The sequence below is a fragment of the Acinetobacter sp. M5A5_2a genome, assembly GCF_053345265.1.
Genome location: NZ_JBKEZV010000014.1, coordinates 1 through 106,355 on the forward strand (window position 1 = coordinate 1; position 106,355 = coordinate 106,355).

At 38.9% G+C, this 106,355-nt stretch carries 114 protein-coding genes, 2 tRNA genes and 3 pseudogenes; 45 read left to right on the top strand and 74 right to left on the bottom strand.

The window, feature by feature from the left end; genetic code table 11:
- From ACLBWE_RS17255 to ACLBWE_RS17285, 7 genes and pseudogenes are all read right to left on the bottom strand, one after another.
- A pseudogene (locus ACLBWE_RS17255) lies at window positions 1-566 on the bottom strand (type I secretion system permease/ATPase); the annotation flags it as partial.
- Complete coding sequence (locus ACLBWE_RS17260; RefSeq protein ID WP_447604081.1) at window positions 563-2,029, bottom strand: TolC family protein; 1,467 nt, start codon at window positions 2,027-2,029, stop codon at window positions 563-565. The pseudogene ACLBWE_RS17255 and the gene ACLBWE_RS17260, both read right to left, overlap by 4 nt.
- Window positions 2,030-2,302: 273 nt before the next feature.
- Window positions 2,303-3,049, bottom strand: a complete 747-nt coding sequence (lptB, locus tag ACLBWE_RS17265) for an LPS export ABC transporter ATP-binding protein (RefSeq protein WP_003650837.1) — start codon at window positions 3,047-3,049, stop codon at window positions 2,303-2,305.
- A complete protein-coding gene (gene lptA, locus ACLBWE_RS17270; protein ID WP_347018600.1) occupies window positions 3,049-3,597 on the bottom strand; it encodes a lipopolysaccharide transport periplasmic protein LptA in 549 nt (182 codons plus the stop codon). The genes lptB and lptA overlap by 1 nt, the downstream gene beginning before the upstream one ends.
- Window positions 3,581-4,129 (bottom strand): LPS export ABC transporter periplasmic protein LptC, encoded by a 549-nt coding sequence (lptC, locus tag ACLBWE_RS17275; protein ID WP_447604082.1) that lies wholly within the window; start codon window positions 4,127-4,129, stop codon window positions 3,581-3,583. The genes lptA and lptC overlap by 17 nt, the downstream gene beginning before the upstream one ends.
- Before the next feature lie 37 nt (window positions 4,130-4,166).
- Entirely contained in the window at window positions 4,167-4,706 is a 540-nt protein-coding gene (locus ACLBWE_RS17280) for a KdsC family phosphatase (RefSeq protein ID WP_003650830.1), read from the bottom strand.
- A 3-nt stretch (window positions 4,707-4,709) separates the two neighbouring features.
- On the bottom strand, window positions 4,710-5,687 hold the full coding sequence (locus tag ACLBWE_RS17285; protein ID WP_080026640.1) for a KpsF/GutQ family sugar-phosphate isomerase: 978 nt from the start codon (window positions 5,685-5,687) through the stop codon (window positions 4,710-4,712).
- 214 nt (window positions 5,688-5,901) lie between these two features.
- Here ACLBWE_RS17285 and cysS point away from each other — a divergent pair, with 214 nt between their 5' ends.
- The 3 genes from cysS to ACLBWE_RS17300 all read left to right on the top strand — a co-directional run bounded on the left by cysS (window position 5,902) and on the right by ACLBWE_RS17300 (window position 8,690).
- Entirely contained in the window at window positions 5,902-7,323 is a 1,422-nt protein-coding gene (cysS, locus tag ACLBWE_RS17290; RefSeq protein WP_447604083.1) for a cysteine--tRNA ligase, read from the top strand.
- 63 nt (window positions 7,324-7,386) lie between these two features.
- A tRNA-Gly gene (locus ACLBWE_RS17295) sits at window positions 7,387-7,462 on the top strand.
- Window positions 7,463-7,676: 214 nt separating this feature from the next.
- Entirely contained in the window at window positions 7,677-8,690 is a 1,014-nt protein-coding gene (locus tag ACLBWE_RS17300) for a tyrosine-type recombinase/integrase (RefSeq protein WP_447604084.1), read from the top strand.
- 33 nt (window positions 8,691-8,723) lie between these two features.
- Here ACLBWE_RS17300 and ACLBWE_RS17305 read toward each other — a convergent pair whose 3' ends face one another.
- From ACLBWE_RS17305 to ACLBWE_RS17445, 29 genes are all read right to left on the bottom strand, one after another.
- Complete coding sequence (locus ACLBWE_RS17305) at window positions 8,724-8,918, bottom strand: hypothetical protein (protein WP_447604085.1); 195 nt, start codon at window positions 8,916-8,918, stop codon at window positions 8,724-8,726.
- Window positions 8,919-9,055: 137 nt separating this feature from the next.
- Window positions 9,056-9,673: a lysozyme gene (locus tag ACLBWE_RS17310; protein ID WP_447604086.1), complete on the bottom strand. Its 618-nt coding sequence runs from the start codon at window positions 9,671-9,673 to the stop codon at window positions 9,056-9,058.
- A gap of 10 nt (window positions 9,674-9,683) precedes the next feature.
- A complete protein-coding gene (locus ACLBWE_RS17315) occupies window positions 9,684-10,055 on the bottom strand; it encodes a hypothetical protein (protein ID WP_092708131.1) in 372 nt (123 codons plus the stop codon).
- Window positions 10,056-10,154: 99 nt separating this feature from the next.
- Window positions 10,155-12,758 (bottom strand): GDSL-type esterase/lipase family protein, encoded by a 2,604-nt coding sequence (locus tag ACLBWE_RS17320; RefSeq protein ID WP_447604087.1) that lies wholly within the window; start codon window positions 12,756-12,758, stop codon window positions 10,155-10,157.
- 100 nt (window positions 12,759-12,858) lie between these two features.
- A complete protein-coding gene (locus tag ACLBWE_RS17325; protein ID WP_092708125.1) occupies window positions 12,859-13,098 on the bottom strand; it encodes a hypothetical protein in 240 nt (79 codons plus the stop codon).
- 110 nt (window positions 13,099-13,208) lie between these two features.
- Window positions 13,209-20,027 carry a GNAT family N-acetyltransferase gene (locus tag ACLBWE_RS17330; protein WP_447604088.1) on the bottom strand — a complete coding sequence of 2,273 codons (6,819 nt, stop codon included), beginning with the start codon at window positions 20,025-20,027 and terminating at the stop codon, window positions 13,209-13,211.
- 82 nt (window positions 20,028-20,109) lie between these two features.
- Window positions 20,110-20,397 (bottom strand): hypothetical protein, encoded by a 288-nt coding sequence (locus ACLBWE_RS17335; protein ID WP_447604089.1) that lies wholly within the window; start codon window positions 20,395-20,397, stop codon window positions 20,110-20,112.
- 9 nt (window positions 20,398-20,406) lie between these two features.
- Entirely contained in the window at window positions 20,407-21,096 is a 690-nt protein-coding gene (locus tag ACLBWE_RS17340; protein WP_447604090.1) for a hypothetical protein, read from the bottom strand.
- A gap of 2 nt (window positions 21,097-21,098) precedes the next feature.
- Window positions 21,099-23,351 (bottom strand): transglycosylase SLT domain-containing protein, encoded by a 2,253-nt coding sequence (locus ACLBWE_RS17345; protein ID WP_447604091.1) that lies wholly within the window; start codon window positions 23,349-23,351, stop codon window positions 21,099-21,101.
- Window positions 23,352-24,038 (bottom strand): hypothetical protein, encoded by a 687-nt coding sequence (locus ACLBWE_RS17350; protein ID WP_447604092.1) that lies wholly within the window; start codon window positions 24,036-24,038, stop codon window positions 23,352-23,354.
- A complete protein-coding gene (locus ACLBWE_RS17355; protein WP_447604093.1) occupies window positions 24,035-24,508 on the bottom strand; it encodes a phage protein Gp13 family protein in 474 nt (157 codons plus the stop codon). Before ACLBWE_RS17355 ends, ACLBWE_RS17350 begins: the two co-directional genes overlap by 4 nt.
- On the bottom strand, window positions 24,505-26,517 hold the full coding sequence (locus tag ACLBWE_RS17360) for a hypothetical protein (protein WP_447604094.1): 2,013 nt from the start codon (window positions 26,515-26,517) through the stop codon (window positions 24,505-24,507). Before ACLBWE_RS17360 ends, ACLBWE_RS17355 begins: the two co-directional genes overlap by 4 nt.
- 2 nt (window positions 26,518-26,519) lie before the next feature.
- Window positions 26,520-27,074, bottom strand: coding sequence for a hypothetical protein (locus tag ACLBWE_RS17365; protein ID WP_447604095.1), 555 nt, complete (start codon window positions 27,072-27,074; stop codon window positions 26,520-26,522).
- A 14-nt stretch (window positions 27,075-27,088) separates the two neighbouring features.
- The gene (locus tag ACLBWE_RS17370; RefSeq protein WP_447604096.1) at window positions 27,089-27,454 is read right to left on the bottom strand and encodes a Gp49 family protein; all 366 of its coding nucleotides are present in this window, start codon (window positions 27,452-27,454) and stop codon (window positions 27,089-27,091) included.
- A 66-nt stretch (window positions 27,455-27,520) separates the two neighbouring features.
- A complete protein-coding gene (locus ACLBWE_RS17375) occupies window positions 27,521-27,784 on the bottom strand; it encodes a hypothetical protein (RefSeq protein ID WP_447604097.1) in 264 nt (87 codons plus the stop codon).
- Window positions 27,785-27,786: 2 nt separating this feature from the next.
- Window positions 27,787-28,191, bottom strand: coding sequence for a Bbp16 family capsid cement protein (locus tag ACLBWE_RS17380; protein ID WP_447604098.1), 405 nt, complete (start codon window positions 28,189-28,191; stop codon window positions 27,787-27,789).
- 9 nt (window positions 28,192-28,200) lie between these two features.
- The gene (locus tag ACLBWE_RS17385) at window positions 28,201-29,196 is read right to left on the bottom strand and encodes a major capsid protein (RefSeq protein WP_447604099.1); all 996 of its coding nucleotides are present in this window, start codon (window positions 29,194-29,196) and stop codon (window positions 28,201-28,203) included.
- Window positions 29,197-29,213: 17 nt separating this feature from the next.
- Window positions 29,214-29,882 (bottom strand): hypothetical protein, encoded by a 669-nt coding sequence (locus ACLBWE_RS17390; protein ID WP_447604100.1) that lies wholly within the window; start codon window positions 29,880-29,882, stop codon window positions 29,214-29,216.
- Window positions 29,851-30,180, bottom strand: a complete 330-nt coding sequence (locus ACLBWE_RS17395) for a Bbp19 family protein (RefSeq protein ID WP_032055975.1) — start codon at window positions 30,178-30,180, stop codon at window positions 29,851-29,853. Before ACLBWE_RS17395 ends, ACLBWE_RS17390 begins: the two co-directional genes overlap by 32 nt.
- Complete coding sequence (locus tag ACLBWE_RS17400; protein ID WP_447604101.1) at window positions 30,177-31,865, bottom strand: portal protein; 1,689 nt, start codon at window positions 31,863-31,865, stop codon at window positions 30,177-30,179. Before ACLBWE_RS17400 ends, ACLBWE_RS17395 begins: the two co-directional genes overlap by 4 nt.
- A gap of 1 nt (window position 31,866) precedes the next feature.
- Complete coding sequence (locus ACLBWE_RS17405) at window positions 31,867-32,151, bottom strand: hypothetical protein (protein ID WP_032055979.1); 285 nt, start codon at window positions 32,149-32,151, stop codon at window positions 31,867-31,869.
- Between the two features lie 77 nt (window positions 32,152-32,228).
- Window positions 32,229-33,851: a terminase gene (locus tag ACLBWE_RS17410; RefSeq protein ID WP_447604102.1), complete on the bottom strand. Its 1,623-nt coding sequence runs from the start codon at window positions 33,849-33,851 to the stop codon at window positions 32,229-32,231.
- A 232-nt stretch (window positions 33,852-34,083) separates the two neighbouring features.
- Window positions 34,084-34,524, bottom strand: a complete 441-nt coding sequence (locus ACLBWE_RS17415; protein ID WP_447604103.1) for a hypothetical protein — start codon at window positions 34,522-34,524, stop codon at window positions 34,084-34,086.
- Window positions 34,517-35,242: a terminase small subunit gene (locus tag ACLBWE_RS17420; protein ID WP_447604104.1), complete on the bottom strand. Its 726-nt coding sequence runs from the start codon at window positions 35,240-35,242 to the stop codon at window positions 34,517-34,519. The genes ACLBWE_RS17415 and ACLBWE_RS17420 overlap by 8 nt, the downstream gene beginning before the upstream one ends.
- Complete coding sequence (locus ACLBWE_RS17425; RefSeq protein WP_447604105.1) at window positions 35,242-35,451, bottom strand: hypothetical protein; 210 nt, start codon at window positions 35,449-35,451, stop codon at window positions 35,242-35,244. Before ACLBWE_RS17425 ends, ACLBWE_RS17420 begins: the two co-directional genes overlap by 1 nt.
- Window positions 35,452-35,657: 206 nt before the next feature.
- Entirely contained in the window at window positions 35,658-38,264 is a 2,607-nt protein-coding gene (locus ACLBWE_RS17430; protein ID WP_447604106.1) for a phage/plasmid primase, P4 family, read from the bottom strand.
- Window positions 38,261-38,626, bottom strand: a complete 366-nt coding sequence (locus ACLBWE_RS17435) for a hypothetical protein (protein ID WP_447604107.1) — start codon at window positions 38,624-38,626, stop codon at window positions 38,261-38,263. The genes ACLBWE_RS17430 and ACLBWE_RS17435 overlap by 4 nt, the downstream gene beginning before the upstream one ends.
- On the bottom strand, window positions 38,623-38,991 hold the full coding sequence (locus ACLBWE_RS17440) for a dATP/dGTP diphosphohydrolase domain-containing protein (RefSeq protein WP_447604108.1): 369 nt from the start codon (window positions 38,989-38,991) through the stop codon (window positions 38,623-38,625). Before ACLBWE_RS17440 ends, ACLBWE_RS17435 begins: the two co-directional genes overlap by 4 nt.
- Window positions 38,988-39,239 (bottom strand): helix-turn-helix transcriptional regulator, encoded by a 252-nt coding sequence (locus tag ACLBWE_RS17445; protein ID WP_447604109.1) that lies wholly within the window; start codon window positions 39,237-39,239, stop codon window positions 38,988-38,990. The genes ACLBWE_RS17440 and ACLBWE_RS17445 overlap by 4 nt, the downstream gene beginning before the upstream one ends.
- Before the next feature lie 152 nt (window positions 39,240-39,391).
- Here ACLBWE_RS17445 and ACLBWE_RS17450 point away from each other — a divergent pair, with 152 nt between their 5' ends.
- The 14 genes from ACLBWE_RS17450 (at window position 39,392) to ACLBWE_RS17515 (ending at window position 48,779) form a co-directional block, all read left to right on the top strand.
- On the top strand, window positions 39,392-40,018 hold the full coding sequence (locus ACLBWE_RS17450; protein WP_447604110.1) for a LexA family protein: 627 nt from the start codon (window positions 39,392-39,394) through the stop codon (window positions 40,016-40,018).
- A 146-nt stretch (window positions 40,019-40,164) separates the two neighbouring features.
- Window positions 40,165-40,620 (top strand): hypothetical protein, encoded by a 456-nt coding sequence (locus ACLBWE_RS17455; protein WP_447604111.1) that lies wholly within the window; start codon window positions 40,165-40,167, stop codon window positions 40,618-40,620.
- 10 nt (window positions 40,621-40,630) lie between these two features.
- Window positions 40,631-40,765, top strand: a complete 135-nt coding sequence (locus ACLBWE_RS17460) for a hypothetical protein (RefSeq protein WP_447604112.1) — start codon at window positions 40,631-40,633, stop codon at window positions 40,763-40,765.
- Window positions 40,766-40,775: 10 nt separating this feature from the next.
- Entirely contained in the window at window positions 40,776-42,065 is a 1,290-nt protein-coding gene (locus ACLBWE_RS17465; protein WP_447604113.1) for a DUF2800 domain-containing protein, read from the top strand.
- 5 nt (window positions 42,066-42,070) lie between these two features.
- Complete coding sequence (locus ACLBWE_RS17470; RefSeq protein ID WP_447604114.1) at window positions 42,071-42,631, top strand: DUF2815 family protein; 561 nt, start codon at window positions 42,071-42,073, stop codon at window positions 42,629-42,631.
- A gap of 178 nt (window positions 42,632-42,809) precedes the next feature.
- Window positions 42,810-43,136, top strand: coding sequence for a hypothetical protein (locus ACLBWE_RS17475; RefSeq protein WP_447604115.1), 327 nt, complete (start codon window positions 42,810-42,812; stop codon window positions 43,134-43,136).
- Window positions 43,137-43,171: 35 nt separating this feature from the next.
- Window positions 43,172-44,017, top strand: a complete 846-nt coding sequence (locus tag ACLBWE_RS17480) for a DUF2303 family protein (protein WP_447604116.1) — start codon at window positions 43,172-43,174, stop codon at window positions 44,015-44,017.
- A gap of 104 nt (window positions 44,018-44,121) precedes the next feature.
- Window positions 44,122-46,197 (top strand): DNA polymerase, encoded by a 2,076-nt coding sequence (locus ACLBWE_RS17485; protein ID WP_447604117.1) that lies wholly within the window; start codon window positions 44,122-44,124, stop codon window positions 46,195-46,197.
- Between the two features lie 3 nt (window positions 46,198-46,200).
- Window positions 46,201-46,398 (top strand): hypothetical protein, encoded by a 198-nt coding sequence (locus ACLBWE_RS17490; RefSeq protein ID WP_447604118.1) that lies wholly within the window; start codon window positions 46,201-46,203, stop codon window positions 46,396-46,398.
- Complete coding sequence (locus ACLBWE_RS17495) at window positions 46,379-46,642, top strand: VRR-NUC domain-containing protein (protein WP_447604119.1); 264 nt, start codon at window positions 46,379-46,381, stop codon at window positions 46,640-46,642. Before ACLBWE_RS17490 ends, ACLBWE_RS17495 begins: the two co-directional genes overlap by 20 nt.
- Window positions 46,639-46,833: a hypothetical protein gene (locus ACLBWE_RS17500; protein WP_447604120.1), complete on the top strand. Its 195-nt coding sequence runs from the start codon at window positions 46,639-46,641 to the stop codon at window positions 46,831-46,833. Before ACLBWE_RS17495 ends, ACLBWE_RS17500 begins: the two co-directional genes overlap by 4 nt.
- Entirely contained in the window at window positions 46,820-47,020 is a 201-nt protein-coding gene (locus ACLBWE_RS17505) for a hypothetical protein (protein ID WP_447604121.1), read from the top strand. Before ACLBWE_RS17500 ends, ACLBWE_RS17505 begins: the two co-directional genes overlap by 14 nt.
- 3 nt (window positions 47,021-47,023) lie before the next feature.
- Window positions 47,024-48,421 carry an SNF2-related protein gene (locus ACLBWE_RS17510; protein ID WP_447604122.1) on the top strand — a complete coding sequence of 466 codons (1,398 nt, stop codon included), beginning with the start codon at window positions 47,024-47,026 and terminating at the stop codon, window positions 48,419-48,421.
- Window positions 48,422-48,482: 61 nt separating this feature from the next.
- Window positions 48,483-48,779 (top strand): hypothetical protein, encoded by a 297-nt coding sequence (locus ACLBWE_RS17515; protein ID WP_447604123.1) that lies wholly within the window; start codon window positions 48,483-48,485, stop codon window positions 48,777-48,779.
- A gap of 21 nt (window positions 48,780-48,800) precedes the next feature.
- Here the strand turns inward: ACLBWE_RS17515 and ACLBWE_RS17520 are convergent, their stop codons facing one another.
- Complete coding sequence (locus ACLBWE_RS17520) at window positions 48,801-49,445, bottom strand: hypothetical protein (protein ID WP_447604124.1); 645 nt, start codon at window positions 49,443-49,445, stop codon at window positions 48,801-48,803.
- Window positions 49,446-49,864: 419 nt separating this feature from the next.
- Here ACLBWE_RS17520 and ACLBWE_RS17525 point away from each other — a divergent pair, with 419 nt between their 5' ends.
- Window positions 49,865-50,314, top strand: coding sequence for a hypothetical protein (locus tag ACLBWE_RS17525; protein WP_447604125.1), 450 nt, complete (start codon window positions 49,865-49,867; stop codon window positions 50,312-50,314).
- 26 nt (window positions 50,315-50,340) lie between these two features.
- On the opposite strand, the gene ACLBWE_RS17530 is transcribed toward ACLBWE_RS17525, so the two are convergent.
- From ACLBWE_RS17530 to ACLBWE_RS17545, 4 genes are all read right to left on the bottom strand, one after another.
- Window positions 50,341-50,685, bottom strand: coding sequence for a hypothetical protein (locus ACLBWE_RS17530; protein WP_447604126.1), 345 nt, complete (start codon window positions 50,683-50,685; stop codon window positions 50,341-50,343).
- 119 nt (window positions 50,686-50,804) lie between these two features.
- Window positions 50,805-51,203, bottom strand: coding sequence for a protein-export chaperone SecB (locus ACLBWE_RS17535; protein WP_013198424.1), 399 nt, complete (start codon window positions 51,201-51,203; stop codon window positions 50,805-50,807).
- A gap of 1 nt (window position 51,204) precedes the next feature.
- Window positions 51,205-51,642: a hypothetical protein gene (locus ACLBWE_RS17540; RefSeq protein ID WP_013198425.1), complete on the bottom strand. Its 438-nt coding sequence runs from the start codon at window positions 51,640-51,642 to the stop codon at window positions 51,205-51,207.
- A gap of 3 nt (window positions 51,643-51,645) precedes the next feature.
- A complete protein-coding gene (locus ACLBWE_RS17545; protein WP_013198426.1) occupies window positions 51,646-52,317 on the bottom strand; it encodes a hypothetical protein in 672 nt (223 codons plus the stop codon).
- A 203-nt stretch (window positions 52,318-52,520) separates the two neighbouring features.
- Between ACLBWE_RS17545 and ACLBWE_RS17550 the strand changes: the two genes are divergently transcribed.
- Window positions 52,521-52,658: a hypothetical protein gene (locus tag ACLBWE_RS17550; RefSeq protein ID WP_447604127.1), complete on the top strand. Its 138-nt coding sequence runs from the start codon at window positions 52,521-52,523 to the stop codon at window positions 52,656-52,658.
- Between the two features lie 354 nt (window positions 52,659-53,012).
- On the opposite strand, the gene ACLBWE_RS17555 is transcribed toward ACLBWE_RS17550, so the two are convergent.
- Together ACLBWE_RS17555 and ACLBWE_RS17560 are read right to left on the bottom strand one after the other, a co-directional pair.
- Window positions 53,013-53,342 (bottom strand): hypothetical protein, encoded by a 330-nt coding sequence (locus ACLBWE_RS17555; protein WP_447604128.1) that lies wholly within the window; start codon window positions 53,340-53,342, stop codon window positions 53,013-53,015.
- A gap of 122 nt (window positions 53,343-53,464) precedes the next feature.
- A complete protein-coding gene (locus tag ACLBWE_RS17560) occupies window positions 53,465-53,911 on the bottom strand; it encodes a winged helix-turn-helix transcriptional regulator (RefSeq protein ID WP_447604129.1) in 447 nt (148 codons plus the stop codon).
- 111 nt (window positions 53,912-54,022) lie between these two features.
- Here ACLBWE_RS17560 and ACLBWE_RS17565 point away from each other — a divergent pair, with 111 nt between their 5' ends.
- A complete protein-coding gene (locus tag ACLBWE_RS17565) occupies window positions 54,023-55,240 on the top strand; it encodes an MFS transporter (protein WP_447604130.1) in 1,218 nt (405 codons plus the stop codon).
- Window positions 55,241-55,359: 119 nt separating this feature from the next.
- Here ACLBWE_RS17565 and ACLBWE_RS17570 read toward each other — a convergent pair whose 3' ends face one another.
- Window positions 55,360-56,622: a hypothetical protein gene (locus ACLBWE_RS17570; protein WP_348950578.1), complete on the bottom strand. Its 1,263-nt coding sequence runs from the start codon at window positions 56,620-56,622 to the stop codon at window positions 55,360-55,362.
- A gap of 325 nt (window positions 56,623-56,947) precedes the next feature.
- Window positions 56,948-57,712, bottom strand: coding sequence for a COG4705 family protein (locus ACLBWE_RS17575; protein WP_424608692.1), 765 nt, complete (start codon window positions 57,710-57,712; stop codon window positions 56,948-56,950).
- A gap of 226 nt (window positions 57,713-57,938) precedes the next feature.
- On the opposite strand from ACLBWE_RS17575, the gene ACLBWE_RS17580 reads away from it, so the two are divergent.
- Window positions 57,939-58,343: a hypothetical protein gene (locus ACLBWE_RS17580; protein ID WP_447604131.1), complete on the top strand. Its 405-nt coding sequence runs from the start codon at window positions 57,939-57,941 to the stop codon at window positions 58,341-58,343.
- A 95-nt stretch (window positions 58,344-58,438) separates the two neighbouring features.
- On the opposite strand, the gene ACLBWE_RS17585 is transcribed toward ACLBWE_RS17580, so the two are convergent.
- Entirely contained in the window at window positions 58,439-59,686 is a 1,248-nt protein-coding gene (locus ACLBWE_RS17585) for a mechanosensitive ion channel family protein (RefSeq protein WP_447604132.1), read from the bottom strand.
- Window positions 59,687-59,943: 257 nt separating this feature from the next.
- Here ACLBWE_RS17585 and ACLBWE_RS17590 point away from each other — a divergent pair, with 257 nt between their 5' ends.
- Entirely contained in the window at window positions 59,944-60,306 is a 363-nt protein-coding gene (locus ACLBWE_RS17590) for a DUF3592 domain-containing protein (protein WP_447604133.1), read from the top strand.
- Window positions 60,307-60,310: 4 nt separating this feature from the next.
- Here the strand turns inward: ACLBWE_RS17590 and ACLBWE_RS17595 are convergent, their stop codons facing one another.
- The 4 genes from ACLBWE_RS17595 to ACLBWE_RS17610 are packed head-to-tail and all read right to left on the bottom strand — an operon-like array spanning window position 60,311 to window position 63,321.
- Complete coding sequence (locus tag ACLBWE_RS17595) at window positions 60,311-60,955, bottom strand: glycosyltransferase (RefSeq protein WP_447604134.1); 645 nt, start codon at window positions 60,953-60,955, stop codon at window positions 60,311-60,313.
- The gene (locus ACLBWE_RS17600) at window positions 60,952-61,551 is read right to left on the bottom strand and encodes a class I SAM-dependent methyltransferase (protein WP_447604135.1); all 600 of its coding nucleotides are present in this window, start codon (window positions 61,549-61,551) and stop codon (window positions 60,952-60,954) included. Before ACLBWE_RS17600 ends, ACLBWE_RS17595 begins: the two co-directional genes overlap by 4 nt.
- A complete protein-coding gene (locus ACLBWE_RS17605; protein WP_447604136.1) occupies window positions 61,526-62,320 on the bottom strand; it encodes a PIG-L deacetylase family protein in 795 nt (264 codons plus the stop codon). Before ACLBWE_RS17605 ends, ACLBWE_RS17600 begins: the two co-directional genes overlap by 26 nt.
- On the bottom strand, window positions 62,308-63,321 hold the full coding sequence (locus tag ACLBWE_RS17610; protein WP_447604137.1) for an acyl-CoA dehydrogenase: 1,014 nt from the start codon (window positions 63,319-63,321) through the stop codon (window positions 62,308-62,310). The genes ACLBWE_RS17605 and ACLBWE_RS17610 overlap by 13 nt, the downstream gene beginning before the upstream one ends.
- A 249-nt stretch (window positions 63,322-63,570) precedes the next feature.
- Here ACLBWE_RS17610 and ACLBWE_RS17615 point away from each other — a divergent pair, with 249 nt between their 5' ends.
- On the top strand, window positions 63,571-63,804 hold the full coding sequence (locus ACLBWE_RS17615; protein ID WP_005041820.1) for a DUF2171 domain-containing protein: 234 nt from the start codon (window positions 63,571-63,573) through the stop codon (window positions 63,802-63,804).
- A 284-nt stretch (window positions 63,805-64,088) separates the two neighbouring features.
- Entirely contained in the window at window positions 64,089-65,033 is a 945-nt protein-coding gene (locus ACLBWE_RS17620) for a metal-dependent hydrolase (RefSeq protein WP_447604138.1), read from the top strand.
- A gap of 67 nt (window positions 65,034-65,100) precedes the next feature.
- Here the strand turns inward: ACLBWE_RS17620 and ACLBWE_RS17625 are convergent, their stop codons facing one another.
- Entirely contained in the window at window positions 65,101-65,655 is a 555-nt protein-coding gene (locus ACLBWE_RS17625) for a TetR/AcrR family transcriptional regulator (protein ID WP_447604139.1), read from the bottom strand.
- A 644-nt stretch (window positions 65,656-66,299) separates the two neighbouring features.
- Between ACLBWE_RS17625 and ACLBWE_RS17630 the strand changes: the two genes are divergently transcribed.
- On the top strand, window positions 66,300-66,827 hold the full coding sequence (locus ACLBWE_RS17630) for a hypothetical protein (protein WP_447604140.1): 528 nt from the start codon (window positions 66,300-66,302) through the stop codon (window positions 66,825-66,827).
- Between the two features lie 219 nt (window positions 66,828-67,046).
- Here ACLBWE_RS17630 and ACLBWE_RS17635 read toward each other — a convergent pair whose 3' ends face one another.
- Window positions 67,047-67,385 (bottom strand): hypothetical protein, encoded by a 339-nt coding sequence (locus ACLBWE_RS17635; RefSeq protein WP_348950600.1) that lies wholly within the window; start codon window positions 67,383-67,385, stop codon window positions 67,047-67,049.
- A 282-nt stretch (window positions 67,386-67,667) separates the two neighbouring features.
- The gene (locus tag ACLBWE_RS17640) at window positions 67,668-68,435 is read right to left on the bottom strand and encodes a class I SAM-dependent methyltransferase (protein WP_198078845.1); all 768 of its coding nucleotides are present in this window, start codon (window positions 68,433-68,435) and stop codon (window positions 67,668-67,670) included.
- A gap of 197 nt (window positions 68,436-68,632) precedes the next feature.
- Between ACLBWE_RS17640 and ACLBWE_RS17645 the strand changes: the two genes are divergently transcribed.
- The 3 genes from ACLBWE_RS17645 (at window position 68,633) to ACLBWE_RS17655 (ending at window position 70,321) form a co-directional block, all read left to right on the top strand.
- Window positions 68,633-69,307: an HAD family hydrolase gene (locus tag ACLBWE_RS17645; protein ID WP_447604141.1), complete on the top strand. Its 675-nt coding sequence runs from the start codon at window positions 68,633-68,635 to the stop codon at window positions 69,305-69,307.
- A gap of 233 nt (window positions 69,308-69,540) precedes the next feature.
- A complete protein-coding gene (locus tag ACLBWE_RS17650) occupies window positions 69,541-70,026 on the top strand; it encodes an Lrp/AsnC family transcriptional regulator (RefSeq protein ID WP_034677787.1) in 486 nt (161 codons plus the stop codon).
- 178 nt (window positions 70,027-70,204) lie between these two features.
- Window positions 70,205-70,321, top strand: a complete 117-nt coding sequence (locus tag ACLBWE_RS17655; RefSeq protein ID WP_004793556.1) for a hypothetical protein — start codon at window positions 70,205-70,207, stop codon at window positions 70,319-70,321.
- 15 nt (window positions 70,322-70,336) lie between these two features.
- Here the strand turns inward: ACLBWE_RS17655 and ACLBWE_RS17660 are convergent, their stop codons facing one another.
- The 4 genes from ACLBWE_RS17660 to ACLBWE_RS17675 all read right to left on the bottom strand — a co-directional run bounded on the left by ACLBWE_RS17660 (window position 70,337) and on the right by ACLBWE_RS17675 (window position 73,487).
- Window positions 70,337-71,152, bottom strand: a complete 816-nt coding sequence (locus tag ACLBWE_RS17660) for a pyrroline-5-carboxylate reductase family protein (RefSeq protein WP_198078847.1) — start codon at window positions 71,150-71,152, stop codon at window positions 70,337-70,339.
- A 401-nt stretch (window positions 71,153-71,553) separates the two neighbouring features.
- Complete coding sequence (locus ACLBWE_RS17665) at window positions 71,554-71,775, bottom strand: hypothetical protein (protein ID WP_447604142.1); 222 nt, start codon at window positions 71,773-71,775, stop codon at window positions 71,554-71,556.
- Between the two features lie 219 nt (window positions 71,776-71,994).
- Window positions 71,995-72,210, bottom strand: a complete 216-nt coding sequence (locus ACLBWE_RS17670; protein WP_045435935.1) for a cold-shock protein — start codon at window positions 72,208-72,210, stop codon at window positions 71,995-71,997.
- Between the two features lie 344 nt (window positions 72,211-72,554).
- The gene (locus ACLBWE_RS17675; protein ID WP_447604143.1) at window positions 72,555-73,487 is read right to left on the bottom strand and encodes an LpxL/LpxP family acyltransferase; all 933 of its coding nucleotides are present in this window, start codon (window positions 73,485-73,487) and stop codon (window positions 72,555-72,557) included.
- Window positions 73,488-73,744: 257 nt separating this feature from the next.
- Here ACLBWE_RS17675 and ACLBWE_RS17680 point away from each other — a divergent pair, with 257 nt between their 5' ends.
- Window positions 73,745-74,362 (top strand): LysE family translocator, encoded by a 618-nt coding sequence (locus tag ACLBWE_RS17680; protein ID WP_017390247.1) that lies wholly within the window; start codon window positions 73,745-73,747, stop codon window positions 74,360-74,362.
- Window positions 74,363-74,459: 97 nt separating this feature from the next.
- Here the strand turns inward: ACLBWE_RS17680 and ACLBWE_RS17685 are convergent, their stop codons facing one another.
- The 3 genes from ACLBWE_RS17685 to ACLBWE_RS17695 all read right to left on the bottom strand — a co-directional run bounded on the left by ACLBWE_RS17685 (window position 74,460) and on the right by ACLBWE_RS17695 (window position 75,889).
- Entirely contained in the window at window positions 74,460-75,005 is a 546-nt protein-coding gene (locus ACLBWE_RS17685) for a glycoside hydrolase family 108 protein (RefSeq protein ID WP_447604144.1), read from the bottom strand.
- 30 nt (window positions 75,006-75,035) lie between these two features.
- Window positions 75,036-75,425 carry a hypothetical protein gene (locus ACLBWE_RS17690; protein WP_447604158.1) on the bottom strand — a complete coding sequence of 130 codons (390 nt, stop codon included), beginning with the start codon at window positions 75,423-75,425 and terminating at the stop codon, window positions 75,036-75,038.
- 209 nt (window positions 75,426-75,634) lie between these two features.
- Entirely contained in the window at window positions 75,635-75,889 is a 255-nt protein-coding gene (locus ACLBWE_RS17695; RefSeq protein ID WP_005048040.1) for a hypothetical protein, read from the bottom strand.
- Between the two features lie 673 nt (window positions 75,890-76,562).
- Between ACLBWE_RS17695 and ACLBWE_RS17700 the strand changes: the two genes are divergently transcribed.
- The gene (locus ACLBWE_RS17700; protein WP_003652611.1) at window positions 76,563-77,234 is read left to right on the top strand and encodes an XRE family transcriptional regulator; all 672 of its coding nucleotides are present in this window, start codon (window positions 76,563-76,565) and stop codon (window positions 77,232-77,234) included.
- A gap of 151 nt (window positions 77,235-77,385) precedes the next feature.
- Here the strand turns inward: ACLBWE_RS17700 and ACLBWE_RS17705 are convergent, their stop codons facing one another.
- Entirely contained in the window at window positions 77,386-77,619 is a 234-nt protein-coding gene (locus tag ACLBWE_RS17705; protein ID WP_017389051.1) for a hypothetical protein, read from the bottom strand.
- A gap of 173 nt (window positions 77,620-77,792) precedes the next feature.
- A tRNA-Met gene (locus ACLBWE_RS17710) sits at window positions 77,793-77,869 on the bottom strand.
- 254 nt (window positions 77,870-78,123) lie between these two features.
- Here ACLBWE_RS17710 and xseA point away from each other — a divergent pair.
- Both xseA and xseB read left to right on the top strand, forming a co-directional pair.
- On the top strand, window positions 78,124-79,389 hold the full coding sequence (gene xseA / locus ACLBWE_RS17715) for an exodeoxyribonuclease VII large subunit (protein WP_447604145.1): 1,266 nt from the start codon (window positions 78,124-78,126) through the stop codon (window positions 79,387-79,389).
- Window positions 79,379-79,573 (top strand): exodeoxyribonuclease VII small subunit, encoded by a 195-nt coding sequence (gene xseB, locus ACLBWE_RS17720; RefSeq protein WP_003652614.1) that lies wholly within the window; start codon window positions 79,379-79,381, stop codon window positions 79,571-79,573. Before xseA ends, xseB begins: the two co-directional genes overlap by 11 nt.
- Before the next feature lie 259 nt (window positions 79,574-79,832).
- On the opposite strand, the gene ACLBWE_RS17725 is transcribed toward xseB, so the two are convergent.
- Both ACLBWE_RS17725 and ACLBWE_RS17730 read right to left on the bottom strand, forming a co-directional pair.
- Window positions 79,833-80,051, bottom strand: a complete 219-nt coding sequence (locus ACLBWE_RS17725; RefSeq protein WP_045435956.1) for a hypothetical protein — start codon at window positions 80,049-80,051, stop codon at window positions 79,833-79,835.
- Window positions 80,052-80,099: 48 nt separating this feature from the next.
- Window positions 80,100-80,693, bottom strand: a complete 594-nt coding sequence (locus ACLBWE_RS17730) for a LysE family translocator (protein WP_447604146.1) — start codon at window positions 80,691-80,693, stop codon at window positions 80,100-80,102.
- Window positions 80,694-81,135: 442 nt separating this feature from the next.
- Here ACLBWE_RS17730 and ACLBWE_RS17735 point away from each other — a divergent pair, with 442 nt between their 5' ends.
- Together ACLBWE_RS17735 and ACLBWE_RS17740 are read left to right on the top strand one after the other, a co-directional pair.
- The gene (locus ACLBWE_RS17735; RefSeq protein ID WP_447604147.1) at window positions 81,136-81,468 is read left to right on the top strand and encodes a hypothetical protein; all 333 of its coding nucleotides are present in this window, start codon (window positions 81,136-81,138) and stop codon (window positions 81,466-81,468) included.
- A gap of 487 nt (window positions 81,469-81,955) precedes the next feature.
- Window positions 81,956-82,306, top strand: a complete 351-nt coding sequence (locus ACLBWE_RS17740; protein WP_198078855.1) for a four-helix bundle copper-binding protein — start codon at window positions 81,956-81,958, stop codon at window positions 82,304-82,306.
- A gap of 663 nt (window positions 82,307-82,969) precedes the next feature.
- Here ACLBWE_RS17740 and ACLBWE_RS17745 read toward each other — a convergent pair.
- The 3 genes from ACLBWE_RS17745 to ACLBWE_RS17755 form a co-directional block, all read right to left on the bottom strand.
- The gene (locus ACLBWE_RS17745) at window positions 82,970-83,383 is read right to left on the bottom strand and encodes a GFA family protein (protein WP_447604148.1); all 414 of its coding nucleotides are present in this window, start codon (window positions 83,381-83,383) and stop codon (window positions 82,970-82,972) included.
- Window positions 83,384-83,412: 29 nt separating this feature from the next.
- A complete protein-coding gene (cueR, locus tag ACLBWE_RS17750; protein ID WP_336167810.1) occupies window positions 83,413-83,814 on the bottom strand; it encodes a Cu(I)-responsive transcriptional regulator in 402 nt (133 codons plus the stop codon).
- 75 nt (window positions 83,815-83,889) lie between these two features.
- Window positions 83,890-86,361 (bottom strand): heavy metal translocating P-type ATPase, encoded by a 2,472-nt coding sequence (locus tag ACLBWE_RS17755; protein WP_447604149.1) that lies wholly within the window; start codon window positions 86,359-86,361, stop codon window positions 83,890-83,892.
- A 166-nt stretch (window positions 86,362-86,527) separates the two neighbouring features.
- On the opposite strand from ACLBWE_RS17755, the gene ACLBWE_RS17760 reads away from it, so the two are divergent.
- Window positions 86,528-86,728: a heavy-metal-associated domain-containing protein gene (locus ACLBWE_RS17760; protein ID WP_080632537.1), complete on the top strand. Its 201-nt coding sequence runs from the start codon at window positions 86,528-86,530 to the stop codon at window positions 86,726-86,728.
- A gap of 51 nt (window positions 86,729-86,779) precedes the next feature.
- Here the strand turns inward: ACLBWE_RS17760 and ACLBWE_RS17765 are convergent, their stop codons facing one another.
- Both ACLBWE_RS17765 and ACLBWE_RS17770 read right to left on the bottom strand, forming a co-directional pair.
- Window positions 86,780-87,739: a LysR substrate-binding domain-containing protein gene (locus ACLBWE_RS17765; protein ID WP_424608145.1), complete on the bottom strand. Its 960-nt coding sequence runs from the start codon at window positions 87,737-87,739 to the stop codon at window positions 86,780-86,782.
- A 44-nt stretch (window positions 87,740-87,783) separates the two neighbouring features.
- Window positions 87,784-87,913 (bottom strand): annotated as a pseudogene (locus ACLBWE_RS17770) (hypothetical protein).
- Window positions 87,914-88,019: 106 nt separating this feature from the next.
- Here ACLBWE_RS17770 and benA point away from each other — a divergent pair.
- From benA to ACLBWE_RS17805, 7 genes and pseudogenes are all read left to right on the top strand, one after another.
- A complete protein-coding gene (benA, locus tag ACLBWE_RS17775; RefSeq protein ID WP_004642043.1) occupies window positions 88,020-89,402 on the top strand; it encodes a benzoate 1,2-dioxygenase large subunit in 1,383 nt (460 codons plus the stop codon).
- A pseudogene (gene benB / locus ACLBWE_RS17780) lies at window positions 89,399-89,918 on the top strand (benzoate 1,2-dioxygenase small subunit). Before benA ends, benB begins: the two are co-directional and overlap by 4 nt.
- A 52-nt stretch (window positions 89,919-89,970) precedes the next feature.
- Window positions 89,971-90,987: a benzoate 1,2-dioxygenase electron transfer component BenC gene (benC, locus tag ACLBWE_RS17785; RefSeq protein ID WP_447604150.1), complete on the top strand. Its 1,017-nt coding sequence runs from the start codon at window positions 89,971-89,973 to the stop codon at window positions 90,985-90,987.
- 21 nt (window positions 90,988-91,008) lie between these two features.
- Entirely contained in the window at window positions 91,009-91,794 is a 786-nt protein-coding gene (locus ACLBWE_RS17790; protein ID WP_447604151.1) for a 1,6-dihydroxycyclohexa-2,4-diene-1-carboxylate dehydrogenase, read from the top strand.
- Window positions 91,795-91,851: 57 nt separating this feature from the next.
- Window positions 91,852-93,045, top strand: coding sequence for a benzoate/H(+) symporter BenE (benE, locus tag ACLBWE_RS17795; RefSeq protein ID WP_447604152.1), 1,194 nt, complete (start codon window positions 91,852-91,854; stop codon window positions 93,043-93,045).
- Between the two features lie 479 nt (window positions 93,046-93,524).
- Window positions 93,525-94,883 (top strand): aromatic acid/H+ symport family MFS transporter, encoded by a 1,359-nt coding sequence (locus tag ACLBWE_RS17800; RefSeq protein ID WP_205469603.1) that lies wholly within the window; start codon window positions 93,525-93,527, stop codon window positions 94,881-94,883.
- Window positions 94,884-94,928: 45 nt separating this feature from the next.
- The gene (locus ACLBWE_RS17805) at window positions 94,929-96,185 is read left to right on the top strand and encodes an OprD family outer membrane porin (protein WP_447604153.1); all 1,257 of its coding nucleotides are present in this window, start codon (window positions 94,929-94,931) and stop codon (window positions 96,183-96,185) included.
- Window positions 96,186-96,288: 103 nt separating this feature from the next.
- On the opposite strand, the gene ACLBWE_RS17810 is transcribed toward ACLBWE_RS17805, so the two are convergent.
- Together ACLBWE_RS17810 and hrpA are read right to left on the bottom strand one after the other, a co-directional pair.
- Window positions 96,289-97,395, bottom strand: coding sequence for a beta-ketoacyl-ACP synthase III (locus ACLBWE_RS17810; protein ID WP_133746461.1), 1,107 nt, complete (start codon window positions 97,393-97,395; stop codon window positions 96,289-96,291).
- 94 nt (window positions 97,396-97,489) lie between these two features.
- Window positions 97,490-101,347, bottom strand: a complete 3,858-nt coding sequence (hrpA, locus tag ACLBWE_RS17815) for an ATP-dependent RNA helicase HrpA (RefSeq protein ID WP_447604154.1) — start codon at window positions 101,345-101,347, stop codon at window positions 97,490-97,492.
- A 352-nt stretch (window positions 101,348-101,699) separates the two neighbouring features.
- On the opposite strand from hrpA, the gene ahpC reads away from it, so the two are divergent.
- On the top strand, window positions 101,700-102,263 hold the full coding sequence (gene ahpC, locus ACLBWE_RS17820; protein ID WP_003652649.1) for an alkyl hydroperoxide reductase subunit C: 564 nt from the start codon (window positions 101,700-101,702) through the stop codon (window positions 102,261-102,263).
- Between the two features lie 252 nt (window positions 102,264-102,515).
- Entirely contained in the window at window positions 102,516-102,725 is a 210-nt protein-coding gene (locus ACLBWE_RS17825; protein WP_004793625.1) for a KTSC domain-containing protein, read from the top strand.
- A 50-nt stretch (window positions 102,726-102,775) separates the two neighbouring features.
- Here the strand turns inward: ACLBWE_RS17825 and ACLBWE_RS17830 are convergent, their stop codons facing one another.
- A complete protein-coding gene (locus tag ACLBWE_RS17830; protein WP_447604155.1) occupies window positions 102,776-103,969 on the bottom strand; it encodes an alkane 1-monooxygenase in 1,194 nt (397 codons plus the stop codon).
- 120 nt (window positions 103,970-104,089) lie between these two features.
- Here ACLBWE_RS17830 and ACLBWE_RS17835 point away from each other — a divergent pair, with 120 nt between their 5' ends.
- Complete coding sequence (locus ACLBWE_RS17835; protein ID WP_447604156.1) at window positions 104,090-105,124, top strand: helix-turn-helix domain-containing protein; 1,035 nt, start codon at window positions 104,090-104,092, stop codon at window positions 105,122-105,124.
- Here the strand turns inward: ACLBWE_RS17835 and ACLBWE_RS17840 are convergent.
- Window positions 105,116-105,703: an O-methyltransferase gene (locus ACLBWE_RS17840; RefSeq protein ID WP_447604157.1), complete on the bottom strand. Its 588-nt coding sequence runs from the start codon at window positions 105,701-105,703 to the stop codon at window positions 105,116-105,118. The genes ACLBWE_RS17835 and ACLBWE_RS17840 overlap by 9 nt on opposite strands.
- Window positions 105,704-105,748: 45 nt before the next feature.
- A complete protein-coding gene (locus tag ACLBWE_RS17845; RefSeq protein ID WP_003652655.1) occupies window positions 105,749-105,967 on the bottom strand; it encodes a DUF1653 domain-containing protein in 219 nt (72 codons plus the stop codon).
- Window positions 105,968-106,355: the final 388 nt, after the last annotated feature.

Here is a 106,355-nt window from a genome sequence, read left to right on the forward strand (position 1 = left end):
GAAGGCACAACACGGTCATAGACCTGCATTGAGAAAATAATAGTTGCCAGTGCCAAAATATTGGCAATGAGTGAGGCAAACATAATATCAACGTAGCGTTTCCAGTCTCTTAGAACAATTGACCAGAACCAGCTTGCTTCATAGGGTTTGATATATTCATCAATACGTGCATCGGGAATGGAGCTTTCAGGACGCAGGATATAGACATTCTTAATGGTATTTTTTAAGACATCTAGGCTTAAATTTTGAGAAAGTCCATGGTCTCCACTAAACTGGATACTGACATTTCCTTGGGTATCGGCTTTATCAATAATACCGACCTGTCCGTCATAAAACTCGACCATAACAGGTAGCCGCCACGGATTCAGCAGCTCTAAAGAAAACGGTACTTTACGTAAATTTAGTCCAACCTGACGTGTAATGAGCTGTAAAACATCATCAAGGTTTTGATTCTGGTTCCAGTCAAGTTGTAAACGGATTCTTTCTTCTGAAGGCTCAATTCGGTAATGTTTAGCAATCGTTAAGACCGCCTGTAACCAGGGCTGGTAGTTTATTTTTGTCATCATGGTTGTACTTCGAACCCCTGAATTGAAATATTATTTAAGTCATAAGCTTGGCGGGAACGTCCTGTTGCCGAGATGTATTGCACAATACTGTTATAGATGTCATAACGTGCGGTTTCGAGTTCTGAATTGGCACTATGAATGGCCTGTTCTGCATTTAATAAATCGACCAATGAACGTGTACCAAGTTTGTACTGCTCTTGATAAAGTTCACGTGTACGAACAGTCGTGGCCTGACGATTGGTCAGTACCTGCATTTGGCGTTGTTTATTTTCAATTTGTTCACGGCTGGTTCTGATCTGATCCAGAACATCCATATAAACTGAATTGACTTTAGACTTTGCAGCTTCTTCTGCATAACTTGCCATTTTGACCTGAGAAGAAACGGCTCCACCTTGATAAAACTGACTGCTAGCTTCAAGCATGACCGAGCTATATAAGCCGTCATCTTTATCATTATTTGGGTTTCTGCCATTAATGGCCTGACTTAAGGAACCTTTGACGGACAAGGTTGGATAACGTGTTAAACGGGTCTGTTGCTTTTGTGCTTTAGCAACTTCAACACTCGCTTGCGCTGCAATCATTTTTGGAATGGTATTGAATTCAGGTTCGCCATATAAATCGGACACTTTCACCAGATCATCTGAAATAATCCAACCTGTTCGCGAGACATCTGCACCCAGTAATGTTCTTAAATGTTGTTGGTACTGGCGTAATAAAGATTGCTGTGCAATCAAACCAGACTGAGCAGCTTGTAAATAAGACTGAGCTTGAATCGGGTCAGCCTGACTGCTAATACCCGCATTTGCACGTAAATTGGCAATTTCCTGAATACGCTGGATACCCGCAATTTGCTGCTCGGCAATTTTATTTAATTGAAGATAGCGCTGAATATTGATAATCGACTGCGCCACATCAAGTGCAATATCATCAATGCTGACCAGCACATTAGCCTGCTCGACTTGTACTTTGGCCTGCTCAACATCTACACCTGATTTAACTTTACCAAAATCATAGAGCATTTGAGTCGCATTTAGGGACAATAGCTGTCGACCACGCTCACCACTACTCAAGTCACCTGTGGTAATACCACCCGAAAGCTGGGGATAATAACCCGCCTTGGCATAATCAATACCCGCATTTTGACCAGCTAAAGTTGAAATAGCTTGAGAAATATCTGGGTTCCGCTGGATTGCGATTTTCACCGCTTCCTGCAAAGTCATTTTCCTTGATGGCAAATTTGAATAAGATGCAGCTGATCTATCATTGAGTTGAACAGTCGGAAACTCCTGAACTCTAGAATGATCTAACTTAAAATTACTCAACTCTTGCATCTTGGCAACTTTAAATTCATCACTACTTTTAGGGGCAAAAAGTTGTGATAAGTTGTCTTTTAGGGTGTGATATTGCTCACTGGGTTTAGCAGCATATATCACTACAGGTACATGCAACGAAGTTAAAAGCATCAACCCTTTCAGGAAAGCCGGCTTTTTACATGTCCTTTCTACTTTTCTTTGGTTATATCCAATCATGCTTGTCTTGTTGATCTTGTTTGTTATCGTTTAAAAGCTTTTACATTCTACATAGTTTTTTGCACAAAGAAGCATAATTACTTGAATAATTTACACATTACTTTTTCATCAAATGAATATATTAAATTATTGTTTTTAATAAACAAATATAAAAAAACTAAAAAGAGGCATTGACCTCTTTTTAGACAAATAGATTAACTGTTTTATTTAAACTGTAAAATCGTCACCTAAGTAGACTTTACGGACTTGCTCGTTATCCAGAATTTCTTGTGGTGTACCTTCTGCAATGACGGCCCCTTCACTGACAATATATGCACGTTCACAAATTGCCAGAGTTTCACGTACATTATGGTCAGTAATGAGTACACCGATACCACGATCTTTCAAAGTCTGAATGATATCTTTAATATCTCCAACCGAGATTGGGTCAACGCCGGCAAATGGCTCATCAAGTAACATAAATTTAGGATCAGCAGCCAATGCACGTGCAATTTCAGCACGGCGGCGTTCACCACCAGATACACTCATTCCCAATGAATCTTTAATATGACTGATTTTAAAGTCATTTAATAATTCAGTAAGACGTTGCTGGCGCTGTTGCTTATTTAAATCTTTGCGTGTTTCTAAAATGGACATAATATTTTCAGCAATGGTCAGCTTTCTAAAAATAGAAGCCTCTTGCGGAAGATATCCAATTCCCTTACGTGCCCGTTCATGCATTGCCAAATCGGACATATCAAGATCATCAAGGTGAATTTCACCTTTATCCATACGTACTAGCCCTACAACCATATAGAAGCTTGTTGTTTTTCCTGCACCGTTAGGGCCAAGCAAACCAACAATCTGTCCACTTTGCATACTAAAGGATACGTCTTTGACGACCCAACGCTTACTATAGTTTTTTCCTAAGTGCTTAATACACAAAGTTTGGGGTTGTTGAAGAGCTTGTTGCATTAGTCACGCGCTCCTGGAAAGCTTTTTGAACTTGATGGGGGAATAATAATTTGAACACGATTTGATGATGAGCCTTGAGCTTCAACATCACCTTTGTTCATGCTATATTTCAATGAGTTACCACGAATACTAGAACCATCTTGATATAAATATGCGCCACCAGCCAATGTAATAATGCCCGTATCTGCATTATAAACAATGGTCTGTCCTTCACCACGTGCCACGCCCTTATCAGCACTTATTTGTTGCTGAAATTTAGACGGTCTACCCTTGGCAGTAATCGTTTGGATTTCACGTTTAGAGTTTAGCGTAGCAACAATCGAATCGGCTTGAAGCTTCATCGTGCCTTGCTCAATTACGACATTGCCGGTATAAGTCGTCAAACCAGTTTTTTCGTTATAAGTTGCACGGTCTGCCACGAGTGAAATTTGTTGACCACGGTCAGACGGCAACGCAAAAGTCGAAGCTGATGATAAAGCAACGAATGTAATTACCGCAGCTTGTTTTAGGAAAGCTGAAGAACGTTTTAAATTAAGACTTTGGTGCATACTTTCCTCGAACATTAAAAAATTCGTACTGACCATTATTCAAATTAGCTTTTAATCCTTTGCTGACAAAGTCGGCCTGTGGAGAATGAACAATCACTTGATGATCAGTTTCAATTTCTCTGGTCTTTGGATATCCAGTTAATTCATCGGTCTGGAATTCAATTTTTCCCTGTGGAGCCAGTTTAGTTGCGACCACATCACCCGATAATATAACTTTACGGTTATCATCATAGCCATTTGCCTGTCTCGCAAAGAACGTTGCATCAACCTTGCCATCTTTATACATAAACGCATTAAGTTGATCCAACTTAGATGTTTTTTGTTGCATATCCTGTTCAAGCTGACGAACTTCAGCACGAATATACAAATTGCCTTGATCATCAGTTTGAGTCAAATGGACGCCCTGCGCCGAATATGTCATATTCTTCGCAGAACCAATGTCTAGTTTTTTTGCTTTGCCACTATAGTAGTAATAACCACCACTTATAGCAGCAATCACTACAGCAACAATAGATAAAACTCTGGTATCCATGAGCAGGAATAGCCTACCTTTTTAAGTAATCTTATTATTAATGCGGTACTGCAAGATATTTTTCAAGAAGTTCTTGGTAAATGCCTTTTGCGATCAGCAACATATCACAGACTTCTCGTACAGCACCACGTCCACCCATCGACTGTGTCACTAAATGCGCACGGCGACGCACTTCTTCATGCCCATTTGGCACAGTGACACTCATTCCTGCGATTGCAAAAGCAGATAAATCAGGCCAGTCATCGCCCATATATAAGCAATCAGATGGCAAAATATTAAACTGTGCACAAGCTTCACGTAGCGCAGAACCTTTGTCTTCACGCCCTTGAAAAACGAGATCTACGCCTAAATCAGACATACGCTTTTCAACGATATTACTTTTTCGGCCTGTAATAATGATGATTTTCATGCCCGCTTGCTGCGCAAGTTTCATACCTAAACCATCACGAATATCGAATGATTTAATCTCATCGCCACTATTCGTTAAAGTTACAAAACCATCACTCAAAATACCATCAACATCCAGAACCAATGCCTGTAAATGACGTGCTTGTTCTAACAATGCATAAGATGCCATTGATTAATTTACCCCTGCCTGAATAAGGTCATGCATACTAATTACACCAATCACTTTATTTTGGTCATCCACCACAACAAATTGACTAATTTTTTTCAGGTTAAGCTGTTGTAGAGCTTCTACCGCACGTGCTTCTTGAGAAATAGTAGACGGTTTTTTTGTCATTACTTCAGAAACAGGTAAATTCACATCGAAACCTTGCTGTTTATCAATTAAACGACGCAAGTCACCATCGGTGAAAATACCAAGCAAATGTTCCTCATCATCAACAATCGTGGTCAAGCCTAAACGCTTATTAGAAATTTCGTAAAGCACTTGATTCATTGGTGTGTCTGGTGAAACTTTTGGCAATTCTTCACCAGTGTGCATCAGGTGTTTTACATGTAAAAGTAAACGCTTACCCAAGGCTCCAGCAGGATGCGAGCGAGCAAAATCATCTGCGGTAAAACCACGAGCTTCAAGTAAAGCAACAGCCAGCGCATCACCCAATACTAAAGTCGCTGTCGTGCTCGATGTCGGAGCTAACCCTAATGGACACGCTTCGTCAGACTCACCTAAAGTTAAAGCGATGTCGGCATTTTGAGGCATTGGCCCTTTATCAGTACGGCTAATGGTAATCAGAGGTACACCAAGATGTTTGATGAGTGGCATCAACATCATGATTTCATCACTTTTTCCAGAATTGGAAATCGCAATTAAAACGTCACCGCGAACCAGCATTCCCAAATCACCATGCCCAGCTTCGCCTGGATGCATAAAGAAAGATGGTGTACCGGTTGAGGCAAAAGTCGCAGCCATTTTACGGCCAATATGCCCTGACTTACCCATGCCAGTAATCACAACACGGCCTTTACACTGTAACAATATTTCACAAGCCTGACTAAAACTGTCATTAATTTGTGTTGCTAACACGTCTAAGGCTTGCTGCTCAATACGCAATGTTGCTAATGCGCTGCTTTGAAAATCTGTAGGATTGGGCATACGAGTTTGACTCAAAATAATTGATCTGATCTCTTATTTAAGATCGGTGATTTTAATCAAAAGATTTGGGGGCATTCTAACATAACTCAATCATTTACACGTTTTTAAATGTATAAGATTTCACAAGCTTATAAAATTCTTGTATAAAACTTTGTGAAAAATGATGCATCAGTTATGATGTAACACTGTTTTTGTTGAGTGTTTGAAAACCCTTATGCAACCGTTTGTTTTATATAACTCTGAGCAACGAAAAAAAGTTGAATTTGTACCTCGCAAAGAAGGTCACATCGATATGTACGTCTGCGGTATGACCGTTTACGATTACTGTCATATCGGGCATGCTCGAGTTATGGTTGCATTTGACTACATTATACGTTTCTTACGTAGTCAAGGCTGGAATGTTCGTTATATTCGCAACATTACCGACATTGACGACAAAATCATTAAACGTGCGAATGAAAATGGTGAAACCATTCAGCAGCTCACCACTCGTTTCATTGATGCAATGAACGAAGATGCAGCCAATTTAGGCTGTGCTGCACCCAATGAAGCACCTAAAGCGACTGAATATATTGATCAAATGCAAAATATGATTGGCAATCTGGTGAATAAAGGTTCTGCTTATCCTGCTTCAAACGGCGATGTTTATTTTGAAGTTACCAAATTTGAAAAATATGGTCGTCTCTCTGGACGCAAGCTTGATGATATGCAAGCAGGCGCAAGTGAGCGTGTCGACGTAGAAGTTGAAAAGAAACATCCGTTTGACTTTGTACTTTGGAAACATGCCAAAGAAAATGAACCATCATGGGCTTCACCTTGGGGCAATGGCCGTCCGGGTTGGCACATTGAATGTTCTGCAATGTCGACTTGCTGCCTAGGCAACCACTTTGACATTCATGGTGGTGGTTCAGATTTAATGTTCCCGCACCATGAAAATGAAATTGCTCAAAGTGAAGCGTCAACTGGTGAACAATATGTGAACTACTGGATGCATGTTGGCTTCATTAACGTTGATGGTGAAAAGATGTCTAAGTCTTTAGGCAACTTCTTTACTATTCGTGATGTGATGGAGAAATTTCACCCTGAAGTGATTCGCTACTTTATTGTGTCTTCACATTACCGTAGTCCTGTGAACTTCTCTGATGTTGCATTGAAAGAAGCAAAAACTTCTTTAACTCGCTTCTATCATTCATTTAAAGCTTACCAACAAGTGTACGGTCAAACGACAACTGAATCGCTTGATCAAAGCTTTATTGAACGCTTTAACAATGCAATGTGTGATGACTTCAACACTGCTGAAGCAATGGCGGTATTGTTTGAACTCAACAAAGAGTTAAACCGTGCTGTAAAAGAAGAGCAAGCTGATCAAGCAACTGTGCTTTATTCAACATTACGTCACCTCACCAACATTTTAGGTTTGGTACAACACGATGTAGATGCTTTCTTAAAATCAGATATTGGACAAGAAGCTCTTGCTTTGTCTGATGCTGAAATTGAAGATTTCATTCAACAACGTGTTGATGCGAAAAAAGCAAAAGACTTTGCGAAAGCAGATGGTATTCGCCAGTCTTTGCTCGACCAAGGTGTTGTATTAGAAGATACGCGACAAGGTACAGTTTGGCGTCGTGCTGATTAAATGTTCAATTAAATCACAAGAGTGTTGACACTTTAGTGAAACACTCTATAATGTGCTCACATTGCGGGAATAGCTCAGTTGGTAGAGCATAACCTTGCCAAGGTTGGGGTCGCGAGTTCGAGTCTCGTTTCCCGCTCCAAAATTTGTTGTTAAAAATCAATAAGCTGAAAGGTTCTAGTAACCTTTTGGCTTGTTTTTTATTGTCGATAGGTCAGCTATGACTATTCAAAATAGTCATATTTCACATTAAAAAACGCTTTATATTTCCGTGCCGCCGCCAGAAAAGTGGATGTCATTTGTACATCTTCAATTTTTGTCGGCAGTGCGCCACCATGAAATTTGGAGTGTTAAAAATGCAGAAACCGACCCGTCGCGGCAACGCTTGGCGTATTGAAGTTAGATTTAAAGGTAAACGTTACGCAGCTACTCGTGATACAGCGAGTGAGTGCGAACAGTGGGCCGCCACCAAACTATTAGAATTACAATCTGAACAACCTGTTTCAGAACCTGAAAAAATCCATATCTCTTTTCAAGCCCTTTTTGATATGTACTATCAGGATGAAGGCCGCAAAATGAAAAGCGCCCGCTTAATTGTTCAAATGCTTAAATGTCTAAAGAAAAATTGGGGCCAACTAGCTGATGAGTCTATTCACGACCTAACCCCTGCTTTGGTCAAGCAATGGCGTGATAAACGCCTAAAGCAAGTTAAAGGTGCAACAGTCATTAGAGAAATGGCTATGTACAGTTCAGTTTTTGACTTTGCACGAAAAGAACTATTTTTAACTAAAGAAAATCCATTTAAAGAAATTACTAAACCCTCAGCGCCACCGCCAAGACATCAACGAGTTAATCAAGACCACATTGATACAGTGATAAAAGGTTTAGATTATGAATGGGGCAAAGTACCAACTCAGCCAAGGCACTATTTAGGATGGTCCTTTTTATTTGCGATTGAAACGGCTATGCGCAAAGGTGAAATCCTAAGTGTTAAAAAGCAACATATATTTGATGACTTTATCCGGTTATTCGATACAAAGAACGGCTCAAATCGTGATGTGCCGTTAACCACTAAAGCAAAAGAGTTACTTGCATTATTGCCTGAAAACGAAGGTGATGATCGAATGGTACCGCACAGCCCTAATTCTTTCCGCTTGATTTGGCAACGCAATTTACGCCGCGTTGGCTTAGATGGAGTTATCACCTTTCACGATTCAAGACACGAAGCAATCACACGCTTTGTTCATGACTATCGTTTGCCTGTAGAAATTCTCGCAAAAATTACAGGGCACAAAACAATTAGTGTACTGGTAAATACTTATTACAACCCGACCGCTTCAGAAATTGCCAAGATGCTAAACGCTGCATAACAAAAAAAAGCCCCTTAATTGGGGCTTTTTTTTTTAGACAGGTCGCTTCTTATCAAAATGCCACCATGTCTTTTTAAAATAAACTTCATCACGCAGAAAGTTAACTTTTAATTCATTACCGTTGTAGTCAAACATCTTTGTAACTTCACCGTTTTTGTCAAACTCTGCCAGTAAATCAACCATTTTAGAGTTTGCTAAGTCGTGAACCTTAATTAACTCTTGTTTCATCTTCTAAACTCAAAGTGCTTTTACGCACAATGATACTTGAATGTTGTTATTAATTGAATGTGCTGTACATCCCGAAAATAGAAGACACAGCATACTTAAAAGAAGTGCAAACTTGGACCGTTTGCAGTGAAAGACTTTCATGTTAGAAACAACTTCTTTTCAGCTGCACGACGGTTCGCCAATCCTTTAATCACTTTGCCGTTGTCATAGACCCATTTATCAAATTGATTGGCCGCACCCGCATAATCTTGTTCATTTAATTTTTTTAGCATAGTGCTTTTAGAGAATGCAGTTTCGCCAATGTTATAGACCAGAGACGCTAAAGCATCGAATTGATTTTGTGTAGGTTGAAATTTTAAATAGCGATCAAGACAAGCATCTACCCATCCACAATCGTTTTTCAACCACTCTTCAGCTTCAGCCATCGTACACATATCGCCTTTCTTAACACGTGTACCATTTGGATATTTTATTGTTCCAAATCCAATCGTCCAAACACCGCCTGTATCTTGATAGGCATTAGGCATAAAGCCCTCAAACGATTTAATAAGCTTGTAACCATTTTCAGAAATATCACGAAATCCTGTAACAGACGTATTTAATTTATAACCGATGACTTGAGCAAACGTTTCAAGACCATTCATAGCAATAATGGAATCGCCTGCGGTGATTTGATCTTTCTTAAGCTTACCGCCAGACATTGCACGTAACCAAGAATAAGCTTGTGCCACTTGCTCTTTATAATCTACTGACATGGGCAACCCCCTATTTGAATAGAGCTTTGAACGCTTCTTTTATTTCAAAGATTAGTTCACTCATGGTTTTACCTTTCCACAACCTAATCGCTTGATACCAGATACCAATTAGGAGCATCCCAAACACGGCAAAAATCAGCATGATAAAACCGTGGGTCATTGGGTGAAGGTTGCCTAAATCTTGGTATTCAATAAAAGCAGAACCGCCGTATAAGCTGATAGTGATGCTGATAGATAATTTTAAAATGACACTAAGGTTGATTTTTATCTTGCCTTCAATGTCGATATCGCCGCTTAACATGAGAGCAAAAATGCCGCCCATGACTGCCGCCCAGATTTTAATTACCCACGGCAAGGATTTAATAGTTAAAGGGTCGTTCATTTTTGCCACCAAGCTAATGTTTTCATTATTTTATTGATTGGTGTTGTTTTAGTATCGAAATCTGTTGACAGTAAAAAGCCCTCCAAAGAGGGCTTAATATTACAATGCTCTTTCCCATAAATGCCTTATAGGAGTAGCCATTCTCTTTTGACCTTGAGCATTGGGGTGTACTCCATCAGGAGCAGGCTGACCGGGTGCCCAAAAATAAGTATTATTTACTGTTGAATTGTATACAGAAAAATTACTTTCACGATAAAGATCAATATATGGAAATCCAAAATGCTTAGCATAACGAATTATCAAATCACAAATTTGTGGCAATTTAACTCCGATATCGTTTGCAGGCGCATTTTCTCCATAGCTTGGATAATCGTTGCCACTCCCCCTTGGTAAAGGTGTAATAATTACTACTTTTACGAGAGGAAACTTATTAACTAATCCGCTTAATAAAGTATTAATACTGCCTGATAGCGTTGTTAAACTTGTATCTCCAAACTCTCCTAAAGGTTTCATCCGAGCTTTACTAGGACCTCCACCGCTGTAATTATTGGTGCCAAGAAATACCGAAATTAAATCGGGTGTTTGTGCTGTACCCTCTATGATATCGTCATATATGTCTGTAGCAACTCCTGCACGGTCATCCCAACCGGTTGAACTAATCCCGTAATTTTGAATAGTTAAATCGCCTACCTCTTCTTTAATCCAGTCATGGTAGTTCTTCTCTGCACGGAAATTATGTTCAGTAATACTATCCCCAATTACAACAACATTTTTTCCATATAAAGGTGAGACAGGCAAGTTTGTAAGCAATCCTTCTACAACATCAATGCGCTTATGCGCTTCGGTGTCTTCAATAGGCGAATTGTTTACACCAGTAATAACAGAAGAAACGCCCTCATTTACTACAAGATTGCTACGAACATCATATGATTGACTAGGCAATAAAACTGTAAAAAAGGCAAAGTTGTATCCCGCACCTTCAGGAACTGTAAATTTTCGAACAGTAGAATCGCTAGTTGTAACAAGATCAACTTTAGATGTGTTTTTTAAAGGGGTGGCGGTGTCGCTACTACTTAAACCTACAAACGCAGAAGCTAAAAATTTATCAGATTTAATTGAATAGGTTTTTCCTTCTTTTATGGGTATGCATGTAATTGCTGTTCCATCCAAAGATGTCATTTGACCATTAGTCGAATACAGGTATAAATTGTTTGTATTTCTTGATGAACTATAAAGATTGATAACCTTTTCATTTAGGGAAGCTTTTGAGAGAAGTTCTTTGCTCTCAATTTCATCAAGTCGTGCGTGGGCATCTACGTCACGAGCTTTAACCCCATGAATGGTTTTTACAACATTTTCAATCGTAGTGCCTCTTTGGATAATTAAAGAAGCGCGAATATCAAAGCTAAAATTTGGCCATATAGTATTTATAAAAGCATACTTATCTAGACTATTTGCAGGCACTGTAAAGGTTTTAATGTTTGGGTCCGCGGTATCTACCATTACTGCAAGATTTTGCAGTTTGTTGTTTACCGTTGTATTCGTCTGACTAGTGCTTATGGCAAAATATGACATACGCCAATCAGAACATTTTACCGCGTATGTGTAACCCGCTTTGATAGGAAAAACACTTAAAGCTACGCCAGTACCTACTAGCTGTCGTAATTGCCCACTTGCGGGATTGACATTAAAGTCATTTACATTGACCGCGGTATATAAATTATCCTTTAAAGAAATAGGGACTAGACCATCCGCATAATTTTTTGATTGTGTAAGGGGGTCAAAGATTGATTTTGTAAATGTTCCCCCACCATCGGTACTAAATTGCCAATCACCATTGTTTGAAGATGTGGCGTCATTTGTAACTGTGACTTTAGAGTTGTTAGGAATATTGGCCTTGTCAGCATCCATTAATGCATAAGTTTTATATGCTCTATTTCCAACACCATTTGCATTCTGTTGTGCTTGAATTGCTGCTTCAGCAGCCAATGCCCTAGCTGACTCGGACGAAATTTCAAATGATAAACTTTGATCTACTTCAGCAATTTGTGAATTTGCATGTTCGATAATTTGCTCTTCACGAATATACGTTTCTTGCTTAAACGCAGCGTAATCATTAGTCCAAAATGGCATAGATTCATTAAACTCTCTTTGAGTTTGTCCATCTTTAAGAATAACCATACGATCTGATATACCGTCAAAGATACCAGGGTTCGTTATTCCAATCATCGCGTTGATATAGCTAATTAATCGACTTTCTAAGTCTTCTTCTCTGCCTAGTGCGAGGGCATCATAGTAAATATCAGCAAGAATGCGTGCTTGTGTTTCCTGCGATATTTCTGTACTTCTCTCTTGTAGAATCGCTGTTAATTTATCTAGAGCTTTTTCTAAAGCATCAGGATAAAAATTATCATAATTAGTAATATCAAGAAGTTGGTCTAGAGGGGTCGCACCTGCAATATAAAAAAAGGTAGAAGTATTGGGAGGTGAGGTAAATAAGATATATCCACCCATACCATCTTCATTGATCGTGACTGTATACAGTGCAGGGTCTACTGTTTCAAAATCATTAATCCCTTTTTTGCGGACGGCAATACCTGTAGCATCTTCTTGGCTATATACTCGAAAGTTAAAATCAAATCGTACATTTAAACCATTCCCAACGTAAAGTTGGCTTAAACGGTCAGAAACTGGAACTGTCATAATCTGCCCACCAATAAAAAAGGCTGTAATCTCTACAGCCAATTTTAGGTAAGCTTACAAATAAATAGTTGATTGCTAATCTTGTACTGTCAACAGGTACTTAAAAGGCCAAATCTACGGCTTCTTCTTCAGTATCCGCAAAACCTACGACAACTTGCCCTAAATTTTCGATACCTTCCCAAAGAAGTGTATTGCTCGCTTCGTCATAGGTGTATGATTCAGCCCCAATTAGAATTTCCTTTTCACTTTTGAAAACTAAAAATTCTTTACCCGCCTGTCTCGGCCCTCTTTTACCCAAATAAAAGTTATGGCCCAAATCTTTAATGACTAAATAACTCATGTAAAAAACTCCGTAATTTGATTAGATATTGAACTTTTCAAATTACAGAGTAAATTTAAATAATAAATCAAGCAATTGTTTTATAATGGAAAATGATATTTGACTTTCTTCTACTCTTCAGGTGCATGTTTCCCCGTAATAGTTCCACGGGTGGCATCGTAAATGCTTTCTGGTGCTTCTTTCTTGCCTTGTGCAATTGCAAGCCAATAACCAAACGGTTTACCTAAAACAGCAAATGGAATGCCTGTTGCAAGCGTAGCTGTGTTCAGCATGTCCTTAGCTGCTTTACCTTGGTTTACTTCCTTGTCTTCACTCAATGCACGTTTTGCATGCTGAATTAATGAAAGTCCGCTTTCACCCATGCTGAACACTGGTGAAGCTGTATATCGGTCATTGATAACATTATCGTCAGTATTACTAATTGCAGCGTTCAGTACATTACCTGCATAAGGTACAAAAGCTGCAAGCATCTTAATTTGTGAAAGCACAAGTTTTGAAGATAAGTCATCCCATTTATTATCGTCCTTATCGTCATCTTGCAGACCGCCTGCAAAAATAATGCTTAGCAGTTCAGATAAAATTGAAGGAATGGAAATCATCATTAAGGCCACATACGCTAAACGTGGTGAAGCTTGCACCCATGAACCGTTGCTTGCTTCAAGTGCTAGCTTAGCTTCTGAGCTTGTCGTATTCCAAATCATATTGAACCAGTTGTAAAACATTAAAAACATTCGTTTTGCAGGCGTACCGCGTTCTAAATTAGATATACCTTCTGGTGACATATCAGTCATGAATTGACGAATTACCGCATCGGCTGCGTGTACAGCATCATATTGCCCCATGCCCTGCTCTGTGTAATGGTTAAAGGCCGCTTGCCAAGAAATTATTTCCATCGGCTTTTGTATAGTTGTCTGTAAGACATACGCGTGCTTCATAGTGAAATCTTTTACTGTTTGAATTGCACCTTTTTGAAAAACAATTTCGTCTACGGCATATCGGTATTCATCAGCTGCGCGGTCAAAGCGGGTTTTCATGAAGTCTGACATTTCCATGATGTTATTTGCCATGTCTTCACGCGTTGCCACAGAAGTAAAGTAATGCGCCTGCGATTTTAGTAACTGCTTAGGTGGTACCGCAACAGCAACTTGCGTAAAACCTGTGAATTGCTCAATAGCGTTTTTCAAGTTACCCGCCATAATTGCAATACCAGTATTACGACGCAACACACGGAAAATATTGTCTAGCAAGCTTACACCTGAGCTTTCATCGACTGTCTGACTGGCGATAGCTTTAAGCCAAGGGTTAAAGATTTGCTTCACACCGAACGGCAATACACGCTCAATTTCATTTCTAAAATCTTTATTCAGCATTAAGCGCCCAACTTGGCGAATCTGTAATTCAAGATGAATGTAACGCAGCTCTTTATCTAAATGGCTAGGCAAGCGTGACATATCAAGTTCAAGCTGATCGTGGTAACGATCTGCACGTGACTTTGTGAAGTTCGCGCCAGTCGTTGCAATATCTAAAGCCTGTAGATTATTTTCAGCTAAGTTTTTATCTTGAATACGGTCTTGTTCATTTGAGCGAATACGATCATAAGCAGCAGGCACATAGCCGCCTTCATATTCTCCGAATGGTGTGCTCACTGGTGTACGTGGCAATTCATCAAAATAGCGACCGTTAATTTTCTTATGTGTGATTTGCGCTTGCTCTTTGTAGCGGTCAAATAGATTCCATAGCTTTTGGATAGTATCCATATCTTTTTTGGTAATCACACCTTCGGTAATCATCCGGCTAAAGAATTTATCCCACGCGCTGAAATCAACAGAGCCATATTCTAAACGTTCGCCCCATCCATAACCCAAAACTAAGCGCTCTTTGTTGCTCATGTTGCCTGTATGCAAAATCGCATGTAGTAATGATTGTTTGCCTACAAAGGTAAAGTTATTCAATTCAGGTGCAGCAATTTTTGAATTATCGAGTTTGCCAAAGTCTTCAAACGTTTTTACAACGTCTTCAAGCATTTTGGCCTTTTCAATACGGTATTTAGCCAAAGCATCTTGCATAGGGTTAATTAAATAATCTCGGAATTTACCTGTTGGCCCGCCGTCTAACCACGTTACCACCTGGTCAACACGTTTTGCAGATGCACCCAATTCCATGAATTTAGCTTTGAGTTCAGCAGTTTTATCTTTACCTAATAAATCACGCTGAATTTTCTCAATACTTTTTTTACCGCCCGATTGCTGTATGAGTTCTTCACGGACCTGTTCACGTTCAAAGGCTTCATTGGTTGTATGCCAAATTTTGTTTTCCTTAGATCGATGCCACAGTGTTTCGACCGCAGCCATTACCGCATTGAATTGCTCAAGCGTTAATTCACGGTAGCTTTGGTTTTCAGGCAATGCACCGATGTTTTGGATTTCAGCATACGTGGTCGGGTCATACTTACGAATCAATTCTAATTGATGCTCGTAATTTGTAGATTCACGACCTAAGTCGTATTTACCTAAAATGCCGCGGGCAGCAGTCACAAAATCAAAATCACGGTTTTTAGATAATTTCTCGTTATTGCCAAAAATCTTTTTTACTAAGTCTAAGTGTTTTTGAACCTGATCTTTTGTGTCATAGCTGTATTTGGTCGCATAGAACTGTACCAACTGATTACGCTTGTGGCGAGCCGCTTCGACTGTCTCACCTCTACGGAAAGCATCATTCGCCATACGCCCTAAACGGGCATCATCTTGCGCACGAACATGTGGTCGAATGTCTTTAATTCTTTGGCGTTGCACAATGTCTTGGGCAACTGTTTTTGCTGCTTCATTCAAAGCAGACTTACGACCAAGTAAGCCGTTTAATGCCGCCATTTCAGCTGATAACATACGAGCGCGAACATCATTGTGTAATGCTGCTTCAACTGCTTCAACAATGCTTTGTTGATCATAGAATTCAGAATATTGCACAGCCATGCGCGCATCGGTGAGCTCATCAATTTTTTGCTTAGGACTTGGTGAATTGAGTAAGTCACGAATTAAAGCGTCACCGCTTTCATAACCGAACATCTCAGCAACGACATCGGGGTTCTCACCACCACGCTGTGCAAATCCGTATGCACCTTTAGAAATGCTTTGGTAAATTTCGCTGTCACGACCATATTTAGCTTCAATCCAATCAAGTGACAACTTACCCTTAGTCGTTCGCCCTTCTGCATAACGTTGCAGTAAATCCATATCTTGCGAATAATCTAAAAGCTCAGGATCAACTTGATTTGAGTATTGATTAATGCCCCTTAATTGATCTGCAAACTTATCTTCAAGTTCACGTGTATCAAATTTGCCATGTTCATCTAAAGTTAAATACCCTTCTTCGCTAAGCTTCTCAGCCATCGATTCGATTGACAGGCCTCTTACTTTTGACTTTGAAGAACGCACAACGGGTTTATTGCCCACACCTGATTTTGTTTTTGCCGCTTCATCAATGCCCCAAGTGCTTTCTACTTCATTGGCATCAAGCCCGCCGAACTTAGCAATAGCTTCAAAAAGATTATCTTGACTTGGCTCAACCTTGGTTGAATCACGTTTAGCAACTGGGTCAAGCGGTTGACGTAAAAAGGCCATAGCTTGATAAACAGGTTGTTGCGCAATTTCCTTAGCCATGTCTTCACGAACCGCGGCCCGTTTTTTATCTGCTTCTTTTTGCAATGTTTTCATATACTTAGACTTCTGCTTTTGGTACCAAACCATATTGCGCAGAGATTTTTGCTCTAAAGTATTTATAGATAATTCTGTAGCGATTTCATGATCTTGGCGCATTTCGTCATAATCTTTTGGCGAAATACCAAGACGCATTGCATCATCTTGATGAATAAGCATTTCGAGATTTGAAGCAGCTTGTGCTTCAGCAATGGCGCTTGATGATGCAAGCATACGGTCCATTACGCCTGTAATATCAGCATTCAATTCTGCACGGTCATTGATGCCCATAAACTTTTCAATGTTCCGGTACACAGCAATCATAAATTGTCTGAAGCGGTTGAAAACTTGTTTTAATGACGCGCTTGGAGCTTTGCCCGTAAAGACGTATTGCTCAAACGTTTCTGCAAATTTTTCATGAACTTCGGTTTTTTCAGCATCAGTGAAAAAATCCCACTCACCCAAATCGGTTGTTTCTGGCGATGCCCATTTCATCACTGTTTCCATATCAGCACGGACTTGTGCAGGTGCATCAGGACTTAATGCAATTTGCATATTCATTTCTAAGAAGTGATGCCCAAGCTCATGCACAAAAGTTGAAAAGTCAGCATTTTTACTTAGAACAATTGTAGAACCATCTTGCCCAATGCTGAACGTAATAGAGCCGCGTGTACCGCCGTTTGCTTGATTGTATTTACGGCCATTTGGTGAACGGTACATACTTTCTGAAATTTCAAAGTCTTTATTACGGCCCTTGTTTTCAACAAAGCCGAGATTTTTATAAAAATTAGTTAGTCTGTTTTTATTGCCCCCAAAATCAGAACTTGGAGTAAGTGCAATCGTCTTATTTTGAGAGTCAGCATAATTCAGAATATCTTGCATTGCTTTAGTACCAGTGCCCTGATTACGGACAGCTTCAGGTACAACGATTTTATGCAATGAAAGAACGTTACTTGATGGACTGCCTTTTAGACCTAATTCAATTCCATATTGTTTTTTAATGCCCTTAACAAAATCATCAATTGAAATTGTTTGTTCAGGTGTAGCACTTTGATTAAATGAGGTTCCTTTATCTGCGGTCGGCTCATCAGCAATACGGATTGGGTAACGGTCAAAAGCATCTTTTGCACTGATCCCAAGCTTATCGCCCAAGGTAGAGTAAAACGCAGAAGTTAATTCGCCCGCAGCGCGATTATATTTAGCTGTAAACGTTCCAAGGTTAGCCAACTGTTTTTGCACTTCTGTTGCTACTAATTCTTTCGCATCTTCAGCATTTTCAAAGCGCGCTTGCTCAGACATAAACACATCAGCTTCTTGCTGCATTTGTTCTGTAGTTTTTGCAAGGTTCTCTTGGGCTTCACGGTATGTTGGCATGTTCGGATCAGAACGCACGTTTTCAACAAAATCTGACGGGCGCTCAACAACAGACATTGCAGAAACAAACTCATTCACTGGTATTTGCACAGTGCCGTTAAATGTTTCCGCTGTGCCCAACTGGTCCTGTAAACTTGGTGCACGTTCAAATAAATCTGTCGGCTCAATATTGCGGTCACGTAATAACTGGTTGAAAGTCTGACCGTCTATATAGACCTCATCAACCGCGCCGTGTTCTTCGACCGCTTGCTTAATAAATGCTTGGCTTGCAGAATCATCACGCTGTGCTGTTTTACTTTCCTTGTTACGATCAATCAGGTTGTTTAATACAGATGCAAAGGTGCTTGAACGCACAGCATCTTCTTGCTGATCTTGTCGTAATTGGTCTAGTGCAAATTGTGCTGTACGTTGGTTTTTAACTTTGGCCGCAGATGTAATTGCCACTTCAGGCGCAGCCGTTGCCACTTCTAACAAACCTTCTAATGCCATTTCTACAGGGTCGGCTTTTTCTCCAACAGCATCGGCAGCACCTTGCACAGAATACATGCCTGCCGCCGATTGAATGACAGCTTGACCGCCAACAGTACGCAAAGGACCGCCAAAAGTTACAGGCATTAATGCTCCGCCTAAGGCAGAATATTTTGCAGAGCCCCAAGTTTTTGCAGCTGCATAATCAATTTGCTCTTCTCGCGTTAAAAACTTTTCACGGGCTTCTGCCATGTTTTGGCCGTAGGACACAAGAGCATCGGCAGTGCCAGCACCTAATGCGCCTTGTGCAGCATTTCCCGCCGCTGTAACACCGCGCACTAATTTAGCGGTCTTTTCCAAGTTCATAACCAATGGGGCATATCTAGCGGTATTGCGAACAAGGGAATTGGTTAAAACACCGCCTACCCCTGAACCTGCTATATACCCGGCTAAAGCAGGTGGCGCTTGTTCAATTAAAAATTCACCAACCAAGCCTGCATCAGCATTACTTATCAATTCTTGGGCCGCACCCAATACGCCCGCATCATTTGTTTGTGCTGCAAGTTGCGCTTGATAAAGGGCTTGTGACATTTCTTGCGATGGTGCAGCTCTATTTTTTACGCGTGTTGCTAAATTAAGTAAGCTATCGTTTCCAGTTGTGGCATTGATGACTGCGCCTTCGGTCTGACCGATAGCAGCCACCGCACGGAATGCAGCATTAACATAACGGTTGCCTTGCTCTTGAGGGCTTACAGGCTCAGCACTTGCAGTATGTTCCATCCAATAAACTTGATTTTCATAATACTTTTTGAATCGTTCAGCAGACATTACCCCCGCAGTCTTTTTAATACGGTCGTAATGTTCTTTGAAAACTTGGTCCGATGTTTGTGGTACCAAGGTTGAACTGAACGAATCAATTAAATTGGTATTAACGTTCGGCTTGATTTGCTTTTGTGGGTCTTCATACAAACCCATTTCTTTTAGTTTCTGTTTTTGTTCTGGTGAAGCACCTTTACTCAAAACGTTTTGAATGTCTTGATAAAAAACACTTTGATATGGCTTTGTGAGACTCGAGCCAAGCAAAGAGACACTGTCACTTATCCCCTTTAAATTTTCAAAGTCATCTAAAGAAACAGCAGCTTGATTTGGATTAAGTGCATATTTACCAAGTACGGGATCGCTTGCGACAACGTCATTCACACGTTTCTGAGTGTTGATCTCGTCCGCAACAGATACAACTTGCTCAGGTGTTTCTGTCATCTTGTCATAATCTAAACCAAGTGACTTAGCAGCTTTACGCGCATGGGCTTCTGTATCTGCAATTTGCGTTGGGTTCTTGCCTTGGTTTAATTCGAATAATTGACCAATTGTCAGATTTGTATTTTGATCAGACATAATAAAAGCACTTAAGACTACGGTTATTTGTAATCTTAAATGCTGTTATTGGTTAGACTGCCGTTTGCTGTTGACAGAACAACTAGACGCAGATGTTATTTACCTGACAGAGATACCGTTGCAAGTGGTCGTGATCTTCCCTTAATAATCCTTGATTGGAATTTAGAGACTCTATCTCTTTCGAGTTTTCATAAACCTTATTTTTTAAGGTTTCAATTTCATCTTCTGAAATAGTTGCTTGAATAGGTTCAGGGTCCGTATTTATTTCTGATTCAAGGTTATTAATTCGTTTATTCATAGAATAAAGAAACCCGATTAAAATAAATAACAACACAAACTGAAGTACTAATATTACTTTTAAAATTTTCATGGCTTCCCTTTAATAGTAATCCGCAACAACCTTGCACACTTCATTTTTATTTGTATTGTAATAAAGTTCAAATTCAGTCCACGAACCGCCTGAACCGCCGCTTGATGACCAAATTGCAAAAGTATCTTGTTTGCCTTTATTAGAAAGTAGATAGGCAATTTTAAAATTTATTCCATTATCAATTTTTTCACAAAGTTTTTTATATGTTATTTTCGATCGATCGAGGGATTTAAAAGGTTTAAAATCACAGTTTCCATATACCTCACCAAAGCACACATTTTCATTTTCTCTGGATGCAGTGGCAGGGTAAAAATTCACAGAATTAACCCCGAATTTACCTCTTTCACCCTTCATCATTATTGACCAAGGTAATTCATAAACCCTTTGCTTTAAGTATGTGCTTTTAACTCCATTCACATTAATACGTGCAACACCCTTTCGACTTGATTCAAAAGTGCCGTCTCCATTATCAATTTCTTGATATGAATTATCTAGCCAAACGATTGAAGTATCATTTGCTTTATAGTCCCACCCAATTCTATTTATATTTTTATCAGGCATGAATTTTAAAATAACTTGTCCAAGTTCTTGTTGCGGAAGTTTACTTAATACTGTTGGATAGGGTTGTAATGGTGCTTCTGCGGAAATTGCAGAAGCTGTAATTATTGACAAAAAAGACCCAAGTACGATTTTATGCATTTTTAAAATTTCCGTCTCATGAAAGTATAATAAGCATTGATATATTCTGAATCCGTTACATTGTTAGGATTTCTACCCTGCTTTTTAAATATGTTATCAATTTTTTCTTTCATTGATTCAGAAATGTCAGCTTTACTTTTGACTTGAGCATATACGCGATTCAATTCTACTTTATCATCAAAGAAAGGACGTGAAGTTGTAACACGCACTTGGTTGTTAATGTTTTTAAGAACTACACGGTTCACTTGATCCCAATTTAAATGACCGCCATTTTTGGCTTCAGCTTCTCGCAATGTTTGCATCAAATCGGTTTTAACGGCATTGTAGTGTTCAAGCTGTTTTTTATCCGTAGTGCTTGTAATGCCAATCATGCCTAAATAGGGTTTTAAGGCACTAGAAATTGTTGAATCATTAACTAAAAAAGTTTTTTCGTCTTTAGCTTTTGCGGTCTTTAAACCGTTAACGTCTGCGTATAACTTAGTCACTTCCTTATAATCTGTTGGTGATAATTTATCAGCATACTGATGCAATACCGATTGAGGCTTACCTTTTAAAAGCTCATCCTTATTCAGCATGATCATGCTTAAAACAACAGGGTCTGTTTTAATGTCCTTAGTATATATCGACTTACTAACAGCTCTTAGACTATTAATCTGGTTTGGTTCTAAAGCGGTAATACTGCCCGCAGGAATTTGGTCAAATGTAAACTCACCTGAAGTAATGCCTTTGAATAACGTGTCATATTCTTTATTTTGGCGCTCCTCTTTAGCTTTATCTAAACTACCATAGTATCGATCAGTTGCAGTTAATGCCTTTTGCTTAACTTCAAGAGGTGCATCGCTATTCCATATTTCATCATAAGCTTGCTGACGAGTTTTTGCGGGCTGCTTGCTGTATTGCCCCATATCATCAGATAACCATTTATCAACGCGCTGAATATAATTACGTGTTTCCGATGCAGGAGGTTGTTGACCTTTTAAAACAGCAGTTGCGGCATTGCCCCCACCATTATAGTAAGCCGCTAAAACCATCGGGTCTTTTGTATTGTATTTTTTGCTGATATCAGAAATAAAATCTAATGCTGCATCGATTGTGTCGGCAGGATTATTAATATCCCTTTTGCCATTATTGCTGTATTGTTTCCAAGTTTCGGGCATAAATTGCATTACTGACTTTGCACCCTTCGGAGATACTGCATTGTTATTAGATTTTTCACCAGACAATCGAATAGCCAATAATAAAGGTGCCGCCCATTCCATGCCTTTTTCTTTTGCTGCATGAACTGTGTAAACATCCAAACGCTGATCGTTATATTTAATGCTCTTCATCTGCTCAGGAGCCAAAGCTTTTAACTCTTTGGCAATCGCAGCGGATGCTTGAGGCGGGGCATTTAAAGCAGGATTACTATAATCTTGCGTTCCAGTTGTAACCTTGTTAACCAGAAGTTCAATTTGCTGTTCTTCTAATTTTTCATGGATTCTTTTATTAATTGCATAATCATCAGCAAGTGATATCTCATCACCATATTTCTTTTTATAAGTCGCCGCGGCTTTTAATTCACCATTCTGGATGAAGGCATTTAAGTTGTTAAGGTGCGCACCTGAAATTGATTTCAAGTACATGTTATCCGCTTCTGTTCCTGACTTACCGTTGAGCGCCATTAGCTTACCCAAGGATGCCTTTAAGTTTGCGCGGCTTTCATCGATCTTTTCAAAGTCGGCAGGGTTTTCATTTATCTCACGAACAAACCTTTCAGCAGAGGATGAGTACACACTATTTTGGTATACATCATTTTCCCGCACAAAGTAATTTTGCAACGTGCCTTTGAATTGTAGTGAATCACGTGCGGCCACTTGTTGAAACATGGCGCGTTGTCGGCCATTGCTTAGTTTACTTGCGATTTCCCCTGCACCATCTTGATAAGCCCGTGAGTAATAATCAACAAAGCTTCCACCTTCACCATCATCAAAGCTAACAACTTCACCGCCTTTTTTCTTAATGTAGCCGTCCGTGTCGTTGTTTTCCAAGTGCAAACGTAATTCAGAAAGTTTGTTCTGCGCATCAATCACGCGCACACGGTCGTTTTCGTCTTGATATTCTTTATATTTATTGGCAAATGTATTTGCTAGATTAGCAAAACCGTCTACTTGACTGCCGACCATGTCAACGGCTTGACCAGGTGTGACCCCGCCGCTGATCTGTACATTGGGCATATCGCCTTCAGCGACTTGAGAAGTAAACTGAGGTATACGCATTTAAGATGCTCCCATCCAATTCCAATTGTAGTTCTGCCACGATGCGCCTTGCTCATTGCCATACAGTGACATCGAAAAATTACTATTGCTGTTATACGAACCTGTTGTTGGCTGTGACATTGTTAAAGAGTCACCACCCTGCATAGGGCTACCTGAGCCACCACCCATTAATGAAGATGCAAATTGGTCCATAGCAGCAAGTTCAGCATTTAAACGCGGACGTACAGATTTAGCTTGAGCTTCAAGAGAATTTTTCTGATTAATATAATTCGTCTCTTGAACACGATGCCCCCATGACTTCATGGCTGCATTGTATTTAATGGTGTCGATATCACCTTGCGCAAGCATTTCCGTGCTTGCTAGTAAATCAATTGCAGAGCCTTGTGTTACGTCAATACCATTTTCAGCAAGCGCATTAATTTGGCTTGATTTAAAACCTGATAAATTACGCTGAAAGTCAGTGACAGTATTACGGCCATCATCGATAGCATCACGCGCTTGAATATCAGCAAGTGTAGCGTTAGCCCCTGCCAATTCAGCTTGTTGTTCTAAAGACTGTTTAAGAGCCTTTAATTTTAAATAGGTTGTTCCACCTTTTACCGCAGCGGTTGCAATGGCTTGGTAGAGATTACCCCCACCCATTTGACCGCCGCCACCTCCACCGCCGCCGCCCATTCCACCCATCATGATGCCACCGTAATACTAAACGGATGAAATAACTCACCGTTAGCCCCATGAACTACAGGTTCTTTAATAGAAAAACCTAGGTGTTTTAAAAATCGTATTGCTGCATCATTTTTGATGTAAACATGATTTTTAAGAGCGTCATAATTTGCAAGCATCTCTCGTAAAATACTGCGGCTTTGCTTCACAAACTCAATTGGGTATTTCTTAATGTGTGTGGTACCAAGTAACCAAGGACAACCAACATTACCAATTAAGCTTGTAAGCCCAACACCACAAATGAAAAGCAACTTACCATTTACAACAACAGACCATGCATCACGCGAACCCTTCACACAGGTTTTAACGATCCAATCATAGTTATCACTAAAATATGCTTTTAACTCTTCTTGATCCGCAGGGCGTAAATTTTCAACGAGAATACGAATGTCGCGTTCAGTCGGTTTGCGAATCTCAATATTATTTCGTCTCATTTAATTTCAACCTCTAAGGCCAATAACTTCATAGGTAAAGGTTTATCATGTTTTACCGTGATTTGAACGTCTCGCTCGAATGTACTGGCAACAGGAACTTCAACAATACCGTCAATTAAATCTAATGGTCTGCCGTAAGGTTCACGGCTGCGCGGTTTATATTCAGTTATTGCTGTAGGCTGTAAACTATCTTGATTAAAACCTACTAAAATATTTTGGGTGCCAAGCACCCTTAAAAATGCATTATTTACTACTTTTGGTTTTATTGGATTAGTTTGTTGATTAAGTACAGGTAATGTCTGCATTTCAGCTTCATAGGGTAAACCAATCCAAACGTTAGATAATTCACGGGATAATTGGATTGTTCCGTTCACAACTTTAACAGGTGGTTTTACACCACCGTCAGCGAAAACAGATACTGTCTGACCTTCAAGCCAATCTAAACCAGACAATGACGTTACTGCCGCCCCTTTATAATGAAAACTTCCATCTAAATGGCATTTATCCTGCATATCTAATGGCTGTCTAGTAAGCATACGTTCGATCGTATAAAAACCATTACGCTCAATTAATGCATACAGAACTGTTTGATTTTCTTCAGGAATTGCCGCAACAGATAAAAACTTGCCCTCTGTTTCATGCTCTGCCCAAGCCCATACTTGTTGTTGCGGTTCGTATGTAAGAGACAATAAAACCCCATCATCACGAACAAAATATATAATACTCATAGGCTTACGCAACAAAGCACAATCTATTATTTTATGTTCATCAAATAATTGAGGGCACATAATAGATAAATCTAAAGTCTGATAAGAAACGGTGTACGATCTAGCAAGTGAAATTTCATGAACATGCCCCGTTTGATCTGAAGCAAAGACCGCAGCACCTCCAACTTCAACAGGTGTTACATCATTTGCACCTTCGGAAGACTGTTTATTTACGCTTACACTTGCCGCAGTAACTGCCCCATCTGAAGAAAGCCGCCAAACAGCACTGCTTGTAAGAATCATTAAATCGCTCATTGGAACAAGATGTTTTACACCGTTACCATCGCGAGCCGCAAAACGTATTTGAATTGAGTCCGTATCTTGAAGCGGAATGTGATAACCAAAATTATCATCCGTTGCTGTACGTGACATCCGCAACCATTGAGGGGATTTATAGCCACCGCCGTAAACTTTACGTTGCCCAAAATACCCAACGGCTGTTGGATAGAACTCAAAAGGGTTACGAATTAAAGGTGGTGTAATGGCTCCATTGGTTTCAATGTAATCATCCGTAAAACTCAATTCAGTCGTTTCACCAATAAATGAAGCTAAACCTGAGCGGAGTTTAAAAACGTTATAACGTGTTGCCCCTTCTACGGCATCCCATGTCAAAACATTGGTATTGCCTGATAAAGTTAAATCATTTTTTAGTACTGGTGATTTAGCCGATGCTTGTGATTCATTTTCATCATTTACAGCTGTAACTTGATACACATAATCACGTTCGATATAACCCGTGTCATTTGGTTTGTTTACAGTACCATTTAAATTTTGAGGTGCATCTAAACCATACCCAACAGTAACAACTTCAGTTGTCCATTCTGTTGCACCTTTACGAATGATTTTACGTGGTGGATAGTCTGGGTGTGTGATTGTGATAACGTCAGCAGATTGTGCATATCGGAGTTGCATTAAATGCTGTTCAGCATAAGGCACAACAATTTCTAAAGGTGCATCATTACCATCAAGTAACATCCCGCCATCAGCAAAGAAATTTACCGCACCGGCACGGATTGCCAGAACAACTGTTTGTTCTTCACTAAATATAAATGGAATAAGGCGCATCTTGCCTAATGATTTCTCATAATGGTGAACGTAACGAAAACCCGCTCGATATGTCAGGCCGCCAAACAATTCAACATAGAAGTTTTTGCATTTAGCTACACCTGTCTGATATTTCGCTTGATCAATACGACCAAACATATCAGGGGATATCACGCCACCATTAAATGAAAATTGCATTATTATCGTGCCTCAAACATTGAGCCTACATGCTCAGGACGTTTTTCAATTCGATGCTGTTGAAGATCAATAAAAATTGCTTCATTCTTTTTGATTTCATGCAGTTGCATCATTGCTAACTGTTTTTGCTCGTTTTGCGTTAATGGCCCTGCGATACGACCTGCTAATAGATATGACAAAGCGAGCTTGAAAGAGTCAGGCATTAAAGCCAAATCTTTTACATCATGCACATAACGTAAGACTGGCGCAGGATCATCCGTAAACAAATGGTTCCCTTCAACATAAAATCGTGCACCAGACTCAAGCTGAAATAATCGTACCTTGTCACTAGGCAAAACATAAGCTGTGCCAAACTCATAACCCGCATCAATATTCAAGCGAACACGTTTAACTGCAAAGGTCCACTGATGTTCGTTATCAAGTAATTCGCGTCGGCAAATTGGGTAATATGTATTACACAGATTTGCGGGTTTTGTCGGTTCGGTTAGTTCATTTACAACATAGCCTTGTGCGAGGTGCGACAAGGCCAAATTGCAAAGATCAACGATTGATCTCATGGGTTTATCCTGCTTTAGAACTGTTTGTCTAAATCAGCTTGATAAAGTTTTTCTTTCAACAAGTACCCTTCAAGCTGCCAAATTTTTTCGCGAGCATTTTTGTAGGCAATTTCTTTGCCGATGAATGGGTCAAAGTTTTCAGGACTTGCGCACGCGCTTTCACCTGTAACCGTAAAACCGTTTTCCATAACGATTGTGCAAAATGTTAAACAACGTAATGTTTGATACGTCTTTTCATCCATTGCCTGTTCAGGATCAATGGCTGCTAAAGGCGAATGGTAATAAACTTGCTTAACTTTTGAATCAATGTGAGAAGGTGTAATGCGTGGAGCTGTTAAATCTTTCTCTTGAATTTGTTGTTCAATTTGTTCTTCAGACATTTTGTGCACCTTTAGCTACGTTTGCTTTGTGAGGTAAAAGCCCGTACTAATACGGGCCTTATTTAATTATTCAGCTAATAGAAGCTCAATGATTTGTGCTTTTGTCTCAGAGCCATCTAATTGAATGCCCTTATCTAAAGCGGCTTGAATCAAAGCTTCCTTATTCAAACGTGAAAAAGGATTGTTAGAATCAGCCTGTTTTGGCTCTACATCATCAAACCAAAGTGCAGTTTCTTCTTCAGGCACAGAAAAAACTTCACCTTCTTGAATTAAACGGTCGTTAAAGAAGCCTTTTTGATTCGCTCGAACTCGCTTGTATTCCAATTCCATTATTAAGCCCCTGCATAAACTGGATAAGCAGCGTTAACATCACGACTATCAGAAATGTGTGAAAACACTGTTCCCGCCGTAAAAGGTCCGCTACCAACCGAATAGTTCAAACGCACGTAACGTTTAGGTTTTACAGGTAGTACTACTTCTGCAATAACACCTGAATTAAGCTCAGCACCTGTATAAGCGCGAGAAGTCTCAATAGTTTCCCAAGTGCTGTTATCGCTTGATTGTTGAAGTTGCACAGTGATGGTTGCCGTAGTTGGAGCTAAGTTTTTACCACGTACCAAAACAGGCAAACGATTTACACTTGTTGATGCCTTCTGCAAATCAAGTGTGTCCGTAGATGCCGCTGTGACAGTAATTGCCTGATCAAGCGACATCACCAATAATTTATCAATAAGCATAACTACTCCTTAAACCACACGTGATTCAGTGTTTAAAATTGCATCAACACGACGAATAGGGATGCCGTCAAACTTAGTAACTGAACGACCGCCTTGTTCTTCAGTAGTAATACGGACGTTAGAACCTTTTACGCTTTGACGACGTAAGAAAGAAGAGATTGTTCGGTTTGCATAAATAGCAACACGCCCAGATGCTTTATGTGGTAACAACTCAGCAGCTTGAGCCAACAAATCAAACAAGTCTGCACCTGCGCTTGCATCTTTTGTGAGAGCTGTTACATCAATGTTTGCAATACGCACCAATGCACGCCAATCACGTACTGTTACGCCTGCATTCCATTTATAGTGCGAGCGCAGCACTTGATGCATTAACCCGCCTCCATCATCTTTGGTTACCTCACCCAAGTTTTGAACTTGAATACCTGCTTTGGTACCGCGTGGATAAATACCGTGCACAGTATCTTTATGCCAAATGACAACCCAAATTGAAGTGTTGTTATTACCTGTACCACCTGCATCAAGAATATTTCGTTTATTTGCAGGATTGGTTTGAGCAATGTCATTAAAGCGTGGTGAAAAACCTGTAAATGCAGCGGGAGTATCACGAGAGTTACCATACAAGATGGTTTCGCCCATTGTTTGTGACATACCTTCAATGAATGAAGAGTCTTCACTTGCGCGCCACTCTTGAGGGTCTGTTTGCATGTCGTATTCTTCTTTATCTACTTCAGCATATGACTCAAGTAGACCGCAAGTATCACGAATTTGTGCTGTAGATGATTTCTCAGAAGGAACACCATAGTTCAACAATCGCCATGCGCCTTTTGGTAGGCCTGTACGAATTGTTGTTTTGTGTCCTGTACCGTCGTTTGCTTCAACCCAAACCATATCTTCAAGCATTTCATTGCTTGCTTTTAGAATCTCAATAATCGCACTTTCACGCGTTTGCCCGTAACGTGCGGCGAGATCCATTAAGGTTGGTTGTACTTGTGCGATTACTGACATAATTAGCCCTCTGTAAGTTATTTATCGCCATACAAAATTTTGCCGAGTGTGGCACCTGCGGTATTGGTTCCTTGACCAGTAGTAATAGTGTCAGGTTCTAACAACTTGCCTACTTCAGTCATAAAGCCAATAACATCAGGATGATTACCTAGTCCGCTCTTATGAAGAATATTAGAGATTTTGTCGCCACGCGGTAAGCTGAAGGCACGCTGCGCTGTCAACAGGTTCTTTTGAAGATTTTCCCCACCATACTCTTTGTCTGCCTTAGCTGCATCAACCCATGAAGCAACGGTTTTCAATTGCTCTTGAACTTGTCGTTGCTGCATTTGAACACCTAAATCCACAAGTTTTTGCACAGCTTCTTGCGGCATTTTGAATTGCTGACCAAGTTCATGAAGTACAGTTTGATCTTCAGGATTTAACGTAAAACCTTCAGGCATTTGAAAATCAGTGTATTGAACCTGTTGCTCAGCAGGCGGCTGTTCACCTCCTAACAATACTTCTTGAGTATCTTCAGTTGTGTCAGTAGTAGTATCGCTAGGCGTAGTTTCAACCGTTGTTGTTTCTGTAGTTACAGGCGTAGTCGCTGTATCTGTTGTTGTGGTTGTGGTTGCTGTATCAGCAGGTGCCGCAGTTGTGGTAGTAGATGCGGTATCAGTTGCTGTCGTAGTCGTTACTTCGCTCATGGCTCACCTTCTCTTTAAGTTCGTCAAAATGTTGTTTTTGCATGTCTAACCATGCGTCTGTATTTGCTTGTGTGATTTCACCGAGAATGTAGAGACCAAACTCTCTACGACCTTCAAAAAAAGCGAAATCGTTTGTATTTGCACCTGAACCGTAAGTTGGTTGTAGTAGGTTTGCTCTGTTGAGCAGGCGCATTAAAAAACGTTTACCTTGTTCAGTGGCAAGAATGGTTCGCAGGTCATTTAGTTCCTGGTCACGCTTACGTTTGTTTTCGTCTACTTTCTTATCTAATTCACTCATGCACCACCGCCCATAAATAAATCAGATACCGTTTCAACATTGGTATCACCTACGGTTTTAAGCGTATTTGCATTGGCGTTTTGTGTTTGTGCTTGTTGCGCTGCTAGTGCTTGCTCTTGTGCCATTTGTTGTTGCTGTGCACGTTGAGTACGAATTTGATCAACAATACGTTGTGGTCTAAATACATTTGGCGATACGCCGTTAATATCCATGTATTCATCCATGAACTTATCTGTATCAAACTTATCCATAACTTCAGTATTAATTTGCGCCACCTGCCCAACCATAGCTAAAGCACGTTCAAGAATTGCCGAACCTGAAGACTTTTGTGCAAGTGCGAGAATTGAAACGAAATTGATTTCGACATTGGCGTTTTGAATTGCAGCAGGTGCAATCTGGCGAAGATAAGCATTAGTTGATAGAACGCGCTGAACACAGATTTCTACAAGTGGACGTAATAACTCATCGATTTGGCGTTCAACAACAGGGCCAAGCATCAGCATCTTTTCTGATTTGCGCTCATATACTTCTGTTGCAGTCATTTTGCCCTTATCAAAAGCATCAAGCATCATGAATAGATCAGTGTGAAATGCACGTTTAACACGCTCTTGGCATTGGGCGATTAAAGCCATAACACCATTTAAATCGAATTGAACATTCAGCATCTGCTGAACTTGCGCAACTTGTGAAGACGGAGAAGCTTGATAGAAAGCAATACCGTTTGGCAATGTTTCCCGCTCTTGACCTTTTAGATAATCAGGTAAAAGCATTGGTGGGCGAACTTGATAATCAACCCCAACCGCAATTTGTTGATGCCCTTTCTGTAAAGCGCGTAAATCGCCAATACAATCACTTGCAGGACCTTCACCATAGACATCACTACTTGAAACAGTCCAACGGCCACAAATGACCTGAAAGCTCATCATGCCGCTTTCGCGTAGTAACTTTTCATTTGCATTTGGTTCAAAGTAGATGGATGCAAATGGCATGTTTTTAGGGCCGTGACCTTTCGCATTTTCACGCTCATAAATCGCATGCTGAACTTCAAACTCTTGTTCGTAGTTCTTATTGTCATAAGCACTTTTCACTGAGTCGGAAACTTTATTAATGCCAAACTGTTTGACCATATTGACCGTGGTCAATTTGAACTTGCGATATACACCGTTAGGTTTATTAAACTCATCAGTGGTAATTGCAAATTCACCAAACGTCATTGGGATTTGGTCCATCAATGCCGCTTTGGAATTAGCACCGTGATCAGGTACCAAGGCTGCACCGATACCAAACGCACCTTCCTGCATGTAAATATGGTGAATAGTTCGATAGGTATTACTTTTAGAAAATGCTACATAACAAGCATCTTCTAAAGCTTTAAGCCATTGTTTTACCTCAATATCTTTTTGTAATTGTTCATCAGCCGCTTGCAATGTGAACCACTTGCGACTGGGTGAGCACGTACCCGATACCATGCCCGCAGCAAGGGTTTTTAAAGAATCTTTACCTGTGTTATCAACGATCTTTGACCAAGCCGAACGGTCGTGCTTTTCTTGATTCTTAATCGTTTTGATAGCTACGGGTAAAACGTGCAATGCAAGTTCGGCACAATAATCATCTTGATCTGTGACACGATTTTGCCAAACAGCATCGAACCTTTTTTTCAGCGCAATGATATCTTCTTCACGCATATTAACTACCACCTGTGCCTAATAGTGTCTTTTTACCTAAGCGCAAATTCTCGTCATCAACACCAGTTGGGTCGGTGTACAGCGTGTTTGCAATACCACCTGACATTGAATTTTGTGCATTCTGAACACGGTCAATTGTTGCCGATGCGTCTGGTGATTTAGCATCCTGACGTACTGGCTGTTTAGGCGGTGCTTGTATGTCTGCCTTTTTGGCATCCATACCAAACAACTTAGCCGTCTTGTCTAGTACGGCATTACCGCCAAATAAAAAATCGCTACTGCACATTGCTAAACTCCAATCAAGGTTGTCTTTTCCAACATTATGCTTTTGTGAAATGCACAAGGCCCCGTTTCCTGTTGACACTACGCGTAAGGATCGTAATCACGTCTTGCACTTGAACCATGAATTGCTTGCATGACTTGACGTTTAGGTGTATCGATTTGCGCATTGATAATTGCAGAGCCATAGTCAGGACTGCGACCAATACGCTTAACAATCTCTTCACGGGATTCGACTTTGATATTTGCGCCTTGCAAGCCCCAACGCGGAGCAGTTAAGTCGGCTAAAAGTTCAGGTTCTGGCGGCAAAGCAACTGTGCTTCCGTATGCAGGGTCTAATGCTTCACGGAATTGCCACCAAAGCTGTGATCGAAGGTTGAAGAAGGTTAAGCGACCAGATCGGTCGAAAGAATTTGCAGCGTTACGAACATCAACGGGAATGACATGCATGCCTGATTGTTTTAAGAAATCGTATGTACTTGCACCAACACCGATGATATCAACATGAATTGGCGCACCATCACGCACATGTGATACGGCAAAGGATGCGCTTGCAGGTCCATCTTTAGACTGAATGCCTTCAAGTACATTTGCACGGTTATACCAAAAGCCGTGACGAGCATAACCAAGGGTGTTGTCCTTACCGCCACGCGCAACGTCTAAGCCGTATGAATCCATTGGGAATACACCCTTGTACATTAGGCGCATTTCATCTTCTGGCTTCCACCGTGCTTGTGCTGCTTCTACCCATGCGGTCGGGATAACTTGCCATGGGTCATCTTCAATACCTGCACCGAAGTCGCCATATAACATTTGAGATCGTAAAGGCTCAGGTAATGCTTGTAATGTGCTCATGTAACCTGTCTCCATGTAGTACTTGTTATCAGTGACACGTGCAGGAATGAACGTGCGTGACTTAGGTGTGATGATGTGTTCAGGCTTGTAATCTTTTGGGTCAAAGTCATAAACGATCTGATCATCGATAAGTACAAACTGCTTATTGCTTTCAACTTCCTGTTCTTTGCCTTTCACCATTGCGAAGTAACGTAATTCACCCGGCTTTGCAGGGTTCGGATGGCCCTTTTTAATCCAAGGTGCAAAGTAATCAATTACCCAACGCCCTTCTGCTGTAGTTGGTGGGTTGAAGGTCATTAGACATTTAGATTTGATTGTTGGGTCAGATGAACGATTCCACCCCATTACAAAGCGCGCTTGAGATTCACGAATTTCTGTAGCTTCATCGAGAGCCTTAAAATCATGAGCACGACCTTGCCAACGCTTCTCGTCACCCAAATTATCAAGCCCACCAAATTCGATTAAGCGGCCGTTGCCTAAATTCCAGAATGATTTTTGCGAGTTATAGCCGTTCTTATGTCCTAGAATTTCTTCACAACGCTGTACGATACCGTCTGTTTGTGCTTTCTCACGACGAACAACCAAGCTACGTTTATGCACAGTTAAGAATGAACCAACGACTAAATCCGTCTTACCACCACCTGCCGCACCACCGTAGCCAATAACATCGGCTTGTGATAAATACGCAGCCATTTGCGGGCCTTCTAATGGGAACCAAATAGGCGCATCGGCAAGTAGTTTTGCTATTTCCGCTTGTTCATCTTCATCGAGCGTCAATAAATATTGCTCAATCTCTGATTCATCCATTTCAGCAAGCAGTGCAAGGATTTCGTCATCGGTGTTTTTTGTCATAAAGTCACACCATGCACCTTTGCGTAGGTGTAGCAGATCATTGCAACGCAAGCGAAAACCCAGAAGTATTTATCATCCATTTGAACGCCTCATTTATTTATATAAGCGGTAGATATCGCTGCAATTGAAAAGACTGCAACTAAAATCAAAAGGATTATGTTGTGCGATCCTGAATACTTAGAATCGATACAAAAAGCTGCAAGTACTGCCATTACTAAAAAAACATATTTCATTAGTGTTTCTCCTCTGCCTGTTTACAACATGGGCACTCTTCAAGCTCAGGTGGAATAACCTGATCGTTAGAATCAAATTGCAATTGGCCTAATGCAGACCAATACATTTTGCGTAGCTCGGGCGTGTCTTGCAGGTGAAGAAATGCAAGCTCAAATTGATAGGTGCATGATGTGTTGTGGCTAGATTTAACGATGTGGGTAGTTGCATCTTTTAATTTTTCATAGACACGTGGCATTGCTTTGTCTAAGCCGTTCATATCGAAATGGTCTTTTACAAACCATAGAATCATTCGTAAATGTTCAATTTCTTTTTGCTTTTCCTCCAATAACTTATTGGCAAACGCATAAACATATGGGTGTAAATCACAGTCACCGTTTAGTTGCTTTTTCAAATTAAAGCCGTTTTCTAGTGCAATCTTTTTGATTAATGAATTATTCATCGCCTTTCACCTTCTTTTTAGCCTTGATCAGCTTTGCAAGTGCGGATAGCTTCTTGCTTGATGCTTTCGGGTCAGTTAATGGATTCTCTGGGTCGTTGCTGTGCTCTACACGCTCTTTAAACATGCCAATGTGCTGACCTGCTTTAATCAATGCGCCTAGTTGGTCGTGCATCTTGATTTCTATGCCGTGTTGCGTCTCTTTAACGCCTGCATAGATCAAACGGGCTTGTGGGCTTACCTTTGTGGTATCTGCGATATATGTATAGCCAACGCCTTCACCACGGCATTCAGGGCAAACTGGATTTGGCGCTTTGAGACGATCAAAGTCTAAGCCGCCTTCACACTTAGGTTCTGGGGCATTGGTTTCGTGTGCATGGGCAATTGCTCTTTTAAATTCGCCTGTAGTCCATTGGTAGTTGTGATCGATTCCCCAACAAAATCTGCAATTTACGCGTACAAAACGCTGTAATTCATTAGGGTCTGCTTGTGCCATTTCCCATAAGCGATTTAATACCTTGTCTTGAGTGATCTTGTTGCGTTCTGCAAGTTCCGCTTCGCCCTCTTCAATGGCTTTTTTAACTTCAAGTTTCTTCAAGTTCTGTTCGCCAATTGAATATGCAGTTTTTGCAGAATATCCTGCGCGAATTGCAGCTTGCGTTGCGTTACGATCAATCAGATATTCATCTACAAATCTTTGTTGTTTTCCACGTAAAGCCATTAGAAGACCTCCTTATAGCAATAGCCATTGCAGATTCGTCTGCACATTTCATGGGAAATATCGTATTTGTGCCCAAGTTGTCGGAAAGACAGACCTGATTTATGTAATTCGCGAATGTTCTTCACATCTTCCTCTGTCACTTTTGGCGTAGAGTCGCGTTTTACTTTGTCTTTCACTACAAATTCAGGGAGAAAAGCCAATACAGGCATGCGCGCCCCTCCTGCCAAGTCGTTAATTTCTGCGTTTTTGTCTTTGGCAGTGCGTTAAGTGCTTAATTCTTTGTTTTTTCATTAAATAGCTATATATATAAATAGAGATTAAGGGAAAAACGCACTTTTAACGCACTTAACGCACTGCCACCTACCAACGAACACGCAATAAAATGCAAATATGCAAAAAACTACGTGTTCAACCCCTACTGCTTTCCGTTCTCATCCTCAAACAAGTCCGAATCTGCATGAACCGACACACGAAGGCCGAGATAAAACCCTTTGCCGTTTGACCGCTGCACTTTGAATCTGCTATTTAAACGTCGAGCCAACGCCCTTGACGAAGGGATATATCGCAATTCGTTACGTGCTTTTGCATACGTTTCCCAACTCACCCACAAGTTTTGTGACGACTCGCGATAATCACCAAGCTCGCAGCATTCACTGATCCAGTCCTTTAAAAGGTCCATTTCATCGCGGTATTCGTCACGTGCTTGTTTCGTCTTATTCGGCTCGTTCAAACCTTCTTGCTGATATTCAAGTGCACCACGCACAAGCCAAGCTAAAACACCTTCAAGTTCAGCCTGAAGTTTTTCAGATCGGTTCGGGTCCTTAACAAGAGCCTTGTCAGCGTCATAATTACGTTGGAAAGGGATCATCATTAAGCGCCGCCAAATCCCATGGTCACCGCCCTTAATGATTGGTTTATGGTTCGTTGGCATAACAACGGTCCACGTTGGCTTGAACTCAACAGAAACACGCGAATAAAGGCCCCGTGCCGTGATTGATTCCCCGCCCGTCATGGATTTAACCAAGCCTTCTTTTAATTCCTTGTTTTCTTCAGGTTCACCGACATAGACAAAACGAGCGCCACGTAATCGCAATAAATCTTCACGCGCACCGCCTGCATTACTGCGGCCTTCACCTAAGAAAGTTTCAGCGGGTGTCATCTTGGCGTAGTCACCAAGCGATTTAAAAATAGTTGTGAGTACAGTTGATTTACCGTTTGAGCCATCACCGAATGGGATGACCATAAGGTTTTCCTTTGGATTGCCTAAAATCGCGTAGCCCATTAAACGACGGAAAAAATTAGACATTTCGTCATCGCCATAGAAGGCATCAAGAACTGTCTTTTCAAATAAAGGGCATTTGGCTTTAGGGTTGTAATCAACACCAGTGCTATACGTGATTAGCAATTCTTGATTAGGCTTAACTAAATCGCCCGTACGCAAATCTACTGCGCCGTTTGCACAGCCCAACAAGTAAATATCACTGTCTAATTCTTTGATCGGTACAAGTACACGCGGGTCGGATTGTGCAAGCGTCACCATGTTTTTGACCATGAACGCTTTTTGAGACATTGCGCAGAACTGATAGAACTCGGCACGTTGCGAGTCGTCATCAATCTTTTTAGCTTCATCACCCATAGCCAAAACAGTTTGTTTTGCAAACTGCTCGATGACCATGTTTACGCACAATTCCCAATAAACGCCGTTCCATCTGTACCAGGTATTTGTTTCGGCCACGAACATGATTTCATTGCCGTAAGCATCTAGCATTCTGGAAGCATTACCGAATTCAGTCATTGGGCGCTTTTGGGCATCGTCTAGTGCGATCTGCACTTTGCGACCGCCCATAGCGATATTTACTTCACGCGCTGAAATACTGATTTTGGTTAATTGCTTGAAGCGTTGGCGTAATAAGCCTGATAGCTCAGTACGCAATGCCAAATCACTACCCGCAACCTTGCCTGCGTCTTTGGCGACAACTTGCAAAAGCTCTTGTTGGTCACGGCAATCATTAATCTGATTTTTGATGTCAGCAAGAATCTGCCGTTTCTCTAATCTAATTTTTGCCTGTTTAGATTCGCGACCTGTCTTAAGTAACCAATGCGCTGTGACGATACTTGATCCGGTACCGTTAAACGTACCCCAACGGTATTCGAGCTCTTCAAAGCTAACGTAATTCGATGCGGTAGAACTCCATTCATTCCATAATTCGAGAGCATTGTCACTGCCGTCAAACTCATGATGTAAAGACATCCCCACACGCAACCAAGTGTCATAATCTTCATTGTCTATATGTTCTAAATATTTTTTTGCATCATCCAACGACCAACCGATTGTTGCCGTAGTCATCATTAATAAATCTTCTTCATCTGCCAGTTCGCTAGATGTCAAAGCACCAATACGTGATTTGCTGTTTTTAACCCGAACAAAGCCGTGTTCTTCAGCCATACGTTCAAATGCCCGAATTGCTTCTTCGACCTGTTCTTTGGTAACGGTCGGCAAGGCATTAGCAGCAAATTCAGAAATGCCACCGAAAAAATCAACCCATTCGTAAGGCTTGCCTGTATCAGGATGCACGTGATAAGCGACGAATTGTTGACCGCGCCCAAGCACTTCGATACGATGCTTATGTATTTCTTTAAAAGGTTTATCAACTTCGGCAGGATCGGCAAACCACGCCGAAGTCGATTTACCCCAATCAGAATCCTCTGCTCTATACACCAGTAATATCTTCGGTGCATTCCCAACACGCTCACAGCTCACGCCTAAATTGTCACGGCACCATTCTGCAAACTGGTGCGCTAAATCTGCGTCTGTTACATCGATATCAACTGCGCTAAGCGGGAAAGGCCCTTGACCCGTTAAGATACCTACACCTTGATTTGCAAAGCGCGGTATGTCACTTGCAGTAAGCCGAACGTTTTGCCACCCATCCATGACAGGACGTTTTAAACCCTGCTTGATCGGCACAATCATGTAGTGATTGGCTAGCAAGGTTTTTCCAAATTCCTTGAAATAGCTCATACGTCACGCACCTCACAAAACGGTGAAAGGTGGTGTTGCAAATTGCTATCGTCGCCCATGTCATCAATTTGTTGAGTAACATTAAGTACTGCACCAACTTGTGCACCAGATAAAACGGTGTACGCAAATTTAGGATTTGCATAAACTGGCACCACATCTTCATCAATACGGTGGCCTGCTGCTATTTCTTCAGGAGAGGCGTGATTAATATTGTCATGTTCGAAAAGCGCAATTATGCAACGCTTGACAGGATGCACAGTTGTTGCATGTAACCCATCTGAAGTAAGCGTATCGATTTTATAAATAAAATCTGACTCGTTATATGTTATTAAGTCGCCCACTTTAAAATCATTAGCATTCATCCTAAATCCCCTGCACCATAAGAGACCGTTGCACATTGACAAGAAGCAAATCCGCAAGTACCGCAAATCGGGCGCGATGTAATCTCTTCTTTTTCCAATGCAATGAGAAAAAGCAAACAACTAACCGTATGCGCTAAATGTGATTCACCTGTTTCAGGGTCTAGGGTTTGCCCATTCCACCAAGCATTTAAATGTCGGTGAGCGGCATCGAAATATCGAGTTTCTGCATTAGGCACTTTGCGCCAATTGTCTTCGGAATATTTGCGCGCACCGTATTCAAGAACATTGATTACAGGCGCAAGCGAACCTTTTGGAATAAGCGAGAAGCGCGGCTTTTCGCTATCAAATTTTTGACCTTCAATCATTCTGTCTTCTCCTCTTGCGTGAGGTCTTCGAAATCTTCTTCACTTGCGAACTGCTCAGGGAATAGGATTTCCATTTCAGAAAGCGCACCGTCGAAATATCGAATAATTGCTTGCAATAGATTTTTCCTTGGTTGCTGTTCCCCTGACTCAATGCGCCAATAGTTCGGCGGAGAGCAACCAACACCTAAAGCGACTTGTTCAACGGTCAGCTTTAATTCCTTGCGTTTTCTTGCTAATGGAGAGGCCATTTTCATTAACCTTTTTATATGTAACTTCCCAAAATATACGTTAAACGTAAGTTTTAAACAAGTAAAATTACGTCTCACTTCATTACGTTTAACGTAATAATCTTTAAAATAAGGTATAAATAGCCAACTTTTTAGACCTATGTGGGATAGACATGAAAACTGAAATCGGGCAAGCAATGCGTAAGTTGAGAAAGGCTAAGAAAATGACTCAAGATACACTTGCAGAAAAATTGAGCGTTGCGCCCGCGAATATTTCCCGATATGAAAACGGTCAACAAGGAATTGAAGTTGATAAGTTACCTACATTGGCGGAAGCATTAGGTGTAACAGTTGCAGACTTCTTTGCCATTGCCACAGGAACAGAAGTTGATAACTTTGAACCCGCCCCTGAATTAAGGAAAGTTCCTTTAATTTCATGGGTCCAAGCAGGGAAATGCCAAGAAGTGTTTAACGAACCCCACGCCCTTGATAATGTTGAATGGGTAGAAACAACGTATCGTGCTCGCAAATACACATATGCCTTACGCGTTGTAGGTGACAGTATGGAAGCTAAATTTCCAGAAGGATGTATCATCATCGTTGAGCCAGAAGAACAAGCACACAATAAAAGCCATGTCATCGCATTAATGCCTGACAGCAACAAAGCTACCTTTAAACAACTAATAGATGATGAGTCAGGAACATATTTAAAACCCCTTAATGATAAATACCCTGTAATTGAAGTCCCACCAGGCACGACCTTTTGTGGTGTTGTAAAACGCATGGAAATGGACGTTTAAAACTTTAATTTTTTATAAATCAAAAGCCTGCATTAAATGCGGGTTTTTTTACGTCTCAAACATAAAATTACGCTTGACGTAAGTATTAATTGCGTTTAACTTAACTCCATAACTTACGTACAACGTAACTTTTAGGGTGAACGCAAATGACAACAGATATCCAACAATGGCGCAGTTCCATCTGCGAACAACTTATTCGCTCAGGCAAAAATGACATTGAAGACATCATTAAAGATGCTTCCCGTCTTGAAGTTTATGTCTTCGGTGAAACTAAAACCGCCGAAGCAAAACCTGAAACTAAAAACGCAGAAGTTAAAACTTCTAAGCCGGCTAAAACTGAAACTGTAAAAGCAGAACCAGTTGAAGAAGTAAAACCAACTGAAACAGCTCAGGTTGAAGAAGTTACACAAACCGAAACTGTAGACGCTGCTACAACCACAATCACCAAAAAAGAAGTAACCGATGCATGTATGGCAGTCGCTAAAAAAGACCGTTCAAAACTTCTCAAAATTTTAGAAAAAGTAGGCGCTGCTTCAGTTCCAACAATTAAAGAAGAAGATTACGCGGCTGTTATCGACGCGTGCGAAAAAGCTCTTGCATAAGGAAATGCGCATGAACACTCAAACACCTTTTTTAAATAAACGCATTAAAGCCATTTTTACCGTTGGCGAGTTAATCGGATTTGTAATTGCCCTGCTTTTCGTCATTGCTTTGGCAGTTGCAGCAGGCTTTACGGCAGCTCAATAAGGATTTAGTCATGACAGCACATGCAAAGTTAAGTCCTTCTTCTGCCCACCGTTGGATGCGTTGCGCAGGTAGCGTAATTCTTGAGAAAGGACTACCTGATAGCAGCTCAGAGCATGCAGATTTAGGAACAGCGGCACATTTTCTTGCTTCTGAATGTTTAGAACAGGAAAAGAATGCAGCGGATTTTGAAGGGGACACGATTGTCATCTTCAAAGGAAATGCCCACTGGATTTGTGAAAGTCAAAACACTGTTTCTAGCTTCTTTACTGTAGATGCAGAAATGGTTGAAAACGTCCAAGTCTATTTAGATGCGGTACGTGCACAAGCAGAAGGCAATCAGTTACTTGTAGAACAGCGTGTTGATTTTTCCGATTTCGTAGGCGCTGAAGGGGCCTTCGGTACGAGTGATGTTGTAATTCTTACCGAAACAGAAATTCAAGTCCACGACTTGAAATACGGTAAAGGCTTAAAGGTTGATGCCGAAGGAAACGAGCAAACATCACTTTACGGTTTGGGCGCTTTAGCAACGTTCGGAATGTTCGGCGACTTTAAACAAGTACGTATGGTCATCCATCAACCACGCTTAGGCTATCAATCTGAAGCCGTTCTTACAGTCGAAGAACTTTACGAATTTGCCAGTGATGCAAAAGCTTCTGTTTCTCATATCCACTCTTTAGAAGTCGGGTTAGAAGACGGTGACGGAGGCGCAATTGCTGACCTAGAAGGCTCCTTCAATCCGGGTGAAAAACAGTGCCACTGGTGTAAAGCAAAGGCAACTTGCCCTGCTCTACAAAAACACTTGGTCGAGACGATTGCAGGCGAGTTTGAGGATTTAAACCAACTCGATTTGCAAGAAGAAATCATCAATGCAACGGCACTTGTTCCAAGTTTTGAGAATGAACAGCTCAGCAAAATGTATGCAGTTATCCCCCTTCTTGAAGGATGGATTAAAGCAGTTGATTCAACTGTTCATCAAAAAATGCATGCAGGCGAAGCGATACCCGGCTTCAAGATGGTTCAAGGCCGTAAAGGTTCACGCGCTTGGGTTGATGCAGAAGAAGCAGAAAAAATGCTTAAGAGCATGCGCCTTAAAACCGAACAAATGTATGACCTGAAATTAATTAGCCCGACCAAAGCTGAAGCACTTCAAAAAGAAGAAGTTATCGGCCCGCGTCAATGGGCAAAAGTACAAGCACTTATTACTCAGGCGGACGGTAAACCTACTGTCGCACCTGAAAGCGACAAACGTCCTGCCTTGGACATGAAACCACAATTTGAAGATTTAACAGTATCGGAGTAATACCCATGAAAATTCGTTTAAACAATGTACGCCTTGCTTTTCCTGCTTTATTTGAAGCTAAAACCGTTAATGGCGAAGGCGAGCCTGCTTTCTCTGCATCTTTCATCCTTACAGGCGACCATCCGCAAATTGCTGAAATCAACAAAGCAATGGAAAAAATGGGCGCTGAAAAATGGGGCGCGAAATGGCCTCAAGTTAAAAAAGAAATCGAAACCAAAGACCGTATGGCTTTGCATGACGGTGACACTAAAGCGGATTACGAAGGCTATGCAGGTAACTACTTTATTTCTGCGCGTAACAAAACCCGCCCTACTATTTTCGACCGTGACGGTAAAACTCCGTTAGTTCAAGCAGACGGCCGCCCTTATGCGGGTTGCTATGTGAATGCTGCAATTGAGCTTTGGTGCCAAGACAACAACTATGGCAAACGCATCAATGCATCACTTCGCGGTGTGCAATTTCTGAAAGACGGTGAAGCATTCGCAGGCGGTGGCGTAGCGTCTGAAGATGATTTTGATGACTTGAGCGCTGAAGAAGGCGAAGGTGCGGACCCTTTATTCGCATAAAAAAAATATGAGTGAGCCAGTGCGTTAGGAGACCGACGCTAAATCGACAAGCCGCGAGTGTCGATACTGGAAACAACCACGGCAGTAAACGATTTTGCACCTTGACTCGAAAGGCGTTTACCGCGGTCACTGCGAGAGTGTGACTCGAATTTTTAAATCCTTAATGAGGAAAACAAGAATGAATAATTTAACTGATGTACCTCAATTCATTGGTGACCTAAAAGGCGGTGTAGCTGAAAAGCAATTAGGTCTGTTCCTTTCAACTGTTGCGGGCGCGGTAGTAACCCACGGCAAAGCGGGCAAAGTTATTTTGGAACTCACTGTCAATCAGATTTCTGACAGTAGCCAAGTAGAAGTTGCCCACAAAATCAGTTTCAAAGCCCCAACCGAAACGGGCGACAAAAACGAAAATGCAAGCGGCAAAACCCCTATGCATGTTCTTCAAGGCGGCAAGTTGTCTTTAATGCCTGAGCGTATCAAAGCCGAAGACTATCTAAACGGCTAAACCCTTCCTACCAAACTTTATAAGGTAAATAACACATGGAACAATTAAACGTAGACAAAATTGCATCTTTAGCGATTGCGGCTCAAGGCAACTTACCTGTACAGGTTGATAAAACTGCTTCAATCGCAATTGTGCCAGAAGGTTTTAAAATTTATAGCACGGAAAAATACAATTCTTTGCGCGACCGTTTCCGCGGAACTTTCCAAACAAACAATATTGAATCTTTTGTTGATTATGCAAAAGCTCGTGGCGTTGCAGGTTTAAAAAACTTCATCAACACCACAGGCACTTTAAAAACTGAAGCGTTTTTTAACATTGGTGATGAAGCCGACCCTGGTCACGCAGATGACACTGCAACTTTAGTTTTGATTAAAAAACCTGAATTTATAGCGTTTGAACATGCAAATGGTCGTCGTTTTGATCAAGAAACTTTAATCGATCTTTTAGACGATTGGGCCGAGTTCATTACTTTCAAAGGCAAAACCCTCGTAGACGGTGCGCTTGTAGATACTTCTATCGCATTTGAAAAAGGCATTCGCGCACTTCGCAAAGTGAAACTTACCAAAGGCACTGAAGTAAACAGCCATGTAGCTGAAATGGGCTATCAAAAAAGCGCAGCTGAAAGCATGGAAGCCACAGGTGTAGATGCCGATCTGCCTACAACAATTGTTCTTAACACTGAAAGCTTCAAAGGCTTGCCTGTTGAATCAGTGCTTATTTCTGTACGTATTTCCGTGAAAGATTCAGACCCTATTTTCATTTTGCGAATTGTAGGTAAAGACAATCACGACCAAAAACGTGCCGACCAATTTATTGAAATTCTCAAAAATAAATTGGCTGCGCTTGAAGGTGAATTCTATCAAGGCGTTTTCGAAGCCTAACAACTTAAAGCATCCCGCATTTAGCGGGTTGCTTTGGAAAGTGAATGTATTGCTGACCCTCTGCGTTCACTTTACCAAAGCAAAAATAATTAGAGACGATCATCATGAACGATACCCTTTGGCTTGACCTTGAAACCTATTGCCCTGTGCCAATTAAAAACGGCACACACGCTTATGCAGAACAAGTTGAAATTATCGTATTTGCATGGGCATTCAATGACGGTCCTGTTCATGTTGAAGATGTAACAGCTAACCCTTTATCAAATGAGCTTTGCAAATTACTGAATGATCAAAGCATAAAGCTAATTGCACATAACTCGCACTTTGACCGTACTGTTTTGCGGCATGCTTTACCAAAAATGGGCCTTGATATTCAACTACCAATCGAACGTTGGGAAGACACAATGGTCCAAGCTTTGAGCCATTCGCTACCCGGCTCACTCGATGCACTTTGTGAAATTTTCAAGATTGATAAGGACAAGGCAAAAGACAAAGCGGGTAAACAACTTATCCAGCTTTTCTGTAAGCCCCGCCCCGCTAATCAAAAGTTACGCCGCGCTACTGGTGAAACACATCCGCTTGAATGGGCACGTTTCCTTGAATATGCGAAGAACGATATTTTAGCTATGCGTGAATTGCGCAATAAAATTCCTAAGTGGAATTATCGCGGGGCTGAATTAGCGCTTTGGCATCTTGACCAAAAAATTAATGACCGCGGTGTTTGCATTGATCTTGATCTAGTTGCAGCTGCAATCGAAGCAGTAGACAAAGCCCAAGTAGGTTTGGCTAAACGCACGGTTGCTTTAACGGATGGTCAAGTACAGGCGGCTACTCAACGCGACGCAATGTTAAAACACATTCTCGAAGCACACGGTGTTTCACTGCCAGACATGCAAAAGTCAACCTTAGAGCGTCGAATTAATGACGACTCTTTGCCGCTTGCAGTGCGCGAACTGATTGCGGTGCGTTTACAGGCTTCAACTACCAGTACAGCCAAATACAACGCCCTTGCCAAAGGTACAAGCTCAGATGGTCGATTACGCGGAACGCTTCAATTTAATGGAGCTTCACGCACTGGACGTTGGGCAGGCCGATTATTTCAACCTCAGAACTTGCCACGTCCTGCACTTAAACAGTCAGTAATTGACGAAGGCATTGAGACTTTAAAAATCGGCTGTGCGGATATGTTCTATGAAAATGTTATGGAGCTAACCAGTTCGGCAATCCGTGGTTGTATCTGCGCGCCTGAAGGTAAAAAGCTTGTTGTAGCCGATCTATCAAACATCGAAGGCCGTGCGTTAGCATGGCTTGCGGGGGAATCATGGAAAATCAAAGCGTTCTATGATTTCGACGCAGGCAAAGGACACGACCTTTATAAATTGGCGTATGCAAAATCGTTTGGCGTATCGCCTGAAGACGTAGACAAAGAACAACGTCAAGTGGGTAAGGTTCAAGAATTGGCTTTAGGTTATGAAGGCGGTGTAGGGGCATTTTTAACGTTCGCTGCGGCATATGGCCTAGACCTTGACGACATGGCGGCACAAGCTTTTGACAGCATTGACCCAAGCATAATGAACGAAGCAATTCGCGCTTATGAATGGCACAAGAAAGAAAAACGCACCACGTTCGGTTTAAAGAAAAATACATGGTTAGTTTGTGACTCGTTCAAACGCTCATGGCGTTATGCCCATCCGAATATCTCTGCGTGGTGGAACGAGCTTCGCGTGGCAGCGATTAATGCCATTAACAACCCAGACAAAGCTTTTCCATGTCGCAAAGTGACTTTCATTAAAAAAGGCTCTTGGCTTTACATCAAATTGCCGAGCGGTCGTTTCCTTTGTTATCCGGGTGCAAAAGCGAACGACAACAGAATTTCTTACATGGGCAATAACCAATACACACGTAAATGGGAACGCCTTTCTACCTATGGAGGCAAGTTTGCCGAGAACATTACGCAAGCGGTTGCCCGTGATGTGCTAGGACACAACATGCCCTTAATTGAAATTTCAGGCTACGAAATTGATTTAACTGTACACGATGAAGTGATTACAGAAGCCGATGACGTACCGGAATACAACCACGAACATTTATCAAGCCTGCTTGCTACCAATCCCGAATGGGCACTTGATTTGCCTTTAGCGGCAGCAGGCTTTGAGTCATATCGCTATAAGAAGGATTAAGAAATGGTTGAGCAAGATAACGAGCCAAGTTGGCAAGAAATGGATAAAGCGATTTTCATTCTCGAAAACAATTTAGAGCTATTTGTGGACCGCCATAGCCAAACTGGTTACTCATGGTTTTTACCAGACCGTGCTGAAATGGAGCGCCTTTATTTTGAACTTAGAAAGGTGTTTGTAGAACATGCGCGAATCGGTAATTGAAAAACGCCTAGTGCAATGTGTTGAAGCACTAGGCGGTGAAGTACGCAAAGTTAAATGGATTGGTCGCAACTCTGCCCCTGACCGTATCGTGATGCTTCCAGACAATACGTTTTGGGCAGAGCTAAAAGCACCAAACCAAAAACCAACAGCAGCACAAGCCCGTGAGCATGAACGCATGCGCAAGATGGGTCAGCGAGTTGAAGTCATAGACAGCTTAGAGCGAATTGAGGAGTTACTAAGATGATTAATGAAGCTAAAGAAAAGCAAGCTCATGAAGATTGGTATAAGAATGAAGACCCGATTTCATACAAGTTTTTTAAAGATCTTAGTCCTGAATACCTAACAGATTTTTATACGAGCGAGAAAGCTTGGTTAGCACGGGCCAACGTTCAGACAGCACTGCTTGAAGTGAACACCACCAATGAAAAAAACTAAAAGTTACTATAAAGAAAGGCTTTATTGGGCTTTACGCGCTACTAAGAAAAAGAAAACCCAATTAAATTGGCACCATGCAATGAACACCGCATGTACAGGTTCAACCCATGGGCATCAATTGTGCGTTGAATTGGGGGTAAATCCGAACGGCTTTGACTTTGTTAAATCTGAAGACAAAGGAAATTAAACAATGACTCAACCACTTGAATACAAGCCGCACGATTACCAACATTCAATTATCAATCACATTCTTGATAATGATCGTTGTGCGGTATTTGCGGGAATGGGTACAGGTAAAACGTCTTCTACCCTCACCGCTTTGGAAATTCTTGAGATGTTCGAGCCGGGGCCCGCGCTTGTAGTTGCACCTTTGCGCGTTGCCGCTACCACTTGGCCCGATGAGGCTAAGAAATGGCAGCACCTTCAAAACTTTAAGGTCGTTGCGATTGTCGGTTCACCTGAAGAGCGTGTACGTGCTTTAAAACAGAAAGCCAATGTCTACACTATTAACTATGAAAATTTACCATGGTTACTTTCATTTCTTGGTAGCGATTGGCCTTTTGCAAAAGTGGTTGCCGATGAAAGCACCAAGCTAAAAGGCTTTCGTCTAAGACAAGGTTCGGTTCGCGCCCGTGCCTTAGGTAAAGTTGCACATACTCGAGTCAAAAGATTCATTGAATTAACAGGAACCCCTGCACCCAACGGACTTAAAGATCTATGGGGTCAACTTTGGTTTATCGATCGTGGCGAAAGATTAGGCACAAGTTTCGGTGCATTTACTGCGCGTTGGTTCCAACAAGTGCAAGTAGGTGCTGACCGTAATGCCGTAAACCTTGTACCGTTTGAACATAGTCAAGGTGAGATTCACGGAAAAATTAAAGACGTTTGTTTAAGCATCGAAGCTAAAGATTACTTTGATATTAAAGAGCCAATCTTTCGCCCGATCGAAATAGAGCTTACGGGTAAAGCCTTGAAGACTTATGAAGAAATGGAAAAGGAAATGTTCATTGAACTTGCAGAAACAATCGAAGTTGAAGCATTCAATGCAGCTTCAAAAACAATGAAATGTTTGCAGATTGCAAGCGGCTCTATTTATACCGATGAAAACGGCACTTGGCACCCAATCCATGATTTAAAAATTCAGGCACTTGAATCGGTAATTGAAGAAGCGGCAGGCATGCCAGTTTTAGTTGCATACCATTTTAAAAGCGACCTTGAGCGTTTATTAAAAGCATTTCCAAAGGGTCGCCATTTAGATAAAGACCCTAAAACAATTCACGATTGGAACGCGGGCAAAATCCCTGTGCTGTTCGCCCACCCTGCAAGCGCAGGCCACGGGCTGAATTTACAAGACGGTGGGAATATTCTTGTGTTCTTTTCCCACTGGTGGGATTTAGAGCAATACCAACAAATTATTGAACGTATTGGACCAACGCGCCAAGCGCAAGCAGGCTATGACCGCCCTGTTTATATCTATCACATCATTGCAAAAGGCACGATGGACGAAATCGTTATGGAGCGCCGTGAGTCAAAACGCGAAGTACAAGATTTATTAATGGAGGCTATGAAAAAGCGATGCGAAGTTTAATTGAAAAAGACATCGAAGATTTACCAGAAGAAATTTTAATTAGCATTGGAGAAGTAGCGTAATGGGAAAATATATTGTTGTAGTTGAATCGGACAAACCACCGCAAATTTTTGTGCACGATAATGTGCCTAATATTGGTAAGGTTCTGGAAATCAAAGCGGAAGAAATACCAAACCGTGTACCGGCTTCATGGTTAATGGAACGATATAATTTATCTAGAAAAACCATTATTGATGAGTTAAGACCATTCAATCTCGGCGGTGATGGTAAGCACCTTTATAGCCCTGCTACCGTCATGCCGATTTTGGATAATCTTAGTAAGGCCAAAGCCCAACGGCAAGCTAGACGTAAAAACTAAAAAAAGGCGCTATATGCGCCTTTAATTTTTCTCATTTAGATAACTGAAGTAGAATTCTGCTAGCTCAATTGAACAATAACTCTCAAATTTTATAAGAACCATTTTCCATTGTTTGAGTACCTCCCCGTTAATAGTGTTAACGTTGAAATTTCCAAGGTCTTTAAGTACCAACCCAAAGTATTCACTGGAAATATTTTTTAACTGCTCTATATGAAATTCTAAATTTTTACGTTGAATAGACAAAGCCTCACTACTATTATTTTTTAGAGTCCTAATGCAATATTCATACTCTGTTAAAAGTATTATTATGTTTTCAGTTTCACGATAGAATTTTTGACCATCAAGCCATGCTTTAGCTAAATACTCCTCTCCTTCTTTTACAGTAGACCCTTCAATTTTAAATATTTCTCTAGACATACTATCGAAAGAGTTATTTAAATTGATTGACTTATTCTTGAGATTTGTATGATATTGCTCAATCAATTTAAAGGTATGTTCCACTCTCCAATCACTAAATAGATAATAGGCGACCATAGCTGCTACCAAGGTGGCAAATGCGGAAAGGTAGTCGCCATCTATACACAAATATTTTTTAATAAATATTGAAGTACTTAAGCAAAATATAAACAAGATAATGGAAAGCGAAATAATTTTAAGCATTTTCATGGTATTTTTAATCTGAAGAAGCCCAAGATCATTTTACTTATAATACAGCACAAAATATGCATTTTGTTACAACAAAATTGTCCTGCCCCCATTGCGCCACCACTACATTTTAAACAATTGATTTATATAAAATATTATAACCTTGCCAAGGTTGGGGTCGCGAGTTCGAGTCTCGTTTCCCGCTCCAAAATTTAAAAACCACTTAATTCGAAAGAATTAGGTGGTTTTTTATTATCTGTTAATTAACTAAAATCGAGCTACGCCTGACTGTTTCTTATCTAATGGATCTTAATAACTAATATTTAAAATTATTTTGGTATAACGACGAAAATTGATCTGTAACTATTACAAAGTAAATTTATAGAATTTAAAACCACTTTAGAGAAAGAAAAAAATGGGCTTAATTAGCTGTAAAGAATGTGAAAAAATTTAGTAATCTTGCTTATGCATGTCCTAAGTGTGGTGCACCAACAGCATACTCAACAGGAACAAATGAGGTATCTATCCAAACTAATACCCCTTCTTCTTTTGATTTACTTGAGAAGGAAACTCACAATCAAATCATGACTTATTATTGGAGTTTACATGATCAGATCACCCAGTTAGGTGGTGACGTACCAGAAAAGCCAAATTATCCTGAAGAAGAGATTGTAAGAGCAATAATTACTAGAATAATGCACTCTCAAAGGATGTTTTTAACTATTAATCATTTTGATGGAAAACCTCAGATCCAATTCATTCCAAATGATTGTTGGATTTTAACTAGTGAGAATATTGTAAAAATTATTGCTGACCGTGAAGGTTCTAAAAAAGAGCTTTTACCTGATATTATTCAAGCCGCAGTAACTCGGTTGGCTAAAGCACCTTAGGGTGCTTTAATCTCATTTTATAACTTTTATTTGCCACTATATTCAGTAAGAAATTTCATACAATCGTTAAAAGTTTCATTTATGTATTCAAGAATTATTGTTTCTTTTTCTTCCTTTGATCTTCCCAAAGGTGTTTTGTATGCTCCATCAAGCGCAAGTTTTAACATGGCTTGTGTATTTTTATCTTTATTGATTAGTGATTTGTACATATGTGCAGCAGGGATTCCTTTTTGCCTAGCTTGTACTGCAGATTCCGCCACCTCAGCAAACCCTGAACATTTCTCAACTATTTTATCAGTTGTGAGTGGCTCATTAGCAAAGGTCTGTGTAGAAATAATTGTAGATATAGCTAAAAACAAAAGCTTTTTCATTATTCTCTCCTCACGAATAAGAAGAGAATACCAGAAAGCATATTATTGAGCAGCAGATATAAGCCTTCATTAAAAAACCACCCGCAGGTGGTTTTATTTATTTCCATATAATATTTCTATTAAGAGTCTTTGTAAAACCAAAGTGGTAAATATACAGGCTCAACACCACTATTGGCGAATAATGTATTTAAAAAGCTTCTCATATATGGATAACATATACTTGGTATACAATTATTCAACTTCTGCTCAACTTCCTCTTCATCAATTACTTCAAACCGAAAAAACATATCAATAACAGCTAGCTCCTTTACTTCATCGTTATCTTCTAAAAGCTTTGGTTCATGCTTAAATTGATAATGAACAAAATAAATACCATCTACGCTATCAGTAGGCTGAATAATTTCATGATTAAGTGGTAAATCTTCAACAGTTTTAACTTTAGAAAAAAAATCCATTAAATCTGAATTAAAAATCACAAGACTTCTCATGACCTTATGGTCAAGTAGTTTAACACTCATTTTAATTTCTCAAAGGAGTCCGAGTTAAATTCTGTGAAGCAATTTCATCATAAGTTTTAAAATTATAATCTTCAATGAAAGCATTAATTGGTGTTGATTGAGGAAGTAAAGTGATCGCCTGCTTCATAATACTTCCTTTAAGTACATGAACTACACTTTTTAAACTCTCATACTGAACTTTATTATAAAAATCATGAATAGAATTAGTTGCTCCAACTATCCTAGCTGCACGAACAAGTTCATCTCTTCTATTTAAAGAATTAAACTGCTCTTTAATTAAATCCAAAGCGTGATCATGCTCTTCAACTATTTCTAGGGTAGGAGAATTGTCACAACTAGCAAAAACAACACTTTGATGTTCTGCTACAAATTGTTCTGGAGTCGTATTTTCTTTCCATGCCAGTAAAGCTGCTCTAGCTTGTTGTCTTTTAGTAGCCATGATTTACTCCAAAAAACACTCAACGTACTCTTGAGGGTGTATAGGTGTGGAAGCAGTAATATATGAGTGTGCTTCTTCAAATATACATATCTGAGGTCTACCCATAGGTCTAAAACTATCAGAACTACTTGTAGACTTGGGTGTCATTTTTAATGTTTTATGTTTACCAATATATCTAAACATTGGTTCAGCAACCCAACAATCTGTGATTGTAATTGCTAAATATGGAAATATTTCTGGATGGCGCTTTCTAAAGAAATGAAGAACTGTACTTACAGTAGGAGTTGGGATTTGGGTAACCAAACCACGCTTTTTAGAATCTTCATAGAATTCTAAATAAGTCTCTACCAATAAGAAGAAATCATCTTCATCATCAGGGTTTTCAATAAGATCGTAAACATCCTCTCTCGCAAGAGAAATATCATAACGAGTAATTAAAAAATCTGATTTAAGTCGACTCTCTCCCCACCATAAAGCATATCTATCACTATTTAGCCAAAAATAATATCCATCAGTTAGCCACTGATATACTTCATTTTTCTTATCAGTTTTATGACTATTCTCCACTAAAACTGATTTAGCTAAATGAGGTAATTCTTTAGCACTAGCCCTGATATCATTAAAATCACATCGTGTGGTTTGATATCCATAGCATGTTTTTAAACTAGCTGACACGACGTTCCTTTATTAATTAAATTAAAAGAAAATATAACTTTATGAGCAAAGTAAATATATCTTTTACACCAAAAAACAAGTACTTAAGATTATAAAATATTAACAAATGTTAATATTCGTTATATGGAGTGAATAGTACGTACTAATGACAAAAGTGTCAATATCGAATCGTAGCGTCGTTGTCAATAGAGCAGCCGTATTATGTGTCAACAACACCGCTAAGTTACGTCGCGCAGTCGCAGTTAAGTACCGCACGTCAGCATTTAAGTCTTCGTCGCTCATTGCGTCGCATTCTTATATATCCTATCCAAAAACATATCGTCTATATAAAACCAGCTTAAGCTTTTTACTTCTCAGCAAACTGTCTAACTTTTCTTAAATCATCAGATTTATGGAATAGCAGTCCTAGTTTCATTATGTTTTCATAAGTTAATAATCGATTTCCACGTTTACAGTAACTTTCGAGTTGAGCAAGATTATTTTCATAGCCTCTCAAATCATAGATTAGCTTCTTAAATGCATCATTTTGCATACCAGCCGGATCTCTAATCTCTCGGTGTATTCTTTCAAAATAGGCTTTGAGTTTCTCTGCTTCATGCCATTGAACTATCACACTGTATTTATTAGATTGGATGTTTAAAAGCTAATTATGTAATTATTACTGCCTTCCAGTTAACCATTTCTCACTAACACCCTCATATATTTTTAGCTAATTCTTTTACCAAACATTGTTCATGCCACGTGGTTTGAAAATTCTCGACAGCTTTTGACTTAATGAGAGGGTCTTCAAATAATTTTGAAGAATATGCAGATTTGATAAGCTCTTGATAAATTTGTTTTGCTTGTTCCTCTTCAAGATGATTCGCTATTTCATGTAGCTCTTTAGCTGGCACTTCATGTTGTCTAGCATCCATCACTCCACTTGCTGCTTTTTTAACAGTTTCGCAGTAATGAAGCTGCATTGCTTCTGACGCTGCATAACATGGAATAGAAATTGCGCTGATAAAGAGGAATATAAATCTCATAGTCTCACCTTAATTTGACGCGCAAGGTTAACAACTAATTTCCCAAAATTTAAGTTAAGAAAGGTTAATTTTTCTTTTCTCCGCTTTTACAGTTGCAAAAGAATGAGACGGCGCGATTAATTTCATTTCACCTTTTGCACTTGAGTATCAGACGCATTAAGCACTTTTCCATCTGCTCTGACTGGCGCCATGAATGGAATTTGCTGACCTGTATTTTTATCAATTAATAGAGAATGAGGCTCACCACTTTCAAATAAATTGTGCTCTCCCCATTGTCGCAAAGCCACAACCACTGGAAACAAACTCTCCCCTTTAGCTGTCAACACATATTCTTGATAAGCAGTACCATCCGAAGCGTCTTGCATTTCAAGAACGTCTGCATCAACTAACTTTTTCAGTCGATCAGAAAGAATATTTCGCGCAACTCCCAGACTCCGCTGGAAGTCTCCAAAACGGCGCATTCCATCAAAAGCATCACGCACAATAAGTAATGACCACCGATCTCCTATGAGATTGACACAGCGTGCAACAGGACAAGGTTCATCTTTCAAAGATGTAGTGTTCGCCATTGAGTTTCCTTAAAAATAATCAGGAATAAAATATCTAGTTGCATTTTAAAACTAGTCAATCTAACATTCAACTAGTTTCATTTTAAAACTAGATTAAATGGATTTAGGGTTATGAAAGCTTCTCTTGCATCTTCAACTTCACCCACAGCAAACAATAGACCGCTTTCGAGCATGCCTCGTGGCGTAATTTTGATGTTTGCTATTGCAAGTAGTGCAAGCGTAGCAAATGTCTATTATGCACAGCCTTTGCTCGACATATTGGCTAGAGACTTTAGCATTAGTCATGCCGCCATCGGTGGTGTGGTTACAGCCACGCAAATTGGTTGTGCGCTAGCCCTCGTGTTTCTGGTGCCGTTGGGTGATCTTGTAAATCGGCGTCGATTAATGGCTATACAGTTACTGGCTCTGGTATCTGCATTGCTAATTATTGCATTTGCTCATTCTGTTGTTGTTCTTTTGGCAGGAATGCTTGCTGTGGGTTTACTGGGCACAGCCATGACACAAGGGCTTATTGCTTATGCTGCGAGTGCTGCTCTCCCACATGAGCAAGGGCATGTGGTTGGTACTGCACAAAGTGGTGTATTCATTGGTTTATTGCTTGCCCGAGTGTTTTCAGGAGGAATCAGTGATGTAGCGGGTTGGCGTGGCGTTTACTTTTGTGCAGCCATCATCATGCTCATGATTGCGTTACCACTCTGGAGACGACTTCCTCATTTAAAAGTTCAGCCCGTTTCAATGCGCTACCCGCAGCTTCTGGCCTCTATGTTAAAACTGCTACACCAAGAAAAAGTACTTCAAGTTCGCGGTGTCTTAGCTTTACTCATGTTCGCGGCATTCAATATTTTTTGGAGCGCACTAGTATTACCGTTGAGTGAGCCACCTTATAGTTTTTCACACACGATTATTGGATCTTTTGGACTTGTCGGAGTTGTTGGTGCACTGGCTGCCGCACGTGCGGGTTATTGGGCCGACCGCGGATATGCTCAGCGTACAAGCTTAGCAGCACTCGTAATATTACTGCTCGCTTGGGGTCCTCTTTCACTCATGGCATACTCACTCTGGGCACTGGTGATTGGCATAGTATTGCTAGACTTGGGCGGACAAGCTTTACATGTGACCAATCAGAGTATGATTTTTCGTACTCGTCCAGAAGCTCATAGCCGGCTTGTTGGGCTCTACATGCTATTTTATGCAATTGGTAGTGGACTGGGTGCGATCAGTACAACAGCTACTTATGCCCATGCTGGATGGCTTGGCGTGTGTGCTCTAGGTGCAGGTGTAAGTCTGTTGGCACTATTATTTTGGTGGATGACACGTAAAGTCTCTTAAGTAGTAATAACGTCTACTCTCAAATAGAAAAACCACATCACCCAAGAGAATAATGTGGTTTTTTAAATTATTTATATGGATAAAAATATTTAAATATCTTAAAACTAATAATTACTATCTCAGGATGGGCAGATATTAATATTTATTGTGTAAAGATCATCATCTGCACCATTTAATGCAGACAAGCCAAATTTAATATTTGAGTTCTGATCATCACCTGCATAGATTGTAAATCCCAAGGGATTTTTATTCCATTTAACTTCTTTTTCGCGATAATTTCTTGCTGTAGTTAATTGATTTGTAGCTGCTTGCTGATTATCTTTAAACCGTGGACATGAAAATGCCCACATAAATCCATAGTTAGGATTATCTCCTCTCTTGAATCTTAAAGCCATCGAACATCCTTCTAAGAAAGTATTATCATTTTCCCAAATAATAACTGCGTAGTGACAAATTTGATCAATCGGTTCCACTGGTTCAAAACCAGGTGGATAAATTACGTCTGGATCAAATTTTGGAATATCAATTAAAATTGGATCATTTGTACTTGGGGTAACAGAATTTGACTTAAAGTCATCTACAATTTTCCAGTCATAATTTTTATCCCAATTATAAACCTGCAACCTAATCGTATATTTCCGATTTATGAAATTCCATAAGGCCATTAACCCAATAAAGACAATAATAAAAATCACTGTTGCAGCTAAAACAAATAAACCCACAGGACCGATTGTAAAACTAAAAGAAGCAAAACCAAGAGCAGATGCCGCTGTCGCTAAAACTAAAGATAAGGCTGTAACAGCAAATGCTAATGCTTTAAATAGAATAGCTGCCAATGCAACCGCAACAATGAGTGCTAAAGCCATAATAGGAAGCATTGATTTATAGCTAAAATTGTAAGAATGAATACCTACAATATTTCCAGTTGCAGTATACGAACCAATTTGCATCACACATTGATATGTTACATTTCCATCTGCATCAGTCAAGCTACGCATTTCTTCAGGAAAAACCCACATACTGCCTTTTTTTGAATAGCTTAGATAAAATTCCTTACCATCTTTTCCACGTACACGTGTCCAAGCTTTCTCTTTGTTAAGTTTAATATTTTCATGAATAGGATCTATATCTTTTTGCGCCTCCTTTTGTAGATTTTGTATAGCCTTAAAATCATTATTTACATAAAGGCTTTTTACCCGATCTGAGGTAACTAACCGTGGGGTATTTTGTACACCAAGTTCAATTTCATCTTTAGTATCTTTCAATACATTTGCTTGATTATCTAGTTGATATTTTAGAAAATCGTCATGTGCAGAACCTACAATTTCAACATCTTTAAAAAATGAAGGTAATGCATTTCGAGGTAAAGTTTTATTAGTCATAATGTAATTTCCAATAATTATTAAATCAATTTCATTATTAATAACAAGTATTATTTCTTAATAAAAACATCAATTAAGAAGTATTTTAAGTATGGAATTAGATAATTTTAAATATATGTATTTAAGATTTTAAAATCATCTATTTTTATTCTAACTTCTTTTTAATTTTATTCTTTGCATTTTTGTATATTTTTTAACCAAAAATTAAGTTAACTTAAAATCTACTTATGAATTATTAATTAATTATTTATAATAAAATTTTTAAGGAATATTATTAATATCTCTATAAATGAGAAAATTGAATAATATTCCTCAATCTAGAAAATTAATGAGACGTCTGTGCTGCTTTAGGTTTAAAGACAATTAAACAGACAACGATAAAAGCCAACAAAACAAAAGACGCACTAAATCTGCTTAACTCTAATCCACCATGCGCGATAGGTTTATCAAGAAAATCGCCCAATACTGCACCTAGAGGTCGAGTAAGGACAAAGGCCAACCAAAATAATAAGGTTCTTGAAATTTTGGTATAAAAATAGCAGATTGCTAACACCAACAATAAAGTGCCAAAAATTAAAGCAGCGCTCGTATACCCTAACCCTTGAGTATCTGCGGTCCAATCTCCTAAAGCCGTCCCTAATGTTTGAGAAAACATGATTGTTAGCCAATAGAAAGCTTCACTTTTTGCAGATTGGATACTTTTTACCGAAATTGTGCCACAGCTTAAATACCAGACAAACAGAGATAGGCCCAATAAAATAAGTAATATTAAACTGCCTCCTGCATAGCCCACTCCTAGAGTTCGGTCAACAAAATCGGCAATTGTTGTTCCTAACGTCGTAGTGGCAATGATCGTTGCCCAGTAGAAAAATGAGTTATAGTTTTTAGCTTTAATTTGCAGTCCGACAAATACTGCAAAGATCCCTGCAAAAATTGCAGTACTGATCACATATCCCAAATTTAGGGACATAGATAACGCATCTCCAGCAGTTTCACCTAGCGTTGTGGCTGCAATTTTAACTATCCAGAATAATAAGGTGACTTCAGGAACTTTACTCAAGGTTTTAGATAAATTCTCATGACTAATCATTGTATGTTCTCCCAACATACACATTTATTAGCTCCTATCTAAAGGTCTGTGCCTTAAGATCAAATTAAGATTAATAATAAATTACAAATACCTTTTTCAAAAAGGTTTACACAATACACTTCCCCCAAAACACAGACGAAAAAGACAACAATATATAAATTAGCAAAATATTCTCTAACAATCTAAAGGTTGATATGCAACGTTAGTCCATTACTATCAAAAATACATGGAAGTCCCTAAAGGAACAAAATTGGGTATTAATAATAAATTGATTTGCATAGTTGTGTTGGTACTCCTTACGGGATGTCAGCGACAAGAAGCGAACGAAAATACAAGTGCTGTAAAACTCCCTGTTTATCAGTTTAATGGCGTTTCTGCATCAGCACGCTTAAAAGGAATATTGCAGCTAAAACAAGAGTGTCTTTATGTGAACGATATACTCATTATTTTTCCAGAACACACAGCTCAGTGGGATTCTGAAAAAGAATCTTTAAGTTATAAAGGCAAGCACATCGCCTTAGGCAGTGAATTAGATATTGCTGGAGGGGGCGGTGATTTTGAGCAAGATAACCTACGCATTAAACATTTAAGCCCAATGTGTGATCATCAAAATATTTGGTTTGCTGGATAATCTACAGTGAAGGATTCGAGTTCAATATTGAAAGAAAGCCCCCATATGGGAGCTTTTTCAAAGTAGTTTAAAACCTGTTATCTACAGATAAAAACTTAACTTGGATGAATTTCTGACGTTAATCTTTGCAAATCATGACCCGAAGGCGCTTGGTAAACACGTAAACCAAATTCAGGAAGAATCGCAATTAAATGATCAAAAATGTCTGACTGGATCGCCTCATAGGAAACCCATGCAGTTGTATTGCTAAATGCATAAATTTCTAAAGGCAACCCTTGGCTGGTCGGCTGTAATTGGCGAACCATAATCGTTTGATTTTGAGCAATCCCCTTATGTTGGCGCAAATAAAATTCAACATAGGCTCTAAATGTACCGATATTGGTTAAACGGCGTTTGTTATAACGAGATTGATTGCTTAAATGTTTATTGAATTCTTCGATTTCAGAATTCTTTGCATCAAGATATTGATCTAATAATAAAAATTCTTTGAGCTTTTGTTGCTCTTCATCAGTCATAAAATGAACACTACTTTGATCGAGAAAGAGTGAACGTTTCATACGACGACAACCTGAATTACTCATACCGCGCCAGTTTTTAAACGTATCAGTAACGAGCTTATTGGTTGGAATGGTGGTGTAGGTTTTATCAAAATTTTGAACAGTCACTGTATGTAGTGAAATATCGATCACATCACCATCTGCATTCAGTGAAGGCATCTCAATCCAGTCACCAATACGAACCATGTCGTAAGACGCAATTTGCACACTAGCCACTAAAGACAAAATCGTGTTTTGGAAAACGAGCATTAATACTGCTGCCATCGCACCAAAACCAGCAAGTAAAGTGAACACATCCTTTTTAAGGAATGTTCCCAAAATCATCAGGCCACAAACAACGAATAAAATTAATTTAACAAGTTGAAGGTAACCTTTAATCGGCTTGTTTCTAGATTTTGGATTACGCTGATAAATCAGGTTAAAGATATTTAACACTTCGCTAACTGTAAGCGCGAGCGTAAGAAAAATAAATGCTTGCGCCCCCATTTCGACAAAAGAAATGAACTTTGGAGTTAGATGAGGAACTGTTGCAATACCGTTCATAATTACAACAGCGGGAACAATATTTGCAAATTTCTTTATGACACTATGCTGGGCAAAAATAGATTGATTGGGTGATTTGAACTTTGTGACTAAGTGACGAACGCCCCGAACAATAATGCGTTTAGCAATAAAATTTGCTATTGCTGCAAATAAAATCAAAATCGTGAGTGAAACAAACATTTCTAGCCAAGGATAATGGCTTAATTCGACTCGAATATCACGAAAAAAATTTAAAAAATCCAAACTCATACCCCTTAAAACTTTATTTTCTAGAATTTTAAGGGTTAAAGCATTTGATAATAAGACTTGTTTACATATGTAGTCATAAATACAACAACTAAGTTATATACCCTGTCCAAATTTAATTACGAATCTCATGATTTTTGACCCTTAACTATGATGTCTTAGCTACTTATTTCTTAGATCGTTTATATAACGTAGATCGAACGAATCGGTTCATTTAGAATAGTGTGTTAAACGAATAATTTTGGTTTTAGTGAGTGAAATTTTCTGACTTTTTGACTTTTATTGGAGTGGTCTGGTTCAGCTTATTCTTTACCTATATTGCTTGGACCTTTTTTCTTAAAAGTCTGGTTCATAAATTTTTTATTTATAAACGAGGAATCATTACCTCTGCCGAAGTTGTGTATTTTCAAGACTCTCTCGTCAAGGTTCAATATCGCCCTTTATGTCACATAAAATTAAAATTCCAAGCTGAGCAAGGCCGAATCATGACTGAAAATCTAAAGGTGCTTATTGCTAAACAAAATCACGATCAATATAAAGTCGGTAGCATTATCAAAATTAAATATGACCCACACAACTTAAAGAATATTTCGATATTAGGAGAAGTTATGTTTTGAGTCATTAGAGATTATTTAAAAAGTAAGATAAGCCCTGAGGTGCTCGTCCATTTAGCCGACTACTCGTTGTCACTCTAACCAGATTACTCCACGTAATATTGCAACAATGATTGATCAATTTTTTGATTAAAGATACATCCTCATGACATGAGATAGGCTCAAAGCCACCAACCAAAAGATAGACCTCTGCACTAAAACTTAAATTTGCCCCATGAATATGCGCATGATCCATCTGATCTTTATAGTGTGCCAAGTATTTCTGCCGTTTGGATATCGATAGATGGCTCAAGTCATCTAAGGTCACCGTACCGCAAATTGCATCTGTTGGTTGATGCTGGATCTGATAGCGCAGCCAATCAGGACTAACCACCGTGTCTGCATCCGTACACGCAATCCATGTTACGCCACGCCCAATTAAATGACGAATACCTAAATCTCGTGCTTTTCCTACACATGCATAATGACACTCAATCCAATTGATTTGATGGCTTTGTGCAATGAGTCGCGACTGATCTGCACAGTTATCAAGTACAACAATGACCTCTACGTCATAACCGCTAATATTATCTATGGCAACCTGAATCGATTGCAGGCAGGCAGATAGATATTGCTCTTCGTTATGTGCTGGAATGACGATACCAATTTTCATCTTAGTTTTTCCTGCTGTGCTAAAGAGGAAGTGTTCGCCGTCCAAACATCTATCATAAAATCTGGGTCGTTTAAGCTTAGATAGTGATGAAATGGAAAATGTTGCTGAAAAGCTTGATGGACTTGTTCTGCGTTTAATTCAAAATCTTGAATTTCATGACGCCAATGGCAACATAGAATTTCACCGTCGTCATTTAAGCTATGCTTTAACTTTTCAATAAACTGATGCAATTCGTTTGCCGATAAGTAATAGGCCATCTCACTAATTAAAATTAGGTCGAATTTTTGAATTGAGTAGTCTTCTGGTATTTTTCTATTCTCAACAACAACATGCTCAAACTCTTGTAAACGCTCGGAAGCCAATTGAACGGCGCACTCAGAGACATCTATACACAACAATTGCTCGGCTCTTTGGGCTAAATGAAAACTTAAATGTCCATTTGAACAACCCACTTCTAACACTTTTGGGTAGCGAGGTCTTGTGAGTAGAGCAAGACAAATTTGCCTTTTACGGGCTTCATACCAGTGTAAGTCATAGCCCCATGGGTCACTGTTATGACGATATAAATCTTCAAAGTACATGCGAGAATGAATCACTCAAATACACCTCATAAGGCATTAAAAGACGTTTAATTGCACTTGGAGAGAGAACCGCAGCATTGCCCGTGGTTTCATCTGCTTCAAGTTGGGTTTTAAACTGCAAAATTGCTTGATGTTTTTTAGTTAATTGTTCTTCGGTTAAGTGGTACGCATTTGCGCGATGCCAATCAATTCGTGGGTCTAAAGGCTCTGCCCAATGCCAAGCCCAAATTAATACGTGTAAACATAGTAATTGCTTAGCGTTTGCATAAGCTTGCACCGTTTTACCTACTGCTTCATGGTCTGGGTGACCATCAAGTGCATAACTACAAATCAGAATATCGTCGGCTTGCACGATCTGCTCTAAACTCTGCCAAAGTTGATGGGTTTGGAAATGGATCTGACCATCCTGTAAATCAAGTGAAATGCGCTCAGCAGACTTTGCCACGCCTAAATAATCTAAGGCAGCTAAACTTTCTTGTGGACGAAGAATATTGAGCTGATCTGGAGGATATTTTGTCGAGTTAGGATGGCTTTGTGTGCCGTTAGTCACAGCTAAAATTAAAATCTTACAATTCAGTGCGATGAGTTGCTGCATTAGACCACCACAACCGAGCACTTCATCATCAGGATGTGGAGCGACAATCACCACCCTTTTAGAGCGAAATAACTCAAGATTTAAAGACGCTAAAGGATGTTCTTTAAATGCCTTTAACCATTGCTCTTTGGATGTACCCTCACCAAAAATAACGCGGTCTTCAACTAAAGGATGTTTCAAAGTTCCCATAGGCTTTGCTCCGATAAACAGAGTTCTGCAATTTGTTCATAGTCAAAAGCAGCATGACTTTGTCTGATAAACACAGGCAAGTCAGCCATGAGCTGAGCGAAAGTCGCATCTTCACAAAAAGGTCGAGCACCTAAGGCTTTCCCTACCCGTTCAATCACACTCAGACAGCATTGTTCTGTTTGGGCACGTAATATCCGTATTTCTCGCTCATGACTCAGCAATGGTTGATGATCAATCAGTTCAGCAACGTATTGAAAATATTGCTTGGTGATCGCTAATTGCTGAGCTGACTCTCCGAAATACAATTTCTTAAAAGGGTTAGGATTTTCCTGACAACTTTCCTGCAAAAAGCTGGCTAAACGCACAGCGGCACCGTACCAACAAGCAGCGACTCCAGCCGCACCATGCCAAAATCCTGGACGTTTTAAATAACTGTTTGGCTGACCTATCGGTTTTACAGGCATATTTTCAAAAGTGACTCTGGCCGTCTGCGTGGCGTGCATCCCGACTGCATGCCAGTGACTTAAATCTGTATTAATTGAAGGATGTTCTAAGTTAACAATACAAAGCTGTGCTTGCCCTTGCTGGTCTTTATAACTCATTAAGGCTTTTTGGATAAACTCCGCACCGGAGCACCAAGGTTTGATGCCATTACAAAGATTATCTTTTATTTGCAATGGAGTTGGTCCACCGTCTGCTGCCCAAACCGCCCAAATCTGGTCATCTATTTCTTCTTGATAGCCCAATTCATTTAAAATACTTAAGGCATCACAATGAGACTCAAATAGTTTAGCCAAACTTAAATCTGCCCCAGCAATCTGAGCAAAAAGCTGCCAACGTTGATAGGTTTGGCCCGAAGCTGGATAAGGTAATTTTTTGGCTAAACTTACCAATTGAGAGAGTAAATCTATACGAAGCTTACTTTTATCTTCAGCTAAGGCAGATTCAAATTCACTCAAGATGCTCAATATCGTCATATTTATAGGTATTTTAATATTCATTGCAAATAATTATTTATAAGACTTGATTTAACCATATCTAAATACTTCTGTTTAAATAAACACATTAATTGTAATAAAAAGATAATTATTATTAGATTTATATCTAATTATTTCATTGTTACTCAAATATATTCATTAAGTGAGTTTATAAACCGATCCTGTAAGGTTTATTAAAAATTCAACATTTAGCTCATTATTTAAAGTAATTTAGTTTCTACCGTTTTTCTATTTTCAAAGAAGAGGTCTAAAATGAATACTTTAAATATTACTGACATTCAAAAACACGCAGATGTTATTGCTTCTTGCGGTACTAAAGTAGGAACAGTCGACCATCTCGATGGTGAAAATCAATTAAAGCTGACTCGAGACGAAAGTGGTCAACATCATCTCATTCCTACTGCGTGGATTGGGGAAGTGAAAGAAAACCAAGTCATACTCAATAAAAATTCAGAAGAAGTTAAAGATCAATGGCAAGCAATCTAGGCTTTTAAGCACGGCGAGTTACTTACCGTAAGCTTTATAATAAAAAGTTTTAGCTTATAAAAAATGAATAGGCTTAAAGAATTTAAAGCCTAGATTATAAAAATGAAGGCTCCTTTTAATAAAGGAGCCTTTTTTATTGACCGAACCTCTCACTTAGACCTTTTTTATCTCTATAAGCCTTTTGTAATATGTTTTTGTCCCTTAAGCACATGGTGATCGATTTTACTTAATGCTAAAAATTGTGCATTCGCATTAAATGAATAATTATGAATAGGGTGACGTATATGATCACAGGGAATCATCAGCTTAAAGCTCGAAAAGTATATTTTGATTTCGCGGAGTCTTCTGTCTGCTGGATGCCGAATGATCCGTTATGCTCACATGTAGCAAATGGTATCAATATGCTTTTGCCAGCTGGCGAGTTTTGGTTCTGCCGAGTGTTTAATAAAACCCTTCCCTACATTACCGATGAAACATTAAAACAAGAAGTAGTAGGCTTTGTCCGCCAAGAAGCAGCGCATGCACGTGCCCATGAAAAAGCTCAAGACTTTTTACGAGAAAATGGCTATGACATTCAAGATCCACTCAACCGTGCGCACTTTGTTTTTAATATTTTATTGGGCGATAAACCCTTTGGTCTGCCGCTTGTAAAAGGCAAAAAACTTGAAGAATATTGGTTACTTTTCCGAGTAGGTGTTATTGCTGCAATTGAGCACTTTACGGGAACTATTGGTCAGTGGACACTTGATAGCAAGTCTTGGGATAGCGCCGACCCTGCAATGGCAGATTTATTCCGTTGGCACCTTGCCGAAGAAGTTGAACACCGCTGTGTTGCTTACGATTTATTTCAGCACCTTTTAACAAACAAGTTGGGTTTTTATGTGTCGCGCCAAGTCATTATGGCGGCTATTTTCCCGCTGTTTATTTACTTCCTTGCCGATTTTGCACGTAGTCTAGGCAAGCAAGATCTAGAGCACGAAGACATTCAAAAATTGATGCGTCGTGGCTTCTTTAATTTCATTCGCGAGTTTGAAAAAACTGCTACTCGCTCAGACAACCTACCGACCATCAAATATTTATGGAAAGCGACTTTAAGATGGGTTTCTCCAAAATTTAACCCAATTCATGAAGGTGACACTGAACAGGCTTTGGCTTATATGGCTCGCTCACCTGCGGTTCAACATTTTGAACAAATGACTCATTCTGCAAAACCTGCGACATTAAGCTAAGCAGCCACTTTATTTAAAATGAAAAGCCTCCTTGTTTGGAGGCTTTTTTCTATTTAAGTTTTAACAATTAGACAAAGTTTAAAAAGAAATAATCCAACAACCGTGCGCTTTCATCTACCCCATTTTCACCTAAAAGCTGAACCATTGCCCCATCAATCATAAATAAAAACATATAAGCATCTTGGATTGAAGCAGTAGATTTTAAGGTTAAAAGCAACTTATGTATTTCGCCAACAAACCAGTTTCTATAATCAACTACAACCTTATAGGCAACTGGATAGAGCTTTTCAATTTCAAAAATTGCCTTAAATGGCAAATGATAAAAGCCATTTAAGTCGGCATGTAAAAGATAAATCTGCTTAAGTTTATCGAGCACCATTTGCTCACGGTAAGAATTAGAAATTGAAAATACCTTGTCTTTTAGCGCGTCTTTTTGAAAAGTGAGACACATCTCGATGAGTCGTGCTTTTGAGTGAAAGTCGTTGTAAAAAGTAGCTTTGGCAACTTTGGCCTCAATAATAATTTGGTCAACCCCGACCTTATGAAAGCCATATAGATTAAATAAGTCTTTTGCGGTGTGAAGCACTCTGAGTGCTCTAAATGAAGATTCTAAATTTGGCATAGGAATACCATTTAAATAATTTTTTGTTGTATATAAAAGAGATAGAAATGCCGTCACTCTTAAAATGAGTGCTAAAAACAGGCATGTAAAAGCAGCACAAAAATGTGCCTAAGCTATCTCAGGTTTTATTGTTGCTATGATTTTTAGTCGTAACGATTCTTAAGGCGTAGAAAACCTAGAATCGGTTAAACCGTTTTAAAGACCATTTAGGCGGTATTGCTAGAGAGATTTTGGCAAAAGCCAATAAAGAAGAAATAGTACGCATGAGCGGACTCCTTGTGTGTAAAGGAGTTCTACCAGATCACTGTCAAATGATTATGGTGGTAGAACGAGAGAAGGTTGACAGACTGACACACAAGAATCAGCACGCACAAGGCGTCCCTCCCTCGCCCTACCGCTACGAAGGGGGACGAACGAGTTCGCCACCAAAAAGAGAACTTTTTGATGTCTTGTGTGTTATATCGATCTGTCAAAATCGACTGGCAATGTAGGCCAGCACGCAAAGCATAATCGGAGGGGTTTTAGGTGTCAATGTGATATTGGCTAGAAAATAATTAAATAAATATTATTTTTCATTGGATTAGATTCATTAATCTATTGAATAGAATATATTATATTTGCTTAACTCACATTAACTTATAAATATGAATACTATCTCAGCTACTCTTTTATATGAACACCCGATCGAAGGATGTATAAAAGATACAAATGGTAATTTAAAACCATTCCCTATACTTGCAATTGATAATATTCCATTAAATATATGGGTGCATCAAAATACCCACATTATTGATAGCACAGAAAGTTTAGTTCCAGCCCAAGGTTGGTTATATGATTATGATAGTGAATTGGCATTAAGTAATGCATGGAAACTTCTTAAACCAGAAGCTTATGAAAATGAAACTATTTCAACAGTAGTTCCAATTTTAATTTGCCCTGATGATTTAGATTTAGTGTGTAGCGTAATTATGGTTGAACAAGTTGTTTCAGCAGATGAAGTGATATGGGCTCGTTTTGGTTACGCATTTAAAAATATTCACGATGTTGTGACATCCGTAGTCTGGAAAACCTCGCCTTCCGCTCCTCGCTTAAGTTTTCCCTTGAGTGAATTTGAAAAAGCATACGATGATTTAAAAGAATTAGACAAAAAATGGACTGAAAATTTTATCTAGTTTTCTTATGTACAAAAGAAAAGAGTAGCAGATAAATGAAAGATCTTGGTAAAAGAGTTTTTCTTCTCAATCGAAAATTGAGATGAGTTTTTATATTAGACTGCTTCTTAGAGTGTGTTTTCTGATTCAACTGGTAAATTTTATGCCTTGATACACCGATAAAATGAATAATTAAATCCATTCTATCGGCTTGCTAGAAGTGGTTTTTAAAACCTTATTTTATTTTTTAATATAGTTTGGAAACTCTTTTAAAACATTACTACATAATTGGCGTTTCATATCTCCTCTCTTGCGTGCTTCAAATTGGTCCATACCTAATCTCATCACTTCTTTACCGTATTTATCACCTAGCTCATGTTTAGTACATTTTTCAGATTCATGAACTAATTCTTGTGAAGTATAGTGATAATTACAATCAAGTTGAGCACGGCTTAAAAAACCATGTAGTTGTACTGTTCTCTCGCAAGTTGTTCGCTGTATATAAGTTTTGGGCTCTTGTTCAGCATAAACTGATGTTCCTACCAATAAAGTAAAAACTGTTACTAAAAAATTACGCATTATTTCCCCGACAAAGTTATTAAAAGTATTAGTGATAATGTTGCGGGCGTATTAAATAATAATTACTTATAAGTGTCTATTAATAATAAGAAAATTAGATAAATCCTCTTATCTTTTGAATATTTAATCACCTTAAAAAAATTGTGTGATTAAGTTTTATCAAATAAATGATATTAAATTTTTTTCTAATCTTATTTAATATAATCCAATCGATTCGAGAAAAGAGTTTTAGTGATATTTCATTCATTTCTTATCGACTAAAACCCTTACTTATTACACCACTTAAAACCCTAACTTCTTAAAGACAAAATAACCCACATGGCTTTCAAAGCTACCGTCATTTTGAATTTTGAAATACTTCTTAACAAGGTCAGATGAACCTTCCTGCAAATAGCGTAAAGTTTTAATTTGATCTTCAGGGGTTTTCATACGCTTTACCCAACTATCAAAGTCCAATGAAAGCGTTTGTTTGTCTAAGCCCACTAAATCAAAGCCCGCATCTTCAATAAAATAGACCCATTCTTTAACACTGTAGTTTCGTACATGACTTGGGTCTCGAATAGTTTCGATCGTCTGTAAAAACGTATCTAATATCGGCGAGCTAGAACTAATAATATCTACAAAAATAACAATGCCGTCAGGTTTAAGAACGCGGTTGACCTCTTTCATTGCACTCGGAACATGCTGCCAGTGGTGAGCTGAATATCGGCTAATCACGACATCAAACTGATGATCACTAAAAGGCATATCTTCAGCAATACCCTGCTGCACAAAGATGTTTTTTAATTTGCGTTGGCTGGCAGTCTTAGACACGGTGTCTAACATTTCATGAGATAAATCGTAAGCAAAAACAAGGTCTGCATGCGGAGCAACATTATAAGAGACATGGCCTCCACCACAACCTAAATCAAGAACAACAGCCTTTTCAATTTTCTGAATTTCATTAATAAATTTATTAAATTCAATTCCTTCAGAATGAGCTTGGCTATTCAAATAGTCGAGGGACTTATTTTGATATTGTTTTTGATTTATATCATGCTGGGTGATCATAACCTTGCTTCCTTCTATGCAATGAAATCACCATAAAGGAAAAGTTAGATAAAAAATAATGATTAGTTTTTCTTCAATTGATAAATAAAAGTTATTATTTAATTTGTTTTAATACACAGTAATCACAAAATTTTAAAATCCTTAAATTCAATAGACAGCTATACTGGCTTTATCTAAAAATTTTATAAAAGCAGAAAATGCCAAAAGCTATTTTATTTGATTTAGATCAAACTCTACTTGACAGAAATACCTCATTAATAAAATTTGTCGAATGGCAAGTAAACTTTTTACAACTAGTGCCACAACAGAATAAGCAAGATTTTATCGCCAGGTTTATTGAATTAGATAACAATGGAAGTGTTTGGAAAGACTTGGTTTATAGTCAATTGCTTAAAGATTTTAATATCAAAAATTTTAACGTTGAGACATTACTTGAATCCTACGTTAATGACTTTAATAAGTTTTCCTCTTCATTTGAAAGAGTTCCTGAAACAATTCAAAATCTTTACAACAAAGGATATAAATTAGGCTTAGTTTCTAATGGCAAATCCCCGTTTCAAGAAAATAACTTTTATGCACTGGGTATCAACGAGTTTTTTTCTACAATTATCGTTTCAGAGGCCATAGGCATACGGAAACCAGATAGACGAATATTTGAGTATGCGTGTAAAGAGCTTGGCTACATTCCTAAGGAATGCATTTTTGTAGGTGATAACCCTAAAGCCGATATTGAAGGTGCTCACAAAGCTGGAATGAAAACTATCTTTTTCCACCCAGATCCTTCTATCTACTCTCCTTTAGCAGATAAAAAAATTAACCATTATGATCAGCTAGAAACAGCAATTAATAAATTAGAGAATTTTATTCTTTAAAAATAGATTTAAAAATTTATAAGAAATCCGCAAAGAGCACTGTTTAGTCACCCTTACTGAAACAGTGCTCTTTGCTCCATCACAACCCCTATCCAGAAAGGTTCAATGCATAGAAATAGTGTATGTACCTTTAGCTCAAAATGTTTCCTGTATTTTTTGCTTTTTTTAAATGATGGCAGCATAAAAATAAAGTATATTTAGTTTTATCAGAAGATTCTTCTTTGGTTTATATTTTGAACAGAACAGAATACACACTAGATCGTATAGATCGGAAAATTTTATCTGCATTACGTGGGAATGGTCGTTTAACCGTTGCTCAATTAGCTGAAGAAGTAGGTCTCTCATCTTCTCCATGCTGGACACGACTAAAACGTCTGGAAACTTTAAAAATTATTGAAGGCTATACGGTAAACGTAAACCCTAAAGCGATCGGCATTCATGAAGTATTTTTTATTGAAATTACTTTAGAGCGCCATGATGATGAAATGTTAGAGAATTTCAGCGAAGCATTAGCAGATATACCGGAAGTTGTAGAAGCCCATCTGGTTACAGGTGACTATGATTATTTGGTTAAAGTAGCCGTAAAAGATGCGGAGCATTACGAACGTTTTTTACGGAAAAAGCTCTATTCAATTAAAGGCATTCGACACACACGCTCAACCTTTGCCCTACGCCCTCTTAAATCTGCCAATACCGCCGATTTAATGTTAATTGAATAAAAGATGTTGCGCCTATAGCACATCGACTTAAAATATTGATTCTAAAATCTTTATTAAGTTGAGTGGTTTAAACCATAACAGATTTAGACTCTGTTATATTTTTTTTAAAAAATTCTGTATCTATGATTACAGCCTCCTCATCTCCATAATAAAATTAATCTGAATTGGAGGCATCGCCATGAACATTTTGAAGAAAAAAAATAAGGCCAGTTTTGTATTCTTTATTATTACTCTCTACTCTTTTATTGGGTTTGGCTTAGGTTTCATTATTTGGGAATACTTTTTAAAGGCCTAGTTTGCTAAAGAAGAGTTAACCAATCTCAGAAATAATTTCTGAAGTAATTTCTTTACTACGATGATATGCGGCTTTCATAGCTAAACGTATATCATCAGATACATTGCCTAAATCGAACATGCGTAAAGCAGATTCGGTAATTCCGTTCGCCAAAGTAACTTTTCCACATAAATCCGCAGGTGGAACATTGGTTTTACGGATCATTTCAACTGCACCAGCAGCGGCTTGAAGTGCTAAATCTAAGGCAAACTGTTTGTCGAGGCCTAATGAAACGCCCGTCTTAATCATGCTATCTAAAATATAAAAAAAGTAAGCCGGCCCTGAACCAGATAATGCAATAATTGCATCAGTTTGTGTTTCCGAAGCTGCCCAGAAAGTCTGCCCCGTTGCAGAGTACAGCATTTCGATGACATCTTTATCGAGCTGGTCCATTTGCTCAGAAGCAATGAGTACGTGAGTACCCGTGTGCGTAAGCACAGGTGGATTTGAAATTACACGAACAATTTTTTTTGAGCCAGTAATCGTTGATAATTTTGCAATATCAACCCCTGCCATCATAGAAATAATAACTTTACGTGCTAAATACTTTTTAAATGGTTCAAGCGTTTCTTTTAAGTTTTTAGGTTCCAATAATAAAATAACAATATCTGCTTTTTTTAAACCATTTTCCTTTTCCTTTTGCTTTAACATATTTTCATCGTTATTTTTTTTCTCTTCAATAAGATGGATCTTTTCTTTTTTGAACCCTTTTAAAACTAAGCCTCCTATTAATGCTAACGCCAAATTACTACTACCAACAAAACAAATATGAGGTTGTACTTCATTTAACATTTAAAATATTTTCCTTTCTTAGGGGTATTATAGTAATTAATATTATCTATAATTTAATTATAAGTATTGAGTTAATGAAAGGCTATCTTAATAAAGAACCCACTCAAATAAACTATATTAAAGTGGGTTTCGTTTTATTTGCGCAATAAATAAAACAACTTTAGCTTAAGCCTAATGTATAACTATTTATAGCAAATTCTACACAGAAATTGTTAAAGTCTGTAATTATCATTATAAAATTGTACACTATTTTAATAGCTTATAAAGAGTATGAAATTGTTAGGTTTTCTAAACAAAAAAATGATGAATGAAAGACTCTACTCTTCCATGAAACAATTGCTAATGCTTTTATCAATCAACAATATTCACAACTCATAATTATTAATTAAAAAAGCAGCTAATTAGTTTCTTTTTTTATTCTTTAAAATTCTCTCAGCTTTGCTCATGGCTTGGGTTAGATCAACATCTTCACAAACCCAGAAAGTAAAAATTTGTCCAAACAAGTGGAAATGCTGTTTAATATATTTAGAACTATTGTCTGAATAATGCTCTTCAACCTTAAAGAAATCATTATTGTTTTCTATTTTTTGACCGTCAAAAATACCGCCGATACAAATATCCATTTTAATACCATACACCTAATTAGTTATGTTATAACATAAAATTTTTAAAACCTTTTATAAGAGTATTTTTATACTTCTTTTTTTAAATATAAGTTGAATCAAAACTTATAAAAAACCCACAAAATATAAAGTGGGCTTTTTTAACTCTAATAAAACGATTTAGACTCAAATATATTTTATTTAAATAATATATTTAAATCAATTAAATGCTCTATTTATTTATGAGTTTTGTAGAATCACAATATTTGAAGCTTGTGGGCCTTTTTTACCCTGCACTACAGTAAACTCAACACGTTGACCTTCCAAGAGAACTTTAAAACCAGGTGTTTGAATATCGGTAAAATGAGCAAAAATATCTTTACCTTCATCAGTCACAATAAAACCAAAGCCTTTAGTTTCATTGAACCATTTTACTGTACCAGTAGTAGTAGACATATGTTATATCCTAAATCTTAAAATATTATAACTTATTATTGGGGAAACCAATTTAACTAAAAAATAGACGTCGAAACTTAAATATCTGAAAAAACCGAAGGATTATAAATAAAACTGCGCAAATAGAAATTTATGATGACAAGAATATTTTGTTAGTTATGCTCGATAATACACGCTTCAGAAGCATTTGCAATCGATATTCAAAATAATTAAAGCAAGAAAAATTCTATACCTCTTCCCACTCATCTTTCATATTGATTTCTTTAAGATTCCTTGCAATTAAAATTCAAATTTTGTTTCATTTTAATCGAAAGAAGTGCCTTTATTATTTCCCCATAAGACCATCAATAAAATTTCTTTTCACCCGCAGGGCGCGTCTTAAAACGTCGATGGAACCACATGTATTGTGTAGGTGCGATGCGAATTTGATTCTCAATAATTTTATTTACTCTTTCAGCATCACTAACTTCACATCCACTTGGAAAATTCTCTAATTTGGGTTCAACGAGAACATGATATTGGGGATTTCTAATATTGCCACTTCTGTAAAAGTATAAAGGCACTGCTGCTGCTTTTGAGATATCCATAAGCCTGCGGTGGGCTGTGACAGTAGCTGCCTGCACCCCGAAAAATGATGCCATTACACCTTGCTTTAAGCCAAAATCCTGATCTGGGCTATACCATATCGCATGACCATGTTTAAGGTTTTGGATAAGTCCACGCATGTTGTCTCGAGCAATCTGGTTTTTATACACTCTTGCGCGGCTACGATGAATTAGAAAATCTAAAAAGGGATTGTTTTGAGGTCGGTAAACCACGTCCATATTAAAAAATAAGGTACACGCGGCTCCGCCTGCATCTAAAAGAGTGCTATGAGTGCCTAGTAAAAGTACGCCATTTTCCTGATTGTTGGTTAAATTCTCTAATCCATCTATGTGAACACGGTTTTTAAACCAGTTTGGACTATACCAAGCATTTAAAGCCTCAAATACACCCGTTAAAGTATCAACAAAAACCTGTTTGGCTTTCACTTCAATTTGCATAGGTGTTTTTTCAGGAAAGCATGCTTCTAAATTACGTAGTGTTGTTTTTCTTCTTGAACCTAAAGATTTCCATGCTATTTTTGATAAAAGATCAGCGAGACGCCATTGAATAGCCCAAGGTAACATCGCAAATAACATCAGAATAAAAGCTAAAACCCATAGACCCCAATATTTAAACGATAAAAAGGAAAATCGAAATTCGCCAGATTTAAACTGCCGTTCTTTTTTCGTCATACTGTATATTTCTTGAGGTATAGACTTAGCATACTAACACGCCTACTTGTCGGGGTTGTATGTTTATGTTGCAATAACGGCTATGCTTTTAAATACATTATCTATTTATATAAATGCATATTTTATTTCGAAACTTTCAAATTTTAATATTTAATTTATTTATTTTAAATATACATAACCTTCTGTATACATAAATTATTTTCTCATTTAAAGTAATCGCATAATTTTGTCTCAATTGATAAATAGGATATATCAGCGTGAGCGGTCTTTTAGTTTTTATAACAATTGCATTTCTTACCCTATTAAGCCCCGGCCCCGGTGTTTTATTTACTGTCACAAATTCAATCAATTATGGTGTTAAAACCGCTTTATTCGGTATTAGCGGCTTAATTATTGGTATGTTTGTAATTGCTGTAATTTCCGCCAGTGGTGTAGGTCTTATTATTACGAGTAACCCTACTATTTTTACGGTTTTAAAATTTATTGGTGCATTTTATTTAATGTATCTCGGATATAAAAACTTTAGCAAAAAAATTCCATCGCAAGATTTAATCACAGATCAGCAAAGCGATAAAAATGTCAGTAAATCTAAACTATTTTATCAGGGCCTACTCGCATCTTTGCTTAACCCTAAAACAATCGTATTTTTTATTGCTCTTTTCCCTCAATTTATCGATATAAAGAAAGAAATTTTAAATCAGTTTTTAGTTCTATCTTTAACCTTTTGTTTGATTGGTTTTTTAATTCATCTAGTCTATGCAAATTTCTCTTCAATTTTTAAAGAAAAGATGTTGGCTGGAAATAATTTTTCTATACTCAATAAAATCAGTGGGGCTATTTTCTTTCTTCTTGCCATCTTACTCATCGCACAATAAATTATTACTTTAAGAATTATGCTTTAAAAGCCTTAACTCATGTTTAGACTTTTAAAGCATTTCGATGATTCAGCATATTTTTATCTAATTACAATTTTTAAAACGATACCCTGTTTAAGATCCAACCATAAAAGAAGTCTTCATAATTTGGGTTCTTCTCTGTAATTTCGATATAGTGCTGCCCTTGCATAATATTTAAAACACGTACTAATACTGTTTCTCCTTCTTTATTACGCCTGTTCAAATAACTTCTAAGAGCTTGAAAAGTGAGAGGCCCATACTGACCATCTAAAGCAAGATTTGGCCAGCCTTCTTTTCCCTGCTTATTCAGCAAATTTAAAGCACGCTGCAACAAGGGTTTTGCAAAATTGACGCCACAGTTAACGCCTGTATCAAATAACTCTTCTGCAATAGTCGGGCTAATCTCATTGATCTGGTCAAATTGGGGTTCAAACCAATATTGTTTCTTATAAATAGATTTGGCCACAGCTAATGGTAAATCTTGCATATTGCCTTGATAGCCTTGTGATCGAGCGACTGCTTCTGTAATGCCAAATTTAGTGGCATGTCCATGGTCTGATGGATGGTTAACATACCCACCTTCTCTGTTTATGATTGCTTCTAAGTACTGGTCGATATTCATTTTATTTTACCTATATGATTAAAACTGTTTTTAGCTATTTTGCAGATCATCTTTTGCTTTTTTTAAGTCTTTCATGACTTCCACAATCGTTTTACCTTCTTGTTTATTGATGAAGTTAAATATCCATCTCACAATAGCCCAACCAGGCAAACCGCAAATGAAGAAGAATCCACAAAGTGTGATCATTCCCCAAATATCCAAGACCCATTCTTGTAAATTCCATTTCATGATAATAAATGAGCCACCTGTTAAGCTTGAAACCACTGTACAGATCAGCCCAACCATCCATTCTTGCGGTGAGCGAGGGAAACGCATCATTAACACGACTGCGACAACTAAGCTGACCGCTAAAGCCACCATAATTGCAATGCTATAAAAATTTAAAAATGTGGCTAATCCATTCGTTGGAACTGTTTTCATCATCTTGTCCTGCTTTAAAGGGTAGAACTTGAAAATCCATCACCATGACCAGCTTGTTGTTTTTCAGGTTTTATAAATACCCTTAGTTTTCTTTATTACAGTCAATAAAAAACACTAACGCTTTAAAGCGGCGCTAAATTGCAAGACGAACTTACCTTGACCCGCTTAATTTCAGGGCCCAAGAAAGAATGTTTGTGTGCTAAAGCTGGTTAGTGTGCACTGTTTAAGGCTTGTTCAATCAACTCAATCACGGTGATTGCACCTATCGCTTTTTGCATCGAGACTTGATCGTCGAATTCGAATGCTTCATCTTCAAGCTCACTTGCAATTTGCTTCGCCTCTTCAAGTGCCCTTTTTATTTTTTGTACCTTAAATTTGTTTACGTCTTTTGCAATTGTTGGGACATACCCTCCACGTTTTGCATTTTTAAGTTGTTTAGCTCTGTTCTGCATTGCTGTAGTCATTCACTATCTCCAACTCAACTTACTCGTTAATAAGGCATCTTTATCGTTTGTTATTCTTGAAGTTTTGACGCATTCTTTGAGCAATATAGCTAAGCTATGACTACAAATGTATGTTCGAAACGTTTCAACTGGTACAACAAACATATAGAACCAAACAATATGCGTTTAAAGCATTAATTTAAAAATAGATATTTCCTTTTCTGAAATTGTAAAAAAGTATTAAAGCTCTTAAGTTTAAGCCTTTTTCGGACTTTAATTTTTTGACCAAAAAGTTCAAATAAGGCTTTGCCGTATATCGGAAACTTTTGTTACGACTCACAATCTTTGTTAAATTCTTCATGTTCTTGATACCCTTTATCGACGAACATTAAGCCTGATCCACGGAATCGGGCTTTTTTTTATTCCAATTTTTGTTTTGATAGCTTATCTGCACATCATAATTGAGCTATCTCTCTTTTATTTTGCCTCCTATAAAAACAAAACAAATTTAACTTTCATCTCAACACGTTGATAAACCTATAAATAGTGGTTCAAATACGATTTAAACTTTATCTATTCATCTTAAGATATAACTGATATTATAACTATAGTTATTATTAGTCAATAACTACAGTTGTTTTACTCGATATAACTTAAGTTATATATTTGTTATAAGTTTGCTGGTGTGACCATTATGGCTCTTAAAGACCGTTTAAAAGATTCTAGGCTTAAAGCGAAAAAAACTCAGGCTGAAGTAGCAGAAGCAGTCAAAATGTCTCAGCCTGCCTATCAAGCTTTAGAGTCAGGGAAAAATTTGAAATCAGCGTTTCTTCCATTAATTGCCCAATTTTTAGGTGTAGATGGTTATTGGCTAACCACTGGAAATACTGAAGATTCTTTTAGAGAAAGTGATGTATTTAGCCCTACTGTTGTGAGTGCTGAATCCACCGATCAATATGTCTGGATTGAAGTTGTAGAAGCTAGCTTTTCTTGTGGTACGGGTGAATCTATAGAGTTTCACTTCGATGCAATTAATGGAAAAATTCCTTTTCCAGCATCATTTTTTAAAGAAAAGCGGGTTGCTCAAGAGTGCATGCGTATTATTAAAGCTAAAGGCGATAGCATGACCGATTACATTAAAGATGGAGATTTAGTCGGCATTGATATCTCTCAAACTGAAGTGATTGATGGCGAGATTTATGCGGTTTACTTTGCTGGGGAAGGAATGATTAAGCAAATTTTTAAAGAAGCAGATGGCTCTTTAATTTTGCACAGTTTAAATGAAAAGTTTAGAGACCGACGTGTAACCGAAGAAAATGGAAAGAACTTTAAAGTCATGGGCCGTCAATTCTGGCGAGCAGGTTAATTAAGTTATAAATATAATTAAAAGAATAATTCTATCGATTTTATATATTTCTCTTTTTTATAACTTTAATTATTTATAAATCGTATAGATATAAAAAAAACCTATCTCCATTAAAAGAGATAGGTTTTTAGCTTGAGAGCTAAACATTTTATTAGCAATACGTACTTAAACGATAAAGCTGGTTAAATGCAGCATAAAAGCTTTTACCATCTTGGTTCAATTCGATTTCTTCACCAGTTTGAAGTTGAATTTTCTTACCAACTTCGACCCAACGATAACCATCTTGAGAGTTTTGCTTACGCACGTGAGGAACCACTCTCACATTAATTTCATTGCCATTTACGGCTGTGGCAATTTGCCACTCATTTACTATATTCACAATCATTCACTCATCACTGAGCTCATGTGATTTAACGGTATTTAATTAGAACGCTAGATTTAAGGTATGGACAGTCAGTCTAGAATTTAATATTTAGCTTGATATAGGGTTATTTATAAGCTAATGCTTTTCATAATTTCTGCATTATGAAAAGTGGTACATCACAGAGCATAATATTTTGGTTGCGGGGGTCGGATTTGAACCAACGACCTTCGGGTTATGAGCCCGACGAGCTACCAGACTGCTCCACCCCGCAATTGGAAGTAAGCTTTATACGCTTATATATTTTATAAAGCAAACTTTATTTTTTAATCTGTTGTAATTCATCAGTTTTATCTTTTTTAATTAATTTTATATTTTGAATTAACTAGTGATGAACAAACTAAATTTAAATTTAATCTTTTGAATTGTTGTATTTATTTTAAACAGAACCCTAAATTCACAGACAGCAATTGCCTTGGTTGGATGGCTTTTATACTATCTAAGTTGGTCCTTTAATGTTTAGTTCGTATGTCTGAACCTCAGTTTTCCCTTAGTGAATATCTCGGCACAGTTCAGGAAGTCATACGTTTGGCTTTTGATGAGCCAGTTTGGGTAAAAGCAGAAATTCGAAATTTAAATATTAAAGGCGGTCACTACTATTTAGAGCTTGCAGAAAAAGATGCAGATACCGATAAGGTGATTGCCAGTTGTAAGGCCACAATCTGGAAATTTTCAGCAAGTAAAATTGTTTTAAAGTTTGAGCGTGAAACTGGTATTGAGATTTCAAGTGACTTAAATGTTCTCATAAAAATTCGCGCACGTTTCGATCCTCAATATGGATTTTCAGTCAATATTGAAGAGATTGACTCAAGTTTTACCTTAGGTGAAATTGCTAAACGTTATCAGCAAATTATTGAACGGCTCACTCAAGAAGGTTTAATTCATAAGAATAAACTCCTCTCCACTCCTTTTGATATTCAAAATGTTTTAGTGATTGCGCCTCAAAATGCTGCGGGCTTAGGTGACTTTAAAAAAGATGCCGATGCGCTAGAAAGAAATGGTGTTTGCCATTTTGTGTATCACACCGCTACTTTTCAAGGGAATACAGCCGCAACCAGCTTAATCGAGTCTTTAGGTACAGGTTTACGGCAATGGGCCAGCACATTTACATTTCCGCCAGACTTGATTGTGATTATTCGTGGCGGTGGATCGGTGAATGATTTAGCCTATTTGAATGATTATGAACTTGCCGCTCTGCTCTGCAAACGTACTGTACCCATTTGGGTCGGCATTGGTCATGAAAAAGACCGTACCATTCTTGACGAAATTGCCCATCGTTCATTCGACACGCCAAGTAAAGTAATTGCTGGTATTCGTAACCATATTGTTGAACGCGTACAAGAAGCGGTAGATAGTCTGCAAACCATTAAGCTGCTTTCGCAGCATCAAATCACGACCTATCAAAGCAAGAATGACCAACTGCTTCACCACATTAAATCTTCAGCACAAAGTCAACTTAACTCCGGCCATCACCTACTTGACCAGATGAAAGAACGTATTCAGTTTAGTTCACAGCAACAAGTTAAATTTTCATTAGCCCAAATCGAATCGTTAATGAAAGAAGTCCTTTTGCAAAACCCGAAACAGGTTCAAGCCAAAGGTTATGCGATTGTTAGATCAGAAGGAAAAGCAATTCGTTCTATACATCAAATTTCAAGCCCTGCCATTGCCATTGAAATGCAAGATGGTGTGATTGAAGCCAACATTACACAGGTAATTCCAAATGAAGAATAAAGAGTTAACATTTAAGGATGGCCATGACATTTTGAAGAAAAATGCCGAATTACTTGAATCTCAAGAAAGCCCAGATATTGATAATTTAATGAAAATTGTTGAAGAATCGATTACTGCCTATAAAGCTTGTAAATCACGCATAGAAGCAGTTCAACAAGCTTTAGATGAAACATTTAAAGAATAAAAAAAGCCCATTTCTACTTCTCATTGAAGAAATGGGCTTAGTGAAAACCACTTAGTCCTGAAATGCAAAAGTGTGGATTAGGTCACACTTTTACAAAAAGTATGGTCCCACAACAATTCCTGATATTCAATATTTTAATTGTATTCAATGGTTAATTTTGCTCGTATTTTCATCAGATTCTAGCTAAAAACTTTCTTACTAAAATCGTGATGAAATACAAATGTGTTCTAGGTGTTATTTTCCAAAGTGAATGTAAAAATTATTCCTCGTTGAATGGCCCAATCAATTGATAAATTTTCCCGTCTTTAGGATTTTCATAGAGTAGATCCATATTGGGTAAAATAATGTCATCATCAATTTCAATATGTTCAACGCTTTTATGAAGTTCAAGGGCGTGGTCGTTCATAGGTCTAACTTTCGCTAAAGCAATCGTTTCTTTGTTAAACTGGTCCTTAATAATTACTTTTACTCTTTTCATAAAAATCTCCTAAAAATTAAATTTTTTAATATAAATAATGGGTTAAGTTTAAAATGAGCTAATCGCTGAATAGCCGATTGGCATAGCAAAAAAAGTTAAAATAAATGCAGCCGTACGTTGTAAATTACGTTGGTTTAACCAAGTTACTTTGTTTGAAATTAATACGGTTCCAAAAGCAATCCATAAAAATGCAATGGGTGTAATTAATGATAAAAAAATAGCAATATGCACAAAATAAACGTGAAGCACTTCCCATGCTGCATGTGGAAAAATAGCAGAAGCAAAGAGTAAAGCTTTAGGATTTAAAAGTGTTGCGACAAATAAAGCCTTAGGCGTAATGAGTGGGTTGTCTAATTTGATGTCTTTTGTTGATGTTACCCAAAGTTTAAATGCAAGGTAGAGAATGAAAGTTGCACTTATTAACTTTAATAAGGCAGGAAGCCAAGGGATTAAATGTGAAACTGACTCAAGCAAAACACCCCATGAAGTAATTGCAATGAGATAACCCATCACTTCAGCAGGAATAAGTTTAAGAGACTGCTTCACCCCTGCCTGTATTCCAGCCGAGGCTAACAACGTATTTGTGGGGCCTGGAGTCAACAAAATGGTGACCACAAGTCCAATAAACAGAAATGACACCATAGGCAATGAACTCTTTAATTATGCTAGGCGAAATATGTCAAAAAGCAGCATCTATTGTCGACAAAATGGTTGTAACAAGAAATATTAAAATTAAATTATTTATTTTTAAAACAAATAATTAACTCAAACCGACTGTAAATTCACTTACGATTTAAATAATTTTAAATGTGCAAAATAGATCACATAAATAGAGAATAATGAGCTATTATTACAAGCCTCTACGACATTAACTTGAGAATTTTTTACTCAAAAAATCTGCTGTTTTTTTAATATTTTGAACTTATATAACTGAGTAAATAGCAGCTTTTTGCCTCACTTGAAATTTTAAAATTGAACAATATATAAACAATTAGAAATCGTGATTTTACTGAATATGATGTCTCACTCCCCATCAATTCATTGATTGTCGCTTTCATCAAATAAATCAAATGATGGAGGATGCATGATGAATGCTTATGTTCACCCTCATCCAGATGGTTTTAAATCTTACTTAGGAAAGAATCTAAAAACTGGCCTCTATGCCGTGCGGCTCGGTTGGACGGTTTATGAAACGAATGGCAATGGTTCTGTGCTGTACATTGTCAAGAATGAAAATAAGATTCCATTGGATGTAGACAAGTTTAAAACTGATCGTCCCAAAATCTATGCTGCGCTTTTAAGTGAAGTGCAGTTTCAACGTAAAAAACAGTTAGCTATTGATCTGCAACACTCCAATATTCCATCTTATGACCGCCAAGCCTACAAAAAGCGTCGTGGGTTTGTAGGGTCGTCATAAACTCTTTCATTCAACCCAATGTTAGATTCAAATATAGAAAAAGCACCCTCGGGTGCTTTTTCTTTTAACGACCAGTTGTAATTAATACGAACATACTCAGTATTAATGTGCTTAATGATCGTTTGCAATGGATGTGGACTTCATGCTCAGCTCCGTGAGCGTATTGATTAACGTTTTCCATTTCGTGTCCTTCAAAGTTCACATTCCTAATTTGCCTAATATTCACACAATAAGAAATTAGCCAAAAGTATTATATGCAATCAAATTTAACACAATCCTTAAATTTTATTGACACTTTTTATCATCAAGAAATAAGCGCTTTTAAGCTAAAAACTGGATGTAACATTCTACTACGAGGTTAATTATGTATTGGGTATTTGTACCCCTTTCATCTCAAATGCCCATTGTTTAAAAAATGATCTATAAAATGGAAAAACATAACAATATTCCATTTTTTAATAAAGACTTTTGGAATAGGAGAATTCATATGCAAACCAATCAAGAAGCAAATAATTCATTATTTTGCCAAGCCTCTAGCTCAATTCAAGCCTGTGTAGAATGTATGATTGCTTGTAAGACCTGTGCAGCCGCCTGTTTGCAAGAAGAACATATGATGCGTGAGTGCATTAAACACTGTCTGACTTGTGTAGAAACCTGTCAGTTATGTACTTCTTTAGAGTTAAGGCATTCTGAGTTAGCTGAACAAGCGATGCCATTATGTGCTCATGCATGTCAACTTTGTGCAGCAGAATGCAGCAAACACGAGCATGAACACTGCCAAATTTGTGCTAAAGCTTGTTTAGCTTGTGCTCAAGCGTGTCAAGCCTATCGTGCCTAGTCGCGTAACGTATAAGAAAGTTTGTATAGCTGATTTATAGTCAGGCTATATATATGGTAGGAAAATTTCTAAAAAACTTAATGACTTAAGATATTAAAAACTAATAATTTATCTTTTTTATTTAAGTGAGGTTAATAATAACTTTTCTTTAGGCATAAAAAAAACCCGCATCTTGGGGAAGAATGCAGGCTCTTAGATCTCCCACAACGACCATGAGTCCATTATTAAACTTGAACTTTAAACCGTTAAGTAAATGTACCTATAAATAAATTAAATTGCAATACAGAATAGTCTGTATGTTTAAAAAATTTTATTATTTCTACATCTTTTTATTTGCTTAAGACCATATGGTAAAAAATGGCGTCATAAAAAAATTTATTTATTGGATGACCAGACTATAAATGGCTTTTTTATAGGCATTAAAAAAGCCCGTTTCACGGGCTTTTCTGCAACGGTGAGCAATCTAAGATTTGTGTCTATCCATCTCTTACATGCTCTTTGCTAGCTATATGTAAGGTCTTATCGTATCTTTTGTCCTGTCCCAAGTTTCCCTGTGGATCGAGGAGATATTACGATTACCTTAAATACAGTTATAGCACATTATTTATTCATGGCTAGTCTTGTTCACGTTTTTTTACAAACAAGCCCTACCCGATTAAGTGACTATTTTTGGACGCCATCTGTTGCTTGTAAATATTGTTGAGCATGATCACCAATGATATGCCAAGAGGCCTTTGAAGCGACATAGGCATGAGAGCTAACTTGGGTAGATATTTCTTCATTAATGAGCCCCACCCTTAAACGCACCACGTCGGGTTTATCTAAACGTTCACTCCAGACAGGTGAACCACAAGTTTTACAGAACACTCTCTTTTTATTGGGAGACGCAAAATAAGCCTGTAACAGGTTTTCTCCCTGCACAATATTCAAATCACTTTTCTGTACTTGCGTAATGGCAGCAAAAGCAGCGCCTTGTGCCTTTTGGCATTGCGTACAATGACAGACCATGATGGGTTCTAATTCGGCATTAATTTGAAGTTGAATACCATTACAAAGACAAGAAGCTGTATAAGCCATGATTTTTTCCTTTTTTATTTTAATGAAACTTAGCTTACACCTACACCTTTTTCAATGTGATCTAAAATGGCACAAGAAGCTTGTTGGTTACCACAGCAATCATCGGCTGATGCCTGCAAAATATTAACCATTTCTTGTAAATGCGCAATTTTCTGGTTGAGTTCAGCAATGTGTTTGACGGTTAAGGCTTTCACCTCTGCACTCTGGCGGTCTGTATTTTTCCAAAGCGAAATAAGCTCTTTCATCTGTTCAGATGAAAAACCTAACTCTCTGGCATGTTTTAAGAAGTTTAAAGTTTTAAGGTCTGTTTCTGAATAAATACGATAGCCTGAAGCAGAACGCTGAGCTGCTTCAAGTAAACCGATTTCTTCATAGTAGCGAATCATTTTCGCCGAAATGCCCGAATGTTTGGATGCCTGACCGATATTCATCTCACACCTCAAATATTAAATTTGGTTTAAGACCTTTTGTCATGATCTTAAACCAAAAGATGAGTTTCAGCACGCTTACTGTAATGGCGCATGGAAACGTTTTAAGCGTAATGCATTTCCTAAAACAAAAACTGAAGAAAGTGCCATCGCTCCTGCTGCAAACATAGGTGAAAGTAGCACGCCAAATGCTGGATATAATGCGCCTGCCGCAATTGGAATAAGTGCAACGTTATATACAAATGCCCAGAACAAGTTTTGGCGTATGTTTCGCATGGTCGCTTTACTTAATGCAATTGCGTTCGGTACGCCTTTTAAACTACCCGACATCAACACAACATCGGCAGCTTCGATGGCAACATCTGTTCCTGTACCAATGGCTAAGCCAACATCTGCTTGCGCCAAGGCTGGTGCATCGTTAATGCCATCACCTACAAAGGCCAAACGACCATATTGTTTTTGCAGCTGGCAAACGGTGTCCACTTTGCCTTCAGGTAAGACCTCCGCCACAACTTCATCAATATTAAGTTTTTTCGCAATCGCTTGCGCTGTATGACGGTTGTCCCCTGTAATCATGGCAACTTTTAGACCTAATTGATGTAAGGCCTCAATCGCAGCATAGGTTGTTTCTTTAATTGGGTCTGTAACGGCAATAATTGCAGCTAGTTGCTGGTCGATAGCGACATAAAGCGGCGTTTTACCCTCTTCACCCAACTGTGCAGCAATCGCTTGAAATGAGCTAGTGTCTAAACCAAGTTGGTGCATATAACGGTCTGCGCCAATTTGTACTTTTTGACCTGACACTTCAGCTTCAATACCTGAACCTGTAATCGAGTTAAATGCTGTTACTGGTAATAAAGTTATTCCCTCGCCCTCAGCAGCCTGAACAATGGCTAGAGCAATTGGGTGCTCAGACTTGGCTTCAACCGAGGCAACCAACGTCAGCACTTGCTCACGTTCAAAACCTTGTTGCACATTAAAGTCTGTCAGCGTGGGTTTGCCTTCAGTGATCGTTCCAGTTTTATCAACAGCAACCACCTGCGCTTCTTGTAAAAGCTGCAAAGCTTCGCCTTTACGGAACAGAACCCCTAGCTCAGCACCACGTCCAGTACCGACCATAATAGAAGTTGGTGTTGCAAGCCCCATCGCACAAGGGCAAGCAATAATTAGTACTGCAACGGCGTTGACCAAACCAAAAGTTAACGCAGGTTCTGGCCCAAAGATAAACCAGACCAAGAAAGTAATTGCAGCAATGAGCATCACCGCTGGCACAAACCACATGGTTACTTTATCGACCAAACCCTGAATCGGAAGTTTAGAACCTTGGGCTTGCTCAACCATGCGAATAATTTGTGAAAGCACAGACGAAGCGCCAACTGCGGTTGCCCGAATGTTTAGAGTACCGTTCTGGTTGATCGTGCCTCCAACCACTTGATGCCCTACTATCTTTTCAACAGGAATAGGCTCACCCGTAATCATAGATTCATCAATATAGCTGTGTCCTTCAACTACTTCTCCATCGACAGGCACACGCTCACCCGGACGAATTTCTACAATGCTTCCACTGACCACTTCGGCAACAGCAACTTCAACCACTTGACCTTCACGCTGAATACGAGCAGTTTTCGGTTGCATGCCAACCAAATGCTGAATAGCTTGCGAGGTACGACCTTTGGCTTTTGCCTCAAAATATCGCCCAAGTAAAATTAAGCTGACAATTACAGCAGCCGCTTCAAAGTAAACATTGACCGTGCCTTGTGGTAATACATGCGGCATGAAGGTTGCTACAACAGAAAAACTATAGGCAGCCAAGGTTCCAACAGCCACCAGCGAGTTCATATCTGGTACCAAACGCCATAAGGCTGGAATACCTTTTTGATAAAAACGGCGACCAGGAAAAACGAGCACTAGTGTTGTCAAAACAAACTGTAAAAGCCAGCTATTGTATTGACCAATCGTGTGCATGACCCACATGTGAAAAGCCGGAATTAGATGTGAACCCATTTCCAAAATAAACACTGGTAAGGCCAAAACAATCGAAATGATCAAATCTTTTTTAAGCTGATCTAACTCTGAAGCTTTTTTATCGAGCTGCTCATCTTGATTTTTTTCAGAGGCTTTCGCATCGTAACCTGCTTTTTTAACAGCGCGAATCAGATCTTCAACATTGACTGAATTATCTGCCTGAACCCAAGCCTGCTCTGTGGCTAAGTTAACTGTCGCATCTTGAACGCCGTCTACTTTTTTAAGGGCTTTTTCAACACGCGCAACACAAGATGCACAGGTCATGCCGTCGATAGACAGCTCCACTGGCGCCGCTTTGGGAACATCATAACCCGCTCGTTCAACTGCTTTTACAAGCGCTTCACGCTGAATTGGTTGGTTTGAATAAACAACAGCTTTTTCTGTGGCCAAATTAACGTTGGCAATTTCTACATTTTCAACTTTCTTAAGCGCTTTTTCGACACGACCCACACACGAAGCACAGGTCATACCTTCGATTGGTAGTGTTTCACTATATGCTGGCAATTTTGTGTTTTTTGAGTCCATCAAACACCTCTGCAAATCTGCAAAATTTTATCAATTACATTGAGCATACAGATTCCCATCATGGGAAGGTCAAGCATATTTTTTAAAAAAATTGGTCTTGACCTTACAATCATGACAAGGTTTAGACTTAGGGTTATCCAAACAAATATCTCGTTCTTGATGGAGTATGAATATGAAACTACTTATTGAAAATATGACTTGTGGCGGCTGTGCTCGTGGTGTGACTGCAACGATTCAAGATGTCGACCCAAATGCAAAAGTAGATGTAGATTTAGCGACAAAAATTGTAACTGTAGAAACCAGTGAAAGCCTCGATAAAATTACCGAAGCGCTGGACGAAGATGGTTTCCCAGCTCAAGTACAATAAGAATTTGCATAACGCATAGCTTCAGATTTTGAGGCTATGCATTCATCTTATTTAAAAATCGATACCATTTGAATCATCTATTGGGTTCTGATCGAGTGTAAAAACAGTCCGTTGATAAGGTATCCCTTCTAAATCGTAGACCTGATAAATACAATCAAATAAAAGCTGTAAATCTTCACTTCTGTCCATTGCGCGTGCGGTAATAAAAATCGGACTGACTGCACCATTGTCGAGAATTGGTATGTAATTTAAGTGAGGAAAACGAATGGTATCGGCACTGGCAGGAATAATACATAAACCTTCCCCCGCTGCGACCAAGCCCAAAGCCAACTGAATTTCCCGTATCTCATGCATATTTTTTGGAACCAAACTATGCTCGGCAAAAATGTTCAAAAGCTGGGTCGAAAAATTAGGTTTCGGCGAAGTAGGATACATAAACATCTTTTCATCAATTAGATCGGCCAGATATACCCCTTCTGAACGCTGTGCAATCGGATGGCTGGTATGAGCAGCAACCACCAAACGCTCTTTACGTAGCAGAATACGTCTCACGGCAGGGTCACTAATTCTTAAACGTCCAAAGCCGACATCAATACGGCCTTCTTTTAATGCCTGTAGTTGCTCAGTTGTGCTTAACTCCATCAATTGAATATTCAAATGAGGCTGCTGTTGCCGAAATAAATAAATGATTCGAGGCAGTAAACCATAGAGTAAAGACCCGACAAAACCAATCGTCACACTACGTTCAATCAGACCAATACGTTTGGTCATACTTTTTATTTCTTCAGCATTCGACAAAAGTTTAAGGGCGTGCTGATAAAAGAAATGTCCGGCTGGGGTTGTCTGTAAAGGACGGCTTCCACGCTCAAACAATTGAATTCCAAGCTCACTTTCCAAATTTTGAATCTGTCGACTCAAAGGTGGTTGAGCAATAAATAGTTTTTCCGCTGCTTTTGTAAAGCTCTGCTCTTCAACAACAGCCACAAAATACCGTAAATGTCTTAGTTCCATAAGGCTTCCATACCTTTAAGATATAAAAAAATGCAAATTCAGTCTTAGACACAGTTTAACCATTCTTTTAAGGTATATACAAGCAACAAACCGATGAAGTGATGAATTGCTTTGTGAAAAAGCCTTCTTGCCAATCTTCCAGTGATTCATCTTCATCAATTCACGGTTAAACACCCAGCGCGCTCATGCGCTTCATTGACAATATTAGGATATCAAGACCTTTTAGATCGTAGCTAAGGCCTTGGTGACTTCCACACTTTTGGAAAGTCGGAGAACGGACATGCCACGTATTCCTGTAATCAATACTAGCCATCTTGACCGTATTGATGAATTACTTGTAGATAATATCGATACAGGTGAATTTAAACTTCATCGCTCAGTGTTTACTGACGAAGCCCTATTTGACCTTGAAATGAAATATATCTTCGAAGGTAATTGGGTTTACTTAGCACACGAAAGCCAAATTCCAAATAATAATGACTACTACACCACTCACATTGGTCGTCAGCCAGTCATTATTGCCCGCAACCGTAACGGCGAATTGAATGCCATGATCAATGCGTGTTCACACCGCGGAGCACAACTTTGCCGTCACAAGCGTGGTAACAAAGCAACATATACCTGCCCTTTCCATGGTTGGACTTTTAACAACTCAGGCAAACTTCTAAAAGTTAAAGATCCAAGCGAAGCTGGTTACTCTGACTGTTTTAATCAAGACGGCTCACATGACCTTAAAAAAGTTGCTCGCTTCGAGAACTACAAAGGCTTCTTGTTTGGCAGCTTAAATCCAGATGTTCCTTCACTTGAAGAATTCTTGGGTGAAACCACCAAAATCATCGACATGATTGTTGATCAGTCCGAACATGGTTTGGAAGTTTTACGGGGTTCATCAACCTACACTTACGAAGGTAACTGGAAACTCACCGCTGAAAATGGTGCCGATGGTTACCACGTTTCTGCTGTTCACTGGAACTATGCAGCAACGACTCAACACCGTAAAGAAACTCAAGCTGCCGATAACATTCGCGCGATGAGTGCAGGTTCTTGGGGTAAACAAGGCGGTGGCTCGTATGGCTTTGAAAATGGCCACATGTTGCTTTGGACACAATGGGCAAACCCAGAAGACCGTCCAAACTTCCCGAAAGCAGACGAATACACCGAAAAATACGGTGAAGCAATGTCGAAATGGATGATCGAGCGTTCACGTAACTTGTGTCTCTATCCAAATGTGTATTTGATGGATCAGTTCGGTTCGCAAATTCGTGTACTTCGCCCACTTTCTGTCAATAGAACCGAAGTCACCATTTACTGTATCGCGCCTAAAGGCGAAGCACCTGAAGCTCGTGCACGTCGTATCCGTCAATATGAAGATTTCTTTAATGCCTCAGGCATGGCAACACCAGATGATTTAGAAGAATTCCGTGCTTGTCAGGCAGGTTATGCAGGTATTGCACTTGAATGGAATGACATGTGCCGTGGTTCAAAACACTGGATTTATGGACCAGATGATGCAGCAAACGAAATTGGTTTAAAACCAATGTTAAGTGGTATCAAAACTGAAGATGAAGGTCTTTATCTTGCCCAACATCAATATTGGTTAGAAACCATGAAACACGCAATTGCATCAGAGAAAGAAATTGCTGATCAGGGAGAAACAGCATGAGCGCTCAAGACAAAGCAACTTTAGAAAATATTGCTCAGTTTCTCTATCGTGAAGCTCGCTTTTTAGATGATGAACAATGGGATGACTGGATTGCATGCTACGCACCGGAAGCTTCTTTCTGGATGCCAGCTTGGGATGATGACGATAAATTAACTGAAGATCCACAATCTGAAATTTCACTTATTTATTACCCAGACCGTCAAGGTTTAGAAGATCGTGTGTTCCGTATTAAAACTGAGCGTTCATCTGCAACCATGCCGGACACACGCACAAGCCACAATATTGCCAACGTTGAAGTCGTCGAGCGCGACGGCGACAAAGTTACTGTTCGCTTTAACTGGAATACCTTGAGTTTCCGTTACAAGACAAATTACAGCTATTTCGGTATGTCACGTTATGTGATCGATTTTTCAGGTGATCAACCAAAAATCTTGAGTAAGTATGTCGTTTTAAAAAATGACTACATCAATCAAGTTATTGATATCTACCACCTTTAAGACATACCCCCTCAGTTAAACGGACTGTTGGCTGAGGGTAAAAGTTTCAAATATTTTGTAGGATACATGCCATGTCAAACCACAATGTTGCACTTCAATTTGAAGATGGTGTTACACGTTTCATTAACGTAGCTCAAGGCGAAACCTTATCTGACGCGGCCTATCGCCAAAAAATTAATATTCCTTTGGATTGCCGTGATGGTGCATGTGGAACTTGCCGCGCATTTTGCGAGTCAGGTCATTATGACATGCCAGAAGAAACCTATATTGAAGATGCATTAACACAAGAAGAAGCTGAGCAAGGCTATATTCTTGCTTGCCAATGCCGCCCAACTTCCGATGCGGTGTTCCAGATTCAAGCCTCGTCAGATGTCTGTAAAACAGAAATTCATAGCTTCCAAGGCACATTAGCTCGCGTGGAAAACCTATCAGATTCAACCATCACTTTTGACATTCAACTTGATGAAGGCCAACCGGATATTCATTTCCTTGCAGGTCAGTATGTGAATGTTGCAATTCCAGAAACTGGTGAAACCCGTTCATATTCATTTAGCTCAAAACCGGGCAACCGCTTAACGGGCTTTGTGGTTCGTAACGTACCGAATGGCAAAATGAGTGAATTCTTGAGTAAGAATGCTCAAGCTGGTGACAAAATGACATTTACCGGTCCGTTCGGTAGCTTCTATTTACGTAATGTAGCGCGTCCTGTGCTTATGCTGGCAGGCGGTACTGGCATTGCTCCATTTATGTCGATGTTACAAGTGCTTGAAGAAAAAGGTTCAGAACAGCCTGTTCGTTTAGTCTTTGGCGTAACCAATGATTTTGATTTGGTTGCCCTAGAAAAACTCAATGAGTTGCAGGCGAAATTCCCATGGTTCGAATATCGTACTGTAGTTGCAAGCCCTGAGAGTAACCATGAACGCAAAGGCTATGTAACTGGTCATATTGAAAGTGAATGGTTAAACGGTGGCGATGTTGATGTTTATCTATGTGGTCCAGTGCCAATGGTAGAGGCTGTACGTGGCTGGTTAGAAGCTGAAAATATCAAACCTGCTAATTTCTTGTTTGAAAAATTCTCTGCAAACTAATTCAAGGTGGAGAAGTTATCTATGTCAAACCGTCAAAGATTTACCGATAAAGTTGTGATTGTTACGGGTAGTGCCCAAGGTATAGGTCGTGGCGTGGCCCTGCAAGTCGCGACTGAAGGCGGACAAGTCGTCATGGCTGACCGCTCTGAATATGTTGAAGAAGTTCTCAAAGAAATTCAGAGTGCATATGGTGATGCTGTCACGATTAATGCTGACCTTGAAACCTATGCAGGCGCGCAAGCAGTAGTTGCAAAAGCGATTGAACGCTATGGTCGGGTAGATATCCTGATTAATAATGTGGGTGGCGCGATCTGGATGAAACCTTTTGAAGAGTTTTCCGAAGAAGAGATCATTAAGGAAGTGAATCGCTCATTGTTTCCAACTTTATGGTGCTGCCGCGCTGTGTTGCCCGCCATGATTAAGCAACAATCGGGTGTTATTGTAAATGTATCTTCAATTGCAACCCGTGGTATTAACCGTATTCCCTACTCGGCATCTAAAGGTGGTGTAAATGCTTTAACAGCATCTCTTGCTTTTGAACATGCCAAAGACGGAATTCGAGTCAATGCCGTTGCGACGGGTGGAACCGAAGCACCGCCTCGCAAAGTACCGCGTAACGCCAACCCATTAAGTCAAAATGAAAAAGACTGGATGCAGCAAGTGGTTGATCAAACAATAGATCGAACATTTATGGACCGTTATGGCACAATTCAAGAACAAGTGAATGCAATTTTATTTCTTGCATCAGACGAAGCATCGTATATGACTGGATCGGTTATTTCGGTCGGAGGTGGAGATCAGGGTTAACCCTGATCTTTTTATATGATTGGGTAAATAACATGATTTGCATGGAGGCAATCGCACATGGCAACCCTGTTAAAGACATTAAAAAATGACTGGTCCATATCAGCAACAGTTGCTGGCTTTCTTGCGGTTTTAATTTCTTACTCAGGCCCACTGATTATTTTCTTTCAAGCTGCTCAGCGTGCCCATGTGTCCACCGATATGATGGTGTCATGGATTTGGGGAATTTCAATTGGTGCCGCTGTTTCAGGTATTTATCTTTCAATTAAATATAAAACTCCTGTCATTACCGCATGGTCTGCCCCGGGCACTGCCCTGTTAGTGACTCTATTTCCACATATCTCATTGAATGAAGCGGTAGCTGCTTATATTACTTCTGCTATCGTTATTTTTTTAATTGGCGTTACAGGTTACTTCGACAAATTACTTAAATGGATTCCGCAAGATGTCGCAGCAGGCATGATGGCTGGTATTCTTTTTCAATTTGGTATTGGCCTATTTACCGCATCTGATAGCATGCCCTTTATTGTCTTTAGCATGCTCATTGTCTTTTTAATTGCCAAACGTTTAATGCCACGCTACACCATGATTTGGGTATTAGCTGCCGGAGTTTTATTAAGCCTCATTTTAGGAAAAATGAATCCTGTTGATGTGAGTTTTAGTTTAGCGATTCCGCAGTGGATTAGCCCAGAGTGGACATGGAACTCAACTCTTAACCTTGCCGTTCCTCTCATTTTAGTCAGTCTAACCGGCCAATTTTTACCGGGTATGGCGATTATGAAACTCAGCGGTTACGACACGCCAGCCAAACCGATTATTAGCGTTACCAGTATTGCCTCTTTAGCTGTCGCTTGCGTAGGTGGTATTACCATTGTGCTTGCATCAATTACCGCTGCTTTATGTATGGGTAAAGACGCTCATGAACTTAAAGAAAAACGATATATTGCGGGTATCGCTAATGGAATTTTTTATATTTTAGGGGGCTTATTTGCTGGCAGTATTGTCATGCTATTTAGCTTACTTCCTAAAGAGTTGGTTGCAGCACTGGCAGGTTTAGCCTTGCTTGGAGCGATTGCCACCAATATTTCTGTTGCTATGAGAAATGATAGTCAACGCGATGCTGCGCTTATAACTTTTTTAGCTACGGCATCAGGCATGCATTTTCTTGGATTAAGCTCAGTGTTTTGGGGTATTTGCATTGGTGTAATTGCCCATTTCATTCTCACACCACGATCAACTCCAGCCACAAATTAAGTTTTTTATCTAAACACTCCAACCAAAATAAAGCCTTAATCGCCAAGTCAGGATGCAAATAATTTGCTAACCCTGATTTGGCGATTTTTATTTAATATCAATTAAATTTCATTTTCAAAGATCAATTTCTAAAATAATTAAATAATAGACTTTAATCTCCTATCTTAATATTTTCATTCCAATTAATAATATAAATTTAGCTCTATTTTTATCAGTGATTCTTAGCAAGAAAATCAAGAATAAAACACCAATAAAAACATTGAAATTCTCATCATATAATATTTACCATCATTTAATACAGATAATAAAAACCACTTCAATAATCAAAATAAATTCATATTTTTCAAATAATTAAATTAATAAAAAACACAATACCTTAAAGACATAAAGATATATCAATTAGGTTTTTGACTCTAAGTCAATAACAAAATAGTTTATTAAAAAATAACGCGATACTTCACAAATTGGAGGTGAAGAAAATGGATACGAGCAAGGTTAATATTAATGAGCTAATTGATAAAGCCAGTTTTACTTCTTTTCATTGGAAAGTTTTAATCTGGTGCTTACTTATTATTATTTTTGATGGATATGATTTAGTCATTTATGGAGTAGCACTCCCTTTATTAATGCAACAATGGTCATTAACTGCGGTAGAAGCAGGTTTGCTGGCAAGCGCGGCTCTATTTGGCATGATGTTTGGTGCCATGATTTTCGGCACACTTTCGGACAAACTCGGGCGTAAAAAAACCATCCTGATTTGTGTGACTTTATTTAGCGGATTTACCTTTATCGGTGCTTTTGCCAAAGGACCAACTGAATTTGCAATTTTGCGCTTTATTGCTGGCCTTGGTATTGGTGGCGTTATGCCAAACGTGGTCGCACTCATGACCGAATATGCGCCTAAAAAAATTCGTAGTACATTGGTCGCAATCATGTTTAGTGGTTACGCAATTGGTGGCATGACATCTGCCCTACTCGGTGCATGGCTCGTTAAGGATATGGGCTGGCAAATCATGTTTTTACTTGCAGGTATTCCACTACTATTACTCCCACTGATCTGGAAGTTTTTACCAGAGTCTCTCGCATTTTTAGTGAAATCTAATCAGAGTGAACAGGCTAAAAGTATTGTCAGCAAAATTGCACCTCAAACTCAGGTAAATGCCAATACACAACTGGTGTTAAACGAAAGCACAACAACTGAAGCACCTGTCCGTGCGCTTTTCCAACAAGGCCGTACCTTCAGCACATTTATGTTCTGGATTGCTTTCTTTATGTGCTTACTCATGGTGTATGCCTTAGGAAGCTGGTTACCTAAACTTATGCTGCAAGCGGGCTATTCGCTAGGTGCGAGCATGTTGTTCCTGTTCGCACTTAACATCGGTGGCATGGTCGGTGCTATTGGTGGCGGTGCTTTAGCAGACAGATTCCATTTAAAGCCTGTTATTACCATCATGTTTATTGTTGGGTCAGCAGCTTTAATTTTACTTGGCATCAATAGTCCGCAATTTATTTTATATAGCCTGATTGCCATTGCTGGCGCTGCCACAATTGGCTCGCAAATCTTACTCTACACATTTGTTGCGCAGTTCTACCCGACAGCACTCCGCTCAACTGGCATGGGCTGGGCATCTGGAATTGGTCGTATTGGCGCGATTATCGGCCCCGTTTTAACTGGAGCTCTACTTACATTTGAGCTTCCTCACCAAATGAATTTCTTAGCAATTGCAATTCCGGGTGTGATTGCTGCACTTGCAATATTTATGGTCAATCTAAAAGCCTCTGTTGCCGCACAAACGCCATCAACATTTAACACTCAAAACACGCTTACCCAGCAGTAAACATACATGCGCCTAGGACTGGCGCATAGATTTTGGAAATGGATTATGGAATTATTACATCGCTTTAAGCCACATGCTTTAACCTTTGCAACCTTAGTATTGATGTGTGGCAATTCATTCGCTGCAAATCCAAATCAGCAGGCTGAAGATGAATGGAAATTCACTTTAAAGAATGCCTACATCAACCGTAATTTTGATAATGATGCGCTCAAAGATACCGGCAGTTGGTCTCAGGCAGCATCGTTATTTTATAAATCGAAAATGCATGACACTCCGCTGCAAATTGCAGACAAACCTATTACGATTGGTGCAGATGCTTCCGTTCAATACGCCGTGCGCCTAAGTTCGGACAAACATGTCGCAGACACAGTTTTACCTTTTAACAAAGACACTCAGTCACAAGCATCAGACTTTTTAAAATACGGGGCGACATTAAAATTAGGTTATGACAAAACGCTTTTGAGTGTGGGTGAGCTTTGGCTAGACCTGCCTGTAACCGCTGTCGATGCCAGCCGTCAGTTGCTTGCTTCATATTGGGGAACCAATTTAAAGTCGCAACTTTCGGATCAGCTTTATGCCGAAATTGGTCGAGTCGAAAAAGTATCGCCACGAAATGAAGAGGACTTTAAAAAGTTTTCGTTCACGGCAAATGGAATTACCAAAGAATCGGATGGTTTAAATTATATTGATCTGCGCTATCAATTTACACCTTCACTCAAGGGCGAATATTACTTTGGTAATTTAGAAGATCTCTATAACAAACACTATGTAGGGCTTGAGCATAATTGGAAACAGCCTAATTTTTCCCTCACTTCTAAGTTTAAATACTTCAATGCAAAAGATGATGGCAATACTTTTGATATCGATGCACAAAACATTGGAGTACTAGAAACGCTTAAAGTGAAAAACCATACCTTTGGTTTAGGATACCAACAAATTATTGGCGAATCGGCTTACCCATTACCAGATGGTTTCTTACCAGAGACCTATTTCATTAACTGGAATACCACGGGATTCTTTAAAGAAGATGAAAAGTCTTACCATGTCATGTACGGCTATGACTTTAAAGACTATGTACCTGGTTTAAACGCAATGGTGAAATATGTGTACGGCCATGATTTTAAAGCAGCCAATGGCGAGAAAAATCATGAAACTGAGTCGAATGTCATTCTGAACTATGCATTTCAGCAACAGTACTTAAAGGGCGTTGCCCTGCAATACATTCGCATTGATTACAACGTAAAACATGGCAATGATTTTGGTGAAGACCGCTTGTTTGTAAACTATACCAAAAAGTTTTAATAACTTTTAATTCAATCTAAGCGGGCCAATTTTGGTTCGCTTTTTTATATTATTTCACTCATAAAAAAACGCCCTTACGAGCGTTTTTAATTAATCTAGCAACTTAAGCAACGTGCTTTTGTACAACAATCGAACCTACTGAATAGCCTGCGCCGAAAGATGAAATCACGCCATACTCGCCATCATTCACTTCATGCCCTGTACGGTGCAAAGCAATAATCACACCTGCTGAAGAGGTATTGGCAAATTCATCTAAAATAATTGGTGCACGGCTTAGATCTGCATCTTTACCAGCAACATATTTCAAGATTAATTCATTCATGTTGGCATTGGCTTGGTGTAACCAGAAACGCTTAATATCGTTTGCAGTTAACTGCATTTTTTCCAACTGTGCATTAATGATTTTTGCCACCAATGGACAAACATCTTTAAATACTTTGCGGCCATCTTGACGGAATAATTTGTCGTCAACGATCGCATCTTCGCTACGGTTTAAGAAGCCGAAATTATTACGAATGTTGTTTGAAAATTGAGTAAATAGATGAATATCTAAAATTTCAAAACCAGTTTTAGTCGTAGTCTCTTCAATAATAGAAGCAGTTGCAACATCACCAAAAATGAAGTGACAATCACGGTTACGGTAATCTAGGTGACCAGAGGTAATCTCAACATTCACTAATAAAACACGGCGAGCGCCTGAACGAATTGCATCTGCCGCTTGTTTCAAACCAAAAGTAGCAGCTGAGCATGCAACATTCATGTCATATGCATAACCTTGAATACCTAGCGCCGACTGGATTTCAATCGCGACTGCCGGATAAGCACGCTGCATGTTTGAACATGCCAAAATTACGACATCAATATCTTCAGCAGTAACCCCTGCATTTTCCATTGCTTGTTTAGCCGCAATAACGCCCCATTCGGCCTGAAGAGACAGCTCATCATTTGAACGCTCAGACAAACGAGGACGTAAACGAGTCGGATCGAGAATTCCTGATTTTTCGATTACGTAACGGCTTTTAATACCAGAAGCTTTTTCAATAAATTCAGCACTTGAACCACGTAACTCTTCAAGTTCACCAGATGCAATTTTCTCTGCATTGTCTTGGTTATATTGTTCCACATAAGCATTTAAACTGACGGCCAGTTCTTCATTAGAAATGGTTTCTGTTGGATGAAATAGCCCAGTACCTGTAATACGAATGCCCATGTAAAACTCCTAAAAAAATGAAAAGGGTCTGTTAATCTTTCATTTATAAATTGCGTTGTTCGCTAAAAACAACATAAACAGACCCATATCTATTTTAACTGATTCCCAAACGATCCCATAACTTTTGCAGTCGAGTTGGTGAAATAGGCATCTTGGTTTTCATCGGTTGGGAAAATAAAGAAATGCGAAACTCTTCCAACATCAAATACAATTCTTTGACTTTAGGATCATTTTTCAATTTAAACACCTTGTCCATCCATGGATCGACATCGTCAATTGCTGCATGATCTCGCTGTAGATTATTGGGCAATCGGTCTAAACGCAATAGCAGCGCTTTCAAATAACGCGGGTATTCCTGCCAAAGATCGACAGGCTGGCAATAAACAAAATTGCCAAGTGACATTAAATCTAGCTGATCTTCAATATCATCAATACTTCGCCCAAATATCTCTGGATCAAGCACCAAAAGCTGACGGCGAATTTGCTGCCATTGAATATAAATCTCGCTCAATTGCTCAAGAGCCTGCTGACCATAACTCAAAAATTGCTTTTTGACCTGTTCTAGCAGTTTATTAAATTCATCTGCATTAATTGGCAGAGTTGTAATTGCCATTTGTAAAGTTGCATAGACCAACATCTGCTCAAGTTTAGCTTTATCGCCCAAAGGTGAGTAAGCTAAAGCAAGCGGTTTTGAAATCTGCTTTTTCAATTGACGAACCAAGTCACCAAGTTGCATGTGTACCAGACGGATAATACCTTCACGATGCTGTTTAATGGCTTCAGCCTGATCATTAAAGGTTTGTATGACAATACCAGAATCATCTTTAGCATCAGTTTCAGCAAAAGCTTTGGTCGGCACTAAAGCCTGATATTGTTTCACAACAACACCTGTGACCTTGTGTGAAGCCTCAAAAGTAAAGTTGTCAGGGAAGTTTTTAAACTCACCTTTTTGCTGTTTTACTGGACGATGCGTTTCCACACGACAACGTGCTTTTAGCTCTGGCAGATCACGACCTTTGGCAATCAATTTACCTTTTTCATCAATGACTTTAATGAACGGTACCAAATATGGGTCAATGCGTTCAAACGAGAAATCTTTATCTGTAATTTGCTCGCCACGTAAGGCAAAAGCTAAATAACTAAAAATATGTTCGCTTAAATGTACTGCATCAATACCCTGCATGAGCTTACGAGCTGTATCAGGAATAGGCACCACATTACGACGCTTGTCTTTAGGTAACGCTTTGAGTAAAGCCTCAATTAAGTCTTGGCGCCAGCCCGGAATTCCCCATGACCAGATATTTTCATCAACTTGAGGTAGTGCCTGAACAGGAATCTGAACAGTTGCGCCATCTTCGTCATGGCTTGGGTCAAAATGATATGTCGTCGCTAAACGTAGCTGCCCATTATGCAGATGATCTGGAAATTGCTGCGTTGTTGGTCGATCATTGAGCCAAAGCGCATCATCCTCAACAAATAAATAACGTGGATTATTTGCTTCTACGGTCGCTCGCCAGTCTTCAAAACTACGACGGCTTGCAATTTCTTCGGGAATTTTAGAGGCATAGAACTGATAAATTGTTTCTTCATCAACCACTAAATCACGACGACGCAATTTATCTTCAACTCGCTCTACTTCTTCAAGCTTAAGTAAGTTGTGTTTTAAAAATGGTGGAACCGTACCCAAATTACCTGTAGTTAATCCATCACGTAAGAAAATCTCATGTGCAGCAGGTTGATCAACTTTTTCAAAATTAATTAACCGTTTTGGCTCAATAATTAAACCAAACAAAGAAATTTGCGCGTAGGCATTTACAATACCGGCTTTTTTAGACCAATGCGGTTCAAAATAGTGATATTTCAACAAGTCACGTGCAGCGAGCAAAATCCACTCAGGATCAATTTTGGCCAAAGTACGTAAATATACCTGCGACGTTTCGACCATTTCGAAAGCCATCACCCACGAGGTATTGGTTTTGTGCAGAGTACTTGCCGGAAAAACTTTTGCCTTTTGCTGACGCACTGCCATAAAGGTATTGCGTTCATCTGTTTTATTGGCAATGAAAGAAAGTAACCCTGTCAGCAACGCACGATGCAAATTTTCATAATTTGCATCTTTTTCATTAAAGCTGAGTTTTAAACCTTCTGCTAATTCAACTAATTGCTGATGCGTTTGTTTCCACTCACGTAAACGCAACCAACTTAAAAAATTCTCCTTAGCAAACTGACGTCGTTTATTTTCAGACATACTTACTTCACCTTTAGGATTTAAAGTATCCCAAAGTTTCAAATAAAACAGAAAATCTGAATCTGCTTCTTTGAACAATGCATGCTTTTGGTCAGCCTGCATTTGTTTGTCTGCTGGGCGTTCACGAGGATCTTGAACCGCTAAAGCACTCACCACAATCAAGATTTCTTTGAGTACACCAAAATGTGCACCACCAATAATCATACGCGCTAAACGTGGGTCAATCGGCATACGTGCCATCATTTGCCCGACTTTGGTTAGCTCATTTTTCTTCTCATTCATTGCCCCTAACTCAATCAAGAGCTTTCGACCATCGTTTACAAGACGGAAATCTGGCGGTTCAATAAAATCGAAGTTTTCTAACTCACCTAAGCCCAAACTTTGCATTTGCAAAATAACGGAAGCTAAATTAGTTCGTTTAATTTCCGGTTCGGTGAATTCTGGACGGCTTAAAAAGTCTTCTTCGCTGTATAAACGAATACAGACACCGGCAGCAATACGACCGCAACGCCCTTTACGCTGATTGGCAGCAGCTTGGGAAATGGCTTCAATCGGTAAGCGTTGTACACGTGATCGATAGTTATAACGAGAAATACGAGCAAAACCGCTATCGATTACATAGCGAATATTTGGAACAGTAAGCGCTGTTTCGGCTACGTTGGTCGCAATAATAATACGACGACCTTTACCGCCTGGACTGAAAATCTTTTGTTGTTCAGAAACAGCTAAACGCGCATATAGAGGTAAAATTTCGGTATGTCTTGGCCCGTACTTTTGCAAGGTTTCCTGTAATTCACGAATTTCTTGCTCTGTGCTTGAGAAAATCAGAATATCGGCATGTTCAGGATGACCTTTTGCTTCGGCATCGGCAAAACATTCTTCAACCGCTTGTACCACTGCACGTGGTAGATTTTCTTCAAAATCATCAAACTCATCGTCGTCACTTCCGCCAATATTCATCTCTGAAATTGGACGATAAAGCACTTCAACAGGATAACTACGCCCTTCAACTTCAAAAATTGGTGCGTCATTAAAGTAATTACTAAAACGATTTACATCTAAAGTTGCAGAAGTCACGATAACTTTAAGGTCTGGGCGTTTTGGCAGTAACTGCTTTAAATAGCCCATAATAAAGTCGATATTGAGTGAGCGTTCATGCGCCTCATCAATAATGATCGTGTCATATTTAGACAAGAAACGATCATTGCCTAACTCGGCAAGTAAAATACCGTCGGTCATTAACCGAACAATCGAATCTTGCGAACCTTGTTCATTAAATCGGATTTTAAAACCAATCGACTCGCCAAGCTTTTCGCCGACTTCTTCTGCAATACGCTGCGACACACTACGGGCAGCTAAACGGCGTGGCTGTGTATGACCAATCATACCTGTTAAGCCACGACCTGCTAACATTGCAATTTGGGGAAGCTGAGTGGTTTTACCGGAACCTGTTTCACCTGCCACAATAATGACCTGATGCTTTTGAATTGCATCAATTAGGCGGTCAGCATATTGAGAAACCGGTAGTTCCTGATTTAGTTTAATTTCAGGTAAACGTGCAAAGCGCTGTCTTACTTTGGCATTAGATTGTTCAAATAATTTTTCAATCTCTGCTGTATTGGCTTTTTTATCTTTACGTAAACGATTTAAACGGTGACGATCTCTTGCCATCACCCACTGATCTATATTTAAACCATTCTGCACAAACAAACTTTCCTGAAAATACAACAATCCGCTATTTTACGCTTTAATGTGCATAAGGTAAAACAATTGGTTTTTGATATATTTTTAATTTTTTTACATTTTACCCTTGAATTCTCACTAACGAGACTTCATGTTGTTAGGCAAGTTTCTTTTACTATAACTGTCATTTGATTTACATGTTTTTGCAGTCAAATCGAGTACAGTATTTGGGGACTTAAAAATCGCAAATTTATCACTTATTCAATTTTCCGATTTTAGTCATGTAAAAATACTATTTCCCCAATAAAGAATTTTTATTTATTCTACATCTCGTAAACAAGTTTAAATATAAACCTCAATCATGGAGACAATGATGAGCTTGATTAATACTGAAGTTAAACCATTCCAAGCAACTGCTTACCACAACGGCCAATTTGTTGAAGTTAACGAAACTAACCTTAAAGGTAAGTGGTCTGTTGTATTCTTCTATCCAGCTGACTTCACTTTCGTTTGTCCAACTGAACTTGGTGACTTAGCGGACAACTACGCTGAATTCCAAAAACTTGGTGTTGAAATTTATGCTGTATCTACTGATACACACTTCACGCACAAAGCTTGGCACGACACTTCTGAAGAAATCAAAAAAATTCAATATCCATTAGTTGGTGACCCAACTTGGACTCTTTCTAAAAACTTCGACGTTCTTATCGAATCTGAAGGCTTAGCTGACCGCGGTACTTTCGTTATCGATCCAGAAGGTAAAATCCAAATCGTTGAACTTAACGCTGGCGGTATCGGCCGTGATGCGTCTGAACTTCTTCGTAAAGTAAAAGCTGCTCAATACGTACACGCTCACCCAGGTGAAGTTTGCCCAGCTAAATGGAAAGAAGGCGAAGCAACTCTTGCTCCATCTATCGACCTAGTTGGTAAAATCTAATTTTTTAGATTAGACCAATACGTCTGAGACCACCCTTTTTAGGGTGGTTTTTTTATTGGTTATTTTTATAAATCTAAGCCCTACTCCACACCAAAATTTTATAGCTAATTTTTTACAATTCTTATACTTATAAATTTATAGCAATATTCATTTATGAATTGTCAGCCTGCTTAACTTAGAGTACTGTCAAATGATGAAACAAAAGAGTTTTATATATGTATTAAAAGATCAAACAAAAGTAGGAGTAGTTATATGGAAAAATCTGTTGTTGTAACCTCTTGGAAATATGATGTTTCTTCACGCTATTTAAAAATTTTCTATAGCAATGGCTCAGGTGAGCTCTACCATCCAGTTCCAGAGTTTATCTACAATAATTTGTTACGTACCAATGATAAAACTGCATTTGTTCACAAATATCTTGAGTTTGATCTGCATTTTAACAGACTCCGTATTTCTGCTTAATCATAAAAAATCAGCCCGCTGGGGCTGATCTGTTTTATATCTTTTGGCTATTAAGCCGCGTTATTTTGCTCAATATATTTCTCTAGCATTTTTTCCTTCACATCAACATGCATATTGATTTTACTGAGGTCGCCCTTATAGTGCTCGACAACACGATCATCCATAATTTTTGACCACCAAGATGGAATAAATGCAGGCAAAATCATTGCACCATAACCTGCTGGTAATTGCGGCGCATCTTCAAAGTGACGTAAGGTCTGAAAGCTGCGAGTGGGATTGGCATGATGATCTGAATGGCGTTGTAATTGATACAAGAACAAATTGGTCACCACATTATTATTGTTCCAGCTATGCTCTGGTAAAGTACGTTCATATTGGCCATTTTCTTTCTTTGCACGCTTTAAACCATAATGTTCAATATAATTCACCGATTCAAACAAAGTTACTGCATAAGCGGCTTGAGTAACTTGAAATGGGATGGAACGCGTACCAAATTTCGCAAACATGGCTGCATGGTACACAGCAGACATCGCCCAACCATGAATCAGCTCATTTTCCTTACAGAAGAAAGGCAATTTCTTACGTTCTAAACGATTCTTTTCAATTTCGATTGCCGATTTAAAGCTACCAATTACGGTACGCGGCAAAAACTTCCAGAAGGTTTCACCAAATTGTGAAGATGCTGGGTCTTCGGGTGTCGCAACGCGACGGTGATGTCCATAAGGGTGTTCAATTCGGAAATGGTTATAACCCGATGGCGCTAAAGCTAAATGCGATAAATAATGTTCAAGCTGTCCATTCTTGTGGCTAAGTTCATGGGCAGTATTAATAGCAATTCCATTGACCATTCCCACCAAAGTTCCCAGTAAAACCTGATCAGCAAGAGGTATATTTTTACGACTGGCTAAATATGCCCCATAGATATTGGTCGCGTATTGCAGAGGAATAAAAAGTTTAACAATACGAGCGTAATACGGATCAGCTTCTAAATCGGCGATTGCATCTAATGGCGGATTTTCTGTGTCTTCCCCAATCAATTTATCCAATGCAGGAATAACACCATGAATAAATAATGGCCCAAATGAAGCGAAGAACTTTTTAGTTTTTTTAGGACCAAATTGATAGCCCGCTAGGCCACCCATTGCAATGGTCGGTACAGCCAAACCCAATAGCCATAAATGACGTTTTTTATCTTTAAATGTTGTTGTCGCTTGCTCGACATCCAGTTGAGTATGCATATTCATTAGAAACTCCAATCAAACACAAAATGCTTTGCTTGAATTGATTGTGTTCCTTCATAGCTTCTCTATATTATCATTTCAAGACTTGCTATTATCATTTTAAGACTTTACTGAGTTTTTCTTGTGCAGAAGCAACAGATCCCTGTTATTCCATCACGTTATTATTTACGGCTGATTGAAATTTTAATCAGCACACATCAATACGATAATGATTTGTTGGTGGTGTTGCAGCAAGAACTGGCAAAAACAGAATTATTATCGATTCAACAAATTGAACAATTCATTGAGATTGGTTTGAGTCTGCCCAATACTCAAGATTTGGCCTTTGAACTGGGTAAAAATATAAAACTCAGCTCACATAGTCTAGTGGGCTATGCGCTAATGACTAGTCCTAATTTGGAACATGCACTTAGGCTGATTGCACAATATTTTAGACTGATTATGCCGAGTTTTAAGCTAAGTATTGGATTTCCAACCAATCAGCAAAAGGTTGAACTATTATTCGAACCGATTTTGCAGATGAATAAGCAATGTTTGGCCTTTCATATTGAAGCGATTACCGTGGCGTTTTACTACAGCCTGTTAGAATTGGCAGGTCAGCAATTACAACGCTACCAAGTATATTTGAGTGTTCCAGAGCCGAGCTATCAAGAACGTTACGTATCCTTAGTGAAAGCCAATTTCCACTTTAACTATACGTGGCTTTCGGGTATACGCGTGGTGATTGATCAGCAACAATTGGCACTGCCCTTGCCTTTAGCTGACGCGCATAGTTTAAAAATAGTTGAGCAACGCTGTCAGGAACAAATCCAAAAGATCTATCATCAAGGTGAAATTGTGGAATGGGTCAGCATGATGCTACGACAAGCCAATCAAGTCCCAACCCTAATGGAATGTGCCAAAGTCTTAAACATTTCTACCAAAACGTTGCAACGCTATTTGCAGCAACAAGGTGTTGAATTTCATGCTTTAAAGCAGCAGATCAGCACTGAACGTGCCATTGATTTATTAGAGAATTCTGCCTTTACCATTACCCATATTGCCTATGAGCTGGGGTATTCCAATCCTGCCAATTTCACCCGTGCATTTAATAAAGTACAGGGCTGTAGTCCGCAAGCTTATCGGCAAGAATATCTAAAGAAAGTGAACCTACTTTAGAATCACCATACATAAACCAGCGCCTACCGGCAAAATACTGCTCATAAAGTTTTGATCATTTTTAATTAGTTCCAGAAATGATTTTACTTCGGCAGCATGTGAAATGACGTTATCAATAATGAGTACGCCACCTTTTGGCTTGATCAGACGTTTTAAATCTGGCCAATAATTCTCATAAGCATGACGCTCAGCATCTAACAAAATAAAATCAAACGTTTCCTGCGCTTCTTTTAAATAATCAGCTGCATCGCCTACCCAAAATTGAACGATTTCACTAAGCTCTAACTCAGCAACATAGCGTTTCGCCTCATCACTTCGCTTTGCATCAATTTCAACTGTAGTCACCTGCCCACCAGTTGCCTGAGCGGCTTCAGCTAGCCATAAAGTTGAGTAACCCGTTGACGTACCGATTTCTAAAATAGCCTTGGCTTGCTGCATACGAATAAATTGCGACAATAGTTTTGCAGACTCAGCCTCAATATTGCGATAACGCAGCAAGCGATCTGCCTGCTGGGCATCATGCCGTTTAAAGGTGTCATATAAATCTGCAACTCTTTGTAAGAAAAAAGTATTTGGCATCTATTCACCCTTTAAACTCGTTATTTTATATGACAGCCATTTAAGTTAAGTGCTTTGAATTAACTTAAACCGCGGTACGATACTTCCATCAGCCACTTGAACCGTTTCAGTAAACATATCTAGTGGACGCACCCAAGTTGAATAGTCACCATAAAGACACTGATAAACGACTAGCTCCTCTTCAGTCTCACTGTGTTTTGCCACAGAAAAAACTTGATAGAGATTACCTTTATAATGCTGATAAATGCCGCGTTGCAATGACATGAAAGTACCTTTTAATGTTATGACATAAAATCTTTACAGCCATATAACATATATAAATTTTTAAATACTTTCACTTTAAAAGATAAAAAAGAGTAATAAAGGACACTTAAAGACAAATTACCGCTTTAAATTATTGATATTGTTTATGAGTACCACATTACATTCAAAAAACCGATTAAATCTATAAAAACATACTGTTTTACCTATTTTATGTTTTAACGTACTATGCATCTATTGAAAGAATTTGGATGCATTGGAGTAAAAACAGATGTTAGATCAAAACATTAAAACTCAATTAAAAGCTTACCTAGAACGTTTAGAAAGTCCAATCGAATTAGTTGCTGCTTTGGATGAATCAGATAAAGCGGCTCAAATTAAAGAGCTAGTT

What these genes read in the sequence shown, in the direction of transcription:
- ACLBWE_RS17410 (WP_447604102.1), bottom strand. Translation starts at nt 33,851, where the DNA reads ATGACAAAAAACACCGATGACGAAATCCTTGCACTGCTTGCTGAAATG.
- benA (WP_004642043.1), top strand. Translation starts at nt 88,020, where the DNA reads ATGCCACGTATTCCTGTAATCAATACTAGCCATCTTGACCGTATTGAT.
- ACLBWE_RS17320 (WP_447604087.1), bottom strand. Translation starts at nt 12,758, where the DNA reads ATGACAGTTCCAGTTTCTGACCGTTTAAGCCAACTTTACGTTGGGAAT.
- ACLBWE_RS17765 (WP_424608145.1), bottom strand. Translation starts at nt 87,739, where the DNA reads ATGGAACTAAGACATTTACGGTATTTTGTGGCTGTTGTTGAAGAGCAG.
- ACLBWE_RS17510 (WP_447604122.1), top strand. Translation starts at nt 47,024, where the DNA reads ATGACTCAACCACTTGAATACAAGCCGCACGATTACCAACATTCAATT.
- ACLBWE_RS17430 (WP_447604106.1), bottom strand. Translation starts at nt 38,264, where the DNA reads ATGAGCTATTTCAAGGAATTTGGAAAAACCTTGCTAGCCAATCACTAC.
- ACLBWE_RS17690 (WP_447604158.1), bottom strand. Translation starts at nt 75,425, where the DNA reads ATGAAAACAGTTCCAACGAATGGATTAGCCACATTTTTAAATTTTTAT.
- ACLBWE_RS17665 (WP_447604142.1), bottom strand. Translation starts at nt 71,775, where the DNA reads ATGGATATTTGTATCGGCGGTATTTTTGACGGTCAAAAAATAGAAAAC.
- cysS (WP_447604083.1), top strand. Translation starts at nt 5,902, where the DNA reads ATGCAACCGTTTGTTTTATATAACTCTGAGCAACGAAAAAAAGTTGAA.
- ACLBWE_RS17760 (WP_080632537.1), top strand. Translation starts at nt 86,528, where the DNA reads ATGAATATGAAACTACTTATTGAAAATATGACTTGTGGCGGCTGTGCT.
- ACLBWE_RS17495 (WP_447604119.1), top strand. Translation starts at nt 46,379, where the DNA reads ATGCGCGAATCGGTAATTGAAAAACGCCTAGTGCAATGTGTTGAAGCA.
- ACLBWE_RS17310 (WP_447604086.1), bottom strand. Translation starts at nt 9,673, where the DNA reads ATGTCAGTAGATTATAAAGAGCAAGTGGCACAAGCTTATTCTTGGTTA.
- ACLBWE_RS17485 (WP_447604117.1), top strand. Translation starts at nt 44,122, where the DNA reads ATGAACGATACCCTTTGGCTTGACCTTGAAACCTATTGCCCTGTGCCA.
- ACLBWE_RS17385 (WP_447604099.1), bottom strand. Translation starts at nt 29,196, where the DNA reads ATGTCAGTAATCGCACAAGTACAACCAACCTTAATGGATCTCGCCGCA.
- ACLBWE_RS17470 (WP_447604114.1), top strand. Translation starts at nt 42,071, where the DNA reads ATGAAAATTCGTTTAAACAATGTACGCCTTGCTTTTCCTGCTTTATTT.
- ACLBWE_RS17675 (WP_447604143.1), bottom strand. Translation starts at nt 73,487, where the DNA reads ATGACGAAAAAAGAACGGCAGTTTAAATCTGGCGAATTTCGATTTTCC.
- ACLBWE_RS17560 (WP_447604129.1), bottom strand. Translation starts at nt 53,911, where the DNA reads ATGGCGAACACTACATCTTTGAAAGATGAACCTTGTCCTGTTGCACGC.
- ACLBWE_RS17610 (WP_447604137.1), bottom strand. Translation starts at nt 63,321, where the DNA reads ATGAATATTAAAATACCTATAAATATGACGATATTGAGCATCTTGAGT.
- lptC (WP_447604082.1), bottom strand. Translation starts at nt 4,129, where the DNA reads ATGGATACCAGAGTTTTATCTATTGTTGCTGTAGTGATTGCTGCTATA.
- ACLBWE_RS17530 (WP_447604126.1), bottom strand. Translation starts at nt 50,685, where the DNA reads ATGAAAAAGCTTTTGTTTTTAGCTATATCTACAATTATTTCTACACAG.
- ACLBWE_RS17345 (WP_447604091.1), bottom strand. Translation starts at nt 23,351, where the DNA reads ATGCGTATACCTCAGTTTACTTCTCAAGTCGCTGAAGGCGATATGCCC.
- ACLBWE_RS17695 (WP_005048040.1), bottom strand. Translation starts at nt 75,889, where the DNA reads ATGACTACAGCAATGCAGAACAGAGCTAAACAACTTAAAAATGCAAAA.
- lptA (WP_347018600.1), bottom strand. Translation starts at nt 3,597, where the DNA reads ATGCACCAAAGTCTTAATTTAAAACGTTCTTCAGCTTTCCTAAAACAA.
- ACLBWE_RS17570 (WP_348950578.1), bottom strand. Translation starts at nt 56,622, where the DNA reads ATGACTAATAAAACTTTACCTCGAAATGCATTACCTTCATTTTTTAAA.
- ACLBWE_RS17480 (WP_447604116.1), top strand. Translation starts at nt 43,172, where the DNA reads ATGGAACAATTAAACGTAGACAAAATTGCATCTTTAGCGATTGCGGCT.
- ACLBWE_RS17405 (WP_032055979.1), bottom strand. Translation starts at nt 32,151, where the DNA reads ATGTGCAGTAGCGATTTTTTATTTGGCGGTAATGCCGTACTAGACAAG.
- ACLBWE_RS17450 (WP_447604110.1), top strand. Translation starts at nt 39,392, where the DNA reads ATGAAAACTGAAATCGGGCAAGCAATGCGTAAGTTGAGAAAGGCTAAG.
- ACLBWE_RS17315 (WP_092708131.1), bottom strand. Translation starts at nt 10,055, where the DNA reads ATGAACGACCCTTTAACTATTAAATCCTTGCCGTGGGTAATTAAAATC.
- ACLBWE_RS17535 (WP_013198424.1), bottom strand. Translation starts at nt 51,203, where the DNA reads ATGAGTGTTAAACTACTTGACCATAAGGTCATGAGAAGTCTTGTGATT.
- ACLBWE_RS17515 (WP_447604123.1), top strand. Translation starts at nt 48,483, where the DNA reads ATGGGAAAATATATTGTTGTAGTTGAATCGGACAAACCACCGCAAATT.
- ACLBWE_RS17725 (WP_045435956.1), bottom strand. Translation starts at nt 80,051, where the DNA reads ATGAAAAGAGTAAAAGTAATTATTAAGGACCAGTTTAACAAAGAAACG.
- ACLBWE_RS17635 (WP_348950600.1), bottom strand. Translation starts at nt 67,385, where the DNA reads ATGCGTAATTTTTTAGTAACAGTTTTTACTTTATTGGTAGGAACATCA.
- lptB (WP_003650837.1), bottom strand. Translation starts at nt 3,049, where the DNA reads ATGCAACAAGCTCTTCAACAACCCCAAACTTTGTGTATTAAGCACTTA.
- ACLBWE_RS17555 (WP_447604128.1), bottom strand. Translation starts at nt 53,342, where the DNA reads ATGAGATTTATATTCCTCTTTATCAGCGCAATTTCTATTCCATGTTAT.
- ACLBWE_RS17445 (WP_447604109.1), bottom strand. Translation starts at nt 39,239, where the DNA reads ATGGCCTCTCCATTAGCAAGAAAACGCAAGGAATTAAAGCTGACCGTT.
- ACLBWE_RS17365 (WP_447604095.1), bottom strand. Translation starts at nt 27,074, where the DNA reads ATGAGATCAATCGTTGATCTTTGCAATTTGGCCTTGTCGCACCTCGCA.
- ACLBWE_RS17435 (WP_447604107.1), bottom strand. Translation starts at nt 38,626, where the DNA reads ATGAATGCTAATGATTTTAAAGTGGGCGACTTAATAACATATAACGAG.
- xseB (WP_003652614.1), top strand. Translation starts at nt 79,379, where the DNA reads ATGAAGAATAAAGAGTTAACATTTAAGGATGGCCATGACATTTTGAAG.
- ACLBWE_RS17580 (WP_447604131.1), top strand. Translation starts at nt 57,939, where the DNA reads ATGGAAGTCCCTAAAGGAACAAAATTGGGTATTAATAATAAATTGATT.
- ACLBWE_RS17390 (WP_447604100.1), bottom strand. Translation starts at nt 29,882, where the DNA reads ATGAGCGAAGTAACGACTACGACAGCAACTGATACCGCATCTACTACC.
- ACLBWE_RS17285 (WP_080026640.1), bottom strand. Translation starts at nt 5,687, where the DNA reads ATGCCCAATCCTACAGATTTTCAAAGCAGCGCATTAGCAACATTGCGT.
- ACLBWE_RS17400 (WP_447604101.1), bottom strand. Translation starts at nt 31,865, where the DNA reads ATGCGTGAAGAAGATATCATTGCGCTGAAAAAAAGGTTCGATGCTGTT.
- ACLBWE_RS17425 (WP_447604105.1), bottom strand. Translation starts at nt 35,451, where the DNA reads ATGCCTGTATTGGCTTTTCTCCCTGAATTTGTAGTGAAAGACAAAGTA.
- ACLBWE_RS17505 (WP_447604121.1), top strand. Translation starts at nt 46,820, where the DNA reads ATGAAAAAAACTAAAAGTTACTATAAAGAAAGGCTTTATTGGGCTTTA.
- ACLBWE_RS17625 (WP_447604139.1), bottom strand. Translation starts at nt 65,655, where the DNA reads ATGCCAAATTTAGAATCTTCATTTAGAGCACTCAGAGTGCTTCACACC.
- ACLBWE_RS17260 (WP_447604081.1), bottom strand. Translation starts at nt 2,029, where the DNA reads ATGCTTTTAACTTCGTTGCATGTACCTGTAGTGATATATGCTGCTAAA.
- ACLBWE_RS17565 (WP_447604130.1), top strand. Translation starts at nt 54,023, where the DNA reads ATGAAAGCTTCTCTTGCATCTTCAACTTCACCCACAGCAAACAATAGA.
- ACLBWE_RS17845 (WP_003652655.1), bottom strand. Translation starts at nt 105,967, where the DNA reads ATGTCATTGCAACGCGGCATTTATCAGCATTATAAAGGTAATCTCTAT.
- ACLBWE_RS17415 (WP_447604103.1), bottom strand. Translation starts at nt 34,524, where the DNA reads ATGAATAATTCATTAATCAAAAAGATTGCACTAGAAAACGGCTTTAAT.
- ACLBWE_RS17335 (WP_447604089.1), bottom strand. Translation starts at nt 20,397, where the DNA reads ATGAAAATTTTAAAAGTAATATTAGTACTTCAGTTTGTGTTGTTATTT.
- ACLBWE_RS17350 (WP_447604092.1), bottom strand. Translation starts at nt 24,038, where the DNA reads ATGATGGGTGGAATGGGCGGCGGCGGTGGAGGTGGCGGCGGTCAAATG.
- ACLBWE_RS17790 (WP_447604151.1), top strand. Translation starts at nt 91,009, where the DNA reads ATGTCAAACCGTCAAAGATTTACCGATAAAGTTGTGATTGTTACGGGT.
- ACLBWE_RS17465 (WP_447604113.1), top strand. Translation starts at nt 40,776, where the DNA reads ATGACAGCACATGCAAAGTTAAGTCCTTCTTCTGCCCACCGTTGGATG.
- ACLBWE_RS17455 (WP_447604111.1), top strand. Translation starts at nt 40,165, where the DNA reads ATGACAACAGATATCCAACAATGGCGCAGTTCCATCTGCGAACAACTT.
- xseA (WP_447604145.1), top strand. Translation starts at nt 78,124, where the DNA reads ATGTCTGAACCTCAGTTTTCCCTTAGTGAATATCTCGGCACAGTTCAG.
- ACLBWE_RS17575 (WP_424608692.1), bottom strand. Translation starts at nt 57,712, where the DNA reads ATGATTAGTCATGAGAATTTATCTAAAACCTTGAGTAAAGTTCCTGAA.
- ACLBWE_RS17615 (WP_005041820.1), top strand. Translation starts at nt 63,571, where the DNA reads ATGAATACTTTAAATATTACTGACATTCAAAAACACGCAGATGTTATT.
- ACLBWE_RS17325 (WP_092708125.1), bottom strand. Translation starts at nt 13,098, where the DNA reads ATGAGTTATTTAGTCATTAAAGATTTGGGCCATAACTTTTATTTGGGT.
- ACLBWE_RS17705 (WP_017389051.1), bottom strand. Translation starts at nt 77,619, where the DNA reads ATGATTGTGAATATAGTAAATGAGTGGCAAATTGCCACAGCCGTAAAT.
- ACLBWE_RS17605 (WP_447604136.1), bottom strand. Translation starts at nt 62,320, where the DNA reads ATGGGAACTTTGAAACATCCTTTAGTTGAAGACCGCGTTATTTTTGGT.
- ACLBWE_RS17630 (WP_447604140.1), top strand. Translation starts at nt 66,300, where the DNA reads ATGAATACTATCTCAGCTACTCTTTTATATGAACACCCGATCGAAGGA.
- ACLBWE_RS17825 (WP_004793625.1), top strand. Translation starts at nt 102,516, where the DNA reads ATGGAAAAATCTGTTGTTGTAACCTCTTGGAAATATGATGTTTCTTCA.
- ACLBWE_RS17355 (WP_447604093.1), bottom strand. Translation starts at nt 24,508, where the DNA reads ATGAGACGAAATAATATTGAGATTCGCAAACCGACTGAACGCGACATT.
- ACLBWE_RS17330 (WP_447604088.1), bottom strand. Translation starts at nt 20,027, where the DNA reads ATGTCTGATCAAAATACAAATCTGACAATTGGTCAATTATTCGAATTA.
- ACLBWE_RS17830 (WP_447604155.1), bottom strand. Translation starts at nt 103,969, where the DNA reads ATGAATATGCATACTCAACTGGATGTCGAGCAAGCGACAACAACATTT.
- benC (WP_447604150.1), top strand. Translation starts at nt 89,971, where the DNA reads ATGTCAAACCACAATGTTGCACTTCAATTTGAAGATGGTGTTACACGT.
- ACLBWE_RS17490 (WP_447604118.1), top strand. Translation starts at nt 46,201, where the DNA reads ATGGTTGAGCAAGATAACGAGCCAAGTTGGCAAGAAATGGATAAAGCG.
- ACLBWE_RS17805 (WP_447604153.1), top strand. Translation starts at nt 94,929, where the DNA reads ATGGAATTATTACATCGCTTTAAGCCACATGCTTTAACCTTTGCAACC.
- ACLBWE_RS17595 (WP_447604134.1), bottom strand. Translation starts at nt 60,955, where the DNA reads ATGAAAATTGGTATCGTCATTCCAGCACATAACGAAGAGCAATATCTA.
- ahpC (WP_003652649.1), top strand. Translation starts at nt 101,700, where the DNA reads ATGAGCTTGATTAATACTGAAGTTAAACCATTCCAAGCAACTGCTTAC.
- ACLBWE_RS17280 (WP_003650830.1), bottom strand. Translation starts at nt 4,706, where the DNA reads ATGGCATCTTATGCATTGTTAGAACAAGCACGTCATTTACAGGCATTG.
- ACLBWE_RS17800 (WP_205469603.1), top strand. Translation starts at nt 93,525, where the DNA reads ATGGATACGAGCAAGGTTAATATTAATGAGCTAATTGATAAAGCCAGT.
- ACLBWE_RS17460 (WP_447604112.1), top strand. Translation starts at nt 40,631, where the DNA reads ATGAACACTCAAACACCTTTTTTAAATAAACGCATTAAAGCCATTTTT.
- ACLBWE_RS17375 (WP_447604097.1), bottom strand. Translation starts at nt 27,784, where the DNA reads ATGGAATTGGAATACAAGCGAGTTCGAGCGAATCAAAAAGGCTTCTTT.
- ACLBWE_RS17730 (WP_447604146.1), bottom strand. Translation starts at nt 80,693, where the DNA reads ATGGTGTCATTTCTGTTTATTGGACTTGTGGTCACCATTTTGTTGACT.
- ACLBWE_RS17670 (WP_045435935.1), bottom strand. Translation starts at nt 72,210, where the DNA reads ATGTCTACTACTACTGGTACAGTAAAATGGTTCAATGAAACTAAAGGC.
- ACLBWE_RS17700 (WP_003652611.1), top strand. Translation starts at nt 76,563, where the DNA reads ATGGCTCTTAAAGACCGTTTAAAAGATTCTAGGCTTAAAGCGAAAAAA.
- ACLBWE_RS17380 (WP_447604098.1), bottom strand. Translation starts at nt 28,191, where the DNA reads ATGCTTATTGATAAATTATTGGTGATGTCGCTTGATCAGGCAATTACT.
- ACLBWE_RS17500 (WP_447604120.1), top strand. Translation starts at nt 46,639, where the DNA reads ATGATTAATGAAGCTAAAGAAAAGCAAGCTCATGAAGATTGGTATAAG.
- ACLBWE_RS17740 (WP_198078855.1), top strand. Translation starts at nt 81,956, where the DNA reads ATGCAAACCAATCAAGAAGCAAATAATTCATTATTTTGCCAAGCCTCT.
- ACLBWE_RS17300 (WP_447604084.1), top strand. Translation starts at nt 7,677, where the DNA reads ATGCAGAAACCGACCCGTCGCGGCAACGCTTGGCGTATTGAAGTTAGA.
- ACLBWE_RS17840 (WP_447604157.1), bottom strand. Translation starts at nt 105,703, where the DNA reads ATGCCAAATACTTTTTTCTTACAAAGAGTTGCAGATTTATATGACACC.
- ACLBWE_RS17360 (WP_447604094.1), bottom strand. Translation starts at nt 26,517, where the DNA reads ATGCAATTTTCATTTAATGGTGGCGTGATATCCCCTGATATGTTTGGT.
- benE (WP_447604152.1), top strand. Translation starts at nt 91,852, where the DNA reads ATGGCAACCCTGTTAAAGACATTAAAAAATGACTGGTCCATATCAGCA.
- ACLBWE_RS17685 (WP_447604144.1), bottom strand. Translation starts at nt 75,005, where the DNA reads ATGAATATCGACCAGTACTTAGAAGCAATCATAAACAGAGAAGGTGGG.
- ACLBWE_RS17660 (WP_198078847.1), bottom strand. Translation starts at nt 71,152, where the DNA reads ATGTTAAATGAAGTACAACCTCATATTTGTTTTGTTGGTAGTAGTAAT.
- ACLBWE_RS17420 (WP_447604104.1), bottom strand. Translation starts at nt 35,242, where the DNA reads ATGGCTTTACGTGGAAAACAACAAAGATTTGTAGATGAATATCTGATT.
- ACLBWE_RS17440 (WP_447604108.1), bottom strand. Translation starts at nt 38,991, where the DNA reads ATGATTGAAGGTCAAAAATTTGATAGCGAAAAGCCGCGCTTCTCGCTT.
- ACLBWE_RS17735 (WP_447604147.1), top strand. Translation starts at nt 81,136, where the DNA reads ATGATGAATGCTTATGTTCACCCTCATCCAGATGGTTTTAAATCTTAC.
- ACLBWE_RS17645 (WP_447604141.1), top strand. Translation starts at nt 68,633, where the DNA reads ATGCCAAAAGCTATTTTATTTGATTTAGATCAAACTCTACTTGACAGA.
- ACLBWE_RS17655 (WP_004793556.1), top strand. Translation starts at nt 70,205, where the DNA reads ATGAACATTTTGAAGAAAAAAAATAAGGCCAGTTTTGTATTCTTTATT.
- ACLBWE_RS17745 (WP_447604148.1), bottom strand. Translation starts at nt 83,383, where the DNA reads ATGGCTTATACAGCTTCTTGTCTTTGTAATGGTATTCAACTTCAAATT.
- ACLBWE_RS17540 (WP_013198425.1), bottom strand. Translation starts at nt 51,642, where the DNA reads ATGGCTACTAAAAGACAACAAGCTAGAGCAGCTTTACTGGCATGGAAA.
- ACLBWE_RS17305 (WP_447604085.1), bottom strand. Translation starts at nt 8,918, where the DNA reads ATGAAACAAGAGTTAATTAAGGTTCACGACTTAGCAAACTCTAAAATG.
- ACLBWE_RS17475 (WP_447604115.1), top strand. Translation starts at nt 42,810, where the DNA reads ATGAATAATTTAACTGATGTACCTCAATTCATTGGTGACCTAAAAGGC.
- ACLBWE_RS17620 (WP_447604138.1), top strand. Translation starts at nt 64,089, where the DNA reads ATGATCACAGGGAATCATCAGCTTAAAGCTCGAAAAGTATATTTTGAT.
- ACLBWE_RS17340 (WP_447604090.1), bottom strand. Translation starts at nt 21,096, where the DNA reads ATGCATAAAATCGTACTTGGGTCTTTTTTGTCAATAATTACAGCTTCT.
- ACLBWE_RS17520 (WP_447604124.1), bottom strand. Translation starts at nt 49,445, where the DNA reads ATGAAAATGCTTAAAATTATTTCGCTTTCCATTATCTTGTTTATATTT.
- ACLBWE_RS17370 (WP_447604096.1), bottom strand. Translation starts at nt 27,454, where the DNA reads ATGTCTGAAGAACAAATTGAACAACAAATTCAAGAGAAAGATTTAACA.
- ACLBWE_RS17395 (WP_032055975.1), bottom strand. Translation starts at nt 30,180, where the DNA reads ATGAGTGAATTAGATAAGAAAGTAGACGAAAACAAACGTAAGCGTGAC.
- ACLBWE_RS17810 (WP_133746461.1), bottom strand. Translation starts at nt 97,395, where the DNA reads ATGGGCATTCGTATTACAGGTACTGGGCTATTTCATCCAACAGAAACC.
- ACLBWE_RS17755 (WP_447604149.1), bottom strand. Translation starts at nt 86,361, where the DNA reads ATGGACTCAAAAAACACAAAATTGCCAGCATATAGTGAAACACTACCA.
- ACLBWE_RS17640 (WP_198078845.1), bottom strand. Translation starts at nt 68,435, where the DNA reads ATGATCACCCAGCATGATATAAATCAAAAACAATATCAAAATAAGTCC.
- cueR (WP_336167810.1), bottom strand. Translation starts at nt 83,814, where the DNA reads ATGAATATCGGTCAGGCATCCAAACATTCGGGCATTTCGGCGAAAATG.